Source organism: Paenarthrobacter sp. TE3676, assembly GCF_056279165.1.
Genome location: NZ_JBWBQU010000003.1, coordinates 456,388 through 570,576 on the forward strand (window position 1 = coordinate 456,388; position 114,189 = coordinate 570,576).

Annotated in this window: 114 protein-coding genes and 1 tRNA gene (2 of these 115 cut by a window edge); 79 read left to right on the forward strand and 36 right to left on the reverse strand. The window is 61.8% G+C overall.

The window, feature by feature from the left end; genetic code table 11:
- Positions 1-492 carry the final stretch of an MFS transporter gene (locus ACZ881_RS09680; protein ID WP_476114668.1) on the forward strand. It extends 804 nt beyond the left edge of the window, so the window shows 492 of its 1,296 coding nt (coding positions 805-1,296); its start codon lies off the left edge, out of view; it ends in the stop codon at positions 490-492.
- 9 nt (positions 493-501) lie between these two features.
- Positions 502-1,569, forward strand: coding sequence for a UDP-N-acetylmuramate dehydrogenase (locus tag ACZ881_RS09685; protein ID WP_474659035.1), 1,068 nt, complete (start codon positions 502-504; stop codon positions 1,567-1,569).
- Here the strand turns inward: ACZ881_RS09685 and ACZ881_RS09690 are convergent.
- Entirely contained in the window at positions 1,566-2,045 is a 480-nt protein-coding gene (locus ACZ881_RS09690; protein WP_017200236.1) for a hypothetical protein, read from the reverse strand. The two genes, ACZ881_RS09685 and ACZ881_RS09690, sit on opposite strands and share 4 nt — an antisense overlap.
- 85 nt (positions 2,046-2,130) lie before the next feature.
- Here ACZ881_RS09690 and ACZ881_RS09695 point away from each other — a divergent pair, with 85 nt between their 5' ends.
- A complete protein-coding gene (locus ACZ881_RS09695) occupies positions 2,131-3,261 on the forward strand; it encodes a winged helix DNA-binding domain-containing protein (protein WP_476114671.1) in 1,131 nt (376 codons plus the stop codon).
- A 108-nt stretch (positions 3,262-3,369) separates the two neighbouring features.
- On the opposite strand, the gene asd is transcribed toward ACZ881_RS09695, so the two are convergent.
- The 8 genes from asd to ACZ881_RS09735 form a co-directional block, all read right to left on the reverse strand.
- Positions 3,370-4,512 carry an aspartate-semialdehyde dehydrogenase gene (asd, locus tag ACZ881_RS09700; protein WP_476114673.1) on the reverse strand — a complete coding sequence of 381 codons (1,143 nt, stop codon included), beginning with the start codon at positions 4,510-4,512 and terminating at the stop codon, positions 3,370-3,372.
- A 108-nt stretch (positions 4,513-4,620) separates the two neighbouring features.
- Positions 4,621-4,845, reverse strand: a complete 225-nt coding sequence (locus ACZ881_RS09705; protein ID WP_476114675.1) for an NF038396 family protein — start codon at positions 4,843-4,845, stop codon at positions 4,621-4,623.
- A 2-nt stretch (positions 4,846-4,847) separates the two neighbouring features.
- The gene (locus ACZ881_RS09710) at positions 4,848-5,465 is read right to left on the reverse strand and encodes a dihydrofolate reductase (protein WP_476114676.1); all 618 of its coding nucleotides are present in this window, start codon (positions 5,463-5,465) and stop codon (positions 4,848-4,850) included.
- Positions 5,462-6,265: a thymidylate synthase gene (locus tag ACZ881_RS09715; protein WP_179019699.1), complete on the reverse strand. Its 804-nt coding sequence runs from the start codon at positions 6,263-6,265 to the stop codon at positions 5,462-5,464. Before ACZ881_RS09715 ends, ACZ881_RS09710 begins: the two co-directional genes overlap by 4 nt.
- 54 nt (positions 6,266-6,319) lie before the next feature.
- Positions 6,320-7,288, reverse strand: coding sequence for an NUDIX hydrolase (locus ACZ881_RS09720; protein ID WP_476114679.1), 969 nt, complete (start codon positions 7,286-7,288; stop codon positions 6,320-6,322).
- An 8-nt stretch (positions 7,289-7,296) separates the two neighbouring features.
- Positions 7,297-9,546: an RNA degradosome polyphosphate kinase gene (locus tag ACZ881_RS09725; RefSeq protein WP_091469049.1), complete on the reverse strand. Its 2,250-nt coding sequence runs from the start codon at positions 9,544-9,546 to the stop codon at positions 7,297-7,299.
- A 102-nt stretch (positions 9,547-9,648) separates the two neighbouring features.
- Positions 9,649-10,620 (reverse strand): mycothiol synthase, encoded by a 972-nt coding sequence (gene mshD, locus ACZ881_RS09730; protein ID WP_476114681.1) that lies wholly within the window; start codon positions 10,618-10,620, stop codon positions 9,649-9,651.
- 239 nt (positions 10,621-10,859) lie between these two features.
- On the reverse strand, positions 10,860-11,558 hold the full coding sequence (locus ACZ881_RS09735; RefSeq protein WP_476114683.1) for a winged helix-turn-helix transcriptional regulator: 699 nt from the start codon (positions 11,556-11,558) through the stop codon (positions 10,860-10,862).
- A gap of 260 nt (positions 11,559-11,818) precedes the next feature.
- Between ACZ881_RS09735 and ACZ881_RS09740 the strand changes: the two genes are divergently transcribed.
- The 7 genes from ACZ881_RS09740 to ACZ881_RS09770 all read left to right on the forward strand — a co-directional run bounded on the left by ACZ881_RS09740 (position 11,819) and on the right by ACZ881_RS09770 (position 17,840).
- The gene (locus ACZ881_RS09740; RefSeq protein ID WP_091469045.1) at positions 11,819-12,553 is read left to right on the forward strand and encodes a permease; all 735 of its coding nucleotides are present in this window, start codon (positions 11,819-11,821) and stop codon (positions 12,551-12,553) included.
- 165 nt (positions 12,554-12,718) lie between these two features.
- Positions 12,719-13,318, forward strand: a complete 600-nt coding sequence (locus ACZ881_RS09745; protein WP_017200247.1) for a nitrobindin family protein — start codon at positions 12,719-12,721, stop codon at positions 13,316-13,318.
- Between the two features lie 49 nt (positions 13,319-13,367).
- Positions 13,368-14,087, forward strand: a complete 720-nt coding sequence (locus ACZ881_RS09750) for a flavodoxin family protein (protein WP_178997229.1) — start codon at positions 13,368-13,370, stop codon at positions 14,085-14,087.
- Positions 14,088-14,109: 22 nt separating this feature from the next.
- Positions 14,110-15,195, forward strand: coding sequence for a CAF17-like 4Fe-4S cluster assembly/insertion protein YgfZ (ygfZ, locus tag ACZ881_RS09755; RefSeq protein WP_476114687.1), 1,086 nt, complete (start codon positions 14,110-14,112; stop codon positions 15,193-15,195).
- Positions 15,192-15,584, forward strand: coding sequence for an ankyrin repeat domain-containing protein (locus ACZ881_RS09760; RefSeq protein ID WP_091469036.1), 393 nt, complete (start codon positions 15,192-15,194; stop codon positions 15,582-15,584). Before ygfZ ends, ACZ881_RS09760 begins: the two co-directional genes overlap by 4 nt.
- 125 nt (positions 15,585-15,709) lie before the next feature.
- Positions 15,710-16,339, forward strand: a complete 630-nt coding sequence (locus ACZ881_RS09765) for a PadR family transcriptional regulator (protein WP_476114691.1) — start codon at positions 15,710-15,712, stop codon at positions 16,337-16,339.
- Positions 16,323-17,840 (forward strand): DHA2 family efflux MFS transporter permease subunit, encoded by a 1,518-nt coding sequence (locus ACZ881_RS09770; protein ID WP_476114693.1) that lies wholly within the window; start codon positions 16,323-16,325, stop codon positions 17,838-17,840. The genes ACZ881_RS09765 and ACZ881_RS09770 overlap by 17 nt, the downstream gene beginning before the upstream one ends.
- Before the next feature lie 105 nt (positions 17,841-17,945).
- Here the strand turns inward: ACZ881_RS09770 and ACZ881_RS09775 are convergent, their stop codons facing one another.
- The 5 genes from ACZ881_RS09775 to ACZ881_RS09795 all read right to left on the reverse strand — a co-directional run bounded on the left by ACZ881_RS09775 (position 17,946) and on the right by ACZ881_RS09795 (position 22,216).
- On the reverse strand, positions 17,946-18,695 hold the full coding sequence (locus ACZ881_RS09775; protein ID WP_364306914.1) for a GNAT family N-acetyltransferase: 750 nt from the start codon (positions 18,693-18,695) through the stop codon (positions 17,946-17,948).
- A 17-nt stretch (positions 18,696-18,712) separates the two neighbouring features.
- The gene (locus ACZ881_RS09780; RefSeq protein ID WP_014922397.1) at positions 18,713-19,738 is read right to left on the reverse strand and encodes an ATP-dependent 6-phosphofructokinase; all 1,026 of its coding nucleotides are present in this window, start codon (positions 19,736-19,738) and stop codon (positions 18,713-18,715) included.
- 199 nt (positions 19,739-19,937) lie between these two features.
- The gene (locus ACZ881_RS09785; RefSeq protein WP_476114696.1) at positions 19,938-20,186 is read right to left on the reverse strand and encodes a PspC domain-containing protein; all 249 of its coding nucleotides are present in this window, start codon (positions 20,184-20,186) and stop codon (positions 19,938-19,940) included.
- Between the two features lie 49 nt (positions 20,187-20,235).
- Positions 20,236-20,610, reverse strand: a complete 375-nt coding sequence (locus ACZ881_RS09790) for a hypothetical protein (protein ID WP_474659050.1) — start codon at positions 20,608-20,610, stop codon at positions 20,236-20,238.
- A 1-nt stretch (position 20,611) separates the two neighbouring features.
- Positions 20,612-22,216: a PspC domain-containing protein gene (locus ACZ881_RS09795; RefSeq protein WP_476114698.1), complete on the reverse strand. Its 1,605-nt coding sequence runs from the start codon at positions 22,214-22,216 to the stop codon at positions 20,612-20,614.
- A gap of 125 nt (positions 22,217-22,341) precedes the next feature.
- On the opposite strand from ACZ881_RS09795, the gene ACZ881_RS09800 reads away from it, so the two are divergent.
- Both ACZ881_RS09800 and ACZ881_RS09805 read left to right on the forward strand, forming a co-directional pair.
- Complete coding sequence (locus ACZ881_RS09800) at positions 22,342-23,910, forward strand: ATP-binding protein (protein WP_476114700.1); 1,569 nt, start codon at positions 22,342-22,344, stop codon at positions 23,908-23,910.
- Positions 23,907-24,581 (forward strand): LuxR C-terminal-related transcriptional regulator, encoded by a 675-nt coding sequence (locus ACZ881_RS09805; protein ID WP_178997214.1) that lies wholly within the window; start codon positions 23,907-23,909, stop codon positions 24,579-24,581. Before ACZ881_RS09800 ends, ACZ881_RS09805 begins: the two co-directional genes overlap by 4 nt.
- A 112-nt stretch (positions 24,582-24,693) precedes the next feature.
- On the opposite strand, the gene ACZ881_RS09810 is transcribed toward ACZ881_RS09805, so the two are convergent.
- A complete protein-coding gene (locus tag ACZ881_RS09810) occupies positions 24,694-25,923 on the reverse strand; it encodes a pyridoxal phosphate-dependent aminotransferase (RefSeq protein ID WP_476114705.1) in 1,230 nt (409 codons plus the stop codon).
- 252 nt (positions 25,924-26,175) lie between these two features.
- Between ACZ881_RS09810 and ACZ881_RS09815 the strand changes: the two genes are divergently transcribed.
- From ACZ881_RS09815 to rplL, 9 genes are all read left to right on the forward strand, one after another.
- A tRNA-Trp gene (locus tag ACZ881_RS09815) sits at positions 26,176-26,248 on the forward strand.
- Between the two features lie 80 nt (positions 26,249-26,328).
- Positions 26,329-26,610 (forward strand): preprotein translocase subunit SecE, encoded by a 282-nt coding sequence (gene secE, locus ACZ881_RS09820; protein ID WP_091469017.1) that lies wholly within the window; start codon positions 26,329-26,331, stop codon positions 26,608-26,610.
- 114 nt (positions 26,611-26,724) lie between these two features.
- The gene (gene nusG / locus ACZ881_RS09825; protein WP_091469014.1) at positions 26,725-27,570 is read left to right on the forward strand and encodes a transcription termination/antitermination protein NusG; all 846 of its coding nucleotides are present in this window, start codon (positions 26,725-26,727) and stop codon (positions 27,568-27,570) included.
- A gap of 130 nt (positions 27,571-27,700) precedes the next feature.
- The gene (gene rplK, locus ACZ881_RS09830) at positions 27,701-28,132 is read left to right on the forward strand and encodes a 50S ribosomal protein L11 (RefSeq protein WP_011775609.1); all 432 of its coding nucleotides are present in this window, start codon (positions 27,701-27,703) and stop codon (positions 28,130-28,132) included.
- Positions 28,133-28,279: 147 nt separating this feature from the next.
- Positions 28,280-28,987, forward strand: coding sequence for a 50S ribosomal protein L1 (gene rplA, locus ACZ881_RS09835; RefSeq protein ID WP_024817602.1), 708 nt, complete (start codon positions 28,280-28,282; stop codon positions 28,985-28,987).
- 109 nt (positions 28,988-29,096) lie between these two features.
- Entirely contained in the window at positions 29,097-30,206 is a 1,110-nt protein-coding gene (locus tag ACZ881_RS09840; protein WP_476114716.1) for a GNAT family N-acetyltransferase, read from the forward strand.
- Complete coding sequence (locus tag ACZ881_RS09845; RefSeq protein ID WP_414698773.1) at positions 30,185-31,354, forward strand: GNAT family N-acetyltransferase; 1,170 nt, start codon at positions 30,185-30,187, stop codon at positions 31,352-31,354. Before ACZ881_RS09840 ends, ACZ881_RS09845 begins: the two co-directional genes overlap by 22 nt.
- Before the next feature lie 299 nt (positions 31,355-31,653).
- Positions 31,654-32,247 carry a 50S ribosomal protein L10 gene (rplJ, locus tag ACZ881_RS09850; protein WP_011775605.1) on the forward strand — a complete coding sequence of 198 codons (594 nt, stop codon included), beginning with the start codon at positions 31,654-31,656 and terminating at the stop codon, positions 32,245-32,247.
- A gap of 76 nt (positions 32,248-32,323) precedes the next feature.
- Positions 32,324-32,701, forward strand: a complete 378-nt coding sequence (gene rplL, locus ACZ881_RS09855; protein ID WP_011775604.1) for a 50S ribosomal protein L7/L12 — start codon at positions 32,324-32,326, stop codon at positions 32,699-32,701.
- Between the two features lie 133 nt (positions 32,702-32,834).
- On the opposite strand, the gene ACZ881_RS09860 is transcribed toward rplL, so the two are convergent.
- Positions 32,835-33,329 (reverse strand): aminoacyl-tRNA deacylase, encoded by a 495-nt coding sequence (locus tag ACZ881_RS09860; protein WP_476114723.1) that lies wholly within the window; start codon positions 33,327-33,329, stop codon positions 32,835-32,837.
- Positions 33,329-34,528 carry an acetyl-CoA C-acetyltransferase gene (locus tag ACZ881_RS09865; RefSeq protein ID WP_091469003.1) on the reverse strand — a complete coding sequence of 400 codons (1,200 nt, stop codon included), beginning with the start codon at positions 34,526-34,528 and terminating at the stop codon, positions 33,329-33,331. The genes ACZ881_RS09860 and ACZ881_RS09865 overlap by 1 nt, the downstream gene beginning before the upstream one ends.
- A gap of 416 nt (positions 34,529-34,944) precedes the next feature.
- Between ACZ881_RS09865 and rpoB the strand changes: the two genes are divergently transcribed.
- The 8 genes from rpoB to ACZ881_RS09905 all read left to right on the forward strand — a co-directional run bounded on the left by rpoB (position 34,945) and on the right by ACZ881_RS09905 (position 51,883).
- A complete protein-coding gene (rpoB, locus tag ACZ881_RS09870; protein ID WP_476114727.1) occupies positions 34,945-38,451 on the forward strand; it encodes a DNA-directed RNA polymerase subunit beta in 3,507 nt (1,168 codons plus the stop codon).
- A gap of 102 nt (positions 38,452-38,553) precedes the next feature.
- Positions 38,554-42,453 carry a DNA-directed RNA polymerase subunit beta' gene (locus tag ACZ881_RS09875; RefSeq protein ID WP_011775600.1) on the forward strand — a complete coding sequence of 1,300 codons (3,900 nt, stop codon included), beginning with the start codon at positions 38,554-38,556 and terminating at the stop codon, positions 42,451-42,453.
- A gap of 431 nt (positions 42,454-42,884) precedes the next feature.
- A complete protein-coding gene (gene rpsL / locus ACZ881_RS09880; protein ID WP_009358312.1) occupies positions 42,885-43,259 on the forward strand; it encodes a 30S ribosomal protein S12 in 375 nt (124 codons plus the stop codon).
- Between the two features lies 1 nt (position 43,260).
- Entirely contained in the window at positions 43,261-43,731 is a 471-nt protein-coding gene (gene rpsG, locus ACZ881_RS09885) for a 30S ribosomal protein S7 (protein WP_003803829.1), read from the forward strand.
- A gap of 69 nt (positions 43,732-43,800) precedes the next feature.
- Entirely contained in the window at positions 43,801-45,915 is a 2,115-nt protein-coding gene (gene fusA, locus ACZ881_RS09890; protein ID WP_091469000.1) for an elongation factor G, read from the forward strand.
- A 231-nt stretch (positions 45,916-46,146) separates the two neighbouring features.
- Positions 46,147-47,337, forward strand: coding sequence for an elongation factor Tu (tuf, locus tag ACZ881_RS09895; protein WP_011775598.1), 1,191 nt, complete (start codon positions 46,147-46,149; stop codon positions 47,335-47,337).
- A 153-nt stretch (positions 47,338-47,490) separates the two neighbouring features.
- The gene (locus tag ACZ881_RS09900; protein WP_476114731.1) at positions 47,491-51,729 is read left to right on the forward strand and encodes a hypothetical protein; all 4,239 of its coding nucleotides are present in this window, start codon (positions 47,491-47,493) and stop codon (positions 51,727-51,729) included.
- Between the two features lie 28 nt (positions 51,730-51,757).
- Positions 51,758-51,883: a hypothetical protein gene (locus tag ACZ881_RS09905; protein WP_256870824.1), complete on the forward strand. Its 126-nt coding sequence runs from the start codon at positions 51,758-51,760 to the stop codon at positions 51,881-51,883.
- Positions 51,884-51,944: 61 nt separating this feature from the next.
- On the opposite strand, the gene ACZ881_RS09910 is transcribed toward ACZ881_RS09905, so the two are convergent.
- The gene (locus ACZ881_RS09910; protein ID WP_178997201.1) at positions 51,945-53,378 is read right to left on the reverse strand and encodes a GH1 family beta-glucosidase; all 1,434 of its coding nucleotides are present in this window, start codon (positions 53,376-53,378) and stop codon (positions 51,945-51,947) included.
- A 382-nt stretch (positions 53,379-53,760) separates the two neighbouring features.
- Between ACZ881_RS09910 and rpsJ the strand changes: the two genes are divergently transcribed.
- From rpsJ to map, 23 genes are all read left to right on the forward strand, one after another.
- Complete coding sequence (rpsJ, locus tag ACZ881_RS09915) at positions 53,761-54,069, forward strand: 30S ribosomal protein S10 (RefSeq protein WP_003803825.1); 309 nt, start codon at positions 53,761-53,763, stop codon at positions 54,067-54,069.
- Between the two features lie 17 nt (positions 54,070-54,086).
- Positions 54,087-54,737: a 50S ribosomal protein L3 gene (rplC, locus tag ACZ881_RS09920; protein ID WP_011775595.1), complete on the forward strand. Its 651-nt coding sequence runs from the start codon at positions 54,087-54,089 to the stop codon at positions 54,735-54,737.
- A gap of 4 nt (positions 54,738-54,741) precedes the next feature.
- Positions 54,742-55,359 (forward strand): 50S ribosomal protein L4, encoded by a 618-nt coding sequence (gene rplD, locus ACZ881_RS09925; RefSeq protein WP_091468992.1) that lies wholly within the window; start codon positions 54,742-54,744, stop codon positions 55,357-55,359.
- The gene (gene rplW / locus ACZ881_RS09930) at positions 55,356-55,661 is read left to right on the forward strand and encodes a 50S ribosomal protein L23 (protein ID WP_011775593.1); all 306 of its coding nucleotides are present in this window, start codon (positions 55,356-55,358) and stop codon (positions 55,659-55,661) included. The genes rplD and rplW overlap by 4 nt, the downstream gene beginning before the upstream one ends.
- Before the next feature lie 29 nt (positions 55,662-55,690).
- Positions 55,691-56,530, forward strand: coding sequence for a 50S ribosomal protein L2 (gene rplB / locus ACZ881_RS09935; protein ID WP_011775592.1), 840 nt, complete (start codon positions 55,691-55,693; stop codon positions 56,528-56,530).
- A gap of 12 nt (positions 56,531-56,542) precedes the next feature.
- Positions 56,543-56,824, forward strand: coding sequence for a 30S ribosomal protein S19 (gene rpsS, locus ACZ881_RS09940; protein WP_011775591.1), 282 nt, complete (start codon positions 56,543-56,545; stop codon positions 56,822-56,824).
- Between the two features lie 38 nt (positions 56,825-56,862).
- Positions 56,863-57,228, forward strand: coding sequence for a 50S ribosomal protein L22 (gene rplV / locus ACZ881_RS09945; RefSeq protein ID WP_011775590.1), 366 nt, complete (start codon positions 56,863-56,865; stop codon positions 57,226-57,228).
- Positions 57,229-58,050, forward strand: a complete 822-nt coding sequence (gene rpsC, locus ACZ881_RS09950; RefSeq protein WP_011775589.1) for a 30S ribosomal protein S3 — start codon at positions 57,229-57,231, stop codon at positions 58,048-58,050.
- A complete protein-coding gene (gene rplP, locus ACZ881_RS09955; protein WP_003803795.1) occupies positions 58,051-58,467 on the forward strand; it encodes a 50S ribosomal protein L16 in 417 nt (138 codons plus the stop codon).
- Between the two features lie 2 nt (positions 58,468-58,469).
- On the forward strand, positions 58,470-58,790 hold the full coding sequence (gene rpmC / locus ACZ881_RS09960; protein ID WP_014922387.1) for a 50S ribosomal protein L29: 321 nt from the start codon (positions 58,470-58,472) through the stop codon (positions 58,788-58,790).
- Positions 58,787-59,083 (forward strand): 30S ribosomal protein S17, encoded by a 297-nt coding sequence (gene rpsQ / locus ACZ881_RS09965; RefSeq protein WP_011775587.1) that lies wholly within the window; start codon positions 58,787-58,789, stop codon positions 59,081-59,083. The genes rpmC and rpsQ overlap by 4 nt, the downstream gene beginning before the upstream one ends.
- Positions 59,084-59,436: 353 nt before the next feature.
- Positions 59,437-59,805, forward strand: a complete 369-nt coding sequence (rplN, locus tag ACZ881_RS09970; RefSeq protein WP_003803789.1) for a 50S ribosomal protein L14 — start codon at positions 59,437-59,439, stop codon at positions 59,803-59,805.
- Between the two features lie 3 nt (positions 59,806-59,808).
- Positions 59,809-60,168, forward strand: a complete 360-nt coding sequence (gene rplX, locus ACZ881_RS09975; protein WP_011775586.1) for a 50S ribosomal protein L24 — start codon at positions 59,809-59,811, stop codon at positions 60,166-60,168.
- Positions 60,168-60,746 (forward strand): 50S ribosomal protein L5, encoded by a 579-nt coding sequence (rplE, locus tag ACZ881_RS09980; RefSeq protein WP_011775585.1) that lies wholly within the window; start codon positions 60,168-60,170, stop codon positions 60,744-60,746. The genes rplX and rplE overlap by 1 nt, the downstream gene beginning before the upstream one ends.
- A 78-nt stretch (positions 60,747-60,824) precedes the next feature.
- Entirely contained in the window at positions 60,825-61,223 is a 399-nt protein-coding gene (gene rpsH, locus ACZ881_RS09985; protein ID WP_011775584.1) for a 30S ribosomal protein S8, read from the forward strand.
- 18 nt (positions 61,224-61,241) lie between these two features.
- Entirely contained in the window at positions 61,242-61,778 is a 537-nt protein-coding gene (gene rplF / locus ACZ881_RS09990) for a 50S ribosomal protein L6 (RefSeq protein ID WP_011775583.1), read from the forward strand.
- A gap of 3 nt (positions 61,779-61,781) precedes the next feature.
- Positions 61,782-62,165 carry a 50S ribosomal protein L18 gene (rplR, locus tag ACZ881_RS09995; protein ID WP_011775582.1) on the forward strand — a complete coding sequence of 128 codons (384 nt, stop codon included), beginning with the start codon at positions 61,782-61,784 and terminating at the stop codon, positions 62,163-62,165.
- Positions 62,166-62,194: 29 nt separating this feature from the next.
- Positions 62,195-62,866 (forward strand): 30S ribosomal protein S5, encoded by a 672-nt coding sequence (rpsE, locus tag ACZ881_RS10000; protein WP_011775581.1) that lies wholly within the window; start codon positions 62,195-62,197, stop codon positions 62,864-62,866.
- Positions 62,867-62,868: 2 nt separating this feature from the next.
- Positions 62,869-63,075: a 50S ribosomal protein L30 gene (gene rpmD / locus ACZ881_RS10005; protein ID WP_011775580.1), complete on the forward strand. Its 207-nt coding sequence runs from the start codon at positions 62,869-62,871 to the stop codon at positions 63,073-63,075.
- Positions 63,075-63,557, forward strand: coding sequence for a 50S ribosomal protein L15 (gene rplO, locus ACZ881_RS10010; RefSeq protein WP_011775579.1), 483 nt, complete (start codon positions 63,075-63,077; stop codon positions 63,555-63,557). The genes rpmD and rplO overlap by 1 nt, the downstream gene beginning before the upstream one ends.
- A 185-nt stretch (positions 63,558-63,742) precedes the next feature.
- A complete protein-coding gene (secY, locus tag ACZ881_RS10015) occupies positions 63,743-65,053 on the forward strand; it encodes a preprotein translocase subunit SecY (protein WP_017200273.1) in 1,311 nt (436 codons plus the stop codon).
- A gap of 5 nt (positions 65,054-65,058) precedes the next feature.
- A complete protein-coding gene (locus ACZ881_RS10020; RefSeq protein ID WP_178997654.1) occupies positions 65,059-65,628 on the forward strand; it encodes an adenylate kinase in 570 nt (189 codons plus the stop codon).
- Between the two features lie 185 nt (positions 65,629-65,813).
- Positions 65,814-66,641 (forward strand): type I methionyl aminopeptidase, encoded by an 828-nt coding sequence (gene map / locus ACZ881_RS10025; protein WP_178997199.1) that lies wholly within the window; start codon positions 65,814-65,816, stop codon positions 66,639-66,641.
- 63 nt (positions 66,642-66,704) lie between these two features.
- On the opposite strand, the gene ACZ881_RS10030 is transcribed toward map, so the two are convergent.
- The 3 genes from ACZ881_RS10030 to ACZ881_RS10040 are packed head-to-tail and all read right to left on the reverse strand — an operon-like array spanning position 66,705 to position 70,001.
- Positions 66,705-68,051 carry an ABC transporter substrate-binding protein gene (locus ACZ881_RS10030; RefSeq protein ID WP_476114761.1) on the reverse strand — a complete coding sequence of 449 codons (1,347 nt, stop codon included), beginning with the start codon at positions 68,049-68,051 and terminating at the stop codon, positions 66,705-66,707.
- Positions 68,052-68,103: 52 nt separating this feature from the next.
- Complete coding sequence (locus ACZ881_RS10035) at positions 68,104-69,024, reverse strand: carbohydrate ABC transporter permease (protein WP_476114765.1); 921 nt, start codon at positions 69,022-69,024, stop codon at positions 68,104-68,106.
- Entirely contained in the window at positions 69,021-70,001 is a 981-nt protein-coding gene (locus ACZ881_RS10040; protein ID WP_476114769.1) for a carbohydrate ABC transporter permease, read from the reverse strand. Before ACZ881_RS10040 ends, ACZ881_RS10035 begins: the two co-directional genes overlap by 4 nt.
- Positions 70,002-70,383: 382 nt before the next feature.
- Here ACZ881_RS10040 and ACZ881_RS10045 point away from each other — a divergent pair, with 382 nt between their 5' ends.
- From ACZ881_RS10045 to ACZ881_RS10080, 8 genes are all read left to right on the forward strand, one after another.
- Positions 70,384-71,367, forward strand: coding sequence for a P1 family peptidase (locus ACZ881_RS10045; RefSeq protein ID WP_476114772.1), 984 nt, complete (start codon positions 70,384-70,386; stop codon positions 71,365-71,367).
- Positions 71,368-71,562: 195 nt separating this feature from the next.
- On the forward strand, positions 71,563-71,784 hold the full coding sequence (gene infA / locus ACZ881_RS10050) for a translation initiation factor IF-1 (protein ID WP_011775571.1): 222 nt from the start codon (positions 71,563-71,565) through the stop codon (positions 71,782-71,784).
- A 72-nt stretch (positions 71,785-71,856) separates the two neighbouring features.
- Positions 71,857-71,970: a 50S ribosomal protein L36 gene (gene rpmJ / locus ACZ881_RS10055; protein ID WP_011775570.1), complete on the forward strand. Its 114-nt coding sequence runs from the start codon at positions 71,857-71,859 to the stop codon at positions 71,968-71,970.
- Positions 71,971-72,166: 196 nt separating this feature from the next.
- The gene (gene rpsM / locus ACZ881_RS10060) at positions 72,167-72,544 is read left to right on the forward strand and encodes a 30S ribosomal protein S13 (RefSeq protein ID WP_011775569.1); all 378 of its coding nucleotides are present in this window, start codon (positions 72,167-72,169) and stop codon (positions 72,542-72,544) included.
- A gap of 51 nt (positions 72,545-72,595) precedes the next feature.
- On the forward strand, positions 72,596-72,997 hold the full coding sequence (gene rpsK / locus ACZ881_RS10065; RefSeq protein ID WP_014922380.1) for a 30S ribosomal protein S11: 402 nt from the start codon (positions 72,596-72,598) through the stop codon (positions 72,995-72,997).
- Positions 72,998-73,146: 149 nt separating this feature from the next.
- Entirely contained in the window at positions 73,147-74,157 is a 1,011-nt protein-coding gene (locus ACZ881_RS10070; protein ID WP_011775567.1) for a DNA-directed RNA polymerase subunit alpha, read from the forward strand.
- A gap of 66 nt (positions 74,158-74,223) precedes the next feature.
- Positions 74,224-74,793: a 50S ribosomal protein L17 gene (rplQ, locus tag ACZ881_RS10075; protein ID WP_043470498.1), complete on the forward strand. Its 570-nt coding sequence runs from the start codon at positions 74,224-74,226 to the stop codon at positions 74,791-74,793.
- Between the two features lie 32 nt (positions 74,794-74,825).
- Positions 74,826-75,716, forward strand: coding sequence for a tRNA pseudouridine synthase A (locus tag ACZ881_RS10080; RefSeq protein ID WP_476114781.1), 891 nt, complete (start codon positions 74,826-74,828; stop codon positions 75,714-75,716).
- A gap of 116 nt (positions 75,717-75,832) precedes the next feature.
- Here ACZ881_RS10080 and ACZ881_RS10085 read toward each other — a convergent pair whose 3' ends face one another.
- The 9 genes from ACZ881_RS10085 to ACZ881_RS10125 form a co-directional block, all read right to left on the reverse strand.
- Positions 75,833-76,723, reverse strand: a complete 891-nt coding sequence (locus ACZ881_RS10085) for a type II secretion system F family protein (protein WP_011775563.1) — start codon at positions 76,721-76,723, stop codon at positions 75,833-75,835.
- Positions 76,724-76,732: 9 nt separating this feature from the next.
- Positions 76,733-77,683 carry a type II secretion system F family protein gene (locus ACZ881_RS10090; RefSeq protein WP_476114787.1) on the reverse strand — a complete coding sequence of 317 codons (951 nt, stop codon included), beginning with the start codon at positions 77,681-77,683 and terminating at the stop codon, positions 76,733-76,735.
- On the reverse strand, positions 77,680-79,122 hold the full coding sequence (locus tag ACZ881_RS10095) for a TadA family conjugal transfer-associated ATPase (protein ID WP_179019730.1): 1,443 nt from the start codon (positions 79,120-79,122) through the stop codon (positions 77,680-77,682). Before ACZ881_RS10095 ends, ACZ881_RS10090 begins: the two co-directional genes overlap by 4 nt.
- A complete protein-coding gene (locus tag ACZ881_RS10100; protein ID WP_476114790.1) occupies positions 79,119-80,315 on the reverse strand; it encodes a CpaE/TadZ family protein in 1,197 nt (398 codons plus the stop codon). Before ACZ881_RS10100 ends, ACZ881_RS10095 begins: the two co-directional genes overlap by 4 nt.
- The gene (gene cpaB, locus ACZ881_RS10105; protein WP_011775559.1) at positions 80,312-81,058 is read right to left on the reverse strand and encodes a Flp pilus assembly protein CpaB; all 747 of its coding nucleotides are present in this window, start codon (positions 81,056-81,058) and stop codon (positions 80,312-80,314) included. The genes ACZ881_RS10100 and cpaB overlap by 4 nt, the downstream gene beginning before the upstream one ends.
- A gap of 44 nt (positions 81,059-81,102) precedes the next feature.
- Entirely contained in the window at positions 81,103-82,167 is a 1,065-nt protein-coding gene (locus tag ACZ881_RS10110; protein ID WP_429330215.1) for a pilus assembly protein TadG-related protein, read from the reverse strand.
- Positions 82,155-82,604, reverse strand: a complete 450-nt coding sequence (locus ACZ881_RS10115; protein ID WP_011775557.1) for a TadE family protein — start codon at positions 82,602-82,604, stop codon at positions 82,155-82,157. Before ACZ881_RS10115 ends, ACZ881_RS10110 begins: the two co-directional genes overlap by 13 nt.
- 95 nt (positions 82,605-82,699) lie before the next feature.
- Positions 82,700-82,897 (reverse strand): Flp family type IVb pilin, encoded by a 198-nt coding sequence (locus ACZ881_RS10120; protein WP_178997174.1) that lies wholly within the window; start codon positions 82,895-82,897, stop codon positions 82,700-82,702.
- 318 nt (positions 82,898-83,215) lie between these two features.
- Complete coding sequence (locus ACZ881_RS10125; RefSeq protein WP_476114802.1) at positions 83,216-83,860, reverse strand: prepilin peptidase; 645 nt, start codon at positions 83,858-83,860, stop codon at positions 83,216-83,218.
- Positions 83,861-84,148: 288 nt separating this feature from the next.
- On the opposite strand from ACZ881_RS10125, the gene rplM reads away from it, so the two are divergent.
- The 3 genes from rplM (at position 84,149) to glmM (ending at position 86,667) form a co-directional block, all read left to right on the forward strand.
- Positions 84,149-84,592, forward strand: a complete 444-nt coding sequence (gene rplM, locus ACZ881_RS10130; RefSeq protein WP_024817563.1) for a 50S ribosomal protein L13 — start codon at positions 84,149-84,151, stop codon at positions 84,590-84,592.
- A gap of 38 nt (positions 84,593-84,630) precedes the next feature.
- On the forward strand, positions 84,631-85,137 hold the full coding sequence (gene rpsI, locus ACZ881_RS10135) for a 30S ribosomal protein S9 (RefSeq protein WP_017200290.1): 507 nt from the start codon (positions 84,631-84,633) through the stop codon (positions 85,135-85,137).
- A 165-nt stretch (positions 85,138-85,302) separates the two neighbouring features.
- Entirely contained in the window at positions 85,303-86,667 is a 1,365-nt protein-coding gene (glmM, locus tag ACZ881_RS10140) for a phosphoglucosamine mutase (RefSeq protein ID WP_476114808.1), read from the forward strand.
- Between the two features lie 68 nt (positions 86,668-86,735).
- On the opposite strand, the gene ACZ881_RS10145 is transcribed toward glmM, so the two are convergent.
- Complete coding sequence (locus tag ACZ881_RS10145) at positions 86,736-87,608, reverse strand: M15 family metallopeptidase (RefSeq protein WP_476114811.1); 873 nt, start codon at positions 87,606-87,608, stop codon at positions 86,736-86,738.
- 1 nt (position 87,609) lies between these two features.
- Positions 87,610-88,581: a type I pantothenate kinase gene (coaA, locus tag ACZ881_RS10150; RefSeq protein ID WP_011775550.1), complete on the reverse strand. Its 972-nt coding sequence runs from the start codon at positions 88,579-88,581 to the stop codon at positions 87,610-87,612.
- A gap of 139 nt (positions 88,582-88,720) precedes the next feature.
- Here coaA and glmS point away from each other — a divergent pair, with 139 nt between their 5' ends.
- The 8 genes from glmS (at position 88,721) to ACZ881_RS10190 (ending at position 101,433) form a co-directional block, all read left to right on the forward strand.
- Positions 88,721-90,604 (forward strand): glutamine--fructose-6-phosphate transaminase (isomerizing), encoded by a 1,884-nt coding sequence (gene glmS, locus ACZ881_RS10155; RefSeq protein ID WP_178997168.1) that lies wholly within the window; start codon positions 88,721-88,723, stop codon positions 90,602-90,604.
- Between the two features lie 4 nt (positions 90,605-90,608).
- Entirely contained in the window at positions 90,609-90,956 is a 348-nt protein-coding gene (locus tag ACZ881_RS10160; protein WP_011775548.1) for a holo-ACP synthase, read from the forward strand.
- Between the two features lie 18 nt (positions 90,957-90,974).
- The gene (locus ACZ881_RS10165; RefSeq protein ID WP_476114818.1) at positions 90,975-92,552 is read left to right on the forward strand and encodes an NAD(P)H-hydrate epimerase; all 1,578 of its coding nucleotides are present in this window, start codon (positions 90,975-90,977) and stop codon (positions 92,550-92,552) included.
- 69 nt (positions 92,553-92,621) lie between these two features.
- Positions 92,622-94,904, forward strand: coding sequence for a glycogen debranching protein GlgX (gene glgX, locus ACZ881_RS10170; RefSeq protein ID WP_476114820.1), 2,283 nt, complete (start codon positions 92,622-92,624; stop codon positions 94,902-94,904).
- Positions 94,901-97,213 carry a malto-oligosyltrehalose synthase gene (gene treY, locus ACZ881_RS10175; protein ID WP_454811112.1) on the forward strand — a complete coding sequence of 771 codons (2,313 nt, stop codon included), beginning with the start codon at positions 94,901-94,903 and terminating at the stop codon, positions 97,211-97,213. Before glgX ends, treY begins: the two co-directional genes overlap by 4 nt.
- A gap of 75 nt (positions 97,214-97,288) precedes the next feature.
- Complete coding sequence (gene treZ, locus ACZ881_RS10180) at positions 97,289-99,061, forward strand: malto-oligosyltrehalose trehalohydrolase (RefSeq protein ID WP_476114823.1); 1,773 nt, start codon at positions 97,289-97,291, stop codon at positions 99,059-99,061.
- A gap of 80 nt (positions 99,062-99,141) precedes the next feature.
- Positions 99,142-100,179, forward strand: coding sequence for an L-glyceraldehyde 3-phosphate reductase (gene mgrA / locus ACZ881_RS10185; protein WP_476114827.1), 1,038 nt, complete (start codon positions 99,142-99,144; stop codon positions 100,177-100,179).
- Between the two features lie 168 nt (positions 100,180-100,347).
- The gene (locus ACZ881_RS10190; protein ID WP_054808938.1) at positions 100,348-101,433 is read left to right on the forward strand and encodes an inositol-3-phosphate synthase; all 1,086 of its coding nucleotides are present in this window, start codon (positions 100,348-100,350) and stop codon (positions 101,431-101,433) included.
- Between the two features lie 190 nt (positions 101,434-101,623).
- Here ACZ881_RS10190 and ACZ881_RS10195 read toward each other — a convergent pair whose 3' ends face one another.
- Positions 101,624-103,312 carry a formate--tetrahydrofolate ligase gene (locus ACZ881_RS10195; protein WP_476114834.1) on the reverse strand — a complete coding sequence of 563 codons (1,689 nt, stop codon included), beginning with the start codon at positions 103,310-103,312 and terminating at the stop codon, positions 101,624-101,626.
- 99 nt (positions 103,313-103,411) lie between these two features.
- Positions 103,412-104,656, reverse strand: a complete 1,245-nt coding sequence (mshA, locus tag ACZ881_RS10200) for a D-inositol-3-phosphate glycosyltransferase (RefSeq protein WP_476114839.1) — start codon at positions 104,654-104,656, stop codon at positions 103,412-103,414.
- 111 nt (positions 104,657-104,767) lie between these two features.
- Between mshA and ACZ881_RS10205 the strand changes: the two genes are divergently transcribed.
- Entirely contained in the window at positions 104,768-105,286 is a 519-nt protein-coding gene (locus ACZ881_RS10205) for an N-acetyltransferase family protein (protein WP_476114842.1), read from the forward strand.
- On the opposite strand, the gene ACZ881_RS10210 is transcribed toward ACZ881_RS10205, so the two are convergent.
- The gene (locus tag ACZ881_RS10210) at positions 105,283-106,656 is read right to left on the reverse strand and encodes a 6-phospho-beta-glucosidase (RefSeq protein WP_476114845.1); all 1,374 of its coding nucleotides are present in this window, start codon (positions 106,654-106,656) and stop codon (positions 105,283-105,285) included. The genes ACZ881_RS10205 and ACZ881_RS10210 overlap by 4 nt on opposite strands.
- Before the next feature lie 64 nt (positions 106,657-106,720).
- On the opposite strand from ACZ881_RS10210, the gene ACZ881_RS10215 reads away from it, so the two are divergent.
- From ACZ881_RS10215 to tsaD, 6 genes are all read left to right on the forward strand, one after another.
- Positions 106,721-107,815 carry a carbohydrate kinase family protein gene (locus ACZ881_RS10215; protein ID WP_476114848.1) on the forward strand — a complete coding sequence of 365 codons (1,095 nt, stop codon included), beginning with the start codon at positions 106,721-106,723 and terminating at the stop codon, positions 107,813-107,815.
- Positions 107,816-107,881: 66 nt separating this feature from the next.
- On the forward strand, positions 107,882-109,123 hold the full coding sequence (alr, locus tag ACZ881_RS10220; RefSeq protein WP_178997152.1) for an alanine racemase: 1,242 nt from the start codon (positions 107,882-107,884) through the stop codon (positions 109,121-109,123).
- Positions 109,120-109,695, forward strand: coding sequence for a tRNA (adenosine(37)-N6)-threonylcarbamoyltransferase complex ATPase subunit type 1 TsaE (gene tsaE / locus ACZ881_RS10225; RefSeq protein WP_476114854.1), 576 nt, complete (start codon positions 109,120-109,122; stop codon positions 109,693-109,695). The genes alr and tsaE overlap by 4 nt, the downstream gene beginning before the upstream one ends.
- On the forward strand, positions 109,695-110,366 hold the full coding sequence (tsaB, locus tag ACZ881_RS10230) for a tRNA (adenosine(37)-N6)-threonylcarbamoyltransferase complex dimerization subunit type 1 TsaB (RefSeq protein WP_420178585.1): 672 nt from the start codon (positions 109,695-109,697) through the stop codon (positions 110,364-110,366). Before tsaE ends, tsaB begins: the two co-directional genes overlap by 1 nt.
- A 13-nt stretch (positions 110,367-110,379) precedes the next feature.
- Positions 110,380-110,877, forward strand: coding sequence for a ribosomal protein S18-alanine N-acetyltransferase (gene rimI / locus ACZ881_RS10235; RefSeq protein WP_476114856.1), 498 nt, complete (start codon positions 110,380-110,382; stop codon positions 110,875-110,877).
- Positions 110,874-112,019 (forward strand): tRNA (adenosine(37)-N6)-threonylcarbamoyltransferase complex transferase subunit TsaD, encoded by a 1,146-nt coding sequence (tsaD, locus tag ACZ881_RS10240; protein WP_476114858.1) that lies wholly within the window; start codon positions 110,874-110,876, stop codon positions 112,017-112,019. Before rimI ends, tsaD begins: the two co-directional genes overlap by 4 nt.
- A 20-nt stretch (positions 112,020-112,039) precedes the next feature.
- Here tsaD and ACZ881_RS10245 read toward each other — a convergent pair whose 3' ends face one another.
- On the reverse strand, positions 112,040-113,191 hold the full coding sequence (locus tag ACZ881_RS10245; protein WP_178997144.1) for a glutamate--cysteine ligase: 1,152 nt from the start codon (positions 113,189-113,191) through the stop codon (positions 112,040-112,042).
- Between the two features lie 164 nt (positions 113,192-113,355).
- Between ACZ881_RS10245 and ACZ881_RS10250 the strand changes: the two genes are divergently transcribed.
- Positions 113,356-114,189: the 5' portion of a GTP-binding protein gene (locus ACZ881_RS10250; protein ID WP_476114860.1), read on the forward strand. 318 nt of this gene lie beyond the right edge of the window; only the first 834 of its 1,152 coding nucleotides appear in the window; it begins with the start codon at positions 113,356-113,358; its stop codon lies beyond the right edge, outside the window.

Genomic DNA, 114,189 nt, shown 5'->3' on the forward strand with positions numbered 1-114,189 from the left:
CTGGCACTCGCTGACGGTTACGGGCAGTCCGATGCCGCTGGGGCTGTCGGTTATGGGCTCTTCGTCACCTTCATGACCATCGGGCGTTTCACTGGCACTGTCATCCTGGATCGATTTGGACGTGTAGTGGTGATGCGCTGGTGCTCGGCCACCGCCGTCGTGGGCCTTGCGCTGTTTGTTTTTGCTCCGGTTCCATGGCTCGCGTTTGTAGCCTTGGCGGTGTGGGGCCTTGGTGCCTCACTCGGATTCCCCGTGGGGATGTCTGCCGCTGCCGACGATCCTGTGCACGCGGCGGCCCGCGTGTCAGTGGTGTCCACCATTGGCTACGGCGCTTTCTTGTGCGGACCTCCGCTCCTGGGGCTGTTGGCCGAACATTTCGGCATCCTGCATTCGCTGCTGACACCCCTGGTACTGCTGGTGGTCAGCTTCTTCCTGGCACCATTGGCCGGTCAACAGAAGGCGAAGTCAGCGCACGCCAACGAAGCCCGTTAGGCTTGATTGGTGACCCAAACGCTGCTTTCCGAACTGACCACTGCTGCCGTTGGCGGCCCCGCGGGCAACTATGTTGAGGCCCGCACCGAGGCAGAAATTATCGACGCCGTCCGGTCGGCCGACGCTGCCGGTGAAAAACTCCTGATCATCGGCGGTGGCTCCAACCTCCTGATTTCCGACGAAGGCTACCCCGGTACCGTTCTCAGAATCGCCTCCGAAGGATTCACCGTGAACTCCGAAGACAGCTGTGGAGGCGTGTCCGTCGTAGTGCAGGCAGGCCACAACTGGGACGCCCTGGTGGAACACACGGTGCTTCACGCATGGTCAGGCCTGGAAGCATTGTCCGGTATTCCGGGAGCGACCGGAGCCACCCCCGTGCAGAACGTGGGAGCCTACGGCGCCGATGTTTCACAGACCATTGCAGCTGTCCGCACCTGGGACCGCGAACGCAACGCAGTGCAGACATTCACCAACTCCGAGCTCAAGTTCGGATACCGCGATTCCATCCTGAAGCAGACCACAGTTGAGGGCTCGCCCCGCTACGTGGTGCTGACCGTGGAGTTCCAGTTGCCGCTGGGACGGATGAGTGCCCCCATCAAGTACGCCGAGTTGGCCCGTGTGTTGGGCGTCGAGGCAGGTAAGCGCGCCTACTCCAATGACGTGCGCAGGGAAGTCCTCCGGCTCCGCGCGTCCAAGGGCATGGTCCTGGACTCAGCAGACCGCGACACCTATTCCACGGGCTCATTCTTCACCAACCCGATCGTGCCGGCGGAGCGTGCCTCAGCTCTGCCGGAGAACGCGCCAAGGTATCCCGCTGGGGACGACGGACTCGTGAAGCTCTCCGCTGCGTGGCTCATCGATCAGGCCGGATTTGGTAAAGGCTTCGGTCTCGAGGAATCCAGCGTCTCCGGTGGGCGGGCTTCCCTGTCCACCAAGCACACACTTGCCATTACCAACAGGGGTTCAGCAACGGCTACGGACATGGTGGCCATCGCGCGTGAGGTGCGTTCCGGCGTCGTCGAGCGTTTTGGCATTGAACTGCACCCGGAACCATTGCTGATCGGCGTTAGCCTCTAGCGAGTGCGGCGTTCGGCTATCGGCAGGACCTTGTTGAGCAGCAGGAATGTGAGGCCGCAGCTGACCGCTCCCAACAGGAAGATCTGGCTGAACGCGATACTTTGCGGCGACGGGCCGCTGGGCATGAACAGTCCGGCTGTGGCGAAGCCGACTAAACCCAAGAGCAGGACGATCGCTCCGAGCAGGAAGCTCCGGACCTGGGCTGCGGCTGCCGGGTAGAACCAGGGTTCGGGGGCGTCGTCGTCGCGGTCGGCTACGGGCTGGGTGGCGGCAGCGGTTCCGATGAGTAGCGCGGCTGCCGCAGTTGCCACCAGGCTGACCGTCTGAATGGCCTGCATTGAAGGGGAGAGGCTCACGCCGGTACCCACCGCCACGATCAGCCCGGCGCCGAGCCCGGCGAGCGTGCAGAACCAGCCGGCGGTAGCCAACCACCGGCTCATCGGCCGCACGAACGGAGCAAGATCACCAAAAAGCATGAACCCATCCTAGGATCTACTGCTGGGTGACGGCTGGGAGGCGCGGCAAGGTTCCCTGTGCTGGCCGGTCCTTTTAGGATGAAGCATGCCTGCAGAGAGAACCACTCCCACTCCGCGCGTCATGGGTCGGTTGCGGCTCGCCAGCCAAGGCCTGTTGGGCAGCGGCTTCACTACAGTTTCGGACGCGGTCCGGTGGATGACGGCCATGCAGGCGCAGGACCTCGGCTCAGCTTTGTGGGCAGTAGGCCAGCGTGTTCCGGGCACGGTTGCGTCGGATATCCGGGCCGCCCTCGACGCCGGGACAGTGGTCCGTTCGTGGCCCATGCGCGGGACACTGCACCTGGTTGCCCCCGAGGACCTCCGCTGGATTCTGGGCATCACCAGTGACCGACTGATGAATTCATTGGCAGCTCGCCACCGTGAACTCGGCATCACGCCCGATGACATCAGCCATTGCCGGGACATCGCGTTCAAAACCACTGAGGTCCTTAAAGCAGGGGGTGCGCCAGGAGCCACACGGGAGCAGTTGTTCCAAGCGTTCGAGGAAGCCGGCCAGCTCACCAAGGCGCAACGTGGCATTCACTTGCTGGGGAGCCTCTGCCAGCGTGCGTGGCTGGTCCAAGGGCCAATGGCAGGGACCAACGGCAAAGTGGGCGTGCAGCAGCTGTTCGTGCCGTTCGACGAGTGGATTCCGGAGTCCAGGGAGCTGGGACGCGAGGACGGAATTGCCGAGCTGCTGTTCCGCTACTTCCAGAGTCACGGCCCCGCAACCGTCAAGGATTTTTCGTGGTGGAGCCAAGTGCCCCTGACGGAAGCACGCAAAGCCCTGAACGAGGTACATGGCCGCCTGTTTGAGCTGCAGTTCGGTGGCACTAGTTACTGGCTCTCGCCGGAGACAGCAGAAATGCTCGACGACGGCGTCCCCGGCTCGCGCTCGTTCCTGGCGCTCCCGGGGTTCGATGAATTCCTGCTCGGGTATCAGGACCGGGACCTCGTGCTGGCTCCCGAGCATGCGGAATTGGTGGTGCCTGGCAAGAATGGAGTCTTCAAAAGAATCATGGTGTCCGGCGGGGAAGTGGTGGGAACGTGGGCAAGGACCGTGAGCGGGAAGACCATAGGTGTGGTGCCTGAACCATTCACGGGGCATCTGGGTCCGGCCGCTGAGCGTTCGTTCCAAGCCCAGGGCCGTGCCTACCTGAAGTTCATGGCCGGCTGAACCCGCCGGAAGAGTGCCAGGCAGAACCCCTAAGACGTCGAAAACCCGCTGTTCCGTTGCTGGGCAGCAACGGAACAGCGGGTTAGCGACGTGCTAAGCCGGGCAGGGTTAGAGCTTGCCAGTCACAATGTTGAGCATGCGGCGGAGCGGCTCGGCTGCACCCCACAGGAGCTGGTCTCCCACGGTGAAGGCGCTGATGTATTCCGGGCCCATTTCGAGCTTGCGGATACGGCCAACAGGGATGTCCAGAGTGCCGGAAGCGGCCACGGGCGTCAGGTCAGCCATGGAGGCTTCCTTGGTGTTGGGAACAACCTTGGCCCATTCGTTGTCCTTGGCCAGGAGATTTTCGATTTCGGTCACGGACAGGTCTTCGCGCAGCTTGAGCGTAAGGGCCTGGGAGTGGGAACGCATGGCGCCGATGCGGACGCACAGGCCGTCCATGGCGATGTGGTCCTTGCCCGCGGTGCCATTGCCGGTGCCGAGGATCTTGTTGGTCTCCACCCCGGCCTTCCACTCTTCCTTGGACTGGCCGTTGCCGAGATCGGCGTCGATCCACGGAATGAGGGAGCCCGCCAGCGGCACGCCGAACTGGGTGGCGTCAACGCCGGTGCGCTGGGCAGCGAGGACCTTGTGGTCGATTTCGAGGATGGCCGATGCAGGATCGTCCAGTTCGCTGCTGACCTCGTTGTTGAGGGTGCCGAACTGGTTGAGGAGTTCACGCATGTGCCGGGCGCCGCCACCTGAAGCTGCCTGGTACGTCATGGAGGTGCCCCACTCGACCAGGTTGTTCTTGAAGAGACCGCCGAGGCCCATCAGCATGCAGGAAACCGTGCAGTTGCCGCCGATGAAGTCCTTCACCCCACCAGACAGGCCGGCGTCGATGACATCGCGGTTGATGGGGTCCAACACGATGATCGAGTCGTCGTTCATGCGCAGGGTGGAAGCAGCATCGATCCACAGGCCATCCCAGCCGCGGTTGCGGAGTTCGCCGTGGACCTGCTTGGTGTAGTCGCCACCCTGGGCTGTGACAATAATCGGCAGCTTGGCCAGCGTCTCAATATCGAACGCATCCTCGAGCTTGCCGGCCCCCTCAACAAAGGACGGGGCGGCACCTCCTGCGTTCGAGGTGGAGAAAAATACCGGGTTGATGTTGGCGAAGTCGTTCTCTTCCTGCATGCGCTGCATCAGGACGGAACCGACCATGCCACGCCAACCGACCAGTCCAACGGACGGATTAGCTGCTGTAGTCATTCACCAAGTCTAAACTTTCGGAGCGAACTGCCGCTGTTGGTTACGTCACGCACACACTGCACGACGACGGCACTCGTTGTGGCGGCACCAGGCGGCTGACGCGCGTGGCTAGAGGCTGCCGGCGTCGGGTTCCTGGAGAAGGAGGGCTTTGCGCTTGCGCAGGGCAAAGAAAGCACCAAACGTAAAGACCTGGGTGACAACGATCAGCACGATAATCCCGGCAATCCTGTTGCCGCCCAAGATCATGGTGAGGCCCACAACGGCAGATATCAGGGCGAAGAGCGGCAGCAGCATATAGCCCAGCACGAACAAGGTTTCAGGTTTTTTCAGCATGCTTAGTCTTCCTGGGTTTCCTGGCTGGCGTTCCGGCGCCATGTGGTGAACCGGTAGTTGGTGCCGTTTTTAGCAGTGAGCCAGCCTTCGGACGGGGCTACCGCGTCGAAGGTCCAATCCTCACCGAGCTCCGGTGCGAAGGTGTCGCCTTCCAGCTCGGCATCAATAATGGTGACTACGGCCAAGTCAGCGATGCCCATGGACTGTTCAAAGATTTCACCGCCGCCGATAATCCACACTTTCTGGCCACCGGGCGCGAACTGCGATTCCAGCAGTGCCGCATCAAGGGATGAAACCACGACGGCGCCCTGGGCCTCGGGCGTGGACGCCCAGTCAGCGTTGCGGGTCACCACAATGTTGGTGCGGCCGGGAAGTGGACGATACTTTTCGGGGAAGGACAGCCAGGTCTTGCGGCCCATGATGACGGGGTGCCCCGTGGTGAGCTGACTGAAGTGCTTCAAGTCCTCGGGGAGGTGCCACGGCATGGCTCCGTCCTTGCCGATTACGCCGGACTTGGTTTGGGCCCAGACCAGTCCGATGCCCGTCATGCGGGCCGCGGTGTCCTGGGTGAAGATGATGCCGGGAAGCTGGGATGGAGTCTCAGGGGTAGGCATGCTCATACCGCGATCGGCGCCTTGATGGTGGGGTGGTGGCGGTAATCCACAACCTCGAAGTCATCCAGCGTGTAATCGAAGATGGAGTCCGGCTTGCGGAGGATCTTCAACTGCGGGTACTCGTACGGCTCCCGGCTGAGCTGCTCGGCAACCTGGTCAACGTGATTGTCGTAGACGTGGACATCGCCGCCGGTCCAGACGAATTCGCCGGGCTCGAGTCCAAGCTGCTGCGCCACCATGCACGTCAGCAGGGCGTAGGAGGCAATGTTGAAGGGGACGCCCAGGAACGTGTCCGCGGAGCGCTGGTACAGCTGGCAGGACAACTTGCCGTCCGCCACATAGAACTGGAAGAACGCATGGCATGGCGGCAACGCCATGTCCTTGAGTTCGGACACGTTCCAAGCCGACACAATGTGGCGCCGGGAATCGGGGTTGGCCGCCAGATTGGTCATCAGCTCAGAGATCTGGTCGATGTGCCCGCCGTCGGGAGTTGGCCAACTGCGCCACTGCACACCGTACACAGGGCCTAATTCGCCGTCGGCATCCGCCCATTCGTCCCAGATGGAGACGCCCTGATCCTGCATCCACTTCACGTTCGAGTCACCGCGCAGGAACCACAGGAGTTCTACTGCCACGGATTTGAAGTGAACCCGCTTGGTGGTGATGAGCGGGAAGCTTTCGGCGAGATCGAACCTCAACTGGCGGCCGAAAACGCTGCGCGTTCCGGTTCCGGTGCGGTCCGACTTGTGCGTGCCGTTGGCCATGACGTCACGCAGGAGGTCTTCATAAGGGGTGGGGATGCTCACGAGTCCAGCTTACTGGGTTCGGCGAGGCGCCCGCGGAGCAGGTCCACGAGCGCCTTAGTCGTCAAACGGCTTGACCTGCTCCACTGACACAACTTTCCGTTCAGATCCCCTCGCTACCTGGCAAACAATGACCTCACCCGGCGACAGGTAGGGGTCAGAGGAAGGCAGCAGGTTCCGCAGGGCCTGTGACATGTGCTGGCCAAGCTGCTTCAGCGCCGTGGGCAGGGCGGGGCGATGCGTACACACAGCGATCGGCACTTGCTTGTCGAACAGGGCCTCAACAGCGGCTGCGGTTTTCTTGGGGGAGCGTTGGTGGGTGTGCTCGGTGAGTGCTTCCACCAGTTTCACCTTTGCTCCGCTGGCCTTGGCATAGGGGGCGATAGTGGCGACACAACGCGCCCAAGGGCTGGTCACAACACGTTGCGGTTTCCACACCTCCAAAAGGCGCTGGACAGCCACTGCCTGCCGTTGGCCCGTTGCTGCCAAGGGGCGGTCGCCCTCGGCTTTTGTCCATGAGGAGCGCGGCTTCGCTTTGGCATGGCGGATCAGTACCAACGGCCACGTGTCCAGTTCCCCGCGGACGTGGGCCTTTTGGAGGTATTCGAGCGGCTCCACGTCCGTAGGGTTACTCAGGAAGCTGGCCGCCCGGTCCGGGCTGCACCACATGACGCTGTCCACTTCTTTGCCGTCGGGCCGGAGCTGCGCTCCATTGACCTTGACCGCCCAGTACCGGACCACCTTTAGGCCGGCAGCTACATGGTAGTGAATAGCTGGAAGAGGTATGCCCAGTGGTGCCTGTAGGCCTATCTCTTCCCACACTTCGCGGGCGGCGCATTCGGGAACTGTTTCGCCGGCGTCGAGCTTTCCTTTGGGCCATGACCAATCGTCGTAACGGGGCCGGTGGATCAGGAGAACCTCAAGGGCACCTTTGGTGACGCGCCATGGAATCGCGCCGGCGGCTACAACGGCCACCGGCTCGCCGGGGTGATCTGTTTGATCTGCCACGGGGGTATCGCTGTTCAACTGGGTCCTTACCGCCGGGCCGCAGCGCGCTGGCGTGAACGGGAAGCCAGGAGCCAGGACTGCATGTCCAGCAACGGCTTGCCGTCTTCGTCCAAGTGGTGCCTGGTCCAATGTCCGTGATCGTCCAGGTGCCAGCTGGCGGTCCCGTCGTCAACATAGCGGCGCAGCAGGTCCATGACAGTCGCTGTGTCTTCCTTGCTGGCGAGCTGCACCAGTGCCTCTACGCGGCGGTCCAGGTTGCGGTGCATCATGTCGGCGGAGCCGATGTACACCAACGGATCGCCACCGTTGCCAAAGGCAAAGACGCGTGAGTGTTCAAGGAAGCGACCCAGGACGGAACGGACCCTGATGTTTTCGCTGAGTCCCGGCACGCCGGGGCGCAGGGAGCAGATGCCGCGCACCACGACGTCAACCTTCACGCCGGCCTGCGAGGCCCGGTAGAGGGCATCGATGATGGCTTCGTCCACCATGGAGTTGACCTTGATCTGTACCAATCCGGGAGCCCCGGCCTGGGCATGGCGGATTTCGGCTTCAATCCTGTCCATCAAGCCGGCCCGCACCGATCGCGGCGCAACGAGCAACCTCTTGAACGTGGACTTTGGGGCGTAGCCGGAGAGCTGGTTGAACAGCTTGGAGAGGTCTTCTCCCACTTGTTCGTTGGCGGTCAGCAAGCCAAGGTCTTCGTAATAGCGGGCTGTGCGCGGGTGGTAGTTGCCTGTGCCGATGTGGCAGTAGCGCCGCAGTCCGTCCACTTCCTGGCGGACCACCAAGGACAACTTGCAGTGGGTCTTCAGGCCGACGATGCCGTACACCACGTGAACGCCCGCTTGTTCGAGCTTTCGCGCCCAGGAAATGTTGGCTTGCTCGTCGAAGCGGGCCTTGATCTCCACGAGGGCCAGGACCTGTTTGCCTGCCTCAGCGGCATCGATGAGGGCGTCAACGATGGGGGAGTCACCTGATGTCCGGTACAGGGTCTGCTTGATGGCCTGCACCTTGGGATCCGCTGCAGCCTGCTCCAGGAAGGCTTGAACGGAGGTGGAGAACGAGTCATACGGGTGGTGGAGCAGGATGTCCCTGCGGCGCATCGCTGCAAAGACGTTGGCGGCCTTCGAAGTCTCGGACTCGTTGAGGTAGCGGGACGTGTGCGGGACATGCTTGGGGTAGTGCAGGTCAGCGCGGTCAATGGCGCTGATAGCTGACAGTCCCCGGAGGTCCAACGGCGCGGGAACCGAGTAGACCTCGGACTCTTCAACCCCGAGCTCACGGATCAGCAACGCCTTGATGTTCGGGTTGATATCGGTGGTGACCTCGAGGCGGACCGGCGGGCCAAACCGGCGACGCAGCAGTTCCTTCTCCAAGGCCTGCAGGAGGTTCTCGGCGTCGTCCTCTTCTACTTCCAGGTCCTCATTACGGGTGACGCGGAAGGTGTGGTGTTCCAGGACTTCCATGCCGGGGAAAAGCTTGTCCAGGTGGACAGCGATGACTTCTTCCAAGGCGATGAAACGGGCTACGCGGCCCGGGATGGCACCGGCGCGCGGTCCGTCCACGGAAATGAGGCGGGGGAGCTGGTCCGGAACCTTGACGCGGGCGAAGAGCTCCTTGTCGCTGATCGGGTTGCTGACGATCACGGCGAGGTTGAGGGAGAGGCCGGAGATGTAGGGGAAGGGATGTGCGGGGTCCACAGCCAGCGGCGTCAGGATGGGGAAGACCTTCTCCTGGAACATGATGCTGATCCGGTGGCGGGCATCCTCATCCAGTTCATTCCAGTGCATGATGTGGATGTGCTCGTAGGCCAGCGCCGGGCGGATCTGCTCAGCGAAGACCCTGGCGTGACGTTCCTGAAGCCTGTGGGCCTCTTCGCTGATCTGTTCCAGCACCTCAATGGGGCTCAGCCCGGCCGGGGAAGGCACAGCCAGGCCTGTGGCTATGCGCCGCTTGAGGCCGGCAACACGGACCATGAAGAACTCGTCGAGGTTGGAGGCAAAAATCGACAGGAAACCGACACGTTCCAACAGGAAAAGGTCAGGATCTTCGGCGAGCTCCAGCACACGGGAGTTGAAGGCCAGCCAGCTCAGCTCGCGGTCCAGGAAGCGGTCCGGGGAGATGTCGCCTTCGGGCTCCAGGCTCGGTGCGAATTCCGGAATATCGATGCGGTCCTGGGTGGCTCGCGAGGCCGGCACTTCCGATGATCCGAAGCGTGGGGGCAGGGTTGCGCCCTTCGAGGTGGATCCGGCGGTGCCGACGGGGTCCGGCTGCATGGGTTCTCCTAAGCTCAGGACGGGGTTTCCTCCCACATTACAAGCAATTGCGGTGCTCGAATCCAAGATGTCACCGGCTTTCCGGCAACTGATCCCCTCAGGTTAATTTTTGGTTAAAGGCCCATACATCACGTCGGTGTCCCAGCGAACAAAGCCAAGCTTCTGATATAGAGCTACTGCTGCCTCATTGTCAGCATCAACGTAGAGCATGACGGCGTGCAGGTCCTGATCCTGGAGGTGCTTGATGCCCGCAACCGTGAGCGCCTTGCCAAGCCCCAAACCCTGCGCCGCTGGAGTCACGCCCACCACATAGACCTCGCCGATGGCCGGGTGGGGACCTTGCCGGGGATGGACCTTGGTCCAGTGGAAACCCAGCAGCTCGCCTTCAGCGTTCACAGCCAACAGGAAGCCTTCGGGATCGAACCAATCCTCAGCCTTGCGTGCCTCGAGGTCCGCCAGTGTCATGGACCCCTGTTCGGGGTGGTGGGAGAACGCAGCCCTATTGGCTGCCAGCCACGCCTGCTCATCCTGGCCCGGCACGAAGGCGCGGAGCGAAACACCGTCCGGAAGTCCGGCGTCGGGCAGTGCCGCGGTTGAAGACATCAACCGCATCTTCCACAGTTCACGCATCGGACCGTAACCGAACTGCATGGCCAGCTCGGCGGCGGCCTCATGGTTGCCGTGGGACCATGCGCTTAATCCGTCGAGGCCCCGCTTGCCCTGCAGCGCGCCCAGCAGTCTTCCAGCAACGCCCTGGTTGCGGTAGCTGGGGTGGACGGCCAACTCCAGGACACCGCTGCCGTCTTCACTTTCAACGACGACGGCGACACCCGCCAGATCCTCTCCGGTGGCCGGATCAGAATCTTCGTCCGGTGCATACAGGACGAAGGACAGGACTGAATGCTCGCCCGAGTCCGCACCGCGCAGCATGACAAACGTCTGTTCGGAGAAGGGCGGATTCCCGTCGGACTCCCCGGCGGCTGCGGCGAGGGTCTTGACGTCCCTGAGGAGTTCAGTGTCCAAAGCTCCGGCAATGATCAGTACGGGCCAGTTTTCCGGGTGCGCGTGACTCATGATGCAAGGCTATACGTCCGGTGCAACCCTGATGATTTGATGTCGCTGGAAATGGGAGGTAGTCTCAATATCTCGTTCGGCTTTGCGGTTTGTCCGCGAGTCAGCACAGGGGGGATCCACCAGTGGGGTGGCCTCGATACGTTCGACCCGTATGTCCTCCACCAGGAAATGAAAAAGAGGCCAGGATCCGTGTGGATCCTGGCCTCTTTTTTGGTCTGCTTCATCTGTCCGGTTGCCGCTCAGGCTTCGGACAACTCATCGTCCGGGAGGCGGACAAGGGTGAGCCGGTAGCCCACGTTGCGGACTGTACTGATCAGGTTCTCGTGATCCACGCCGAGCTTGGCCCGAAGCCGCCGGATGTGGACGTCCACTGTCCTGGTGCCTCCGTAGTAGTCGTAGCCCCACACTTCGGTCAGCAATTGCTGGCGGGTGAATACGCGGCCCGGGTGCTGGGCCAGGTACTTCAGGAGTTCGAACTCCTTGAATGTCAGGTTGAGTGGCTGGCCGCTGACACGGGCGGTATAGCTTGCCTCGTCAATCACGACGCCGGCGGCCCGGATTTCGGTCTGGGTTTCCTCTTCGCCGGGGACGGCACGCGCCATGGCAAGCCTGATGCGGGCCTCTACCTCCGCAGGCCCGGCGGAGTCCAGCACAATGTCATCCACTGCCCAGGCCGAGGAGACAGCAGCCATGCCGCCCTCCGTGAGGATCAACATGAGCGGCGCACTGAGGCCGGTGGCTTTCAGCAACTGGGTCAGTGAGCGGGCACCCACCAGATCCTTCCGGGCATCCAGGAAGACGATATCCGTGGGGTCGGTTTCCAGTAGTGCTGTGGGTTCTGCCGGGAGGATGTGCACGCGGTGGTTCAGCAACTCCAAGGCAGGCAAAATGTCCACCGAAGAGCCGATGCTGTTCGTTAGGAGCAGGATGTGCGACATAGTTCCTCCAATGGGCTGTACGCGCATCATCGGGCGTCGAAACCGGAGTCTCACCGGTCGGTCACAACGCATTGGCAGCCTCTCCCGTTGTAACGGGATCGCGGCCAACACAGTGCGCTGTTGAAGTCTGAGTATACCCATCAGTGCCTTGCGACACATGGATTCGTGACGGGCAAGCGCTGGAATTACGACATATTGGGTCAGCTTAAGGCAGGATTGTCGAGAGGTCGTAAGGCGCATCGGATTGAGGTCGGCACACAGTGAAGTCTTGGAGCATCGGGGTATTCGGACTCGTGGCGCTCGCAGCCATCGTGGCCAGCACCTTCGTTTCCCGGGAAGCCATGGTGGGCGCAGGCATTGCGGCGTCAGCGGCTGTCGGGATCGGGTGGCCGCACTTTCTGGCTGTCCCGGCCAAGAAAACGCTGGCCGCCGTCATTGGTCTCGCCGGCGCGGGATCTGCTGTCACCGCTGCCTATATGCCGGCGCCCGGATTCCTGGACGGTACACCCGCGTTCGTGGCTCTGGGCGTGATGGCAGTGTTCGTCGTCCAACTGGTCAGGGGCACCGGGCAGGCCCAACGCTTGGAATCCACCCTCGGCTGCTCTGCCGGTGTGCTGCTGAACTGCCTTGGCGCGGGATGGATCGCCAGTGCACGGTTCAACGGCGTCAAGGAGATGGTCCTTGTGGCCGGACTCAGTGCCGCGGTGGCCCTGCTGGTGGGAATCATCCGTTGGCCGGACCGGATCGTGGCTCCGCTCGGCGTTGTGATGGCTGGCCTGATGGGACCGCTGGCGGGCCTTGTTTTCTCCGATATCGCCGTGCTCCCGGCCGCTTTGGTTGGCGTGGTGGTGGGTTCCGTCCTCGTTTGCTTCCGGCGGATGACCACCCTCCGCCGGGGGCGCCTCAACATCCCGGCAGCAATAGGAATGGGCGTAGCACCCGTTTGGGCTGTGGGGGCCTTGGCTTACTTCATAGACAAACTACTCATCTACTAACGGTTAGGATTGCATCATGTCTGTACTCGCATTTGAAATCTTCTTCCTCGTTCTCCTTGGTCTGGCCAGCGTCGCCATGGCATGGTTTGCAGGATTTGTCGTTTACCGCCTTTTCAAGGGCCAGAAGTAACCTTCTGATCCTGCAGCTCGACAGAGGTAATCGTTGTGCCTATTGAGATCCCAACAGATCTGACGCCCGAACTCGTCCCTCTTTCCTGGCTCATTGGTGAGTGGGAAGGCCGCGGCCGGCTCGGCAGCGGAGACGAGGATTCCGAGCATTTCGTCCAGCACGTGTCCTTCACCCACAACGGGCTTCCGTACTTGCAGTACCGGGCCGAGACCTGGCTCAGTGACGACGCCGGCGAGAAGTTGCGCCCGTTGACCGTTGAGACAGGGTTCTGGGCGTTGGAGCGGAAGCTTGAAGAGGGCGACGGCGGCCCCGGCCTGATCCCGGCCGACATCGTCCCCGTCCTCAAGACAGCTGACGAAGTCGAGGAGCGTCGAAACAAGGAGGGCGGCTTCGACATCTCAGTGTCGATCGCCCACCCCGGCGGAATCACCGAGCTTTACTACGGCCAGATCAAGGGACCCCAGATCCAGCTGAGCACCGACATGGTGATGCGTGGAAGCCACTCCAAGGAGTACACGGCGGCCACCCGCATCTTCGGTTTGGTTGATGGCAACCTCCTTTGGCGCTGGGATGTCGCTGCAAGCGGCAAGGCTCTCGAAGCGCACGCCTCGGCATTCCTCCACAAGGTGTCCTGACCCGAGGCCTCACTGTACGTTCCACGGCAACCAGCAGAAGGAGCAGATAGTGAACAACCTCAAACCGGAGGGCTACAGCGGGCTTAAGGCTGTCTTTTTCAATGGCACGCTGAAGCCCTCGCCGCAGCTCAGCAACACCGACGGCCTGATCAAAATCAGCCGGGACATCATGGAGAAGCAGGGCGTCAGTACCCGTCTCATCCGGACCGTGGACCACGACATCGCCAGTGGTGTCTACCCGGACATGCGCGAGCACGGCTGGAAGACCGACGAGTGGCCTGAGATCTACCCGCATGTCCGCGACGCCGACATCGTTGTGGTTGCAGGGCCCATCTGGTTGGGCGACAACTCATCCATGACCAAGAAACTCATCGAGCGCTTGTATGCCCACTCCGGCGAACTGAACAGCAAGGGCCAATGGGCTTTCTACCCCAAGGTGGGTGGCTGCCTCATCACCGGCAATGAAGACGGCATCAAACACTGTTCCATGAACGTGCTGTACAGCCTTCAGCACATCGGCTTCACCATTCCGCCCCAGGCCGACGCCGGATGGATCGGCCCGGTGGGACCCGGACCCAGCTATCTTGATGAAGGATCGGGCGGGCCGGAGAGTGATTTTACTAACAGGAACGCCACCTTCATGACGTGGAACCTGCTCCACATGGCCAAGCTCCTGCGGGATGCCGGGGGAATTCCCGCCTACGGCAACTTGCCGGAGGAATGGAAAGCGGGCACCCGATTCGATTTCGAAAACCCGGAATACCGCTGACCCGCAAGGACTTCTACTACATATGACTTACAAGAGCCCCCTGTTGTCGCGCCCTGGCGCCGTTGAAGATACCGGCCTCGATGCCGGCGTCGCGGCCCACTACGGTGAACCACTGCGTGAGCAGCGCGCCCTGGCAACCGGTACCGCCGTCGTCGATCTTTCGCACCGTGGCGTGGTGACCGTGAGCGGCCCGGACCGGCTCAGCTGGCTGAACACCCTCTCCTCCCAGCAGCTCACGAATCTCCAGCCGGGCGTCGCCAGCGAACTGCTGCTGCTCAGCGTCCAAGGCCGCATCGAGTTCGATGCCCGCGTTATTGACGACGGCAGCGCCACGTGGCTGATCGTAGAGACCGCCGAGGCCGCGCCGCTTGCTGAGTGGTTGAACAGGATGAAGTTCATGCTCCGCGTCGAGATCGACGACGTCTCGGAGCAGTGGGCCGTGCTGGGCGCCACCAAGCCGGTGGAGCAGCTGTCCGGCCGCCTCGTGTGGGAGGATCCGTGGCCGCACGTGAGCCCTGGGGGTTACGCGTACAGCATCGTCCCGGAAGAATCGCATCCCGGACTTGAACGCCCTTGGTTCGAGTACCTTGTACCGGCCAGCGAGTTGGATGAAGTCGTGGAAGGCCTCCCCTTGGCAGGTGCCATGGCGGCAGATGCCTTGAGGATTGCAGCGTGGCGGCCCCGCCTTGGCGCTGAGACTGATGAAAAGACAATTCCCCACGAGCTGGATCTCTTGAGGACCTCGGTGCACCTGAACAAGGGCTGCTACAAGGGCCAGGAGACCATAGCGCGTGTCCACAACCTTGGCCACCCGCCCCGGCGCCTCGTGTTCCTCCAGCTTGATGGGTCACAGCACACGTTGCCGGCCGTTGGCAGCGTCGTATTTGTCGGGGAGCGCAAGGTAGGTACTCTGACATCGGTGGCGCAGCACTTTGAAATGGGACCCGTTGCTCTGGCCGTGATCAAACGGTCCGTTTCGGCGGAAGAAACCCTGACGGTGATGGACGGCGAGGAGCCTTACATTGCAGCCCAGGAAGTGATCGTCGCCCCCGACGCCGGCCAGGTTGTCGGGCGCCAGACCGGATTCCTGAAGGGACCCCACCGATGACCCAAGCTACAGGCCCCGACGACGAAACGCTGGCCTTGGCCCATGCCTTGTTCGATGCTGCCCGCGAAGGTGACACAGAACTGCTGCGCGGCTACTTGAACGCCGGCGCTCCTGCCACGTTGACGAATGCCGCTGGTGACTCCCTGCTGATGCTGGCGGCCTACCACGGGCATGCGGAAGCCGTGCAGCTGATCCTCCATCACGGTGCTGACGTAAACGCCGCGAATGATCGAGGACAGACCCCACTCGCCGGAGCTGTCTTCAAGGGATACACGGATGTGGCGCGGGTCCTGCTGGACGCGGGAGCAGATCCCGACGCCGGAACTCCCACCGCACGCGAGGCCGCCTCGATGTTCGCCCGATCGGAGATTCAAGCCCTCCTGGGCTAAAGCAGGTATCACCAGGGGAGCCCGGTCGCTGTGCGGCCGGGCTTTCCTGCGTCCGGGCTTTCTTGCGTGCCGGATACTCCACGTGGAATAGTTGTTGTGGAATATTTGATGGGAAGAAGGTCATCGTGCCGAAAATCGCGGAACTGACGCCGCTCGGTGTCGCTTCATTGGCGCTCCTGGCAGAGCAACCCATGCATCCCTACGAGATGTACCAATTGTTGATGGCACGCCATGAGGACCGCCTCGTCAAAGTCCGCCCCGGCACGCTTTATCACGCAGTGGGTCGGCTGGCGGAAAGCGGGCTTGTGGAGGCCGCAGGAACGGAACGCGAAGGCAACCGTCCCGAACGGACCACCTACAGGATTACCGCCGCCGGACATGAGGCCCTCGATGCGCGGATCCAAGACATGCTCTCCACGCCCGTCAACGAATACCCCGTGTTTCCCCACGCAATCGCCGAAGCCCACAACCTTCCCGCGGCTGTGGTGATGGAACTGCTGGCGGAACGGCTGGTAGCACTCGGAACCGATCTCGACTTCCTCGTTCATGCCGAGGCAACCGTGACGGCCAAGGGGCTGGATCGCAAGTACTGGATCGACATCACGTATCAACAAGCAATGCGCCGAACGGAGATCGCGTGGATCCGCGAACTCCTCGAGGAGTTGCGCAATGGGCGCCTGCCCTGGGATGAACCCCGGCCAACTCCAACCGAACTTTCATACAAGCCAAAGGAATCCCTTGGAAAACGTAGCTAAGCCGTGGCCCGCCCTGTGGTCACTGGTGGTGGGCTTCTTCATGATCCTCATCGACACCACTATCGTGTCGGTGGCCAACCCTCGGATCATGGAGGGCCTCAACACGGACATCAATGCCGTCATTTGGGTTACCAGCGCCTACTTGCTGGCCTATGCCGTGCCGTTGCTGATCACTGGCAGGCTGGGTGACCGCTTCGGGCCCAAGAACCTGTACCTGATCGGCTTGGTTGTCTTTACGCTCGCTTCGCTGTGGTGCGGACTCTCCGGCGACGTCACCATGTTGATCGCGGCCCGGGCAGTCCAAGGCTTGGGTGCGGCCATGATGACTCCCCAAACCATGGCCGTAATTACGCGCATTTTCCCTCCGGACCGCCGTGGTGCAGCCATGGGGTTGTGGGGAGCAACAGCCGGCATGGCTGTGCTGATCGGACCGATCCTCGGTGGCTTGCTCGTGGACAGCCTCGGCTGGGAGTGGATCTTCTTCGTCAATGTCCCCATCGGGATCGTGGCCTTCATCCTGGTAATGCGTTTCGTGCCGAAACTGACCACGCACAGCCATACGTTCGACGTCGTGGGCGTGGTGCTTTCCGCCGTCGCCATGTTCCTGCTGGTCTTCGGCATCCAGGAGGGTCAAACGTACAAGTGGGGAACAGTCACAGGCTTCGTTTCCGTGTGGGGACTGATCATTACAGGACTTGTGGTCCTGGTGCTGTTTGTCGCCTGGCAATGGCTCCTTGAACGCCGCGGCGGGGAACCCCTGCTGCCGCTTGGCCTGTTCAAGGACCGCAACTTCTCCCTGGGCAACACCGCCATTATGGCGGTTGGCTTCACGGTGACCGCCTTCCCGCTGCCCACCATCTTCTACTACCAAACCGTCCGGGGCCTGACGCCGACGCAGTCTGCGTTGCTGATGATTCCCATGGCCGTTATTTCAGGTGCGCTGGCCCCGTTCGTGGGCAAGCTCATAGACCGTGCCAACCCGCGCTGGTTCGCATCCTTCGGCCTCGTCTGCCTGGCCGGGGCTCTGTTCTGGACGGCGTCCCTGCTGGGGCCGGATACTCCCATCTGGATGTTCCTGCTGCCCAGCGCACTGCAAGGTGTTGCCAATGCCTTCATCTGGGGGCCGGTGTCCAACGCGACCACCCGCAACCTGGAACCACGCCAGGCAGGGGCCGGTTCCGGCGTCTTCAACACCACCCGCCAAATCGGTGCTGTCCTCGGTTCGGCTGCCATCGCCGCCCTTATCCAGTCGCGGCTCGCAGCGGAGTTGCCCGCAGCTCCCGCCGGGGCTCCTGTTGGCGAAGCCTCCCTGGGCGGAGTGTTGCCGGAAGCGCTCCACGCGGGATTCTCGACGGCGATGAGCCAGTCCATCTTCTTGCCCGCCTGCGCGATTCTGCTGGGTGCCGTGGTGGCGTTGTTCTTTGGCAAGCCAAAGGCGGTCAGCGGTTGGGGCGGGGAAGCGGCTGGAGAGCCGGCCGTACAGGAAACTGTCCGGAAGTAGCATTTGTTCGATGTCGGGACCAGCCCGCTTTTGGGCTGGTCCTGCCCTTTTTAAGCGCTGTTCCAGCCCTTTATTTGCCCAAAGCAGAGCCGATTCGGCGCTTTGTCAGCCGAGGAGCACGCTCGCGTGGAGCCCGCCGGTGGCAAAGCCAAGGCTGCGGGCCATCGCGAGCGCTCCGGTGTTGCTGACATCGGCCTTCCATTGGAGGGTCAGCCCGGATGCCAGGGCCTCGTGCGCAGCGATGGACGCGGCCAGGGTGCCCACGCCGCGTCGTCGCCAGGGAGGCGCAACCAGGACGCCCATGTTGGCCAGGATGCCTTCCCACTCGGCATAGGCTCCGCAGGCCACGGGCGTAGGCTGGTCCTCTTCGGGGTGCATGATAGTGAAGCGATGCTCGAGCCCTTGCAACCCGACTTCATTGACGTCATCCGGCGGGCATAATCCCTCCAGGCTGATTGCTTCGGGGTTGCCCTGCGAAACCGTGAGTTCGTCGGACGGCTGCTTGAGCGGTAGATCGTCCGCAAAGAACAAGGCGGATGACCCGAGGCCGTGTCCGCCGTGTGACCGGGTGATGGTCAGCAGCGTCACGTGCTGAGCGAGCTCGGTGTCCGGAATTGGCGCCGCCGCATCCAGCGCCCACTGCGGCCCCACGAGCGCCGAGACGCCAAAGAGGCGCAGGAAAACCAAGGCCCGCGCGGAATCATCCACACGGGTAATGCGGTTGCCGGGTTCCCCTGGGTCTACCGCAGAAGCGGTGAGCCGGGCAGCCGCGCTGGCGAAAGCGTCGTCGTCGAGCCCCAAACGGCGAGCCCACGCCAGCTGGATAATGGCAGCAGACGTGGGCTCTAGAGTCATGGATTCAGCCTAGCCGACTAGCCGAACAGCACAGACGCTTCGTCGTAGCGGTGTTGCGGCACGGTCTTGAGCTTGCCCAGAGCTTCCTCGAAGCCCACGTGGGAGATGTCCGTCCCCTTCAGGGCCACCATGGTGCCCCAGCGACCTTCCACCACGGAGTCGATGGCTGCCATGCCCAGGCGCGTGGCCAGGACGCGGTCGTAGGCCGTGGGGACGCCACCACGTTGGATGTGGCCGAGGATGGTGGCCCGGGTTTCGATGCCCGTGCGCGCTTCGATTTCGGGGGCGAGCTGATCAGCGATGCCGCCAAGGCGGGGACGGCCGAACGTATCCAGGCCACGCTCGGAGTGCGGGGACTCCATGTGGTCCGGAACGAAGCCTTCGGCAACCACTACCAGCGGCGCACGGCCACGGTCGTGGGCTTCCTGGACCCATTCGGTGATCTGTTCGATGCTTGCCTTCTGCTCCGGAATCAGGATGGCGTGGGCCCCGGCTGCCATGCCGGCGTGCAAGGCGATCCAACCGACGTGGCGGCCCATGACTTCGGCAATCATGCAGCGGTGATGGGATTCGCCGGTGGTACGCAGCCGGTCGATGGCCTCAGTGGCGATCTGGACAGCGGTATCGAAACCGAAGGTGTAATCAGTGGCGTCAAGGTCATTGTCCACGGTCTTGGGGACGCCAACAATCTTCAGGCCCGCGTCGGTGAGGCGCTTGGCAGCTGCCAGTGTTCCCTCGCCCCCGATAGCGATGATGGCGTCGATGCCAAGGCGTTCCATGTGTGCCTTGATGACGTCCGGGCCACCGCCGTTTTCAAACGGGTTGGTGCGGGAGGTGCCCAGAATGGTGCCACCCTGCTTGGCGATACCGCGGACCATGGTGCGGGGGATGTCGATGACATCACCTTCAACTACACCGCGCCAGCCGTCGCGGAAGCCCACAAACTCCTGGCCGTGGATGGCAATGCCCTTAAGGACTGATCCCCGGATCACTGCGTTGAGGCCGGGGCAGTCGCCACCGCTGGTAAGAATGCCAATTTTCATGTTTGCTCACTCATGGCTTGGAGGAATACGTGCAGAGCGCCACGCTGAGCTCCCAATGATTGTAGACGCGCATGTGGGGTGGGACACAAACGGTTACTTTTGACCCTGGCCGTGCGGTATTGGAAACCTGGCTGAAAACAACGAAACGCCCCGCCAATTGGCGGGGCGTTTCATTGTTTCGGCTGGCCGTAACCGGCAACTACCGGGAACGCTGGCTGATGAAGGATTCGAGCGCGATCTTGTTGTTCTGGTCCGGCAAGATGAGCCAGCCCAGGATGTAGGCCACGAATGCGGGGCCGGGCAGCAGGCAGAAGAGCAGGAATGCGACCCGGACGTACGCTACGTCGACCCTGAGCTTTGCTGCGATTCCGCCGCAGACTCCGCCGATCCAGCGTTGCGGACCACGCTTCAGGCCGAAGCCCCTGACGATGCTGAAGAACTTGTCCATGGCTACACCCTTCCCTGTTGCGGTTGCTTTGTCACGTTGCTGCTTCGAGTCACTTCGCCGGGCTCTTCGTGGTGCCGGAACCCTTACGGGCCGAGAGGAGACCACCCACGACCAAGGCGGCACCGGCGCCAATCATCAGGCCGATCAGGACATACGTACCGTTCAGCGTGACCCAACCGAGTGTCGAGATGACGATTAAGGCCGCCAGGGCGATCACAATCAATCCCCACACCACTGTGCCGATCCGTGCCTGGCGGGGTTCGTCGTCGTCCGCGTGCTCCACCTTGAAGCTGGGCTCCAACGGTGGCGTGAGCGGGATCTGCTGAAGGCTCGGCTTTGGAAGGGCCTCCGTGGGGCGGGTTTCCTTGGGCAGTGGCTCGGTTGCTTGGGCTTCGCGTGCCTTGCCTGGCTCGTTGGTGCTCATATCAGTTTCCTTCCTGGATGGTCACGTTGCTGAACGTGCCGTCAATTTCCACCACGAGGTTGGCTCCGGGCTTTTCTGTGTTGTAGAGGGTCCTCTCGTCCTGCAGCCGGCCGCCCCGGTCCGTGCCGCGTTCGTTGAGGTTGCCGAATGTCATGTCTGCCCGGACCTCAACGGGGACGTCATCGGGAATGACCACGGTGACGTTGCTGGCTGTGGCATCAACCGGAATCAGGACCTCGGAAACCAGCGGGGGCGTCATGGTGATTTCGCTCAGGTCCACCACACCTTGTGCCCCGGTTACATCGATGCCTTGCCGTGCCTGCTCCAGACTGGTGGGAGCCCAGTTCACGTCATGGAAGGTGAAGCGGTCACCGTCCCTGGGGACCACATTGAAGATTCCGCCGATGATCAGGGCGGCCACGGCGAGGAAGCCAAGGAAGCCTGACGTCCGCCCACGAAGTCCCGCGATGAGGATGCCCAACCCGAGTACGGCGGCACCGGCAGCCCACACCACGGCGTTGCCCGAGTTGCCCAAATCGATGACGTTTCCGGCGTCGAGCGCTTTCAACGTGCCGCCGGCAAGAAGTGCCGCACCGGCTGAGACCGAAACGATCGCAGCCCCGGGACCCCTGCGCTTGGGAACGGCGGGCTTGGGCTGCCAACCTTGCGGGGGAGTGGAACCGTAAGGAGGACGCGGGCCCGAAGGCGTGGACGGTCCTGAGGGGCCGAACGGCCCTGACGGGGGAACCGGCCCGGAACCGTAGCCGCCTGCCGGGCCGTAGGCACCGCCTGCGGAAGGAGCTCCGTAGGTTTTGCTGCCGGGTTGGCCACTGCCGTAGACAGGCACACCGGTGTTAGTGCCGGTGGTCGTGGTGGACGCGAAGGACGTGGGCGTACCGTAGGCAGCTGTGCTGCCGGAAGAGTACGGCGTCGCGGAATAATTCTGATGGCCCACGGGTGGAGTTCCCTTCGAAGCTTTGTTGCGTTGAACCAGGAAGTAGATGAGGTAGAAGACGCCGCCCATCCAGAAGAGCGTCCAGAACAGTCCGGGCAGTCCATCCCAACCCCAGCCCCAGAAACCGCGGCCCAGGCTGGGCAGGCCGATAATGGTGGTGATCAACGCACCGGTCATGCCCCCTGACCATCGGCCCGCGGCTGCTTCCTGCACGTGGATGCGGCCGTCAGGCTCCGGGAGGAGCGCCCAGGCTACGCCGTACAGCAGCACGCCGACGCCCGCGAACAGTGCCAGGACAATGAAGATGCCCCTCACAATCAGGGGGTCGATGCCGAACCGGTGGGCCACTCCGCTGGAGACGCCGCCGATCCAACGGTCCGGTCCCCGGCGGATGCCTTGGTCACGGATCCAGTCGAAGAAGTTCTGCTGGGAGGTTGCAGGAGCGCTGCCGGCTTGCGGATAACCGCCGCTGGCGGCACCGGTTCCCGAGGGCACGCCGGCTTCATCGGGTGCCGCGGAAGGTGCCCCCGAAGGTGCCCCGGACGTAGCGCCAGGGGCGCCGGTGGAAGCGCCGGTGTTGGCGCTGGAGCCGGATTCGCCGGCGGTGCCTGGCGTTCCGGGTTCCTCTGGGTTCATGCTGTTCGCGTTCATACTTCGATCCTGCCGCCCGGGCCATCCTTCCCTCTACTGGGGGATACCCTGATTGATCCCTGAGGGACCCCCGAACAACGCCGGTTTCCGGTCCGGGGCACCCTGATCCGTGTTTGGATTGGTACATGACAACCGTTGTGCAACGCCCCACGCTGGTCCGCAGCAGCGACCGCATGATCGCGGGCGTTTGCAGCGGTTTGGCCGATCATTTGGGCTGGCCGGTCAAGTTCGTCCGGCTGGGGATGATTCTGGCCTGCTTCGCCGGTGGAGCAGGCGTGGCCTTCTACGCGTGGCTGTGGACCATGGTTCCCACCGCGGACGAGAACGCCAAGCGCAACGCCCGCCGCCCGGCGTCGCCCATTGCTCCTGCGGTGAGCCTCCCGCCCACCTCTGTGGCCCCCGGCCCTTCCGCGGCGCCAACGTACGACGCAGGCCCCTCGCCGACCGTGGCCGGCGCGCCTCCGGTATCCGGTTCAGTCACAGGGAGCAGCCGTGTTTCAGGCAACGGTTCTGTCCTCGGGCATGCAGGCGCCGGGCCTGTCGCCGAACCTGCGGCCTTTGGCAGTGCCGCGTCATCGTGGGATTGGGCGGGATCCAGGGGCGAAGCAGGCAACGGCAGTGGAAGTACTTTGTCGTCCTGGTTCACGTTCCGCAAGATCCAGTACGGCAAGGAAATCCTGCTCGGCGCAGCTTTGCTCTTGGTTGCTGCGATCCTGATCGCCCGCCAGTTCGGCGTCGACGTCCCTTTGGGCACACTCATTCCGGCGGCCGCCATCCTCGGTGGCGCAGCTATTGCCTGGATGCAGCTCGATGAGACCCGCAGGGCCGGCCTGGTGGACAAGACGAAGGCCGACCAGGCAGGTGGATGGACGCGCCTGGCAGCGGGTTTGGCGCTAGTGGTGGCCGGCGTCCTGGTGATGGTGTCCGGTTCGGGGTCGTGGGAGCAGACGTGGCTGGCGCTCCTTGCCTCTGTCGCTGTCCTGGGCGGTGTTGCCTTGGTATTGCTGCCGTGGGGGCTGAAGTTCTGGAAGGACCTTGAAACGGAACGGGCCGGCAGGGTCCGCGAAACTGAACGCGCAGAGATCGCTGCCCACTTGCACGACTCCGTCCTTCAGACCCTGGCACTCATCCAGCGCCGGGCGGGATCCGAGCAGGACGTCATCCGGCTCGCAAGGGCCCAGGAACGCGAACTCCGCTCCTGGCTGTTCAGTGATCCCGCCAAGGAATCGGGCCTCCTGGCTGACAGGATCAAGGCCGTGGCGGCAGAAGTGGAGGACTCTCATGGACATGCCGTGGAGGTAGTCACTGTAGGGGACACCGACATGACGGACCGGCACGAGGCCTTGGTCCAGGCGGCCAGGGAAGCCATGCTCAATGCCGCCCGCCATGGTGGCGGGACAGTGTCCGTTTACTTGGAGAGCACTGCCGGTAGTACGGAAATCTTCATCAAGGACCGCGGCCCGGGCTTCGACCCTGATGCTGTCCCGGATGACAGGCTGGGCGTTAAGGAGTCGATCATCGGCCGGATGAAGCGGCACGGCGGCACGGCGGTCATCAACAGCAGCAGCGATGGAACGGAAGTCCGATTGGCCCTTCCATCAATAAGTCCGGACGCCAGCGAGCAGCGGAATGGTGAGCAGCGGAATGGCGACCTCCGGAATGCCGAACATCGGAATGGAGAAACAAAGCAATGAACAACAGCCCTGAAAGTGGTGTCGGACGCAGGGTGCGCGTGGTCATCGTGGACGACCACACCATCTTCCGTTCCGGTTTGAAAGCGGACCTCGACGAACGCATGGATGTGGTGGGCGAGGCCGGCACCGTGGAACAGGCCATTGCCGTCATAGCCGGGACCCGCCCTGAAGTCGTGCTCCTGGACGTGCACCTCCCGGGCGGATTGGGCGGTGGCGGACGTGAAGTCATTGCCGGCTCCGGCGCTTTGCTCGGTACCACCAGCTTCCTGGCCTTGAGCGTGTCCGACGCCGCCGAGGACGTGGTGTCGGTGATCCGGGCCGGAGCACGTGGTTACGTCACCAAAACCATCTCGGGCAAGGAGATTTCCGACGCCGTCATCCGCGTGGCCGATGGCGATGCCGTCTTCTCTCCCCGTTTGGCAGGCTTTGTGCTGGACGCTTTCGGGACCGCTCCCGCTGACATCGCAGACGACGAATTGGACAAGCTTTCTGCCCGCGAACTCGAAGTCATGCGGCTCATTGCCCGGGGTTACAGCTACAAGGAGGTGGCCAAGGAGCTGTTCATCTCCATCAAGACGGTGGAAACACATGTGTCGGCAGTACTGAGGAAGCTACAGCTATCCAGCCGCCACGAACTTACCAAGTGGGCGGCCGAGCGTCGACTCCTCTAACGCTCTCTCACGTCCCGTCGGGTTTTCCCGATCGCTCTCTCACTTCCCGCGCCTTAAACGGAAACGCTCTTCCACCTGTCACAGGTGGAAGAGCGTTTGCGTTGGCTGGTTGCTACTTTGCCTTGCCCAGGAACTCCTGGATGCGGCGGACACCCTCTGCGAGGTCGTCATCGCCGAGTGCGTAGGACAACCGCACGTAGCCGGAAGGACCGAAGGCTTCGCCCGGAACGACGGCAACTTCAACTTCGTCGAGGATGAGGGTGGCGAGTTCCGCAGAGGTGGCCGGGCGGACGGGACCATTGGAGGTCTCAAATTCCTTACCCAACAGGCCGCGCACGTCCGCGTAGACGTAGAAGGCGCCGGTCGGCGTCGGGCATTCAACACCTTCGATCGCGTTCAGGCCGGCGACAATCGCCTTGCGGCGTCGGTCGAACGCAACTTTCATTTCGTCGACGGCGGTCAGGGGACCCGTGAGGGCTGCTGCGGCTGCGATCTGCATGATGTTGGAGACGTTGGACGTCGCATGGGACTGCAGGTTGGTGGCGGCCTTGATGACGTCGGCAGGGCCGATCATCCATCCCACGCGCCAACCGGTCATCGCGTAGGTCTTGGCAACACCGTTGAGGATGACAACCTTGTCGCCCAGTTCCGGCGCAGCAGTGGCGATGGACGTGAACTCGACGTCGTCGTAGGTCAGGTGCTCGTAGATCTCGTCAGTGACAACCCAGAGGCCCTTGGACGCGGCCCACTTGCCGATCTCCGCAACCTGCTCCGGGCTGTAAACAGCGCCGGTGGGGTTGGACGGGGAAACGAACAACAGGATCTTGGTCCTGTCCGTGACAGCGGCTTCGAGCTGCTCGACAGTTACCAGGTAGCCCTGTTCCGGGCCGGCGAAGACCTCAACGGGCACGCCGCCGGCGAGCCGGATGGCTTCCGGGTACGTGGTCCAGAAGGGAGTGGGGATGATGACTTCGTCGCCCGGGTCCACGAGGGTCGCGAACGTGTTGTAGACGGCCTGCTTACCCCCGTTGGTCACCAGGACCTGGGAAGGATCAACCTGGTAACCGGAGTCCCGCAGGGTCTTCTCGGCGATAGCCTTCTTCAGTTCGGGGAGGCCACCGGCGGGGGAGTAGCGGTGGTACTTCGGCTGGCCTGCCGCCTCAATGGCGGCCTGGACGATGTAGTCCGGGGTTGGAAAATCAGGTTCGCCGGCACCGAAACCGATCACGGGACGTCCCGCGGCCTTCAGTGCCTTGGCCTTGGCGTCAACGGCAAGGGTGGCGGATTCTGCAATGGCGGAGATTCGCTGTGAAATGCGGGCGGTAGTTGTTCCGGCAGACATCTATGTACCGTTCTACGCAGGCAGCTCGAGGGCTGGATGATGGGATTCGACGTAAACTACCTTATGCTGTTCTGCGGAGCTCCCGGGTGCCTACAGAACTTTGTGACTGATAATGCTGGTCACAGGCTTTTACGGCTGGGAGGTCCGGAATCGGGCCGGTTCGACTAACGCGAAATTCTTGCGTAGACTGGTTCACCGGTGTTGAAAAGCACCACAGGCTGAAGTGCGGCCTGAAACATGGATTCGATCCATAGGGTAGTGGCGCAATTGGTAGCGCAGCGGTCTCCAAAACCGCAGGTTGCAGGTTCGAGTCCTGTCTGCCCTGCGCAAGCTGTTCCGGCGGAAACGCCGGGGCACGCGCAGCAACCATGGCTCTGATCAGAGTCGGGTCAACGACTTTGCAAGGTGAGTGAGGACCAGGTGACCGAAACAGCTGCCAGCAGCTCGAAGGGCCGTCCCGCCAAGAAAGCCGATCGCGGCTTCTTCGCCCGTATTGCACTCTTCGTCCGCCAGGTAATTGGTGAACTGAAGAAGGTCGTTGCGCCCACCCGCAAGGAACTGATCAATTACACGCTCGTGGTGCTGGTGTTCGTGGCCATCATGATGCTCATCGTCAGCCTGCTGGACATCGCCTTCGGGACGGGAGCCAGCTGGGTCTTCGGTGGGACAGGCGTCACGGACCGCTAAGCGGATCTGTCCGCAAACTGTGTGAAATTCCTTGTTAGCTCAGGGATTTTGCGGGGTTTGCGGAATTGAGCCATTTAAATAGGCATGTTAGGCAATGAGGAAGCAGGAGACCAAGTGTCTGAGCAGGAGCTCGAGGTAAACGAGACTGAGCTGGAAGAAACTGAGGGCGCCGCAGCTGAGGCTGTGGAAGAGTCCGAGGTTGATTCCGCTGCGCCCGAATCTGCCGACGCCGACGATTCCGAAGAGGACTTCGAAGCTGACGTGGACGCCGAGTCTGATGACGCGTCGGACGACGCTGCAGGCGACGAGGAAGAGTCCGACGGCGACGACCTGGCAGCCGCTGCTGCTGCAGCGCCGGCCGATCCGGCTGAAGAGTTCAAGGGCAAGCTGCGTCGCCAGGAAGGTGACTGGTACGTCATCCACTCCTACGCCGGTTACGAAAACCGCGTGAAGGCCAACCTTGAGACCCGCATCCAGACCCTGGACATGGAAGATTACATCTTCGAGATCCAGGTGCCCATGGAAGAGGTCGTGGAGATCAAGAACGCGCAGCGCAAGGTCATCAACCGCGTGCGCATTCCCGGCTATGTCCTTGTCCGCATGGACCTGACCGACGCTTCCTGGGGCGCCGTTCGCCACACGCCGGGTGTCACCGGCTTCGTGGGCAACGCCCACAACCCCGTCCCGCTGCGGCTCGATGAGGTCTTCTCCATGCTCGCCCCGGTCTTCGAAGAAGAGCAGGCAGAGCAGGGCAAGCCCGTCAACAAGCAGAACCAGGCTCCCGTGGCCGTCGACTTCGAGGTCGGCGAGTCGGTCATCGTCAAGGAAGGTCCGTTCGAGACCCTCCCGGCAACGATCTCCGAGATCAAGCCCGAGTCCCAGACCCTGGTGGTCCTGGTCTCGATCTTCGAGCGCGAAACCCCGGTGACGCTCGCATTCAACCAGGTCACCAAGATCTAGCTGATTCCAAAATTTCGCTCCAGTCCTGCCTGCTTAGCAGTTCGGGAGCGGCCGGCCGCCTCGCCATGGCGGCCACCAACCTGGGACGCGCTCCTGTGTCCCAGGAAGCTATTGAGAGAAGGACCCTACATTGGCTCCCAAGAAGAAGGTCACCGGCCTCATCAAGCTGCAGATCCAGGCAGGTGCCGCTAACCCGGCTCCGCCGATCGGTCCTGCGCTTGGCCAGCACGGTGTCAACATCATGGAATTCTGCAAGGCGTACAACGCTGCAACGGAATCCCAGCGCGGAAACGTTATCCCGGTTGAAATCACGGTTTACGAGGACCGTTCCTTCACCTTCATCACCAAGACCCCGCCGGCTGCAGAGCTCATCAAGAAGGCTGCAGGCGTCGCCAAGGGTTCGGCTACCCCGCACACCGTCAAGGTTGCAAAGCTGACCCAGGCACAGGTTGAGGAAATTGCTTCCACCAAGATGGAAGACCTCAACGCCAACGACATCAAGGCAGCTGCCCTGATCATCGCAGGCACCGCCCGCTCCATGGGCATCACCGTAGAAGGCTAGTAACCTTCGAAGGCCCTTGTGGCCTTCACCCGCCGGGCAACCGGCATCTGAAACATTGAAATGTCGCAGGATCCTTGCCGGATCCGCGACTTGTGGCAGGGCCCAGCGCGGTCCGCAGACCACAACTGCACAAGGAGAAATAGCAGCATGGCAAAGCGCAGCAAAGCATATGAGGCAGCCGTAGCCAAGATCGAGGCAGACAAGGTCTACGCCCCGATCGAGGCCATCACCCTCGCGAAGGACACCAATCCTTCCAAGTTCGACGCAACCGTTGAGGTCGCTTTCCGTTTGGGCGTTGACCCGCGTAAGGCTGACCAGATGGTTCGTGGCACCGTCAACCTGCCCCACGGCACCGGTAAGACCGCCCGCGTCCTCGTTTTCGCAACCGGCGACAAGGCTGAAGCAGCTATCGCTGCCGGCGCCGACTTCGTTGGTTCCGATGACCTGATCGAAAAGATCGCAGCCGGCTGGACCGACTTCGACGCCGCAGTGGCAACCCCTGACCTCATGGGCAAGGTTGGCCGCCTCGGTAAGGTCCTCGGCCCGCGTAACCTGATGCCGAACCCGAAGACCGGTACGGTTACCCCGGACGTCACCAAGGCTGTCAACGACATCAAGGGTGGCAAGATCGACTTCCGCGTCGACAAGCACTCCAACCTGCACTTCATCATCGGCAAGGTGTCCTTCGACATCAACAAGCTGGCTGAGAACTACGCAGCTGCTCTGGAAGAGGTGCTTCGCTTGAAGCCGTCCGCTTCCAAGGGCCGCTACATCCAGAAGGCTACCGTTGCCACCACGTTCGGTCCGGGCATCACCGTTGACCCGAACGTCACCAAGGTCCTCGTCGACGCGTAAGCTTCGCGGGCACTTGCTCTGATAAAAGGACCGTCCGGCTTTGCCGGGCGGTCCTTTTTCTTGCCCTTTTCCCTGTTCACCACGGGGGGAGAGCCGTAGGCTGTGGTGCGTGCCGACGTCGAACTCTTCCGCCATCGCCGGGTTGTCCGTGCAGCGGATCCCGGTCCCGAAAAGCCCCGACGCGAAGGGGGAGCCCGATTTCCGCGCCTTCCATGACCTGGACGTTGCCCACCACATGGATCTCTGGGGAAACCTGGACCGTTGCTCCACGCTGGCCGAAGCTGTCCTCTTCTGGCAGGGCAATGAATACGAAGAACGGCACGTTTTCCTGGCACGCCTCGACGGAGCCGTAGTGGGCAGCGGCACACTGACTCTGCCCCTTAGCGAAAACACGACGACGGCGGGCGTGGACGTCCTGGTGGACGCTGCCTTTCGTCGGCACGGCATTGGGACGAGGGTCCTCGGGGTGCTGGAGCAAGTGGCGCGTGAGCGGGACCGCACGTCCTTTGACGCGTTTTGCGCCGAGCCAATCCGGTTCCTTATCCCGGGCGTTGAGTTGCTGGAGGCAAAGTCAGGAACGGGTGGCGTCCCACTGGATTCCGCCTCTACCCGCTTTGCCCTCCATCACGGATATTCCCTGGAGCAGGTCGAAACCAACAGCACGCTGCCCCTCCCGGTCGAAGAAGCGCTGCTGCAGAACCTTGAAGAGCAGGCAACAAGCCGGGCAGCGGGCTACAGCCTCATCGGGTGGCAGGACCGCTGCCCTGATGAGCTTGTGGATGTGTTCGCGAAGCTCAAAAGCCTCATGAGCACCGAGGTGCCCATCGCAGGCCTGGGCTGGGAGGGCGAGGACTGGGATGCCAACCGCGTCCGTCTCGAGGAATCCACGTGGCTGGCAGGCGGCGTTGCTTCCATGGCGGCTGTTGCCCGGCACGACGCCACGGGGGAGTTGGCGGCCTACACCATACTCACCCACCGCGAGGCTACCCCGGGCATGGTCTACCAAGAGGACACGTTGGTTGCCCCAGGGCACCGCGGACACCGTCTTGGCATGCTGGTCAAGATTGCCAATCTTCGCCGTATTCACGAGCTATGGCCCAGCGCCACGTCCGTTATGACATGGAACGCCGATGAAAACCGGCATATGCTGGCCATAAATATCGCACTAGGATTCAAGCCCTCCGGCTTTGACGGCGAATGGCAGAAACGGCTGGAATGACTGTAGACGAGGCGAAGACCGTTCAAGTCGAGCAGCTGTGGGTGCCTGACACCCTGGACAGCCCCGACGCCGCTGATTTCCTGGACGCCGTTGAAGTTGGGCGCCGGGTACGTATGGAGACATGGGGGAGTGACGACCTCGCCTATACGCCTTTGGAAAAGCTGTTGGAGTTTTCCGATCCCTATGAGCGCCAGATTATTTTGGTGGCAAAAGTAGAGGGCGTCATTGTGGGCACGGTAGATATTGCCTTGCCCTTGGCGGATAACCTGGACCTGGCCGAGTTCACCCTGGACATCCTTCCTGAGTTCCAGGGCCAAGGGGTTGGCCGTCAGTTGCTGGAGGCAGCGGAGCAGCTCGCCCGGGCGGAGGGACGCACCATGGCGTTGGTGGATACCAACCATCCGGCAACGTCGCTCACTGAGATACCCGAGGATCAGTTGATCCCGGGCAGTGGGGCCGGGTTTGTTCCTGAGAGCAGCAGGGAGGTGGACTTCGCCAAGCGTGCCGGGTACACCCTTCAACACATCGAACAGTTCAGTTCATGCGTGCTCCCCCTGGATTCCAAGCTGGTGGGGGATCTGCAGCTTGAAGCCGAAGAAGCCAACGGCGGCCGGTACACCCTGCACCACTGGACTGACCGTTGCCCCGAGCCCTGGCTGGAAGCCGTGGCCGCACTGGAGAACGCCGCTGGCGAGGTGGTCCGTGACGCTGGCGACGAAGACGCTCCTGAAGTGGAAGCGAGCGGAATGGTCTTCGACGCAACGGTACTTCGCGAAACCGAGGATGCGGCCTTGGCGCAGGGCCGGCGCACGGTGGTGACTGCCGTCGAGCATGTGGAGAGTGGGCGGCTGGTGGGTTTGACCACCATCAGCGTCCTGGCGCACCGCCAGGACGTGGTTTTCCAGGACGACACGTTGGTCCTGCAGGAGCACCGGGGCAACAAGCTCGGTCTGCTGATCAAGATTGCCAACATGGAACGGCTGAGTGAGCAGTTTCCGGACGCCCGGGTCATCTATACCTGGAACGCGCCCGAGAACAGGTACCTCCTGACCGTGAACAAGCAGTTGGGATTTACCACCGCGGGCGTCACCGGACTGTGGCAAAAGGAACTTCCGGGCAGGCTCGCAGGGGCTACATCGTCAGACTAGGCATGGCCGATTTGGTTTGCCGAACACTCTCCCGTAACCTTGAAGTACCAAAGACCGTCGGTTGATGGGAATCCACTCTTTCGAGCAAAGCTCAATTCTGTAGCTGTGCCCTTGAGGTAAAAGTGAATTCCTTGACGAAGGACCCTGAACATAGGGCGGCCGGCGCAGGTGAACGAAGCAAGTCTCCACGGATCAAACTGTGTTGAGCCAAGCCCCGTGCATCTGCGCGGGGCGTTTTTAGTTTTAGCTCTCGTGAGCGGGGACCCGGAAGACCGGCTTTATTCCCCGGAAGGAGGGTTATGACAACGCCTAGCAAGATCTCAGCAGTTGCAGAGATCACCAACGATTTCAAGGAATCGAACGCGGCTGTCCTGACCGAATACCGCGGGCTCACTGTTGCACAGCTCAAGGAACTGCGTGTTGCGCTCGGCCAGGACACCAAGTTCTCGGTCGTCAAGAACACCCTGAGTGCCATTGCAGCCAAGGAAGCTGGAGTTGAAGCATTCAACGATCAGCTCGCCGGCCCTACTGCAATCGCCTTCATCAAGGGTGACGCTGTTGCTGCTGCCAAGAGCCTGACGGACTTTGCCAAGGCCAACAAGCAGCTGGTTATCAAGACCGGCGTCTTCGAAGGCAAGGCATTGGACGCAGCAGGAGTTGCCGCACTGGCAGCCCTCGAGTCCCGCGAGCTGCAGCTTGCACGTGTTGCTGGTGTCCTCAAGGCTCCCGCATCCGCTGCTGCACGCATCATCGACGCCCTGCGCCTCAAGCTTGAAGAAGAGGGCGGCGCATCTGCACCGGCCGCTGAAGAAGCCCCGGCCGCTGAAGAGGCTGCTGCTGAAGAGGTTGCGGCTCCGGCCGAAGCCGCTGAAGCTGCAACCGAAGAGAACTAAGTTCTCCCCTCAATCAAACTCTGGTGCATGGACAGGCTTAGCCCGGATCTGCACCAACTAATGGAAGGACGCCACCATGGCGAAGCTCAGCAACGAAGAGCTCATTGAAGCTTTCAAGGAACTGACCATCATCGAGCTCTCCGAGTTCGTCAAGCTCTTCGAAGAGACCTTCGAAGTTACGGCTGCTGCTGTTGCAGTTGCTGGCCCCGCTGCCGGCGGTGCTGCTGAAGCTGCTGAAGAGAAGACCGAATTCGACGTCGTTCTCGAAGCTGCTGGCGACAAGAAGATCGCAGTGATCAAGGAAGTTCGCGCCATCACCTCCCTCGGCCTCAAGGAAGCCAAGGACCTGGTTGACAGCGCACCGAAGGCTGTTCTCGAAGGCGCCACCAAGGAAGCTGCCGAGAAGGCAAAGGCTCAGCTCGAAGAAGCTGGCGCAACGGTTACCCTCAAGTAACTCGTCTTGCTTGTGGAAGCCCCGTCCGGTTCGCCGGGCGGGGCTTCCTGCGTTAAATGCACCAAGGATTCGGGCACCCAAGTAGGTAGCAGTTAAGCGCGTTTTGGGCTCTCAAAACGCGCTCAGCTGCGACTTAGTTGGGTTCGCTGATGTCCGCTACTACCGCGCCCAGTGCTGCGGTGAGTGCGTCCGCGTCCACGAAAGCACTCCGGCCATGCGCCCCGGCACCCATCGAGATGCGTCGCCCGGCTATGGTGGCGTCGGCATACACAGGCCACGGTGTGGTGCTGCCCAGCGGAGTGATGGTTCCACGCTCGTAGCCGGTGGCGGCCAAGGCGACGTCGGCGTGGGGGAGCGAGAGCTTATTGACGCCTACCAAGGCTCGCAGCTTGGGCCAGGAGATCTGGCGGTCCCCGGGAATGAGTGCGAAGAGGAAACTGCCGTCGCGGTGTTTGACCACCAACGACTTCACAATGTCCGCGGGCCTGATGCCCAGGATGTCGGCAGCTTCTTCCAAACTGCGGGCAGCTGGACGCTCGACGACGTCGACGTCCAGACCGCGCGCGGCGGCGTCTGACAGGAATCGTTCGGCACCCTCCATCCCGGGCACAGGCACTGCGTCAGTCATCAGTCGCGGTAAAGGAGGAGGGCTTCACCCTGGCCTCCGCCTCCGCACAAGGAGACAGCCGCTTTTCCGGTCCCCCTGCGCTTGAGCTCGTGTGCGGCATGCAGCGCGAGCCGTGCCCCGGATGCCCCGATGGGATGGCCCAAGGCAATGGCGCCGCCATGGATGTTGCACTTCTCCAAGGGATAGCGGAGGTCCTTGAGGGACTGGACGGCCACGGAACCGAAAGCCTCATTGATTTCGATGAAGTCCAGGTCCTCTGCCGTCCAACCGGCGCGCTTCAATGCCTGGGCTATGGCGTTCGAAGGCTGTGAATGGAGCGAGTTGTCAGGTCCTGCAACCTGCCCGGGCTTGCCCACCACAGCCAGGTAGTCCAGCCCGTTGTCCTTGGCGAAGCGGCGACTGGTCAGTACCAGTGCGGAGGCGCCGTCGGACAGGGGAGAGGAGTTGCCGGCCGTGATGGTGCCGTCGGTGGCGAATGCAGCCTTGAGCGGTGCCAGCGTCTCCACTGTGGTGTTGGGGCGGATGCCTTCATCCGTGGTGAGCACCAGGGGATCGCCCTTGCGCTGCTTGACGCTTACCGGAGCGATTTCGACGTCGAAGGTTCCGGCCGCGATGGCGGCGGCAGCCCGTTGGTGCGAAGCTGCCGCAACTTCATCCTGGGCCTTGCGATCGATGCCGAGCGTGACGTTCTTCGTTTCCGTGGACAAGCCCATGGACTGTCCGTCGAAAGCATCGGTGAGGCCGTCATGGGCGGCGACGTCCAGCGCCTGGATGGCTCCGTACGTCCACCCTTGCCGGGATCCCGGGAGGAGGTGTGGCGCCCGGGTCATGGATTCCTGGCCTCCGGCAACTACCACTGTGGCGTCGCCGCTGCGGATCATGCGTGCTGCATCAATGACGGCTGTGAGGCCCGATAGGCACACCTTGTTGATGGTGACGGCTGGGATGTTCCAGCCGACACCTGCGGCGATTGCGCTCTGCCGGGCCGGATTCTGGCCTGCACCGGCCTGAAGAACCTGGCCCATGATGACAGCGTCCACCTGCTCGGCTTTGACGCCGCTGGCCGCCAGCGCGGCGGTTATGGCATGAGCGCCGAGGTCGACGGCGGTGAAGCCCGCCAATTGCCCGTTGAGCCGACCCTGTGGTGTGCGGGAAGCAGCAAGGATGACAACGTCATTGTCGTCAGCGGAGTTGGTCATGGTCTCTCTTCCGATCCGGGAGTGGTGTAGCAAGGCTATCGCGGAGCGCGCGCCAGCCAATCTCTTCAACAATTGTGCCGTTCCCCCCATTCCTTGTCGGCTTCCCCAAGCACGTGCCCGGGCATTGGTGCCTGCAGCAACCGTGCTTGCAATCACGGCCGATCTGGGGTAGACAGAAAGGCTGCTTTGCCGTATCGTAGATATTTGCGTCTTCCCTGTTAACCTTCAGCCTTCATATAGCGGTGGGCTTTACCTCTCAGCTGCGTCATTGACGTGCCGTTCCGAAACGTGCACTGTCATAAGCGGACTGGGTCCGGGTCATATAGCGGAACCGGAACAAGTATCCTGCGGAGCACTCTGCAGGATGCAAACGGGGGAGATCTGAAAACGCCTGAAGGTCTGTGGAAGGATCCCTCTTGGTCGCCTCGAGCACCTCTAATAACGAAACCGCTAACACGGCAAGCACCGATGGTGCCACCCGCCGCCTCTCATTCGCAAAGATTCACGAACCACTTGATGTTCCGAATCTTCTCGCCCTGCAGACAGACAGCTTTGACTGGCTGGTCGGAAACGAACGCTGGCAGGCGCGGGTAGCGAAGGCTGTCGAGGAGGGCGACCTCAGCGTCGCCACCACCTCCGGACTTGCCGACATCTTCGAAGAGATCTCCCCCATCGAGGACTTCCAGGGCACTATGTCCCTGAGCTTCTCCGAGCCGGAGTTCGCTGACCCGAAGTACACCATGGCCGAATGTAAAGACCGTGACGCCACCTACTCGGCCCCGCTGTACGTCAAGGCCGAGTTCATGAACAACAACACGGGCGAAATCAAGCAGCAGACCGTGTTCATGGGCGACTTCCCCCTCATGACTGAAAAGGGAACGTTCGTCGTCAACGGCACCGAGCGTGTCGTTGTCTCCCAGCTGGTCCGTTCGCCGGGCGCCTACTTTGAGCGCACCGCTGACAAGACCAGTGACAAGGACATCTTCACTGCGAAGATCATCCCGTCGCGTGGCGCATGGTTCGAACTCGAAATCGACAAGCGCGATCAGGTCGGCGTTCGCCTCGACCGCAAGCGCAAGCAGTCGGTCACGGTTCTCCTGAAGGCCCTTGGCTGGACCGAAGGCCAGATCCTGGAAGAGTTCGGCCAGTACGACTCCATGCGTGCAACGCTGGAGAAGGACGCCACCGAGACCCGCGAAGACGCGCTTCTGGACATCTACCGCAAGCTGCGTCCAGGCGAGCCGCCCACAGTTGAGGCTGCCCAGTCCCTGCTGGACAACCTGTACTTCAACGCCAAGCGCTACGATCTTGCCAAGGTTGGCCGTTACAAGATCAACCGCAAGCTCGGCATCGACCGCTCCCTTGGCGACAAGGAAGCATCGGTCCTGCACGTTGAAGACATCGTTGCCATGATCAAGTTCCTCGTTGCGCTTCACGCCGGCGAGAAGACCCTCATGGGCAAGCGCGACGGCGAAGACCACGAGCTTCGCGTCGACGTCGATGACATCGACCACTTCGGCAACCGTCGCATCCGCGCCGTTGGAGAACTGATCGAGAACCAGGTCCGCACCGGCCTCTCCCGCATGGAACGCGTCGTCCGCGAACGCATGACCACGCAGGACGTCGAGGCCATCACGCCGCAGACACTGATCAACATCCGTCCCGTCGTGGCAGCCATCAAGGAGTTCTTCGGAACTTCCCAGCTGTCGCAGTTCATGGACCAGAACAACCCGCTCTCGGGTCTGACCCACAAGCGCCGCTTGTCCGCGCTTGGCCCGGGTGGTCTGTCCCGTGACCGTGCAGGCATGGAAGTTCGAGACGTTCACCCGTCCCACTACGGACGTATGTGCCCCATCGAAACTCCTGAAGGCCCGAACATTGGTCTGATTGGTTCGTTGGCATCCTACGGACGCATCAACCCGTTCGGCTTCATCGAGACGCCGTACCGCCTGGTTTCCGATGGCGTCGTGTCCGACGAAGTCCAGTACCTGACGGCCGACGACGAAGCCGAGGTCCTGATCGCACAGGCCAACGCTCCGCTGGATGCTGACAAGAAGTTCTCGGAAGAGACCGTTCTTGTCCGTGCCCGTGGTGGTGGAGGCGAACCTGTTCTGGTTCCCGCTGCCGACGTTCAGTTCATGGACGTTTCCCCGCGCCAGATGGTGTCCGTGGCAACCGCCCTGATCCCGTTCCTTGAGCATGACGATGCCAACCGTGCACTCATGGGTGCCAACATGCAGCGCCAGGCCGTGCCGCTGGTCCGTTCCGAGGCTCCTTTCGTGGGCACCGGCATGGAGCGCGCAGCAGCCGTCGACGCCGGTGACGTTGTCATCGCGAAGAAGGCAGGTGTGGTCACCGAGGTTTCCGCCGAGCTGGTTGTCATGATCAACGACGACGGTACCGAGACCAACTACCGCATCAACAAGTTCGCCCGTTCCAACCAGGGCAACTGCTACAACCACCGCGTATTGGTCAGCGAAGGCCAGCGCCTGGAAGTTGGCGGCATCATCGCTGATGGTCCCGCAACGGACCAGGGCGAGCTCGCCCTTGGTAAGAACCTGCTCGTGGCATTCATGTCATGGGAAGGCCATAACTTCGAGGACGCCATCATCCTCTCCCAGCGCATTGTTGCTGAGGATGTACTTTCCTCCATCCACATCGAGGAACACGAAATTGACGCCCGCGACACCAAGCTTGGTGCCGAGGAAATCACTCGTGATATCCCCAACGTGTCCGAGGAAGTCCTTGCAGGCCTGGACGAGCGTGGCATCATCCACATCGGTGCAGAGGTTGAAGCCGGCGACATCCTGGTCGGAAAGGTCACCCCTAAGGGTGAAACCGAGCTGACTCCGGAAGAGCGCCTTCTCCGCGCGATCTTCGGTGAGAAGTCCCGCGAAGTCCGCGACACCTCCCTGAAGGTGCCCCACGGCGAGTCCGGTACGGTCATCGGCGTGCGCGTCTTCGACCGCGACAACGACGACGAACTGCCCCCGGGCGTGAACCAGCTGGTCCGCGTCTACGTTGCAGCCAAGCGCAAGATCACCGACGGCGACAAGCTCGCCGGCCGTCACGGCAACAAGGGTGTCATCTCCAAGATCCTTCCGATCGAGGACATGCCCTTCCTTGCAGACGGTACCCCGGTGGACATCGTCCTGAACCCGCTGGGTGTTCCGGGTCGAATGAACGTTGGCCAGGTTTTGGAAACCCACCTCGGTTGGGTTGCCAAGACCGGTTGGAAGATCGAAGGCGAGCCGGAGTGGGTCAAGAACCTCCCGAACCTGCCCCGTGAAACCGGCCAGACCACCGTTGCCACCCCGGTATTCGATGGCGCCCGCGAAGAAGAAATCACGGGCCTGCTTGACTCCACCAACGTGACCCGCGATGGCGACCGCCTGATCGACTCTTCCGGTAAGACCCGTCTGTTCGACGGCCGCTCCGGCGAGCCGTTCCCGGATCCGATCTCCGTCGGTTACATGTACATCCTGAAGCTCCACCACCTGGTGGACGACAAGATCCACGCGCGTTCCACCGGCCCGTACTCCATGATCACGCAGCAGCCGCTGGGTGGTAAGGCTCAGTTCGGTGGCCAGCGTTTCGGTGAAATGGAAGTGTGGGCGCTCGAAGCTTACGGTGCCGCTTACACCCTTCAGGAACTCCTCACGATTAAGTCGGATGACATCCATGGTCGTGTGAAGGTCTACGAAGCCATCGTCAAGGGCGAGAACATCCCTGAGCCTGGCGTTCCCGAGTCCTTCAAGGTCTTGATCAAGGAAATGCAGTCGTTGTGCCTGAACGTGGAAGTTCTTTCCACCGATGGAACCACGATCGAAATGCGTGACTCTGATGACGCAGTCTTCACGGCTGCGGAAGAACTGGGCATCGATCTGTCTCGCGCAGAGCCCAGTTCCGTAGAAGAGGTCTAGCAGCTGTTCCGGCGGGCAGCCTCACAACTGTCCGTCGGAACAACTCCCTCTTCCCGTAACCAAGACTTCAGAATTTAGAGAACAAGAGAGAACAGGGACCATATGTCCAGCGAATCCTCCTTCGGCCTCATGCAGATCGGCCTCGCCACCGCGGAAGACATCCGCGGATGGTCTTACGGTGAGGTCAAGAAGCCGGAAACCATCAACTACCGCACGCTCAAGCCCGAGAAGGACGGCCTCTTCTGCGAGAAGATCTTCGGCCCGTCCCGCGACTGGGAATGCTACTGCGGTAAGTACAAGCGCGTCCGCTTCAAGGGCATCATCTGCGAGCGTTGTGGCGTTGAAGTCACCCGCGCCAAGGTGCGTCGTGAGCGCATGGGCCACATTGAGCTGGCCGCGCCTGTAACCCACATCTGGTACTTCAAGGGCGTTCCCTCGCGCTTGGGCTACCTTTTGGACCTGGCACCGAAGGACCTTGAAAAGGTCATCTACTTCGCTGCCTACATGATCACCAGCGTTGACACCGAAAGCCGTCACGCTGAACTGCCGAACCTCCAGGTCGAGCACGACCTCGAGAAGAAGCAGATGGTGGACAACCGCGACAGCGACATCGCCACGATCGCCCGCGACCTTGAAGACGAGCTTGCCCGTCTTGAAGGCGAAGGCGCCAAGGCTGCCGACAAGAAGAAGGCCCGCGATTCTGCTGACCGCCAGATGGCGAACGTCCGCAAGCGTGCCGACGCCGACATCGAGCGCCTTGAGCAGGTTTGGGACCGCTTCAAGAACCTCAAGGTCGCTGACCTTGAAGGTGACGAAGGCCTCTACCGCGAACTGCGCGACCGTTACGGGCTGTACTTCGAAGGCTCCATGGGTGCCGAGGCCATCAAGAAGCGCCTCGAGACCTTTGACATGCAGGCTGAAGCTGAGTCACTGCGCGACACCATCCAGAACGGCAAGGGCCAGCGCAAGACGCGTGCCCTGAAGCGCCTGAAGGTTGTCAACGCGTTCCTGACCACCAACAACAGCCCGCTCGGCATGGTTCTCGACGCCGTTCCGGTGATCCCGCCGGAATTGCGCCCGATGGTCCAGTTGGACGGTGGCCGCTTCGCGACCTCCGACCTCAACGACCTCTACCGCCGTGTGATCAACCGCAACAACCGACTCAAGCGACTGCTTGACCTCGGTGCTCCGGAGATCATCGTCAACAACGAGAAGCGCATGCTTCAGGAAGCTGTTGACAGCCTGTTCGACAACGGTCGTCGTGGCCGCCCCGTTACGGGTCCGGGCAACCGTCCGCTGAAGTCCCTGAGCGACATGCTCAAGGGCAAGCAGGGTCGTTTCCGCCAGAACCTCCTCGGCAAGCGCGTTGACTACTCCGGCCGTTCGGTGATCGTCGTCGGCCCGCAGCTGAAGCTGCACCAGTGTGGTCTGCCCAAGCAGATGGCCCTGGAGCTCTTCAAGCCGTTCGTGATGAAGCGCCTGGTTGACCTCAACCACGCACAGAACATCAAGTCGGCAAAGCGTATGGTCGAGCGTTACCGTCCGCAGGTTTGGGACGTGCTGGAAGAGATCATCACCGAACACCCGGTGCTGCTCAACCGTGCACCTACCCTGCACCGCCTCGGCATCCAGGCCTTCGAACCGCAGCTTGTGGAAGGCAAGGCAATCCAGCTTCACCCGCTGGTGTGTGGCGCCTTCAACGCTGACTTCGACGGCGACCAGATGGCAGTACACCTGCCGCTGAGCCCGGAAGCCCAGGCCGAAGCCCGCATCCTGATGCTGTCCTCGAACAACATCCTGAAGCCGTCCGATGGCCGTCCGGTGACCCTTCCTTCGCAGGATATGATCATCGGCCTGTACCACCTGACCACCAAGCGCGTCGGCTCCGCCGGCGAAGGCCGCATCTTCTCCTCGGTGTCGGAAGCCATCATGGCGTACGACGCCCGTGACCTGCACCTGAACTCCCAGGTGAAGATCCGTCTGGACGACTTCGTGCCTTACGCAGGATGGGAAGCTCCGGAAGGTTGGGAGCCCGGTCAGCCGGCGCTCGTTGAAACCTCCCTGGGCCAGGTCATCTTCAACCAGACGCTGCCCGAGGATTACCCGTGGGTTGAGGCTGTTGCGGATAAGGGCGAACTGTCCCGGATCGTCAATGACCTCGCCGAGCGCTACCCGAAGGTTGTTACGGCGGCAACGCTGGATAACCTGAAGGATGCCGGTTTCTACTGGGCCACCCGTTCGGGTGTCACGGTTGCCATCTCCGACATCGAGGTGCCTACTTCCAAGCCTGCCATTCTGGCCGGTTACGAGAACATGGCTGCCAAGATCCAGGGCCAGTACGACAAGGGCCTGATCGACGACGACGAGCGTCGCCAGGAACTGATCGAAATCTGGAACAAGGCAACCAACGAAATCGCCCAGGCGATGCGTGACAGCCTGTCCCCGATGAACACCATCAACCGCATGGTGTCCTCCGGTGCACGTGGTAACTGGATGCAGGTCCGCCAGATCGCGGGTATCCGTGGTCTTGTGGCCAACCCGAAGGGTGAGATTATTCCTCGCCCGATCAAGTCCTCCTACCGCGAGGGCCTGTCGGTTCTGGAATACTTCATCGCCACGCACGGTGCCCGTAAGGGTCTGGCCGATACCGCTCTCCGTACCGCCAACTCGGGTTACCTGACCCGTCGTCTGGTGGACGTTTCGCAGGACGTCATCGTCCGCGAAGAGGACTGTGGTACCGAACGAGGTCTGGTCACCCCGATCGCCGTGCCGGATTCCAACGGTGAGCTCGTCCTGGACGAGAACGTCGAGAACAGCGCCTACGCCCGTACGCTGGCCGTCGACGTCGTCGATGCCCAGGGCAACGTCCTGGCTGCCGGGGGCACCGACTGCGGCGACGTCGTCATCGACCAGCTGCTGGCTGCAGGCATCACCGAGGTCAAGGTCCGCTCCGTGCTCACTTGTGAGTCCAAGGTCGGCACCTGTGCACTTTGCTACGGCCGTTCGCTGGCCACTGGCAAGACCGTGGACATCGGCGAGGCCGTGGGCATTATTGCCGCACAGTCCATCGGTGAGCCGGGTACCCAGCTGACGATGCGTACGTTCCACACCGGTGGTGCTGTGTCCGCCGGTGGTGGCGACGACATCACCCAGGGTCTGCCCCGTATCCAGGAGCTCTTCGAAGCCCGTACTCCGAAGGGTGTCGCACCGATTGCTGAAGCAGCCGGCCGCATCACCATCGAAGAGTCCGAGCGCCAGATGCGCTTGGTCATCACTCCGGACGATGGTTCCGAAGAGATTGCCTACCCGGTGCTGCGCCGTTCACGTCTCCTCATCGAGGATGGCGAGCACGTCAGCGTCGGCCAGAAGCTGATCAACGGTCCGGTGGACCCGAAGCAGGTTCTGCGCATCATGGGCCCCCGTGCCGCACAGAAGTTCCTTGTGGATGAGGTTCAGGGCGTTTACCGCAGCCAGGGTATTGGTATCCACGACAAGCACGTCGAGGTTATCGTCCGGCAGATGCTGCGCCGCGTGACCGTCATCGAATCCGGCGACTCCGACCTGCTCCCCGGTGAGCTTGCAGAGCGCGCCCGCTTCGAGGACGAGAACCGCCGCGTCGTGTCCGAGGGCAAGGCCCCGGCTTCGGGACGTCCGGAACTCATGGGTATCACCAAGGCTTCCTTGGCTACCGAGTCCTGGCTGTCGGCAGCTTCCTTCCAGGAAACCACCCGCGTCCTGACGCAGGCGGCCATGGAAGGTAAGAGCGATCCTCTGCTCGGCCTCAAGGAAAACGTCATCATCGGTAAGCTCATCCCGGCTGGTACGGGTCTGCCCCGCTACACAGAGGTCACTGTGGAGCCGACGGAAGAAGCGAAGGCAAGCCTGTTCACGGGCCCCAGCGCTTTCACCGACTTCTCCTATGACGCCCTGGGTGGCGACGGCGCTCCCGAGTTCCACGCCATCCCGCTGGATGACTACGACCTCGGCAACGACTTCCGCTAAACCGGCTCACGCCGTCACCGCAAAGTTGACGCTGTAAGGTCCGGCCCCGTACTCAATGAGTGCGGGGCCGGACCCGTTAACGGCGGCTTTTTGCCCGGCGAGCCGGGGGGAGCGGAGGACGACGGCGGCAGCCGGCCTGCGCCGTCGTCCTCCATACACCCGATTAAGGCGCCAGATCAAGCCGTGCTAGACTTTTGGTAATTGTTCTGTGTGGCAGTGGATGAAGGCCGCCGCAGCATCATTTTGGTTTTGTTCTCATGGTGCTGGGTGGAGCCTGTTTCCGGGTTGCGGGCAACATGCGCAACGAATGCCGCACTTTTGCACGCCTACCGGAGTTTCGGCCGGCTGCACGAGCAACGCCAAAGTTCCCACGTTTACACCGGCTGGCGCCTGTGTGTGGGGGCAGAGATCAAACAACGGAGAACACGAAAGTGCCTACGATTAACCAGCTGGTCCGCAAGGGCCGCACGCCGAAGGTCTCCAAGACCAAGGCTCCCGCGCTGAAGGGCAGCCCGATGCGCCGCGGTGTTTGCACCCGCGTTTACACCACCACCCCCAAGAAGCCGAACTCGGCTCTCCGTAAGGTGGCACGTGTGCGTCTCAACGGCGGCGTAGAAGTTACCGCCTACATCCCCGGTGTTGGCCACAACCTCCAGGAGCACTCCATCGTGCTCGTTCGTGGTGGTCGTGTTAAGGACCTTCCGGGTGTCCGCTACAAGATCGTCCGCGGCGCACTCGACACCCAGGGTGTAAAGAACCGCAAGCAGGCTCGCAGCCGTTACGGCGCAAAGATGGAGAAGAAGTAATATGCCTCGCAAGGGTCCGGCCCCGAAGCGGCCGCTAGTTTCCGATCCCGTTTACGGCTCCCCGTTGGTCACGCAGCTGATCAACAAGGTTCTTGTCGACGGCAAGAAGTCCACCGCAGAGCGCATCGTTTACGGCGCACTCGAAGGTGCACGTGCCAAGTCCGGCGGCGACCCCGTTGCCGCTCTCAAGAAGGCCATGGACAACGTCAAGCCTTCCCTCGAGGTGCGTTCACGCCGTGTTGGTGGCGCTACCTACCAGGTTCCGGTTGAGGTCAAGCCGGGTCGCTCCACCGCCCTCGCTCTGCGTTGGCTCGTGGGCTACTCCAAGGCCCGCCGTGAGAAGACCATGACCGAGCGCCTCCAGAACGAAATCCTGGATGCCTCCAATGGTCTTGGTGCCGCTGTGAAGCGTCGCGAAGACACCCACAAGATGGCCGAGTCCAACAAGGCCTTCGCACACTACCGCTGGTAAAAACTTTCCGGACGCCGCCGGCTCACTGAGCCGGCGGCGAACGTGTAGTCCATCCGAAAGGGAGACCCCGTGGCACAGGACGTGCTTACCGACCTTAATAAGGTCCGCAACATCGGCATCATGGCCCACATCGATGCCGGCAAGACCACCACTACCGAGCGCATCCTGTTCTACACGGGTGTGAACCACAAGATCGGCGAGACGCACGACGGCGCTTCGACGACTGACTGGATGGAACAGGAAAAGGAACGCGGCATCACCATCACGTCTGCCGCCGTGACTTGCTTCTGGGACAAGAACCAGATCAACATCATTGACACCCCGGGCCACGTTGACTTCACGGTTGAGGTTGAGCGCTCCTTGCGCGTCCTCGACGGTGCAGTCGCAGTGTTCGATGGCAAGGAAGGCGTGGAGCCGCAGTCCGAGACTGTTTGGCGCCAGGCTGACAAGTACAACGTTCCGCGTATCTGCTTCGTCAACAAGATGGACAAGCTGGGCGCTGACTTCTACTTCACCGTAGACACCATCATCTCCCGCCTTGGTGCCAAGCCGCTGGTCATGCAGCTGCCCATCGGTGCTGAGAACGACTTCATCGGTGTTGTTGACCTCCTCGAAATGCGCGCCCTGGTTTGGCCTGGCGACGCTAAGGGTGACGTCACCATGGGCGCTTCCTACGAAGTGCAGGAAATCCCGGCGGACCTCCAGGCGAAGGCCGAAGAGTACCGTGCACAGCTCGTTGAGACTGTGGCCGAGGCTTCCGAAGAGCTCATGGAGAAGTACCTCGAAGGTGAAGAACTCACCCTCGAAGAGATCAAAGCCGGCATCCGCAAGATGACCATCAACTCTGAGCTCTACCCGGTCTTCTGTGGTTCTGCCTTCAAGAACCGCGGTGTCCAGCCGATGCTTGACGCTGTTGTTGACTTCCTGCCGAACCCGCTCGACGTCCCGCCGATGATCGGTCACGATCCCCGCGACGAAGAGAAGGAACTCACCCGCAAGCCGTCTGCAGACGAGCCGTTCTCGGCCCTCGCCTTCAAGATTGCCGCGCACCCGTTCTTCGGTCAGCTGACCTTCGTCCGCGTGTACTCCGGTCACGTCGAGGCAGGCGCCCAGGTGGTCAACTCCACCAAGGGCAAGAAGGAACGCATCGGCAAGCTGTTCCAGATGCACGCCAACAAGGAAATGCCTGTCGAGGGCGCTACCGCCGGCCACATCTACGCAGCCATCGGTCTGAAGGACACCACCACGGGCGACACCCTGTGCGATGCCAACAACCAGATCGTCCTCGAGTCCATGAGCTTCCCGGAGCCCGTGATCTCGGTTGCCATCGAGCCCAACACCAAGGGTGACCAGGAGAAGCTCTCCACGGCCATCCAGAAGCTCTCCGCTGAGGACCCGACCTTCCAGGTCTCCCTCAACGAAGACACGGGCCAGACCATCATCGCCGGCATGGGCGAGCTTCACCTGGATATCCTGGTGGACCGCATGCGCCGCGAATTCAAGGTCGAGGCAAACGTTGGCAAGCCGCAGGTTGCTTACCGCGAAACCATCAAGCGCGCCGTTGAGCGCCTTGACTACACGCACAAGAAGCAGACCGGTGGTTCGGGTCAGTTCGCAAAGATCCAGATTGCGATCGAGCCCATGGACACCGCTTCCGGCGAGCTGTACTCGTTCGAAAACAAGGTCACTGGTGGCCGCGTTCCGCGCGAATACATCCCGTCCGTTGACGCTGGTATCCAGGATGCCCTGAACGACGGCGTCCTGGCCGGTTACCCGGTTGTCGGCATCAAGGCCACGCTGATTGATGGCGCGTCCCACGACGTTGACTCCTCGGAAATGGCGTTCAAGATCGCCGGGCGTATGGCTTTCAAGGAAGCTGCACGCAAGGCGAACCCTGTTCTGCTTGAACCGCTGATGGATGTTGAGGTCCGCACACCTGAGGAATACATGGGTGATGTTATTGGTGACCTGAACGCCCGTCGTGGCCAGATGCAGTCCATGGAAGACGCAGCAGGTGTGAAGGTTATCCGTGCACACGTTCCGCTGTCCGGCATGTTCGGCTACATCGGTGACCTGCGGTCCAAGACCCAGGGTCGCGCTGTGTACTCCATGACGTTCAACAGCTACGCGGAGGTCCCCAAGGCAGTAGCCGACGAGATCATCCAGAAAACCCGCGGCGAGTAATCTCCCGGTAACGGATGCAATTCCGGTATCGGGAAGGCATCTGAGCGCTTGAGGCGGGGCTGCGGCGACAGCCGCGGCCCGGCCCCTGCGCAAACAGGCTCGAGGAACTACCATTGGTTCCTGAATCTGCAATTTCACCAAAACCAAGCCCCCAAGTAGACTTGCTAAAGTTTCTGCCGCGAAAAGCGCGGCCGAGGAGCACTTCACTTGAAATCGTTCTAGGAGGAACCTGTGGCAAAGGCAAAGTTCGAGCGGACTAAGCCGCACGTCAACATCGGCACCATTGGTCACGTTGACCACGGTAAGACGACGCTGACTGCCGCCATTTCCAAGGTGCTGTACGACCAGTACCCGGATCTCAACGAGCAGCGCGACTTCGCGTCGATCGACTCTGCTCCGGAAGAGCGCCAGCGCGGTATTACCATCAACATCTCCCACGTGGAGTACCAGACCGAGAAGCGCCACTACGCACACGTAGACGCCCCGGGTCACGCTGACTACATCAAGAACATGATCACCGGTGCTGCCCAGATGGACGGCGCAATCCTCGTGGTTGCTGCAACCGATGGTCCGATGGCTCAGACCCGTGAGCACGTTCTGCTCGCCCGCCAGGTTGGTGTTCCCTACCTGCTGGTCGCACTGAACAAGTCCGACATGGTTGATGACGAAGAACTCCTCGACCTCGTCGAAATGGAAGTTCGTGAGCTCCTGAGCTCGCAGGGCTTCGATGGCGATGAGGCTCCGGTTGTTCGCGTTTCCGGTCTCAAGGCTCTGGAAGGCGACCCGGTTTGGGTCAAGTCCGTCCAGGACCTGATGGCAGCTGTCGACGAGTCCGTTCCGGACCCCGTACGTGACCGCGACAAGCCGTTCCTGATGCCGATCGAAGACGTCTTCACGATCACCGGTCGTGGCACCGTTGTTACGGGCCGCGCCGAGCGTGGAACCCTCGCCATCAACTCCGAGGTTGAGATCGTCGGCATCCGCCCGATCCAGAAGACCACGGTTACCGGTATCGAGATGTTCCACAAGCAGCTCGACGAAGCATGGGCCGGCGAGAACTGTGGCCTCCTGCTCCGCGGTCTGAAGCGCGACGATGTCGAGCGTGGCCAGGTTGTCGTCAAGCCGGGTTCCATCACCCCGCACACCGACTTCGAGGCTAACGTCTACATCCTTTCCAAGGACGAAGGCGGACGTCACAACCCGTTCTACTCCAACTACCGCCCGCAGTTCTACTTCCGTACCACGGACGTAACCGGCGTTATCACCCTGCCGGAAGGCACGGAAATGGTTATGCCTGGCGACAACACTGAGATGACCGTTGCGCTCATCCAGCCGATCGCTATGGAAGAGGGCCTCGGCTTCGCTATCCGCGAAGGCGGCCGCACCGTTGGTTCGGGACGTGTCACCAGCATCATCAAGTAGTCTCTACTTGTAGATCGGTGACGCTCCGGCCCAGCCGGTAGTTAGCTAAGGGAACCCCACCGCTACGGCGGTGGGGTTCTTTTTGCTATAGTTACTCTATCGAATGGATAAAGGCAGGCCAACTGCTGCGTCCGGCGCAACCTAGGAGCTTCCATGACTGCATTCCTCATACTGCTGCTCATCGTCGTCGTTGGCGGGGTTGGCTTTGCGGTCGGTTTGGCTAAGGGGCGCCGAGGGACTTCGTCCGATGCTTTTTCCACGCCGGACCGAGCCGCCTATCAAGCGGGCTACCTCGCCGGCCACCTGGCTGGGTGGCGGGATGCGGAGGCCAAGGGGAAGGGTAAGGAGGGACCCTCGAGCATGACAGTCACTCCTTCCCCTGCGAGCCAGCCAGTGGCTCCGCTGTACACGCAGTCGTCCACGGGGTTGCCGGCCCAGCCCTCCATGCCAGCACCGGCTGTCCGGCACCCCTTGCCGAACCAAGCGGAGTATTTCCAGCCGCCTAACCCACAGCCCGTAGGCCCGGCAGTCCCGTATGCATCGCGGCAGGCCGTTCCGCAGCAGGCCGTGCCACGGCAACCTGTCCCTCAGTCGCAGGCGGCTTTCCTTGCTCAGCAGCCGCCGGTCGTGCGGGAAACTCCCGAAGCCGCCGCTGCCCGCAAGGCGAAGCGTGACCAGCAAAACATCAACGTCACCCTCTACGTGGCCAGCCTACTGCTGGTAGCTGCAGGGGCCTTGTTCGTGGGCACGAGCCTTCCTGCGCTCTTCCGCTTCGTGGGTATTTGGTTCATCACTGCTTTGTTCTACGTATCGGGCATGGTGATCCATTCCCGGGTTCCCCGCCTGCGACCAGCTGCGGTTGCCTTCGTCGGAACCGGCCTGGCACTCATCCCCGTCACCGGCTTGGCCATGTACAACTTCGTTCTCCACAACGGTCCTGCTGCCTGGCTGGTCACATCGTTGCTGGGCACGGCCGTTTATGCATACACAGCAGTAAAACTGGACAATAAAGTCCTGGCCTTCCTTTCCCTGAGTTTCGTCGTCTCCACGGCGTGGTCCGGTGTCTCCGTTCTTGGGGGCGCCTTGGTCTGGTACTTCACGGCACTCATCGGCGTGGCCATTCTCCTGACTGTTGTTTCCTTGCTGCGTCCCAAGTGGCTTCCTCCGTTGTATGTCCGTCCGCTGATGGTGCTGCACCCCTCCCTGGTTCCCCTCGTGGCCGTTGTGGTGACCTTCACTCCGCAGCTCTTGTCGAAGGGGGAGTACGCCTGGGTGATGTTGATGTGCGGCATCTACTTCGCTGTCATGTTCTTCGTGCCGCGGGCCCGGTACAGGAGGCAGCATCTTTATGCTGCCAGGGCTGCGCTGACGCTGGCTGTCCTCGGGGTGGTGTGGGATATCACCGGTGACGTGAGCTCGGTGATGTTGGCAGCAATAGTCTGCCTCAGCGTTCAGTCCCTGGCAGTTGCCTTCGGCGGCAGGAAGTTGTTGCCGCGCTTCTGGTGGAACGACGCCATTTCCTGTCTGGCCTTGCAATTGATCACCTCGGCCGTACTCACTGTTGTGCTGGAGTTCGGGGCGTTCGACCTTCCCAACTACGTTCCGCTGTCCCTGACAATGCTGACTGCCATGGTGGTTGGTTGGAAACTGGGCCAAGGCATGGAGTTCGCCCCGGCTGTGGTGCTCGGGGTGGGCGGTGCGCTCGGAGGCCTGCTGGGTGCATGGACCGTCGCGGCACTCTTGACTTCAGCGGCACTCTACTGGTTCGTGCGCGCAACGGTTGGGCCGGTTGCTTCGCGCCGGTACTTGATTCTTGCGGGACGGATCGCGCTCACCCTGGCAGTGCCCGCCGGTGTGGCAGGCATGATGACCGGAAATCCGGACAGGACTGCCTACTCCCTGATAGCGCTAGTGGCCGTGGCCGCTGTGCAGCAAGTTGTGAGCGCAGGGCTTGAACGAGGGGGAGTCCGCCTGTTGGCTCCGCAAGCGTCTGTGGCGGGCTTCGGCGGTGCCGCCGCGGCTGGGCTTCTTGTCCTCCCGGTGTTCGATGACGGCGCCGGACGCCCGATAGTGGCTGCAGCTGTTCTGCTCCTCTTGTCGGCGGGCCTGGTCTCGGGCCTCCTGATGTTTCCGGGAACTCATCGGGCGCCGGATGCACCGGTGGCGTGGCGCCCGACGGTGGCTGAGGTAATCGCTCCGGCAACTGCGGTTCTTGCTGGCGGCATGGCAGCATCATTCGTGTCCTGGACGCTGGGAAATGCTGTCCTGCTGGCTTTGCTTGCCTACCTTGTGGTCACGGCCCTTCGAATCCACCCGTCCTTCCACAGGCAGTGCTATTGGTGGCTGGCCCGGGCAACCGGCACGGTGTTGGCGGCGTCGGCCTACGGAGATGCAACGCGCGATGGCTGGAGCATTCGCCTCGTAGGTGAAGTTCCCGCGATTGGGTTTGTACTCGTCATGGCTGCTGCGCTCCAGTTGTTCCTTCCCCTGCATGCCGGCAACCGACGCCGTTACCCCCGTGCTTCCGTGCTCGATGCCGGCGCTGTGGTTGTCGTCATGGCCGCGGCTACCACCTTCCTGACTGTCACCACCGCGTGGGGAGCTTGGAGCGTCAGGGACAGCTGGCAGCCGGGTGTTGCCGCGGTAACAACTGCCGTAGCTGCCGTCCTGGTCAGTTCGGTTCTCCGAAGTCACTCCGCAGCGTGGGTCTTCGCTCCCTTGGCATTTGTGCTCCTCCTGGCTCTCCGGCTGGGGAATATCCGGGACGTCGAAATCTTGCTTGCCATCTTCGCGAGCTACAGCGGTTTCATGATGGGCGTGGTAGGCGACCGGTTGATCCGGGGTGGCTACCTGCTTGGCGTCCGGGTGCTTGCGGGCGCCTTGATCGCTGTAACGGTCGGTGATGTCACGGACTCGCCCGCAGCGGTGTCCATCAGCCTGGCCCTGGTGCTTGCGTTGCAGCATGTGTTCACCTTGGTCCTGCGCAGGCGTGGCGTGGATGTCGCCTTCCAACAGGCAACCGTTCAGCTCACCCTGGGTGCCCAACTCTTGCTGCCGTTCGCCTACGTGCTTGCAGGAGATTACGACGGCGGTGGCCGCTGGGTGCTGTTGCTTCAGTTGGCCTTGGTCCCGGCTTCCGCTGCGGTCGCCTGGCGCGTCCTCGGTGCACGCGGATCCCAATACTTCGGTGTCGCGGCCATAGGAGCGGGAGTCATCGCAGCCGGGCCCGCGCTCACGTTCCCTGTGTCGACGTGGCTGCACCAACCACTGCTGGACAAGTCCCAAGTACCCGTTGTCTTGCTCGCGCTGGCTGTCGCCATGATTGCAGCCAGGGCCGTGTTCCGGCCGGAAAAGACGCCTGCCGGTGCAATCGAGGGTGTTACAGAGCGGTGGTTCTGGCTCATCTCTGCCATCGCGTTCACGGGTGTGGGTGGCCTACTGACCTTCGGTGTGTCCTACTCCCTGACCGGACTTTCCGTCTTGGTCCTGGCTTGTGTTCTGTTCTCAGCCTCACACTTTGAACGAATGCCGGCTCTTTATGCGGCAGCCGCTCCAGCCGTGCTGGTAGGGGCGATTCCCGCCGTCGACGGGCTGCTGCAAGGCCTGCCTGCGGGCGTCTGGAGCGATTACGCTGTTTGGCTCATTGGCGGAGTCGGGACCGCTGTGCTCCTTTATTCGCTAAAGACCTTTGGCGGACCGGCAATGAGGGACGAGGACTGGCGGCGGAACTCCCTGGTTGCGGGCGCGGCCTTGGCTGTTGCATCATCCGCGGCGGTGGGACTGGGAAGCGACGAAACATCCATGGTCGGGTTTATCCTGGTGGTCGCAACCGGGGTGCTGGTGGTGGCTGAGGTTCCGCACGGTAAATGGGTGGCCGCTGAGATTGGGGGACTGGTCTCTGTCGCAGCCCTCCAACGGGCGGTCCTGTTTGTGGACGCATCCAGGCCTGATTGGTTCTGGGCCGCGCAGTGGTACGTGATAGCCGGCGCCGTTATAGCAGGGCTGCGCTACATGAAGGGGCAGCGGGCGGAGGGCCTGCTTCGGCTGTGCATTGCAGCCGGAGCTCTGTCGCTCACGTCCGTGGGGACCATCTTCAGCGGTACTTCATCGCAGCAACTGTACGTACTCGTGGCACATGTCCTGCTACTGGCCGCCGGCCTGCTGCTGGCGGAGCGGGTACTTGTCTGGTGGGGTGCCATTGCCGTTGCGCTGAGCATCATGTGGGCGTTGCGCTCCTATGCCTTTGCGATGCTTGCCCTCGTCGCTTTGGGCCTGATTGTGCTGGCGGTGTGGCGCTTGAACCGGAAGCCGCCAGGCAATACAGGCGGACCGGGAGAGGGCGGAGCTCCGAGTGACGCCCCGCCTGCGCGGACCCGCGACGGAATCCGATAATGTTGCAGTCTACGGAGAGGAGCGCACCATGGAATTTCTGATTTTCCTGGCAGTCATTGCAGCTATCGGCGGCGGCGTGTTGTGGGGTCGAAAGAACTTTAAGACCGAGATCGAACGCGCCAAGAGGATTCGGCGCGCCAACAAAAACAAGTAGGGCAACGTTCCGTAGTGCCGGAGTTAACCCGGGCGGGCTACATGAAGGTAACGTCCGCGGGCTATAAGTGACGGTGACGTGCACGGCCCAGCGCCCGGTACCAGTAGAACGAATCCTTGGGCGTCCTTTCCAAGGTTTCGAAGTCCACATGGATCAGGCCGAATCGCTGCGAGTAGCCCGCCGCCCACTCGAAATTGTCCAACAAGGTCCAGACGTAGTATCCGCGAAGATCCACATCCTCGGCGATGCCTCCGGGCCCGGTTGCCGTCAGTGCGTGTCCTAGGTGTTCAGCCAAGTACGTGATGCGGTTGGTGTCCTGGACGGGTCCTTCAACGTGGGCAGGTTCGGGATAGCTGGCTCCGCCTTCGGTGATGTAAATGGGAGGAAGTGCATCACCGTACCGGTCCTTCATTTCGCGTAGCAGCAGGGCCAGGTACTCAGGCGCAACCGGCCAGCCGAACCCGGTGGTCTCATACTCCTGGTAGGCGGCCAGGTGGAATGGAACCTTGGTCATCTCCGGCGACCTTCCTGTGGGTATCTCCGCCGGACCGGGGCCTGCCGCGGCCTTCACGGGGTAGTAGTAGTTGAGCCCATAGAAGTCCAGCGGTTGGCTGATCAATTCGAGATCGCCGTCGTGAACTGTACCCAGCGAGCGGAACCACGGTTTCATGGGCAGGGGTGGCTTGGGATATTGGCCCAGCAGTATCGCATCGGCATAGATGCGGTTGAGGATCAGGTCCAGGGCCTGCGCCATCAATCGGTCGCCGAGACTGGTGCTGGCGGGTTCGACGGGGCAGTGCATGTTGGACACACCGATCTGACCCTTCACTCCTGCGCCTCGGAGGGCCTGGACCGCCATTCCATGGCCCAGCAATTGATGATGTGCGGCAGGCAGTGAGTCGAACAGCAGTTGCCGGCCTGGTGCGTGCACTCCCAACGAGTATCCCTGCACTGTGACTGACACGGGCTCGTTCATGGTCACCCAGTGCTCAACGCGATCCCCGAAGCGCTCGGCTGCGGCTTGGCAGTAGACAGCGAAGCGTTCGGCTGTGTCCCTGTTCATCCACCCCCCGGCATGTTCCAACTCCAGCGGAGTGTCCCAGTGGTACAAGGTGGCCATGGGGGAGATGCCTGCGGCAAGGAGTTTATCGATCAGGCGATCATAGAAGTCCAACCCCCGCTGGTTGACCGCGCCCTTGCCTCCGGGCTGGATGCGCGGCCACGAGAGTGAGAAACGGTAGGAGTCGACTCCGAGCTCCTGCATCAAGGCGATGTCTTCGTCCGAACGGTTATAGTGATCGCAGGCCACGGTGGGGGAGCCGCCGTCGACTATTGCTCCAGGCTTTTCACAGAACGCATCCCAGCCGGACGGTCCCCGCCCATCAGCGGTCAGCGAACCTTCTATCTGGAAGGCTGCGGCCGCGACACCCAGCGTGAACCCCGGGCGGAGTCGGGCGGCGAGATCTTCCACGGAGCCTGAATCCTGGGCGTTCATGACCCCATCATCCTCACCGGATGGGGGCCGGGCAATGGCTCCTCAGCGTCGATTGGCCTTTACACCATATTTCAGCCATACTGGATGAGTTGTTCAAGCGCTTCTTCGTGTCCCGATCCGGATAATGCCGGGTGTCAGGGTCCAGGCTGAAGCCCAAACATAACCCTGAACCCCATGATTGCGGTCGAGTTTGCGTGGAAATCGCGACACGCCCGACCGCGGGGGTCGGTGCGCCGACAAGGTGAGGAACCCGGATTACTCCGGATTCAGCTTGTGCGGCGTGTGGTGGTAAATCCTCAAACGCTTCGGCGGCCACATCAACAGGTAAGTAAACAGAGCAGCCCTAACTAGAGCAGCACTAGCTGAAAGAGAGTCAGGCGACATGGCGGGACAAAAAATCCGCATCCGGCTGAAGTCATATGACCACGAGGTCATTGATGTTTCAGCGCGGAAGATCGTTGAGACGGTCACGCGCGCAGGCGCAACGGTAGTCGGCCCGGTGCCGCTGCCGACGGAGAAGAACGTTTACTGCGTTATTCGCTCTCCTCACAAGTACAAGGACAGCCGTGAGCACTTCGAAATGCGTACTCACAAGCGTCTGATCGACATCATCGACCCCACGCCGAAGGCAGTTGACTCGCTTATGCGTCTCGACCTGCCCGCCGACGTGAACATCGAAATCAAGCTCTAGGGAGGTGCTGAGAGACTATGACCGCAACCCGTAACGTAAAGGGCCTGCTGGGCACGAAGCTCGGCATGACCCAGGTCTGGGACGAGAACAACAAGCTCATCCCGGTAACTGTTGTCCAGGCTGACTCGAACGTCATCACCCAGCTGCGCAACGCAGAGGTAGATGGCTACGTCGCCGTACAGATCGGCTACGGCCAGATCGACCCCCGCAAGGTCACCAAGCCGCTGGCTGGTCACTTTGAAAAGGCTGGCGTGACTCCTCGTCGCCACGTCGTCGAACTGCGTACCGCAGACGCCGCATCCTACGAGCTGGGCCAGGAGCTCTCTGTTGAGATCTTCGAAGCCGGCCAGAAGATCGACGTCGTCGGCACCTCCAAGGGTAAGGGCTTTGCCGGTGTTATGAAGCGTCACGGCTTCCACGGCGTTGGCGCTTCCCACGGTGCCCACAAGAACCACCGTAAGCCTGGCTCCATCGGTGGCGCATCCACCCCGAGCCGCGTCTTCAAGGGCCTGAAAATGGCCGGCCGCATGGGCGCCGAGCGTCACACCACGCTGAACCTCACGGTTCACGCCATTGACGCTGAGAAGTCGCTGCTCCTTATCAAGGGTGCCGTTCCCGGTGCCCGCGGCCAGGTCGTACTCGTACGCACCGCCGTGAAGGGAGCCTAGTTAAATGACTAGCACTGTCAAGGTAGACCTGCCTGCAGAGATCTTCGACGTCCAGACCAACGTGCCGTTGCTGCACCAGGTCGTCGTCGCACAGCTCGCTGCTGCACGCCAGGGTACCCACAAGACGAAGACCCGCGCCGAGGTTTCCGGTGCAGGTCGCAAGCCGTTCAAGCAGAAGGGTACCGGCCGCGCCCGTCAGGGTTCCATCCGTGCTCCTCACATGACCGGCGGTGGCGTTGTCCACGGTCCGACTCCTCGTGACTACAGCCAGCGCACCCCCAAGAAGATGAAGGCTGCTGCACTCCGCGGCGCCCTGTCTGACCGCGCCCGCAACGGCCGCATCCACGTCATCGCTGAACTGGTAGCCGGCACCAAGCCGTCCGCCAAGGAAGCACTGGCTTCGCTGCGTGCAGTCTCCGAGCGCAAGAACCTGCTCGTCGTAATCGAGCGCGCCAACGATGTTGCTGCACTCTCCGTGCGCAACCTCGAAGGTATTCACGTTCTGTACGCAGACCAGTTGAACACCTACGACGTGCTTGTCTCCGACGACGTGGTCTTCACCAAGGCTGCTTTCGAGGCGTTCGTCGCTGACAAGGCCAAGAACGAGGAGGCCTCCAAGTGAGCGTAACCACCATCAAGGACCCGCGCGACGTCGTGCTTGCACCCGTCGTTTCGGAAAAGAGCTACGGTCTGATCGACGAAGGCAAGTACACCTTCCTGGTGGACCCTCGCTCGAACAAGACCGAGATCAAATTGGCCGTTGAGAAGATCTTCTCGGTCAAGGTTGACTCGATCAACACCATCAACCGTGCCGGTAAGCGCAAGCGCACCAAATTCGGCTGGGGACAGCGCAAGAGCACCAAGCGTGCAATTGTCACCCTCAAAGAAGGCACAATCGACATCTTCGGCGGTCCGCTCGCGTAGCGGAGACCACTTTAACGAGGAAATAAATTATGGGAATCCGTAAATACAAGCCGACTACCCCGGGCCGTCGTGGCTCGAGCGTAGCCGACTTCGCTGAAATCACGCGATCGACTCCGGAAAAGTCGTTGCTGCGTCCGCTGCACAAAACAGGCGGCCGTAACAACTCCGGTAAGATCACCACCCGTCACAAGGGTGGTGGGCACAAGCGCCAGTACCGTCTGATCGACTTCCGTCGTCACGACAAGGACGGCATCAACGCCCGCGTTGCCGAAATCGAGTACGACCCGAACCGCACGGCTCGCATCGCACTCCTGCACTACGTTGATGGCACCAAGCGTTACATCATCGCTCCTAACAAGCTGTCCCAGGGTGACTTCGTCGAGGCTGGTCCTGACGCTGACATCAAGCCGGGCAACAACCTGCCGCTGCGCAACATCCCGGTTGGTACCGTAATCCACGCAGTTGAACTGCGTCCGGGTGGCGGCGCCAAGATGGCACGTTCCGCAGGTGCTTCGGTACAGCTCGTTGCCAAGGAAGGCCGCTTCGCACAGTTGCGTCTGCCCTCCGGCGAAATCCGCAACGTTGACGTGCGCTGCCGCGCAACCGTCGGCGAGGTCGGCAACGCCGAGCAGTCGAACATCAACTGGGGCAAGGCCGGCCGTATGCGCTGGAAGGGCGTTCGCCCGACCGTCCGTGGTGTAGCCATGAACCCGGTTGACCACCCGCACGGTGGTGGTGAAGGTAAGACTTCCGGTGGACGTCACCCGGTTAACCCGAACGGCAAGCCCGAGGGCCGTACCCGCCGTCCGAACAAAGAGAGCGACAAGCTTATTGTTCGTCGCCGCCGTACTGGCAAGAACAAGCGATAGGAGCCTGGACACATGCCACGCAGCCTGAAAAAAGGTCCTTTCGTTGACCAGCACCTCTTTGTGAAGGTCGCACGGGAAAACGATAAGGGCACCAAGAACGTCATCAAGACCTGGTCCCGCCGTTCGATGATCATCCCCGACATGCTCGGGCACACGATCGCCGTACACGACGGACGCAAGCACATCCCGGTGTTTGTCACAGAGTCGATGGTCGGGCACAAGCTCGGCGAATTCGCTCCCACGCGGACATTCCGCGGCCATGTTAAGGACGACCGTAAGGGCAAGCGCCGCTAGGCGCCTGACTTTACGTCTTAGACGAGAGAAGGAAAGCAATGGAAGCCAAGGCTATTGCGCGTCACATCCGCGTAACGCCTATGAAGGCCCGGCGCGTCGTCAACCTTGTTCGTGGTAAGCAAGCGAATGAGGCTCTGGCAATTCTGAAGTTTGCCCCCCAGGCAGCTTCGGAGCCGGTATTCAAGGTACTTCAGTCGGCAATGGCCAACGCACGTGTCCTCGCGGACCGTGACGGCGTTGCATTCGACGACAGCGACCTCTTCATCACCGAAGCATTTGTTGATGAAGGCCCGACCATGAAGCGGTTCCAGCCGCGTGCCCAGGGCCGCGCCTACCGCATTAGGAAGCGGACCAGCCACATCACGCTGGTTGTCGCAACCCCGGAGAAAGAGGAGGCTCGCTAAGTGGGACAGAAAGTAAACCCGCACGGGTTCCGACTCGGCATCACCACCGACCACGTTTCGCACTGGTTCGCTGACAGCACCAAGCCCGGACAGCGCTACAAGGATTTCGTCCGCGAGGACATCAAGATCCGTCAGCTCATGTCCACCGGCATGGAGCGCGCCGGCATCGCCAAGGTCGAGATCGAGCGCACCCGTGACCGTGTCCGCGTGGATATCCACACGGCACGCCCGGGTATCGTTATCGGCCGCCGCGGCGCTGAAGCAGACCGCATCCGTGGCGAGCTCGAAAAGCTCACCGGCAAGCAGGTTCAGCTGAACATCCTCGAGGTCAAGAACCCCGAGATGGAAGCACAGCTTGTTGCCCAGGGCATCGCTGAGCAGCTGACTTCCCGCGTGGCTTTCCGCCGTGCGATGAAGAAGGCCATGCAGTCCGCACAGCGTGCGGGTGCCAAGGGTATCCGTGTTGCTTGCTCGGGTCGTCTGGGTGGCGCAGAAATGTCCCGCTCGGAGTTCTACCGCGAAGGCCGTGTGCCCCTGCACACCCTCCGCGCGAACATCGACTACGGCTTCTACGAAGCCAAGACCACCTTCGGCCGTATCGGTGTGAAGGTTTGGATCTACAAGGGTGACGTAACTGCCAAGGAACTGGCTCAGCAGGCAGCTGCTGCTCCGTCCCGTGGCCGTGCAGGAGACCGTCCGGGCCGCCCGGGTGGCGACCGCCGTCGTCGTAACGACCGTCCGGCAGCTGAGGCAGCACCCGCTGCCGTTGAAGCACCGGCCGCTGAAGCTGCTGCTCCGGCAGCAGAAGGAGGACAGGCTTAAATGCTTATCCCACGTCGAGTCAAGCACCGTAAGCAGCACCACCCGGGTCGTTCCGGCGCTGCAACGGGCGGCACCAAGGTCAGCTTCGGTGAGTACGGTATCCAGGCTCTCAGCCCGGCATACGTAACCAACCGTCAGATCGAGTCCGCTCGTATCGCGATGACCCGCCACATCAAGCGTGGCGGCAAGGTCTGGATCAACATCTACCCGGACCGTCCGCTGACGAAGAAGCCTGCTGAAACCCGTATGGGTTCCGGTAAGGGTTCTCCGGAATGGTGGGTCGCAAACGTCAAGCCGGGCCGGGTTCTCTTCGAACTCTCCGGTGTCAATGAAGAGGTAGCTCGCGAGGCCCTGCGCCTGGCAATCCACAAGCTCCCGTTGAAGGCACGCATTGTGCGTCGCGAAGGTGGTGAATAGAAATGGCAGTAGGGTCGAAGGATCTCGCACCCGCACAGCTGGACGGTTTCGACAACGAGCGTCTCGTTGAAGAACTCCGCAAGTCCAAGGAAGAGCTGTTCAACCTGCGTTTCCAGTCCGCCACCGGACAGCTGGAGAACCACGGTCGCCTGCGTGCGGTAAAGAAGGACATCGCACGCATCTACACCGTTCTCCGTGAGCGCGAGCTGGGCATTCGTGCCGAGGTTGCCGCACCGGTTGTGGAAGCCAAGGAAGAAAAGAAGTCCAAGAAGGCTGCCAAGGCTGAAAAGGCCGAGGTTGAAGCTGGAGAGGACGCCAAGTGAGCGAGAAGGAAACTGTGACGGAAGCAGCAGCCAGCGCTGAACAGCGCGGTTACCGTAAGACGCGTCGCGGCTACGTTGTCTCTGACAAGATGGAAAAGACCATCGTTGTTCAGGTTGAAGACCGCGTGAAGCACGCTCTGTACGGCAAGGTTATTCGCCGCACCTCGAAGATCAAGGCTCACGACGAAGAGAACACCGCCGGCATCGGCGACCTCGTTCTCATCTCTGAGACCCGCCCGCTGTCCGCTACCAAGCGGTGGCGTCTGGTGGAGATCCTCGAAAAGGCCAAGTAAATCCGACGCCGGGCACGCCTGGCAGTGATTCACTGGAAAGGCCCGTATTCCTTTGGGAATGCGGGCCTTTCCGCTTCTCCCGCCGTTTCGGTTTCAGGCTGTAAACGTGCTAGGATATTGAGTTTGTATGGCGCCACTTGTGCGTCGTCCACTACCTCGTAAACAATCGTGCCGCTGCATACTGCCCCGCGCAGAGTTTTCTGCAAGGGAAGCTGATGCTTGTGGCACGGGCGTTTAGGCCTGTACTGGCAAAATCCAGGCAGGTCAAGAGACACCCCGATCAACCGTTCCGCAAGGCTCATTCCGTATGCATGATTTCGGTCTGAGAACCGGCGCGACGCAAGGAGTAAAAATTGATTCAGCAGGAGTCGCGACTCAAGGTCGCCGACAACACGGGTGCTAAGGAAATCCTTACCATTCGCGTTCTCGGTGGATCCGGTCGTCGCTACGCAGGCATCGGCGACGTCATCGTCGCCACCGTCAAGGACGCTATCCCTGGCGGCAACGTAAAGAAGGGTGACGTCGTCAAGGCTGTCATCGTTCGTACCAAGAAGGAACGCCGCCGTGCGGATGGTTCCTACATCAAGTTTGACGAAAACGCAGCTGTGATCCTGAAGAACGACGGTGACCCCCGCGGTACCCGTATCTTCGGCCCGGTTGGTCGTGAACTTCGCGACAAGAAGTTCATGAAGATCGTTTCGCTGGCCCCGGAGGTGCTTTAGTCCATGGCTAAGATCAAGAAGGGTGACCTCGTTCAGGTCATCACTGGCGCCAAGCAGGAACGTGGCGGCGACCGCGGCAAGCAGGGCAAGGTCCTGCGCGTATTCCCCGACACCAACCGCGTGCTGGTAGAGGGAATCAACCGCGTCACCAAGCACTCCAAGGTCGGTCAGTCGCAGCGCGGCACCAAGACCGGTGGCATCGAGGTTGTTGAAGCCCCGATCCACGTTTCCAACGTTGCTTTGGTTGACCCGTCCACCAAGAAGCCGACCCGTGTTGGTTTCCGTCTCGACACCGTTGAGAAGGATGGCGCTACCAAGACCGTCCGTATCCGCGTGTCCAAGGCCACCGGGAAGGACATCTAATGACTGAGACTCTCGAGACTCCGGTAAAGATCGTTCCGCGTCTGAAGACGAAGTACGCAGAGACCATCAAGAAGTCACTGCAGGACGAATTCAGCTACGCGAACGTCAACCAGGTTCCCCGCCTGGTGAAGGTTGTAGTGAACATGGGTGTTGGAGATGCCGCCAAGGACTCCAAGCTGATCGACGGCGCTGTCCGCGACCTCACCCTGATCACCGGCCAGAAGCCGCAGGTAACCAAGGCCCGCAAGTCGATCGCACAGTTCAAGCTGCGCGAAGGCATGCCCATCGGTGCACACGCAACTCTGCGTGGAGACCGCATGTGGGAATTCGTGGACCGTCTGGTTTCGCTGGCACTGCCGCGTATCCGCGACTTCCGCGGCCTCAACGGCAAGCAGTTTGATGGCAACGGCAACTACACCTTCGGTCTGACCGAGCAGGTTATGTTCCACGAAATCGACCAGGACTCCATTGACCGCGTTCGCGGTATGGACATCACGGTCGTCACCACCGCCAAGACCGATGACGAAGGCCGCGCGCTGCTCAAGGCGCTTGGTTTCCCGTTCAAGACCGAAAACTAACTACGTGACAGGTCCGTCCGCGCAGGCTCTTAGGAGCAAGCGCAGCGGAAACCGGTACGAGGAAGGGCTATAGCCCAAATGACTATGACAGATCCTGTCGCAGACATGCTCACGCGTCTGCGCAATGCAAACTCGGCATACCACGACACCGTGTCCATGCCGTACAGCAAACTGAAGGCACGCGTTGCTGACATCCTGAAGGCAGAAGGCTACATTGCCGGCTGGAAGGAAGAAGACGCCGAGGTTGGCAAGAAGCTGACCATCGACCTGAAGTTCGGTCCGAACCGCGAGCGTTCCATCGCTGGCGTCCGCCGCATCTCCAAGCCGGGCCTCCGCGTTTACGCGAAGTCCACCAACCTGCCGCACGTGCTGGGTGGCCTGGGTATCGCAATCCTGTCCACCTCTTCCGGCCTCCTGACTGACAAGCAGGCCGGCAAGAAGGGCGTGGGCGGCGAAGTCCTCGCGTACGTCTGGTAACGGGAAAGGAAGAGAATAATGTCACGTATTGGACGTCTCCCCATCACCGTTCCTGCCGGAGTTGAGGTCAAGCTCGATGGCTCCGTCATCAGCGTCAAAGGTGCCAAAGGCGAGCTGAGCCACACTGTGGCCAGCCCGATCGAGGTTACCCAGGAAGAGAACACTCTCACGGTCACCCGCCCGAACGACGAGCGCAACTCGCGTTCGCTGCACGGCCTGACCCGCACCCTGATCGCCAACATGATCCAGGGCGTTACCGAGGGCTACGAGAAGAAGCTTGAAATCGTTGGTACTGGTTACCGCGTTCAGGCCAAGGGTTCTGACCTGGAGTTCGCTCTGGGCTACAGCCACCCGGTCAACGTCTCTGCACCCGAAGGCATCACCTTCGTAGTAGAGGGTCCGACCAAGCTCTCTGTTGCGGGTATCAACAAGCAGCAGGTCGGCGAGGTTGCTGCCAACATTCGCAAGCTGCGCAAGCCCGACCCCTACAAGGGCAAGGGTGTCCGTTACGCCGGCGAAGTCATCCGCCGCAAGGTCGGAAAGGCTGGTAAGTAAACCATGGCCATCGCAATTAACAAGAAGCGTTCGAACAAGAGCAAGTCTGCTGCACGCAGCCGTCGCCAGCTTCGTATCCGCAAGCGCATCACCGGTACGGCTGTACGTCCTCGTCTGGTCGTCAACCGTTCGGCACGTCACGTATTCGTCCAGGTTGTCGATGACAGCAAGGGTGTAACTGTGGCTTACGCTTCCACCCTGGAAGCTGACCTCCGCGCATTTGACGGAGACAAGACTGCCAAGGCCAAGCGCGTCGGCGAGCTCGTTGCCGAGCGTGCCAAGGCTGCAGGCGTCGAAGCTGTTGTCTTCGACCGTGGCGGTAACAAGTACCACGGCCGCATCGCCGCCGTCGCTGACGGTGCTCGCGAAGGTGGGCTGGCACTGTGACCGTTGAAAATAACGAAAAGGACACCCAGGTGACTGAAGCTGTAGCTGCTGAAGCAACTGAGACCGCACCCGCTACCGATGACCGCCGCGGCGGACGTCGTGGTGAGCGCGGCGACCGTGGCCAGGGCCGCGGCGACCGTGGTGGCCGTGGTGGCCGCGACGGCGGTCGTGAGGCTGAGAAGAGCCAGTTCGTAGAGCGCGTTGTCACCATCAACCGCGTTGCCAAGGTCGTCAAGGGTGGTCGTCGCTTCAGCTTCACCGCTCTCGTCGTCGTCGGTGACGGCAACGGTATGGTCGGCGTCGGCTACGGCAAGGCCAAGGAAGTTCCCGCGGCTATCGCAAAGGGCGTTGAAGAGGCCAAGAAGTCCTTCTTCCGCGTTCCCCGCGTTGGCAGCACCATCCCGCACCGTGTGCAGGGTGAGGCCGCTGCAGGTGTAGTCCTGCTGCGTCCGGCTTCCGCCGGTACCGGTGTTATCGCCGGTGGTCCGGTCCGCGCGGTATTGGAGTGCGTGGGTATCCACGACATCCTCTCCAAGTCGCTCGGTTCCTCAAACGCGATCAACATCGTTCACGCGACTGTTGCCGCTCTGAAGCAGCTCGAAGAGCCCGCTTCCGTGGCTGCCCGCCGTGGCCTGCCGCTGGACGAGGTTGCTCCTGCTGCTCTGGTGCGCGCGCTCCAGAACCAGAAGGCAGGTGTTTAGTCATGGCTAAGAACCTGACTCCCTCCGACGCCAAGTTGGAGATCACCCAGATCAAGGGCGTCATTGGCGCCAAGCAGAACCAGAAGGCCACCCTCCGGTCCCTCGGCCTCAAGCGCATCGGACACACCGTTGTCCGTAACGCTGACGCTGTGACCGTTGGAATGCTGAACACGGTTCCGCACCTCGTGAATGTAGAGGAGGCGAAGTAATGGCAGAGAACAAGACCGCCGAAGAGACTGCTGAGAAGCAGCACGCTCTGAAGGTCCACCACCTGCGCCCCGCCCCGGGTGCCAAGACCGCCAAGACCCGTGTTGGTCGTGGTGAAGGCTCCAAGGGTAAGACCGCTGGTCGCGGTACCAAGGGTACGAAGGCCCGCTACCAGGTAAAGGCTGGCTTTGCCGGCGGCCAGCTGCCGCTGCACATGCGCCTGCCGAAGCTGCGCGGCTTCAAGAACCCGTTCCGGGTTGAGTTCCAGGTTGTTAACCTGGAGAAGCTCAACGAGCTGTTCCCGGAAGGTGGCGTTGTCACCGTCGAGTCCCTGGTTGAGAAGGGTGCCGTTCGCAAGAACCAGCCCGTCAAGGTGCTGGGCACCGGCGACATCACCGTCAAGGTTGACGTCACCGCCCACGCATTCTCTTCCAGCGCTGCGGAAAAGATTGCTGCAGCAGGCGGAAGCACCACTGCTCTCTAAGAGCCAGTGGGGCAAATGCCCGTTGTAAAAGGATCCCGGTATGCGGGGCTTCGGCCCTGTATACCGGGATTTTTTGCGTGATTGTGGACTCTCGATTATTCCGACGGCGTCACAAGCGGTTAGACTCGGTTGTTGGGTTTCATTGATCCCATCCACATCCTTGTACTTTCTACTCAGGAGGACGCTTGCTAAGCGCATTCGGCCGGGCGTTTCGGACGCCTGATTTGCGACGCAAGTTGTTGTTCACGCTGGGAATCATCACAATCTTCCGCTTGGGAGCTTTTATCCCCTCGCCTGGTGTGAACTACCAGAATGTCCAGCAATGCTTGAACACCGGTGACACCTCGCAGGGCATCTACCAGCTGGTGAACTTGTTCAGCGGCGGCGCGTTGCTGCAGGTTTCAGTGTTTGCCTTGGGCATCATGCCCTACATCACGGCGAGCATCATCGTGCAGCTGCTCCGGGTGGTCATTCCCCGGTTCCAGCAGCTCTACGAAGAGGGCTCCTCCGGTCAGTCAAAGTTGACGCAGTACACCCGGTACCTCACCATCGCTCTTGGACTGCTGAACGCCACCACGTTGGTGTCGCTCGCCCGGTCCGGCCAGCTGCTGCCAGGCTGCAACCTGCCCATCATTCCTGATGAGAGCATCATGACCACCATCCTCATCATCATCACGTTGACGGCCGGCACAGGCCTCATCATGTGGATGGGCGAACTGGTCACCGAAAAGGGTGTGGGCAACGGCATGTCGCTGCTCATCTTCACCTCCATCGCTGCAAGCTTCCCCGGCTCGCTGGGCTCCATCTGGGAGTCGAAGGGCCCGGGCACCTTCTTCATGGTCCTGGCCGTCGGCTTGCTGACGGTGGCCTTGGTGGTCTTCGTGGAGCAGTCTCAGCGCCGCGTTCCCGTTCAATACGCCAAGCGTATGATCGGACGCCGCACAGTGGGTGGCACCAGCACCTACATCCCCATCAAGGTGAACATGGCCGGCGTCGTGCCTGTTATCTTCGCCTCCTCCATGCTCTACCTGCCCGGGCTGATTTCACAGTTCAACCAGCCGGCGCCAGGGGAGCAGATGGCCCCGTGGGTTGAGTGGATCAACAACAACCTCACCCGTGGCGACCACCCCATCTACATGGCGCTGTATTTCGCCATGATTGTTTTCTTCACCTACTTCTACGTTGCCATCACCTTCAACCCTGAAGAAGTGTCGGACAACATGAAGAAGTACGGCGGGTTTATTCCGGGCATCCGGGCGGGTAAACCGACCGCGGACTACCTGCAGTACGTGCTTTCCAGGATCACCTTGCCTGGAGCCCTTTACCTGGGCTTCGTGGCGTTGATTCCTTTGGTTGCACTCGTCCTGATCAACGCCAACCAGAACTTCCCGTTCGGTGGCACGTCAATCCTGATCATGGTGGGTGTTGGCCTGGAGACCGTCAAGCAGATTGATGCGCAGCTACAACAACGTCACTACGAAGGGCTTTTGCGATGACGAGAATGCTGATCATTGGACCTCCCGGTTCGGGCAAGGGTACGCAGGCTGAGCGGATTTCCGAGCGCCTCGGCGTAGTCGCCATCTCCACCGGCGACATCTTCCGTGCCAACGTAAAGGGCGAAACCCCTTTGGGCATCGAAGCAAAGAAGTACATGGACGCCGGGGACTTCGTTCCGGACAGCGTCACGAACGACATGGTTCGCGATCGCCTGAGCCAGAGCGACGTCGAAAACGGATTCCTCCTGGATGGCTACCCGCGCACCACCGCGCAGGTGGACTACCTTGACCAGATCCTCGCTGAGGGTGAGCAGGAGCTCGACGTCGTGCTCCAGCTGACCGCCGACGATGAAGAGCTGGTAACCCGCCTCCTTGGCCGCGCCAAGGAAACGGGCCGTTCGGATGACAACGAAACCGTCATCCGGCACCGCCTGGATCTCTACCACGAGCAGACTGAGGCAGTTGTGGCCAAGTACGCCGAGCGTGGCATCCTCACGCAGGTTGATGGCATCGGTGGTATCGACGAAGTTACCGACCGTGTGCTGACGGCGATCGAGTCGGCCAAGGCCGTTTAGCTGGTTCTCCACATAGCCGGTAAAACGGCAGTGGAGCGAGGGGTGTGTCCCGTACGGTGAGTGCGGGACACGCCCCTTTTTCTTTTTCACGCTGCATTCCAATTTCGGCCATGCTCCCGGGTACGGGAAAATGGTTGAAGCACGGGGCCTGGTCGGCCTCGACAGCAAACCTTCCAGAGGAGATCATGGCGTTCGGTCAGCCCCGCATTGAATACAAAACCAACGAGCAGATGCGCACCATGCACCAGGCAGGCCTTGTCCTGAGCCGTGCACTCGACGCTGCCGTTGCGGCGGCCAAGCCGGGCGTCACCACCAAGGACCTGGACGATGTCTTCGCCGCAGTCCTCAACGATGCCGGAGCAAAGTCGAACTTTCTTGGTTATCACGGCTTCCCGGCCACCATCTGCACCTCGGTCAATGAGGAAGTGGTGCATGGCATCCCGGGCGGCAGGGTCCTCAACGACGGCGATATTATCTCCATCGACGGCGGCTGCATCGTTGACGGCTGGCATTCCGACTCTGCCAGGACCGTAATTGTCGGCAACGTTGATCCCGAAGACCAGCGTCTTTCCGATGTCACCGAGGCAGCCATGTGGCGGGGCATCGCAGCCCTTGCCCAAGGCAAGTTTGTGGGGGACATCGGCAACGCGATCGATGACTATGTGTCATCCGTCCCTGGAAAGCCGTTGGGCATCCTGGAGGATTACGTGGGCCACGGCATTGGCTCGGAGATGCACATGGCCCCGGACGTTCTGAACTACCGGACCAGCCACCGCGGCCCCAAGATCCGGCCTGGCCTATGCCTGGCCATTGAACCCATGCTGGTACGTGGTGGCATCGAGACTGCTACCCTCGACGACGACTGGACCGTCGTGACCACGGACGGCAAGCGTTCCTGCCAGTGGGAGCATTCGGTAGCTGTTCACGAAAAGGGCATCTGGGTCCTGTCCGCCCCGGATGGGGGCGCCGAGCAGTTGGCACCGCTCGGCGTCGTGCCTGTTCCCATCCCGTAACACCTGCAAATGAAGAGCTGGGCTACTCAAGTAGCCCAGCTCTTCGCATATCCAGGAAGGCAGTTATGCCTTCAGTTTGGGCTTTACATCCTTGGTGTAAATGCCCTCGAGGGTCTTCTTGAGCTCGGTCATGGTTGTTTGGACGTCACCTTGTTGCGTCAGGATCTTGGCCGCCGATTTGGCCATCTCCTGATCAGCGCCCGGAAGGAACACGCGGGCATTGTCCTGAACCCTGGTGGCGGTGAGTTGATCCATTGCGGTCTTGATCTGTGGCGTTGCCGCAAGAACCGCTGTCATGTCAGCTGAGAGCCTGGTGGGCATGTAGCCGGTGGCGGCCGAGAAGGCGGCAGTATTCTCAGGTTCGGTCATGAACTTGAGGAACGTCGCCGCGGCCAGCTGCTCTTCCTTGCTGATGCCGCTGGGGATGCCGAGGCCCGCGCCGCCCGTAGGGCAAACGCCGCTGGGCGCCTCAGGGCCGCCGGGCAGGAAGCCGACGCCAACGTTGAATTTGGCGGCCTTCAGGACGCCGAGCAAGGAACCTGTGGAAGAGATAGTTGACGAGGTGATCCCGGCGGCGAAGTCGTCTGCTGCCTCTTTGGACGAAACACCGGCCCAACCGTCCTTATAGATGGAGTCCTGGGCCCACTGAAGTGCGGCTACGGACTGCGGCGAATCGCAGGTGATGTCCCAGTCCTTTGACCAGCTTCCGCCCCAACCCCACAGGTTGTTCTGCAGGGTCCACCCTGCGTAGCCGGCCAGGGCAGGGTAGATGTAGGCGTATTGCGCACCCGAGGTGGCCTTGAGTTTCGGCGCCCACTCTGCGAACTCTTGCCAGGTGGCCGGCGCCCTGTCGGGAAGTCCCGCGGCCTTGAAATGGTCCTTGTTGTAGTAGAACAGCGGCGTGGAACGGCCGTAGGGGAGCGCCCACTGCTTGTCCTCGTATTTGTAGTCGTCCACCAGCGACTTTTGGAAGTCGTCGATTTTGATATCCAGCTGCTTCACCAAGCTATCGATGGGAATGATGCTGCCGTTGGAGTAGTAGCGGAACCACCAGACGTCAGAAAGGACTACCAGTCCCGGCAGGCCCGTCTTGGCTGCCTGCGACGTCTGGAACTTCTGGGCGATCTCTTCGTAGTTGGCGCCCGCCGTCACCAGATTGACCTTGATGCCTGGGAATTTGGCGTGGAACTTCTCGATAATCGCCTTCTCCACGTCCTGTGACTTACCCGGGTGGTTGGTCCAGAAGTCGATGGAAGCTGCGGGCTTTACTCCGCTGAAGTCGATCGTGGCGGTGTCGACGGCGTCTGCCGTACCCGCCGTCGACGGTCCGCCGCATGCGGCGAGGGCCGCAGCTCCGGCGCCGAGGCCTGCCAGTCCAAGGAAATGTCGGCGGTCAAAGTTGGTGTGCATGGTGCTTCCTCTCAATAACGTACTTCGATGCGAATGGTGCGGTGGGAGAAAATCAGCCGGTGACACTGCCTTGGGTCAGGCCGGCAACGATGTAGCGCTGGAGCGCTGCGAACACCAGCAGAATGGGAACGATAACCAGTACGGCGCCTGCCATGAGGATTCCCCAACCGGCCCCATTGCCTTCCGAGTTCTGCAGCAGGGTCAGGCCCACCGGGAGCGTCATGGTTTCGGGGCGGTCAGTGATGATGAGCGGCCAGATGTAGTCGTTCCATTCGCTGACCACAGTTACCAGCGCGACCGTTGCGATCGATGGCACCGAGACCGGGACGATGATCTGCCACAGCCGGCGCCAATGACCCGCACCGTCGATTTCAGCTGCTTCGAGGATCGACGGCGGCAGGGTCAGGAAGTGTTGTCGGAGCAGGAAGGTACCGAACGCCGTCCCCAGGCCAGGAAGGATGATGCCCCACAGAGTGTTCTTGCCGCCCATCCCCGCGATCAGGATGTAGTTGGGCAGGATGGAGACCTGCGCAGGGACCATAAGGGCCACGAGGATCAGCACGAAGATCACGTTCTTGAACGGAAAGCGAACAAACACCAGCGCGTAAGCCGTCAGAATCGCCAGGACCACCTTGATGCTCGAACCCACCAGCGTAACAATCATGCTGTTGGCGAAGAACTGTGCGAACGGGACCGTGGTCATGGCCGTGGCATAGTTCTCCAGGTTCAGGGACTCAGGCAGGATCTTCAGATCCATGGTGACGATCTCGCCCGGTTGCTTGAAGGAACTCAACAACATCCAGAGCAACGGCAGGAACACCACAAGCGTGGCAATGATCAAGGGAATGTAGCCGGTAGCCACTGTCTGGAGGAGGTTTGCGCTGGAGAAGGGGCGCGAACGCTCATGCTGTGCAGCTGGCTGTGCGGCCTCTTGCGGGGGATCAACGACGACGGCGGGTGAGGGCGCGCTCATGAGTAGTGGACCTTTCGCTCAACGAACCGCAGTTGAAGAACAGTAATGATCAGTAGGATCGCGAAAAGGATCACCGAAATCGCCGCAGAGTAGCCTGCCCGGTTGTAGGCGCCGAACGCCTGCAAGTACGCCTCGTAAATCAGCGTGCTGGTGCCGTTGCCCAACGGAGTCATGATGCGGATGAGGTCGAAGGCCTGCAATGAACTCAGCATCGTGGTGATCAGCAGGAAGAACGTGGTGGGGGAGAGCAAAGGCATGGAAATGTTGAAAAATCTCCGCGCGCTGTTGGCGCCGTCCAACGCCGCAGCTTCCATCACGTCTCGGGGCAGGGACTGCAGGCCCGCCAGATAGACCACGGCACAGTAGCCCAGGTTCTTCCAGACGTACACGATGATGACCATCACCAACGAGAGCTGGGGATCGTTGATCCATTGCGGGCTCTGTTGTCCAAGGCCGCGCAGGACCCAGGCGAGCACTCCGTAGCCGGGATCGAAGATGAACAACCACACCAAGCCAACACCCACGCCGGACAGCACATAGGGCGCGAACACCGCGGAACGGGCGAACGTGGTGCCGCGGACTTTGGAGTTCAAAGCAATGGCAACCAACAGGCCGAGGACCATCGAACCGCCCACCGTCACCAGGGTGAAGATAGCCGTAGTCCCCAGGACCTTGGACGCATCCTCACTGGTGAAGAACATGACGTAGTTCTGCGGCCCAACAACCGTGGCCGAAGCCGAGCCGAGCGTCCAATCCAACGTTGAATAGTAGATGTTATTGATCAGCGGCCAATAGGTGAACGTGCCGATCAGAACGAGGTTAGGCAGGGCCATGGCCAGGAAGACCAGGAAGTCCTTGCGGCTGCGGCCGGACCAGCGCCGTCTCCCCGGACGGGGCCGGGCGGCGTCGACCGGCGGCGTGGAATCCGGCCTGCCAGCAGGTGCAGCACTGCTGCTGTGAATCTGTCGGGTAGTCATGAGTCACTAACGTTTTCGGGCCAAGGCGGGCGCCAGCTCCCGGACCGGGGCGGCGAAGACAGGCCTAGCTCACCACACCGAAAGTCACCGGCCGGACGAAAAGGGTGCCCCGTACCGATAGTTGGCTGACACTTCCAGAGCCGTTTACGCGGCGTTACTCGCATGTTCGAATTCGAGGCTCGGCTCCCACTTTCCATGGGTCCTTGCCCTGCGGGCGGACTGAGCCCCTCTGCGCGCTCGGTCGTGCCTCCCCAACGGCCCCCTAACCTCGCAAGCTCGGCCAGGGAACCCGGCCGTCGTGGGCCCACCTTAGACGCGCGCTGCCGGGTCGCACCCCGGCTGGCCTTCGAGGCGGGGAGTGTGGCAGGTGGAGAATGGAGGCATGAATTCGATCACCGATGTTGCTGGCATACGGGTTGGGCATGTGCAGAGGGTGGGGGAGGGGTGGTTGTCCGGGGTTACTGTGGTGCTTCCGCCTGTGGGGACGGTGGGGTCCGTGGATGTGCGCGGCGGGGGGCCGGGGACTCACGAGACAGATGCCCTGGATCCGACAACGCTGGTTTCCACCGTGGATGCCGTAGTGCTGACCGGGGGCAGTGCCTTTGGACTGGCCTCCGCCGGTGGGGCGCAGCTGTGGTGTGAGGAACAGGGGAGAGGGTTCGCTGTTCCCGGGACTGTGGTGCCGATTGTGCCGGCGGCCGCCATCTTCGACCTCGGGCGCGGTGGCGACGTCAAAGCGCGACCCGGCGCCGACATGGGCTACCAGGCAGCCGCCGCAGCCTTCGCCTCAGGCGACCATGCCGCCGTCGAGCGTGGAAACGTGGGTGCCGGGACCGGGGCCGTTGTTTCGCGCGGCCAGTTCAAGGGCGGGATCGGTACGTCGTCCATCACTCTTGAAGGCGGGGTGATCGTTGGAGCCATTACGGTGGTGAACGCGATGGGCGCGCCGGTCTTCTGGGCGGCGGGGCCGCAACCCTCTGCGCGCTCGGTCGTTCCTCCCTTAGACGCGCGCGGCCGGGTTCCGGCCCCGCCGCAGGGGCTCAACACCACGTTGGTGGTGATTGCGACCAATGCCGTACTCGATGTGGCTGAGTGTAAGCGGACTGCTTCTGCCGGGCATGCGGGCTTGGCCCGGGCTTTGGATCCGTCCCATACTTTGGCGGACGGTGACACCGTGTTCGCGTTGGCGACCGGCGCCGTCGGGCTTGACCGCAGCACTGAACAGGCGCGGCAGGTGTCGCTGATAACGCTCCAGAGCGCCGCTGCGGAAGCTGTTCGGCTGGCGATTCTCGACGGCGTCCTGGCAGCCGAAAGCGTTTCGACGGCGGCGGGTGTCTTCCCCCGGTATCGGCAAGCGGGGGAGTGACGGCTGGAGGCAGGTGCGCTACCATTGACGGATTTAACTTTCCGGCCTCATTGGCGTAGAGTTATTTGTTGGTTGTCTGTGCAGCCACGCCCTTTTTAGTGTCGTGGTTCCAAGAGGGCCAAGCAAACAAAAAACGTCCGCTGGATCTTCGGTGCCTAACTGGAGGACAGCGGCAAACAACAGTTAGCGGAGGATATGGCCAAGAAGGACGGGGTCATTGAGATCGAGGGCGTTGTGACTGAGGCGCTGCCCAATGCGATGTTTCGTGTTGAGCTCACCAATAAGCACGTCGTTCTCGCACACATCTCTGGGAAGATGCGACAGCACTACATTCGAATCCTCCCCGAGGACCGGGTAGTGGTGGAGCTGAGCCCATACGACCTCACACGTGGTCGTATCGTCTACCGCTACAAGTAAATTGCTGGGCGGCAAGGCAATAGTGCCTAAGCCGCTCCAGCAGATCAACTGCAAAACACGCAAAGGAACGCCATGAAGGTCAAGCCGAGCGTCAAGCAGATCTGCGACAAGTGCAAAGTGATCCGCCGTAACGGCCGGGTCATGGTGATCTGCGAGAACCCGCGCCACAAGCAGCGCCAGGGCTAATTCCCCTTTCGGGAATCAGCGTCCGCGAGGACAAACCTGGGCTGCTAGCCCACGCAAGTAAATAAAGGCAGCACAAGCTGTGCCAGGACTGCATTACAGAGCCTGGTCAGCGAACCCCCGGTCGGAGGCTGGGGCCACACTGAACGTGTGGGTGTACTGCCTACGACCTCCGGTTTATTCAAGGAGTACTGCCACTATGGCTCGTCTCGCTGGCGTAGACATTCCCCGCGAAAAGCGGTTGGAAATTGCGCTTACTTACATCTACGGCGTGGGCAAGACCCGTGCACACGAAACCCTGGCTGCCACCGGCATCAGCGCTGACGTTCGCGTCAAGGACCTGACTGACGCCGAGCTGGTCCAGCTGCGTGACTACATTGAAGGCAACTACAAGGTTGAGGGTGACCTTCGCCGCGAGGTAGCCGCTGACATCCGCCGCAAGGTAGAGATCGGCAGCTACGAAGGCCTGCGCCACCGCAAGGGCCTGCCCGTACGCGGACAGCGTACGAAGACCAACGCTCGTACCCGTAAGGGCCCGAAGCGCACCGTCGCCGGCAAGAAGAAGGCCGGACGTTAATCCCTCGGGATTGATCCGGTTTTCCCCCGATAACTTTCTGTAGGAGAAACAATGCCCCCGAAGACTCGTGGAGCGGTTCGTAAGCCGCGTCGCAAGGATAAGAAGAATATTGCGCTTGGCCAGGCGCACATCAAGAGCACCTTTAACAACACCATCGTGTCCATCACGGACCCGAACGGTGCTGTAATCTCATGGGCTTCCGCCGGTGAGGTTGGCTTCAAGGGCTCCCGTAAGTCCACCCCGTTCGCTGCCCAGATGGCTGCCGAAGCTGCTGCAAAGCGCGCTCAGGAGCACGGTCTGCGCAAGGTTGACGTATTCGTCAAGGGCCCGGGATCCGGACGCGAAACCGCAATCCGTTCGCTTCAGGCCGCTGGCCTCGAGGTTGGCTCCATCCAGGACGTCACCCCCAGCGCCCACAACGGTTGCCGCCCGCCGAAGCGCCGCCGCGTCTAATTAGGTCTTCCCCGCCTGACCGGCCGGGCCTGCTATGGATGGCTTTGATCATCCATCAGCATGGCCCGGCTGGTCAGGCTGGAAACCGAAGCCGATTTCCACCACCTGTGTTGCGTCATATAGCGGATGCTCGCCGAAAGGAAACCTAAGTGCTCATTGCACAGCGCCCCACCCTGTCTGAAGAAGTTGTATCCGAGAACCGCTCCCGTTTCATCATTGAACCGCTGGAGCCGGGCTTCGGCTACACCCTCGGAAACTCCCTCCGCCGTACCCTGCTCTCCTCCATCCCCGGTGCCGCTGTAACCAGCATCCGGATCGATGGCGTGCTGCACGAGTTCACCACGGTTCCGGGTGTCAAGGAAGATGTCACCGAGATCATCCTGAACATCAAGAACCTTTCGGTTTCCTCCGAGCACGATGAGCCGGTTGTTGCTTACCTGCGCAAGCAGGGCCCCGGAGTCGTCACCGCCGCGGACATCGCTCCGCCGGCCGGCGTCGAATTCCACAACCCGGATCTGCACATTGCCACTCTGAACTCGAAGGGCAAGTTCGAACTCGAACTGACCATCGAGCGCGGCCGTGGCTACGTTTCGGCAGCTCAGAACAAGTCCGGCGACTCCGAGATCGGCCGTATTCCGGTTGACTCGATCTACTCGCCGGTCATGAAGGTAACTTTCCGCGTGGAAGCTACCCGTGTTGAGCAGCGCACCGACTTCGACAAGCTCATTGTCGACGTCGAGACCAAGCAGGCCATCGCCCCGCGCGATGCTGTCGCTTCCGCAGGCACCACCTTGGTGGAACTGTTCGGTCTGGCTCGTGAGCTGAACACCGCAGCTGAAGGTATCGAGATCGGCCCGTCGCCGACGGACGCTGCCCTGGCAGCGGACATGGCTCTGCCGATCGAGGATCTGGACCTCACCGTCCGTTCCTACAACTGCCTCAAGCGTGAGGGCATCCACACCGTGGGTGAACTCGTTGCCCGCTCCGAGGCTGACCTGATGGACATTCGTAACTTCGGTGCGAAGTCCATTGACGAGGTCAAGGCAAAGCTCGTGGAACTGGGTCTGTCCCTCAAGGACTCCCCTCCCGGTTTCGATCTCGCAGCCCGCGCCGCAGCCATCGAAGAGGACGACGCCGCGTTCAGCGACGACGAGCTCTAAACAGCAGATCTTGGCCGCCGGGTCCAGCGATGGACCTGACCGGCTTACATAACAGGAGAAATAACTATGCCTACCCCCACTAAGGGTCCGCGCCTCGGAGGCGGCCCGGCTCACGAGCGCCTGATGCTCGCGAACCTGGCAGCTGCTCTTTTTGAGCACAAGCGCATCACCACCACGGTCACCAAGGCCAAGCGCCTCAAGCCGTACGCAGAGCGTCTGGTCACCTTCGCCAAGCGTGGCGACCTCGCTTCCCGCCGCCGCGTTCTCGGCCTGATCAGCGACAAGGGCGTTGTCCACGAGCTGTTCACCGACATCGCCGGCGCCGTTGCTAACCGCGATGGTGGCTACACCCGCATCACCAAGATCGGCAACCGCAAGGGCGACAACGCTCCCATGGCTGTCATCGAGCTCGTTCTCGAGCCGGTTTCCCCGAAGCAGGCCGTTGTTGCTGAAGCAACCGCTGCCGCTGCCAAGGCTGCTCCGGCTGCCGAGGAAGAGGTCGTTGAGACCGAAGAGGCTCCTGCCGTTGAGGCAGAGGCTGCTGAAACCGAAGAGGCTCCGGCCGCTGAGGCAGAAGCTGCTGAAGCTGAAGCTGCTGAGACCGAAGAGGCTCCGGCCGCTGAGGACAAGAAGTAATTCACTGAATTCTTCACAGTAGACTTAAGTCTATGAACGAACGAAAACCCGCTGCCCCCGTCATGGGGGGCGGCGGGTTTTTGCGTGTCCGGCTTGATCTTTCCTACGACGGCGGCCCTTTCAGCGGGTGGGCTCTGCAGCCAGGTCTCCGGACCGTGCAAGGATCCCTTGAGGAAGCTTTGGCGCTTCTCCTGCAGCGCCCGATTCGCGTGACGGTTGCCGGCAGGACCGACGCCGGAGTCCACGCCCGGGGCCAAGTGGTTCACCTGGACCTGAGCGAAGCCGAGTGGCTGTCGCTGCCGCGGGGGCACGAACTTGATCCCGGCGCTGCGCTCTTGCGCCGCCTCCGTGGCGCCTTGAGCCGAATTCTCGGTGACCTGACGGGTGCTATTGAAGTGCACGACGCCGGTCTGGCGCCCGAGGGTTTCGACGCCCGCTTCTCAGCGTTGTGGCGGAGATACAGCTACCGCATAGCCGACGGTCCTGAACGCTGGGACCCGGTTCTGCGCGGGATTACTTTGTGGCATAAGGCGCCGTTGGACGTTGCGCTCATGAACGAAGGGGCCTGTTCGTTGCTGGGCCTCCAGGATTTCCGTTCCTATTGCAAACCCCGAGAGGGAGCGACGACCATCCGCGAGCTGCAGCAGTTCTCGTTCGCTCGTGGAAGCGACGACGTTATTGTTGCCACCGTGCAGGCCGATGCGTTCTGCCACAACATGGTGCGGTCTCTGGTAGGTTCGGCCTTGCGAGTTGGAGAGGGCCTGGAAACTCCGGCGTGGCTGCACTCGCGGCTCCTGGAACGGAAGCGCGATGCCAAGTCCGTTCTCGCTGCGCCGCATCCCTTGGTGCTGGAGGAAGTTGCCTACCCGTCCGATAGCGAGTTGCTGGCTCGCGCGGAGCTGACGCGGGCGCGCCGGGAGTAGTCGCGCGGACGTGGGAGGACCCCCTCCCGGCTCTGGGTACCGGAAGGGGGCCGTTGTGGCCGCCCGTGGTCTGGGATCCGCGAACGGCCGGTTTTTAGGGCAGTAACACCAGAACCCTAAAAAGTGCCGGCCAGATTAGTCATCACATTGAGGACGGCCGGACCCATGATGACGATGAAGAGCACTGGCAGGATGCAGAACATCAAAGGGAACAGGACCTTCACAGGCAGCTTCATTGCCTGCTCCTCCGCCCTTTGGCGGCGTTTGATACGCATTTGCTTGGCTTGGGTCCGCAGGACGTTGGCTATGGCGATCCCATAGGTATCGGCCTGCACTATGGCCCCGACGAATGCCCTGAGGTCGTGGACATCCACACGTTCGGCCAAAGCCACGTATGCTTCCTTGCGGCTGCGTCCCGCCTGCATGTCCTGCAGTGTTCGGAGCATTTCCATGGCCAGCGGTCCCGAACCATTCTGCCCGGCCCGGGCCATGGCCCCTTCAAAACCTAGGCCGGCTTCAACGGAGATGAGCATCTGGTCCAGAGTGTTGGGTAGCTCAGTTTGGATTGCCTTTTGCCGTTCGGCAGCGCGGCCGTGGATGATCAGGTCCGGGATGAAGTACACCAGCAACACTGCGGCCAGGTACAGCAGGAAACCCTGGCCCGAAGGGGCTCTCAGGAAGAACAACAGACCCACGAGACCTGCTGCCAAGGCCAACGCTGGTTTGAGGATCAGGAGGCGTCCCAGGGGCATTCCCGCTGGTCGGCCCAATTTGGCCAGCAACTTGTCCAGCCAGATGGTGTAGCCCTTTGGGGTGAGCTTTGCACCCAGACGATGCAGGTTGAATGCTGACGGCTGTGCCCCCAAGTCAGTGGCCATTCCTGCGCTTCGACTCAAGTTGGTACGGACGGTTGCGAGGCCAGTACGGTCTACTGAAATGAACGCCCATGCCATAAAGGCGATGGGAACCACGATCAAGGCGACGGACGCCCATGCAATAACGTTCATGGTCACTCCCTAGAACTTGATCTTGACGACGCGGCTGAGCCAGAAGGAGCCCAACGCAAGAAGGACGACGGCTACCACGAGCATGATCCAACCCACGGGGTGCGTGAAGAGAGGCTGGATGTACGTCCCGTTGGCGAGGCTGAGGTACAGAAACATGCCGGTCGGCAGTGCTATGAGCACATACGCTGACAGTCGACCTTCAGCGCTGAGGGCCCGCACTTGGCCTTTGATTTGTGACCGCTCGCGGATCGTTTCAGCCACGTGGTCCAGTACTTCAGCCAAGTCGCCGCCCACTTCACGGTGAATTTCGATGGCCTGGGTGGCCCAGAGGAAATCCTCGCTGTGTAGACGGTTTGCTGCGTCCAGGAGTGCATCGCGGAGGTCACGTCCCAGACGGACTTCTCCTACGATCCTGGCGAATTCTTCCTTGGTAGGTGACTGTGCCTCCAGAGCCACAGCATCGACTGCCCGCAGCAAGCTATGACCGGCCCGCATGCTGCCGGACAGCATTTGCAGCGTGTCGCCCAGTTGAGCTTCGAACTGCGCCCGGCGTCGGGACGTCATGACGCTCAGAACCATGCGTGCGCCGATGGGCACTACGATTCCGAAGAGTATTGCCACCAAGAGACCGCCGAGGATGAAGCCTACGACGGCGCCAGTGAAGGTGGCGCAGATGACCAAGAGTACGTAGTCCGCCGGCCGCATCCTGGAGCCGGCCTGCTCAAGGAGAAGCCTGGTTCCGGAAGCCCTGCTGGCCGAAACTGACCCATCTACCAATGCGACAGCAGAATTTGTCATCCGGGTCAGCACTGAGTCCTGGGTGCCGGCGTTTGGACGCCGCCGGGACAATGCGATTGCCGAGTTTCTCGACCGAGGGATGAGAAAGAGACCGATTGCCAGGGCCGCGATTCCGAGGATTACCCCGCCGATGAGCAGCAGGGGACTGGTTGCGGTCATCATCGCTTTCCACCGCCAGCTGCCATCGTTCCAAAGACCGCTGGTGAAATATGGATGCCCAAGTCCGCAAAGTGGTCTACGAACCGTGGCCGCACACCGGTCGGAACCGGTTTCCCTAGGAATCGCCCGTTTGCGTCCATCCCTGCTGAGTAATCGAAGGTGAAGGCATCCTGCAGGGTGACAACATCACCTTCCATGCCTTGGACTTCCGTCACATGCGTGATGCGGCGGGTGCCGTCGCGCAACCGCGAAATTTGGACAACCAGGTTCACAGCGGACGAAATCTGCTCTCGAATTGCGCGGAGAGGTAAGTCCATGCCGGCCATCAGTACCAACGTTTCAAGGCGTGCGATGGCGTCGCGCGGAGAATTCGCGTGGACAGTGGAAATGGAACCATCGTGGCCGGTGTTCATTGCCTGAAGCATGTCCAGTGCCTCACCGCCACGAACTTCGCCCACTACGATCCGGTCGGGGCGCATGCGCAGGGAATTTCGCACGAGATCCCGGATGGCGATCTCACCCTTTCCTTCGATGTTGCTTGGTCGGCTTTCCAACCGGACAACGTGCGATTGCTGGAGCTGCAGTTCCACGGCGTCTTCGATGGTGACGATGCGTTCATCTGAAGGAAGAAACGATGACAGGACGTTCAAGAGCGTTGTCTTACCTGTTCCTGTACCGCCCGAGACGATGATGTTCAGCCGGGCCTGTACGCACGCGTGAAGCAGTTCGGTGATCTCGGGGCTCATGGTTCCCAATTGGATGAGATTCTGGGCCGTTAGCGGCACGCGGCCAAACTTTCGAATCGTGAGCGACGATCCATTGACAGCGAGCGGAGGAATAATCGCATTGACTCGGGATCCGTCCGAAAGCCTTGCGTCCACCAGTGGAGAGGACTCGTCAATGCGGCGGCCAACCTTGGAGACAATCCGCTCAATGATTCGGCGAAGATGCTCTTCGGAGCTGAAATGAACATTGGTTAAGTGAAGTCTTCCGGCAATCTCCACGTAGACCTTGTCGGCACCGTTCACCATGATCTCTGTGACGTCCTTGTCGTCAAGGAACCGTTGAAGCGGCCCAAGACCAAGAACGTCGTCAGCGATCTCCTGGACCAGTCGTTGTCTCTCCTGGGATGTCAGCGGAATGTCGTCTTCGTCAATAACGGCACGGAGTTCCTCTTTGACGTAGCGGTGGAGTTCCGCCTCATCCAGTGTGGTGTCTGAAATTCGGGAACCCATACGATCAAACAACGCCGAACTGGTGCGTTCTTTGACTGCTGACAACGCTTGGCTTGAGTCCTCGGTAGTTCCTCCTGCTCCCGTTGAATCGGCGATGTAGTCAGGGGTGTGGGTTGCTGGCCCGGCCCATGGATCTCCCAATGTTGACGTGCCCGGGGTCTCAACTTCCAGCCCCCGAGCGGTCTGAAGGCGCTTTGCGAGGTTCACTTGACTACCGCCCTTCGGTGCAGCTGCTTGTGCGGCCGTTCTTCCCAGCCCGGCTTGAAGCGATCAACGAGCTGACGGAGACCGCGGAGCGTGACATCCTTCGTCCCGTCTTGAAGTACGGGGATGCCCCTATTGGTTGAGTAGGGGAGTGCACGGGACCGCGGCAAAGTGACATCCACCGGGCACCCTATGGTTGCTTCCACATCAATCAAGGTCAGCCCGCTGCGCTTGTCCGCGAAGTTCAGGACAACGTGGCGCTGTTCGGGGACCAGCCCGATCTCGTCAAGTATTTCGAGACCGTTCCGAAGTCCTCTGATGCTCGGGATATCCATTCCACATACCCACACGACGTCGGAGGCACGTTCTAGGGTCGCCAGGACGTGCTCACCAAGACCCGGTGCGGTATCCACAATCACGTAGTCGAATTCCCTGGCCAGTTGTTCAAGGAGATGCCCCACCTGTTCCGCGGAAATCTGCTCGATTTGGGAGGGGTTACGGGGCGCACAGAGGGCATAAATACCGGCGGGATGAACTGAGAGATATGACTTCAGCACCATGCTGTCCTGGACTGCCGCACCGGTAACCGCATCCGCGATTGTCCTATCCGGGTCTATGAGGAGCCCGGATGCGACGTCGCCGAACTGGAGATCCAAATCGGCGATGACAACCCTCATGGGAGAGATTCGCCCCAGCCCAATAGCGAGGTTGGTTGAGATAGTCGTCTTGCCCACGCCGCCCTTGGGCGACATGACGGCGATAATCCGCCCTCCCTGTGGCCCTGCGTCTACTTGTGCACCCAAGCCCCTGCGACGCCCGGCAGCCGCGAGGCTGGCACGCTCCAACAGCGCCCGAATGGTGCCCGGATCCGCGGAAGGCTCCAACAAGTCACGGATGCCTGCGCGCATTGCCGGGAGTGCGACTTCCGCTGCATCCGTCGAAGCGAGCACTACGCTGATCTCCGGATACTGAAGATCGAACAGGCTTGCCAAGCGGATTGCGTCGTCAGCCTGTAGCCCGGGCCCCAGGACAAGGACTTCCAGCAGTTGTCCGGACAGCACCCGGAGGACGTCGTCCGGGCCCTGCGGCAAGTAGTCGGCAATGATGGACTGCACATCGCCATGCATGCCGGCCGCGGCTTGGCGGACGCGCTTTTCGAAATCTACATCAGCCGTGATGACTAGAAAGCGGCTCATTGGAGTACCTCTGCCTTCTTGATGGTGACGCGTGCGCTTTCCTGGGCCTCGGCGGGTTCTTTCGTCAGCCAGATATCCCCGTACTTTGCTCCGTAAACGATCTTGGTGGCGTCCACATCGCTGCGGGCGAGTGTCACGATGAATGAACCCTCCGGCAGCTGTGTGTTGGCCTGCTCCGAGCTTGCTTGCGCGGTGTTCGAGTTCCTGGCTGTGGCCCGCTGAACGCTGGTAACGAGCACTTTATGGAAGACGAGCTGGGCTGAAGCGTCAGTGTCGGATTGCCCGTTCTCGCCCACCAGCACCACGACGCCTACGGTGTCGCCGGCGGCCAGTCGCCCGCCTACAACGCGCTGCGCATCAAGTTGTACTGAAACTTCTTGAAGTCCGTCGGGGACAGGGACTGACCCGGGGGCCGCCAGGCTGTTGGGATCCACCAGGCGGTTTCCCAGCAGGGCTTCACCAGGCATGAGTTCTGCCCCCGCGACTTTGCCCTCCATTCCGGAGAGGCTCTTGAGGGCACCATTGGGTACCGAAGCCGCGGGTAGCGAAGCAAGCTTTACAGCAGACTTGATCTGCTGAAGATCGGCTCCCTCGGGAACCTGACTTTGGATAACAAGGACATCAACGGGCTGGAGGTCCTTTTGTGCCCGCGCGTCTGCTGCTTGAACGTATGTGACCAGTAGCAGCGTGCCGACTATTGCCAGCACGACTGCGACTATGCCTCCCAGTAGGCGAGTTTTCACTTTGATTCTCCTTAGTGCAATGGAGTTTTCTCCCAGATTGGTTACTACTCGGTGAGTTGGACGCCCAAGGCGCCGTACGTGGTTGGGCCGCCCAGAGTTGCGGCCTCCGTCAGACTTACTTTCTTGATGAAGGTGCCGTACAAACCTGTGTCGCTGTTCTTGAGACCCAGGGACTTCTGAAGCGCAGAGGCATCGGAGGTCATGTAGCTGGATCCGCCGCCCGTGAGATGCCACCCCCGGAGAGAGATCTGCGCGAAGGCCTCGATCTTGAAGGACTTCTTGTAGGGTGAGGAAGCGCAGGGGTTGGTTCCCGTACCCTTCTTGACTGGGCAGGCTGTTTCGAAAATCGGAATGAGAAGTTCCACAGGCTTGCCGGCTTTGAGCTTGGTCTCCCAGGATGCGAAGGCGGCAGCGCACGTCGAATCGAAATCATTGCCCTCGTTGGCCTCCAACCAGGGATCGTCAATGTCTATGTGCACCGTGCAGGTGGAGCCTGGGTGTTTGAGCCAGCCGAATCCACCGGGAAGCTCGAATCCCGATGAAGACTGGTGCTGGCATGCGTAGTCCGGGTCGTCGGAAAGCGTGGTGCCGTGAACCGGGAAGAACTGCAGGCCCTTGGTGAAGCTCGGGTCCGCCTCGCATTGGGAGAACGTCAGCGGGATGGCATCGGTAGCTGAGAATCCGCCGAATTTAGCTTGGGCCGAGGCCTGGATGTTGGCTGTCTCGACGCCCAAGGCTCGCGCGAACACCAGAGTGAAGTGATTATCGCCGGAGGTGTTGCGGGATTGGGTCGTGACATCAACGGTCCCGGTGCCCAGATTTACCGAGGCTTGTGGCGCATTGCTGACACCGTCGAGTGCATTCAGGCCCGCCAAGGAGGTTGCTGCTGATGTGGGTGCAGCACAGTCGGCTGAAGCTGCGTTCTGTGCACAAGCCTGGGCGATGCCTATTGCTGATGAGTCGGCACCGTTCTGCAACTGAGCGTGCTCGGAGTACATCATGGCAACATCTACGGCGAAAGCAGTCATGCCTAGTAGGGCCACCATCAGCATGGCGGTCATGGGAGCAACAGCGCCGCGCTCGCGATCATCGTGTTTCAGCCGCCGCATCGCATGACTCCTGTCCCGGAGATATCCAGTTCGGCCGGCATCCCAGGCACCAGTCCTGGAAATCCAGTCATCCACGGCGTGCTGTAGGAGATATTGACCTCCACGTTGCACGGGCTTGTGCCCGACGACGTGACGGTGATGTCGCCCGGAGCCAAGTCCACGGTGGGCGCGGCGGCCACACCAGCCGCCTGCGCGTCGCCGACGCTGTAGGTGGAATCTGATTGATGAATAGCTGCGTAGCGGGCTGCTTCGCGAGCGGCCTCAGACAAGGAAATCTGGATGTTGAATGCCCGGCCGAACTCAAAAATCCCCAGTACCAAGACGAGGAATATCGGCAGTACAAGTGCGAATTCAACTGCTACCGCACCAGACTGGCTTTTGGCGGTAGAGGGCTTTCTGTTAAAGAGCGTTTTACTCTTCCTACCTTTGGATCTCATAGCAACTCCCAGAAAACGATTCCGGGCCGGCTGCAGCCGATGAGTGTATCGGAGCAGCCGGCCCGGGTTTCGATATGAAGCCGGCCAGTTCCGAGCTACGGAAGTGTGGTGACGACCGTGGTGAAGCCCTTGAGCACCTCAGTGCCCAGTGTGAGCACGGTGCCCACGATGACAGCCGCGATCAGTGCAACGAGCAGGCCATATTCAACAGCCGTCGCACCCTTCTCCTCGGAGGTGAAGCGGTCCTTGACGCCGGCGATGAACGAAATGACGGAAACCATGAGAGATGACATTGGAAAATCCTTCCCAGAATAAAATTGGCAAATGATGAATGACGAACTCCGAATTGAAATTCGTCCGAGTTTCGAACTGCCCCCATGTAGCCTTTAGCGGTTCGGAATTCGATGAGATAAGAATTCACCAGGGCAGGCAGAAGCCACAATGCGTAGTCGTACTCGATTTCATGGGCCACTCATTACTTGGTGGCGCACTGCGGAGGCAGTGAGTACTCAGTTTCGACGCCATAACAGGCGGAAACTACTTGATTTGCGAAGCAGCCTTATTAATTGCGGTGCACAGTGGGGCCTGAGTAAGGGCGTACTTGCCTTTGGTTAGTTCATGAGCAGGGCAACGCCCAGGGCAGCGACTACCATTGCAGGGCCGTGAGCCGTCTCCACGGGTTTTTCGGCTGATCGCAGGCGCAACATCAGGACCGTGAGCACCCCGCCCACCACGAATCCCAGAAGCCCCCCGAAGAGTACTTGGCCCCAACCCAAGTACCCCAAGTACAGCCCTAGGGGTGCTGCGAGCTTCACATCGCCCATTCCGAGGCTTCCCGGCGAAATAAGTCCCAGAATTAAGTAGCCGGCGAACAGGATCGCTCCTCCGGCGAGAGCTCGAATCAAGTCCGACCATCCTGGCGTGAGGGCAGCGGAGGCAAGGAGCAGGACCAATCCGCCCCCAAACAAGAGCAAAACCAGTGCGTTCGGCAGCAAGTGGACGGTGAAATCAATCCGCGAAAGTTGAACGCCAAGCAATGCCAATAGAAGAAATGCCGGCAACTCCGGAGAAAACCCAAAACGCCACGCGAGTAAGCCAAAAAGCAGCGCGGTGACCGCCGCCGTCGTGATCCGGACCTTGAGGGCAGGCACGCCGCCGAGTCGCGGCAGCGTGCGGGCGATCACTAGCTCGGCAGTAGGGCTGAGCAGCAACCCGAGGAGCGCAATGAGGAGGGGGACGCCGGGGCCATCGGTCATGTTTCTCCCTTAGTAAAGGTGCGCTACCCCTAGGGGCGGTTACCCCATTTTGACCCGGACGCCCTAGTGACGGTATTGTTTAGAGTCGTTGTGCGTGTCCTATCTCGATGACACATGCCTTCCGGGGGATCCAGTTGCAGGATCGCTAACTCCTGAGGCATTTCGAGATCTTGGGATAACTGGTACATAGAGCCCTCACCTCTGCTCCGGTAGCGCATACATAGATAGGTGCACGCCTTATGCGTGCCGCCTAAAACATGAACGCCAGAACAAGAACGAGGCAAAACCGTGCGTACGTACACCCCGAAGCCCGGCGATATCAACCGCCAGTGGCACGTCATTGACGCCACCGACGTTGTCCTTGGTCGTCTTGCCAGCCAGACCGCAACACTGCTGCGCGGAAAGCACAAGCCGACCTTTGCGTCCCACATGGACATGGGCGACTTCGTCATCATCATCAACGCTGAAAAGGTTGCCCTCACCGGCGCCAAGCTGGAGCAGAAGCGCGCATACCGCCACTCCGGTTACCCGGGCGGCCTGACCTCCGTCAACTACGCCGAGCTGTTGGAATCCAACCCGGTTCGCGCTGTTGAGAAGGCCATCAAGGGCATGCTCCCCAAGAACTCCCTCGCTGCACAGCAGTTGGGCAAGCTCAAGGTCTACCGTGGCGCTGAGCACCCCCACGCTGCACAGCAGCCGAAGACTTTCGAAATCACCCAGGTCGCCCAGTAGTCCTGGCCACCAACCAACTTTTCATTACAAGGAGAACCGTGGCTCAGAACGAAGAACTGACCGCCGAAGCCGTCGAGGCTGAGGAAACCCTCACCAGCTACACCTCTGAAAGCACATCTGGTGAAGATGCGCCCAAGAAGGAGCGCCCGGCACTGACCGTTGCCGGTGCAGCTGTTGGCCGCCGCAAGGAAGCCGTTGCACGCGTTCGCGTTGTTCCGGGTTCCGGCAAGTGGACCATTAACGGCCGCACGCTGGACAACTACTTCCCGAACAAGCTGCACCAGCAGGACGTCAACGAGCCCTTCAAGATCCTTGATCTCGAAGGTGCCTACGACGTCATCGCCCGTATCCACGGCGGTGGCATCTCCGGCCAGGCCGGTGCGCTGCGTCTCGGTGTTGCTCGCTCGCTGAACGAGATCGACGTCGACAACAACCGCGCCACCCTCAAGAAGGCCGGTTACTTGAGCCGTGACGCCCGCGTCATCGAGCGCAAGAAGGCTGGTCTCAAGAAGGCACGTAAGGCTCAGCAGTACTCCAAGCGTTAATCCGCTTCACCCCGTTCGGGGTATCGAAAGCCCGTTCCGCCGTTTCGGCGGGGCGGGCTTTCGTCGTTTCAGAACCCGGACAGGGGAGTCAAGAGGGGCGCCACTTGTGACCCTCCGGCGGCCCCTTGAACAAGTGCTGTCCCGGCGTCGTCTAAACTTGACCCGATGTCTAGATTATTTGGAACAGATGGCGTCCGCGGTCTCGCGAACGGATTGCTCACCGCCGAACTGGCTATGCAGCTCGCGCAGGCAGCCGCCGTCGTGCTCGGCCATGACCGCACAAGCGATGGGAGACGGCCGCGCGCCGTCGTCGCCAGGGACCCCCGGGCCAGCGGCGAATTCCTTGCCGCTGCCGTTGAAGCCGGGCTTTCAAGCTCTGGCATCGACGTGTACGACGCCGGTGTGCTCCCCACTCCCGCAGCGGCTTACTTGGTGGCAGATCTCGACGCCGACTTCGGCGTCATGCTCTCGGCCTCCCACAACCCGGCTCCGGACAACGGTATTAAGTTCTTCGCCCGGGGCGGTCAAAAGCTTCCGGACGATGTTGAGGACGCCATCGAGGCGCAGCTGGGTAAAGAGCCCCAGCGGCCGGTAGGCGCCGACGTCGGACGCATCCAGCGGTTCTCAGACGCCGAGGACAGGTACATCGTGCACCTGCTGGGCACGCTCCCCAAGCGTTTGGAAGGCCTGAAGGTGGTCCTGGACTGCGCCCACGGCGCAGCAAGTGGCTGTTCGCCCCAGGTGTTCAAGGACGCCGGGGCTGACGTCGTGGTGATCGGAGCAGAGCCGGACGGCCTGAACATCAACGACGGCGTAGGTTCCACGCACCTGGGCCCCCTGAAGGAAGCGGTGGTCAAGCACGGCGCGGACCTTGGCGTAGCGCACGACGGCGACGCCGACCGCTGCCTGGCCGTTGACCATGAAGGCAATGAAGTGGACGGCGACCAGATCATGGCGATCCTGGCGCTGGCACTCAAGGAAGCCGGAAAGCTCAAGGACAACATCCTTGTTGCCACGGTCATGAGCAACCTTGGGCTCAAGATCGCCCTTCGCGATGCCGGCATCACCATCCGCGAGACCGGTGTTGGTGACCGTTACGTTCTGGAGGAAATGCGCGACGGCGGGTACAACCTTGGTGGCGAACAGTCCGGCCATGTGATCTTCTCGGACTTCGCCACCACGGGTGATGGTGTTCTGACTGGTCTCCAGCTTGCCGCGCAGGTTGCCCTGACGGGCCGTAGCCTCAAGGAACTGTCCAGCGCCATGACCAAGCTTCCGCAGCTCATGATCAACGTCAAGGACGTGGATAAGGCCCGTGCCGCCACGGACGAGGGCGTTGCCCAGGCCGTTGCAGCAGCTGAGCTTGAACTGGGTGAAACCGGCCGTGTGCTGCTCCGCCCCTCAGGCACCGAGGCGTTGGTCCGGGTCATGGTGGAAGCCGCTGACATGGAAACAGCAGAGCGCATCTGCAAGGGTCTTGCTGCCGTGGTCAAGGACCGTTTGGGCGCCCCCAGCGAAATGGCAGTCTAGGAAAGCACACTTTTGGCCCGCTCCCTTGCTTGAGTTGAAGCAGGGGAGCGGGCCGCAGTGTTTAAGGACTAGATGTAGTCCGGCGCTGCTTCGAGCCCAAAGTACTCTTCCACGGTCGCAATGCCGCGCGTGACCATGTCGGTGGCTGCTTCCACGCCGATGTAGCGCAGGTGCCAGGACTCGTAAAAGTACCCGGTGGTGTCGTGGAACATCCACGGATAGCGGACCACAAAGCCGAACTTGTGGGCATTGGCTTTTGCCCACACAGCGGCGGGTTGTTCGGCAAAGCAAGGTTGGAAGCTGCAGGCTCCAGCGCCGTCACCAATGTCGAAGGACCAGCCTGTTTGATGCTCTGAGTGCCCTGGGCGGGCGGACGCGCGGTCCGCTGCAGCCTGACCGGTACTGGCTACATATCCGTTGTAGGTAGTCACCTGAGTGGAATAAGAACGGTAACCGGAAGCCAACGTCATGATGACGCCCTCCGCGGCGGCTGCGCCGAACATCTTTTCTGCGGCAGACGCCGTCGTGCTGTTAAGCAGAGCCGCTTCGCCACTGACGGCGAGCCGTACGCCCGGCTGCACCAAATCTGCCGGAACGAAATCCTGGGGAGCCAATGGCCGGTGCTTGTTGACGACAACCCAGGGGCTCGCCGGATCCGTCAGCGAGTGCTGAGGGGCTACGGAATGCGAAGGAGCGGTGCTGGCAGGTATGTCAGTGGAGGGTGCAGGCTCAACGGGTGCAGGCTCGGTGGTAGCGGCGCTGGGCGTGGCCACGGAGGACGCTGCAGAGGCAGAGGGGACGTCGCTGGCGGCGTTGGCTGCGACAGGGGAGGGAGTGGTGTTGTCCGGCGTGCAGGCGGCCAGGGCTGCCATTCCGGCACCAGCGGTCAGGAGGCTCGCGAAAACCCGTCGGCTGGGCAGTGGTTGAGGATTGTTCTGCAAGCTAGACCTTCCTCAGCAGCATGCGGCGGATGGAGTGGTCTGCGTCCTTGGTAAGGACCAGCTGTGCACGTCCGCGGGTCGGCAGGACGTTCTCCTCAAGGTTTGGCTCGTTGATGCGTTTCCAAATGCCGCGTGCGGTGGATTCGGCGTCGTCGTCGGACAACGTGGCGTAGCGGTGGAAGTAGGACTCGGGCTGGGCGAAGGCTGTGGTCCGCAGCTTCCGGAAGCGGTCTACGTACCACTCCTCAATATAGGAAGTTTTGGCGTCGACGTAGATGGAGAAATCGAAGAAGTCGCTGACGGCCAGTCCTTGTTTGCCGTCCATGCGCGGACGGGCGGGGGCCAGGACGTTGAGGCCTTCAACGATCAGGACGTCGGGTCGCCGCACCACGACTTCCTTGCCCGGCACGATGTCGTAAGTGACGTGGGAGTACCAAGGGGCGCGGACTTCCTCGGCGCCGCCTTTTACTTCCGAGACGAAGCGAAGAAGGCCACGGCGGTCGTAGGACTCCGGAAAACCCTTGCGCTCCAGCAGATGCCGGCGCTTCAGCTCGGCCAAGGGGTAGAGAAAGCCGTCTGTGGTGATGAGTTCCACGTTGGGAGTTCCGGGCCAGCGCCTGAGCATTTCCCGGAGCACGCGGGCGATGGTGGACTTACCAACAGCAACTGAACCGGCCACGCCGATCACGAACGGCGTCCGCTGGGTTTGCTCGCCCAGGAAGGTGGTGGTGGCTGCGTGCAGCTGGTGGGACGCCTCGACGTACAGGTGCAGGAGGCGTGACAGCGGGAGGTAAACCTCCCGGACTTCCTTCATATCCAAGGGATCGCCGAGGCCGCGGAGACGGAAAATGTCCTCTTCGTTGAGGGGCTGCTCCATCTGCGCTGCAAGCCTGGACCACGTTTGACGGTCCAGCTCTACAAACGGGGAAGCGCCGTCGCCATTAGCTTCGGTGCGTTGCAAAGTCACGCTCATGATTCTGCCCTCCGCGGGGCGGATCAGGAAATGCGCGACGACGGGCAGGTGAATTGTGAGTGGTCGATCTCGCGCGGAAAGGGGGTGGAGGGAGGATGTCCCACATCAGTTGTTTGCCCTAGCCGCTAGGCTTGTACCCATGTGTGGAATCGTAGGCTATGTTGGCAATTCGTCTCGCAAGGCAGCTGGATACAGCGCTCTTGACGTTGTGGTGGAAGGGCTGCGCCGTCTGGAATACCGCGGCTATGACTCCGCCGGCGTCGCAGTAGTCGCTGATGGGACCATTTCGTCCCGTAAAAAATCCGGCAAGCTGAGCAACCTGATCGCGGAACTGGAAGCAAATCCGGTTCCCGAGTCCCTGACCGGCATCGGCCATACCCGTTGGGCTACGCACGGCGGGCCCACCGACCGTAACGCACACCCGCATCTTTCCGACGGCGGCAAGCTGGCAGTCATTCACAACGGCATCATTGAGAACTTCGCTGAGCTTAAGCAGGAACTGCTGGGTAAGGGCGTCACCTTCGAGTCGGAAACCGACACCGAAGTTGCAGCCGCCCTTATCGGTGACATCTTCCGCACCCGGCTCAATGGCGGCGGCGGCAACCTCACCGAGGCGATGCGCCTGGCTTGCCAGCGACTCGAAGGCGCTTTCACCCTTCTCGCAGTCCACGCGGACCAGCCCGACGTCGTCGTGGCCGCCCGTCGCAACTCCCCGTTGGTAGTGGGCCTGGGCGATGGCGAGAACTTCCTCGGCTCCGACGTTTCCGGCTTCATCGACTACACCCGCCGCGCCGTGGAACTGGGACAGGACCAAATTGTCACCATCACCGCGGACACCGTAGAGATCACCGATTTCTTCGGCGCTCCCGCCGAGGGCAAGGAATACCACGTTGACTGGGACCCGGCTTCGGCTGAAAAGGGTGGATTCAGCTCCTTCATGGAGAAGGAAATCAACGACCAGCCGGACGCCGTAGCGCAGACCCTCCTGGGCCGCTCGGACCTCAACGGCAAGCTCACCCTTGACGAAGTCCGCATCGATCCTGAGCTCCTCAAGCAGGTGGACAAGATCATCGTGCTCGCTTGCGGTACCGCAGCGTACGCCGGTCTCGTAGCCAAGTACGCAATCGAAAACTGGTGCCGGATTCCCACCGAGGTGGAGCTCGCACACGAGTTCCGCTACCGTGACCCCATCGTTGACTCCAACACGCTGGTGGTCTCCATCAGCCAATCGGGCGAGACCATGGACACGCTGATGGCTGTCCGCTACGCCCGCGAGCAGGGCGCCAAGACGATCTCCATCTGCAACACCAACGGTTCAACCATCCCGCGTGAATCCGACGCCGTGCTCTACACGCACGCAGGTCCTGAAATTGCCGTTGCATCCACCAAGGCATTCCTGGCGCAGATCACAGCGGCGTACCTGCTGGGCCTGTACCTGGCCCAGCTGCGGGGCAACATCTTCTCCGGCCAGATCAAGGATGTCCTCGCGGACCTCAACAAGATCCCGGCCAAGATCCAGAAAATCCTGGACAACGCAGGGCCCCTGCGCGAGCTCGCCCGCAGCATGAAGGACGAGAAGTCCGTCCTGTTCCTGGGCCGCCACGTGGGCTACCCGGTAGCCCTGGAAGGTGCCTTGAAGCTCAAGGAAATCGCCTACATCCATGCTGAAGGCTTCGCCGCCGGCGAGCTCAAGCACGGTCCGATCGCCCTGATCGACGACGGCCAGCCGGTCTTCGTTGTTGTCCCGTCCCCGCGTGGCCGCGATTCCCTGCACGCCAAGGTAGTCAGCAACATCCAGGAAGTCCGCGCACGTGGTGCCCGTACCCTGGTGATCGCTGAAGAGGGCGACGAATCGGTCAAGGATTACGCAGAGCACGTCTTCTACGTACCGGAGACCCCCACTCTGCTGATGCCGCTGCTCACCACCGTTCCGCTGCAGATCTTCGCTGCTGAACTCGCGGGTGCCAAGGGCTACGACGTCGATCAGCCGCGTAACCTGGCCAAGAGCGTGACCGTAGAATAACGCCATGATTGTTGGCATTGGCGTAGACGTCGTAGACATCGAGCGGTTCGGCCGGCAGTTGGAACGGACACCGGGACTGCGGGACCGCTTGTTCGTTCCTGCCGAGCGGGAACTCAACACCCGGTCTCTGGCTGCACGTTTTGCTGCCAAGGAGGCCGTGGCCAAGGTGCTGGGCGCTCCGGCGGGCATGAACTGGCAGGATTGCTGGATTGGCCTCGACGAGAACGGACCCACCGTCCAAGTCAAGGGGACAGTGCTTGCTGTGGCTGAGGCCAAAGGCGTCAAGCGCTGGCACTTGTCCATGAGCCACGACGGCGGCATTGCTACGGCGACTGTCCTCGCCGAGGGCTAAGCGAACTTCATAAAAACAATGATCAGCGCCTTCACCGGACAACAGATCAGGGATGCGGAACAACCGCTCCTGAACTCCGGTGAGGGCGCTGTTCTGATGCAACGGGCAGCTTATGGCTTGGCGCAAGCCGTGGCTCGCGAGGTCAAAAGCAGGCGAAAGCTTGCAGGCGCCAGTGTCACGGTGCTGGCCGGCAAGGGCAACAACGGCGGCGACGGCCTTTTCGCTGCGGCAATGTTGGCCCGTCGCGGAGTGCGCACGACGGCGGTACTCGCCGCACCTGAGGTGCACCAGGAGGCCTTGGCTGCTTTCGTCGCAGCAGGCGGGCGCGTTGTCCAGCTGAAGGCCGGGAACGCAGAGGAGCTTGCGGTCCTGAGCGCGGGCGGTGACTGCATTATCGACGCGCTGCTCGGGACCGGTGCCCGCGGGGGATTGAGGGAAGCCCCGGCGGAATTGGTGGCTTCACTTCAAGAACTGCGTCCCCGGCTGGTGGTGGCATGCGACCTCCCCAGCGGACTGGACGCCAACAGCGGGGAAGTGCATTGGCCCGTCCTGGATGCGGATATCACCGTGACGTTTGGCGGCATCAAAGCCGGACTCATGGCCGACCCGGGTGAGGGCTGCGCCGGGCGCATGGAGCTGGTGGCGATTGGGATTGAGCGATCCTTGGAAAGTATGAGCCCTGAGCTTCGCCGCCTCACTGACTCGGGCCTTGGCACTTTGCTGCCCAAGCCAGGCCGACGTGCGCATAAATACTCGCGGGGTGTCCTTGGAGTAGTAGCAGGTTCGGCGCGTTTCGCGGGAGCTGCTGCTCTGAGCGTTCACGCGGCGGCTCTCGCCGGAGTGGGCATGGTGCGCTATCTCGGGCCTCAACCCGCGGCCCAACTGGTGCTTGCCCGAACTCCGGAAGCCTTGTGGGAGACGGATCATTCCGGCCGGGTCCAAGCGTGGTTGCTGGGGTCCGGGGTTGACGGCGAGGAACAACTGCAGCGGGCGAAGGAAGCCGGCGCGTTGGCCCTTGCTGACGATTTGCCGGTGGTCGTCGACGCCGGAGCCTTGAGCCTCCTGCCGGAACGCTGCCCCGCTCATTGGATACTGACACCCCATGCCGGCGAGCTGGCTACCTTGCTGAACTCGCTCCCTTCCACGGGGGAAGTGAAGGTGACCCGCGACGACGTCGAATCCCGACCCCTCCACTTCGTGCGGCAGGCCGCCGAGCAGACCGGTGCCACAGTGCTCCTGAAGGGTGCCACCACGCTGGTGTCGTCGCCGTCGGGCGTGGTGTTCAGCCAATCCGAAGGCACCGCGTGGATGGCCACCGCAGGTAGCGGCGATGTCCTGGCCGGCGTTCTGGGCGCCCTTCTGGCGCAGGCTGCGGAATCCATCCGGCACGACGACGGCGCATATGCCGCCTTGTGCGTGGACCCCGCCGACCGCTGGGCTGCCCTGGCCGCGGTTGCTGCAAGCGTGCACGGCCGGGCTGGTGCTCTGGCATCGGCAGATTTCGACGGAGGACCCCTTACAGCCTCGGCGATCGCGGAGGCTGTACCCCGCGTTATTGGTTCGCTCAGCGCGGAATACGACCCAACAAGACCGTAAGGTTGCTGTCGGTGTCTGGGGGCTTGAGTAGGCTTGCAACAGTTGTTCGCATCATCAAGAGGAGAACGCATGGAAGTCTGGCCTGGATCGGCTTATCCGCTGGGTGCCACCTTTGACGGCACCGGCACCAACTTCGCGCTTTTTAGCGAGAAGGCCGAAAAAGTGGAATTGTGTCTCTTCGACGACGACGGCGGGGAAGTCCGCGTAGAAGTTACCGAAGTGGATGGTTACGTATGGCACTGTTATCTGCCGCAGGTCCAACCGGGACAGAAGTACGGCTACAGGGTGCACGGCCCCTACAACCCTGACGAGGGCCAACGCTTTAATCCCAACAAGCTGCTGCTGGATCCTTACGCCAAGGCCGTCCACCGTCAGATCGACTGGGACCCGGCCCTGTTCTCATACAACATGGGTGACCCGGATTCGCGCAACGACGAGGACTCTGCACCGCACATGATGCTGGGCGTGGTCATCAACCCGTTCTTCGACTGGGACGGTGACAAGCTCCTGCGGATTCCGTATCACAAGTCCGTAATCTATGAGGCGCACGTCAAGGGCCTCACCCAGATGCATCCGGAAGTGCCCGAGGAGCAGCGCGGCACATATGCCGGCGTCGCCCACCCGGCGGTTATTTCCCACCTGCAGAAGCTGGGGATCACGGCGATCGAACTCATGCCGGTGCACCAGTTCGTCAATGACGGCATCCTGCAGGACAAGGGCCTGAACAACTACTGGGGCTACAACACCATCGGTTTCTTTGCGCCCCACAACAGCTACAGCTCCAAGGGTGATACCGGACAGCAGGTCCAGGACTTCAAGGCCATGGTGCGGGCGCTGCACACAGCTGGTATCGAGGTCATCCTCGACGTCGTGTACAACCACACGGCCGAGGGAAACCACCTCGGACCCACGCTGTCCTTCAAGGGCATTGATAACTCCGCGTACTACCGCCTGGTGGAAGACGACCAGAAGTACTACATGGACTACACCGGCACGGGCAACTCGCTCAATGTCCGCAGCCCGCACTCCCTCCAGCTGCTCATGGATTCCCTGCGCTACTGGGTGACCGAGATGCACGTAGACGGATTCCGCTTTGACCTCGCCTCCACGTTGGCCCGTGAGTTCTACGATGTGGACAAGCTGTCCACCTTCTTCGAACTCATCCAACAGGACCCGGTGGTCTCCCAGGTGAAGCTCATTGCCGAGCCTTGGGACGTTGGGCCCGGCGGCTACCAAGTGGGCAACTTCCCTCCCCAGTGGACAGAGTGGAACGGCCAATACCGCGACACCGTCCGCGACTTCTGGCGCGGCGAACCTTCCACCTTGGGCGAGTTCGCATCCCGGTTGACAGGGTCGGCGGACCTTTACGAGCACTCCGGGCGTCGCCCGGTGGCCTCGATCAACTTCGTCACCGCCCACGATGGCTTCACGCTGGCTGACCTTGTGTCCTACAACGAGAAGCACAACGAAGCCAACGGCGAGGGCAACAACGACGGCGAATCCCACAACCGTTCCTGGAATTGCGGTGCGGAAGGGCCCACGGATGATCCCACCGTCCTTGGTCTGCGGGCACGCCAGCAGCGCAACTTCATTGCCTCGCTGTTCCTGTCCCAGGGTGTTCCCATGCTTCTGCACGGCGACGAACTCGGCAGGACGCAGAACGGCAACAACAACGGCTACTGCCAGGACTCCGAGCTCACGTGGATCAACTGGGACAACGTGGACCAGCCCCTGATCGAGTTCACGGCGGCGGTCAGCGCACTCCGTGCCAAACATCCGAGCCTGCGTCGCAGTCGATTCTTCGATGGTCGTCCGGTATTGCGTGGTGAAGGCGAGCGGCTCCCGGACATCGTATGGCTGGATGCCGACGCGAGCACCATGACGCCGTCCGATTGGGACGAAGCCCTGGGACGCTCCGTGGGCGTGTTCCTTAATGGCGACGGCATCCATGGCCGGGATACACAGGGCCGACGTATCACTGACGTCAACTTCCTGTTGTACTTCAATGCCGACCAGGACGAAGTAGGCTTCCGGATTCCTTCCGACGAGTATGCGCCCGCTTGGGATGTCATGATCGACACCGCTGGAGAAGGCGCTGAAGCAGGTGTTATCAAGCCCGACCAGATCCTGATGGTCGGCGGTAAGTCACTGGTGGTACTCCGTGCCCACAGCACCCCGGAAATTGAACCGGATCACTCTGTTGCAGCTTCCCTTGCCGCGCTGACTCATACGAGCACTCCGGAAACGGCATCCATCACCGCCCCTGCGGTGACGTCGTTGCCGTTCGATTACAAGGGCGCTGCGCCCGAGGGCGATGACGATGAAGGTGAAACGAAGGAGCCGAACGCATGAGGACCCCTGTCTCCACATATCGGCTCCAAATTCGCCCGAGCTTCACTCTTCAGGATGCAGCTGAGCTCACGGGATACCTGCAGTCCCTAGGTATCGACTGGGTCTATGTGTCACCGATCCTGACTGCAGAAAAGGGCTCGGACCACGGTTATGACGTGACCGATCCCTCCACTGTGGATCCCTCCAGGGGAGGCCCGGAAGGGCTCTCCGCCCTGTCCAAGGCAGCGAAGGACAAGGGCCTGGGCATCCTGGCCGACATCGTGCCGAACCACATGGGCGTTGCTTCGCCCAAGCAGAATGCATGGTGGTGGCAGCTGCTGAGGGAAGGCCGCGGCTCAAAGTATGCCGAGGCCTTCGACGTTGACTGGGAGTTCGGCGGGGGGAAGATCCGCATCCCCGTCTTGGGAAGTGACGACGACCTTGACGAGCTGAAGGTCGTGGACGACGAACTTCGCTACTACGACCACAGTTTCCCGTTGGCCGAGGGGACGTACACGTCCGGGGACAACCCGCGTGAGGTCCATGCCCGGCAGCACTATGAGTTGGTTGGCTGGCGCCGGGCTGACGCAGACCTGAACTACCGGCGGTTCTTCGCAGTGAACACCTTGGCCGGAGTGCGCGTCGAGGTTCCCTGGGTCTTTGACGAGTCCCATGAAGAGATTGTCCGCTGGTTCCGCGAAGGTCTGGTGGACGGCCTGAGGATCGACCACCCGGATGGGCTCGCCGACCCCGAGGGTTACCTCGCCAGGCTGCGCGAGGTGACGGGGGGCGCTTACCTGTTGGTGGAGAAGATCCTGGAACCGGGGGAGCGGCTGCCCGAGACCTTCGACTGCGAAGGGACCACAGGATACGACGCTTTGGCTGACGTTGACCGCCTTTTTGTGGACCCGGCTGCGGAGGAGTACCTGAACTCCCTCGATGCCCGTCTGCGGAATGCGGACGCTCCGGCGGATTACCACGCCATGATTCATGCCACCAAGCGCCGCATCGCCGATGGCATTTTGCGCTCGGAAATCCTGCGGCTGGCCCGCCTGGTGCCCGAAACCTTGGAGCTGCCGTTCGCCAAGGTAGCCGACGCACTGGCTGAAGTAATTTGTTGCTTCCCCATCTACAGGACATATCTGCCCTACGGCGGGAAGACGCTCGTAGAGTCCGTGGAAAATGCCGCCAAGGAGCGACCTGACCTGGCAACCGTCCTCGGCCAGCTTCAGCCGCTCTTGCTGGATGAGACCAGTTTGCTGGCCCGGCGTTTCCAGCAGACGTCCGGCATGGTGATGGCCAAGGGTGTGGAGGACACTGCGTTCTTCCGCTATACGCGGCTAGGATCACTGACGGAAGTGGGCGCGGATCCCACGGAATTCTCGATCCCCAGTGGAGTCTTCCATGAGCGAATGGCCCGCAGGCAGCAGCTCTTGCCGCTCTCCATGACAACGCTGAGTACCCACGACACCAAGCGGAGCGAGGACGCAAGGGCCAGGATCTCGGTCATCTCCGAGGCAGTACCTGAATGGGAGCTTTTCCTCGGCACCGTCCAGGAACTCGCGCCCATCCCCGATGGACCCCTCTCGGCACTGATCTGGCAATCGATCGTGGGCGCATGGCCCGCGGATCGCCAGCGTTTACAGTCCTATGCCTTGAAGGCAGCCCGCGAGGCCGGTAATTCCACTAACTGGACCGACCCCAACCAGGAGTTCGAGCGCAAGTTGGCTGCCGCCGTCGACGCCGTATTCGACGTCCCGGAGGTAACCGCAGCCCTGACGAACTTCGTGGACGAGCTCGAACCTTATGGAACGTCCAACTCGCTGTCCGCCAAACTGATCCAGCTGACCATGCCCGGCGTCCCCGACGTCTACCAGGGGACGGAATTCAGGGACGGCTCGCTGACTGACCCTGACAACCGGCGGCCAGTGGACTTCCAAGCCCGCATCGCTGCCTTGGCGGAGCTGGATGATGGTTCCAAGCCCGCATTCACGGAGGAAGCTGCCAAACTGCTGGTGATTTCCCGTGCGCTGCGGTTGCGTCGCGACAGGCCCGGGTTGTTCGCCGGCTACCTCCCCGTCGCGGCCCAAGGCGCTGCCGCCGCACACGTGGTGGCTTTCGATCGAGGGGCTGACCGTCGGGGAGCTCTCACCGTTGCCACGCGCTTGCCCAAGCGCCTGGCCAGGGAAGGCGGCTGGCGGGACACGTCAATCGAACTGACAGTGGAATGCCGGGATGAACTCACTGGCGCTACGTACGGGGCCGGTGCTGTGCCTGTGGCCACATTGCTGGCGCAATACCCGGTGGCCCTACTGGTACCCACGGACTGATTGTTGGGCGGTCCTGATGAGCTGACCGTCAACATCGTCACTGCAAGCACGCTTGAACATGTACAGGGGAACTTGATGCTGGAAAACGCTGCTGGAAAAAACCGTTACGACGTCTGGGCACCGAACGCCGATTCTGTTCGGTTGCTGGTCGGAGACCGGGAGTACGGCATGGAACACCACCACGACGGCGGCGCCCGCGGTTGGTGGCGCGCGCCGGCTGATGTGGCGGCGCAGCAAGCCGACGGGGTGCGGTACGGCTACATCGTTGACGGGGAGGGGCCGTTTCCCGACCCCCGCTCGCGGAGGCAGCCGGACGGGGTCCACGGTTTATCTGCGACCTTCGATCCCTCCACCCATGAGTGGAAGGATAGCGGATGGAAGGGCCGGAATCTCAAAGGTTCCGTGATCTACGAGATGCATCTGGGCACCTTCACCCCCGAAGGAACGTTGGATGCCGCCGCCGGGAAGCTGGACTACTTGGTGGAGCTTGGTGTCGACTTCATCGAGCTGCTGCCGGTCAACGGCTTCAACGGTGTCCACAACTGGGGCTACGACGGCGTCCTTTGGTATGCAGTCCACGAACCCTATGGCGGACCTGAGGCATACCAGCGCTTTGTGGATGCTGCTCATGCTGCCGGTTTGGGTGTCATTCAGGACGTTGTTTACAACCACCTCGGGCCGAGCGGAAACTATCTGCCCAAGTACGGTCCCTACCTTAAATCGGGAGACGGCAACACCTGGGGTGATTCGGTCAACCTGGACGGACCCGGCTCGGATGACGTTCGCCGCTACATCCTGGAAAATGCGGCGATGTGGCTCCGGGACTACCATGTGGACGGACTTCGTCTCGATGCCGTGCATGCCTTGCGTGACGAGCGCGCCGTGCACATCCTTGAGGAGTTCGGCGCGTTGGGAGATGAGATTGAGGCGGAGACGGGAATTCCCCGGACCATGATTGCTGAGTCTGACCTGAACAACCCGCGGCTCATCTATCCGCGCAAGGACAATGGCTACGGGTTGGAAGGCCAGTGGAGCGACGACTTCCATCACGCAGTGCACGTCAACCTCAGCGGGGAGACTACCGGCTACTACGCTGACTTCGACTCCCTGGCAGTCCTGGCGAAGGTCTTGCAACATGGCTTCCTTCACGATGGCAGCTACTCCAGCTTCCGGGAACGGCATCACGGCCGGCCCATCAGGCACGATTTGGCGCAGCCGTCTGCGCTGGTGGTCTGCTTGCAGAACCACGACCAAATCGGCAACCGGGCAACTGGCGACCGGCTCACAGCTTCGTTGTCGTATGGAAAGCTGGCCATAGGGGCTGTGCTGACCATGACGTCCCCGTTCACGCCCATGTTGTTCATGGGCGAGGAATTTGGGGCCTCAACGCCGTGGCAGTTCTTCACCTCCCACCCGGAACCTGAGCTTGGGAAGGCCACAGCGGAGGGGCGGATCAAGGAGTTCGAACGTATGGGTTGGGACCCTGCCGTGGTCCCTGATCCGCAGGACCCGGAAACGTTCCAGCGTTCCAAGCTCAAGTGGGACGAAGCAGGAGAAGGCGACCACGCACGCTTGCTGCAGCTGTACAAGGATCTAGCACAGCTGCGCCGGAACACTCCGGAGCTGGCGGACGGTGGATTCGGTGAGACCTCCGTTGAGTTCGACGACGACGAACACTGGCTGCAGTTCTCCCGCGGCTCAGTCCGGGTGGTTTGCAACTTCGGGAACGAAGCACTGGGGACGCCGCTGACCGGATCCGTGCTGCTGGCCACTGACAGCGAAGCAGCACTGGAAGAAGGGACGCTGACGCTTCCCGGCGGTAGCGCCGCCGTCGTGCGCGTCCACTAAGCCCTGCCGATCGAGGGTGACGGCGCCCACATTGCGGACAGCGCCGTCACCCCGGTTTGTGCAGTGGCAGGATGGTACGTATGACTTATTCGGCCGCGGAAAACCGCTACGAAACCATGCCCTACCGCCGCGTCGGACGCAGCGGACTCAAGCTCCCCGCCATCTCGCTGGGACTCTGGCACAACTTCGGCGACGACAAACGCTTCGACGAACAGCGCGCCATCCTGCGCCGGGCATTCGACCTCGGCGTGAACCATTTCGACCTCGCCAACAACTACGGACCGCCGGACGGATCGGCTGAGACCAACTTCGGACGTCACTTGAAGGAAGACTTCAAGCCGTACCGCGATGAACTGGTCATCTCCACCAAAGCCGGCTACTACATGTGGCCCGGGCCGTACGGGGAATGGGGATCCCGTAAGTACCTGATTTCCAGCCTCGACCAGTCGCTGGAGCGCATGGGCCTGGACTATGTGGACATTTTCTACAGCCACCGTCCCGACCCCGAAACGCCGCTGGAAGAGACCATGGGTGCGCTGGACTACGCGGTCCGGTCGGGCAAGGCACTCTACGCGGGCATCTCCTCCTATACCCCGGAGCAGACCCTCGAAGCTGCCCGGATTCTGAAGGAGCTCGGAACCCCGCTGCTCATCCACCAGCCCAGCTACTCCATGCTGAACAGGTGGACGGAAAACGGGTCGCCCAACCTATATGAAGCGCTGGATCAAGTGGGCGCCGGTTCAATTGCCTTCTCACCGCTCGCCCAGGGCATGCTCACCAACCGGTACCTCAACGGTGTGCCGGCCGACTCCCGAGCAGCCAAGGAACGCTTCCTGTCCGAGTCCGCATTGACTGAAGACAAGCTGGAACGCGTGCGCGGATTGAACGCCATTGCCGAGGGGCGTGGGCAGACCCTCGCACAGATGGCCATTGCGTGGATCCTTCGCGATCAGCCCAAGGGTTCGCCGGTGACATCGGCACTTATTGGTGCCTCCAGCGTGGACCAGCTTGAGGACACTCTCAGCGCAATCAACAACCTGAAGTTCACTACAGACGAGCTCACTGCGATTGACGAGTTCGCCGTCGAGTCGGACATCAATCTATGGGCGCAGAAGTAACATTCAAGAACTGACATAAACAGCGGAAGCCGGTAGGGAACAAAACCGGCTTCCGCTGTGTTGGTTACAATGCAAGTGTGCGCCGAATGGCGCCGTGCCAATCAGCCGTGCCCTGGACTCAGTCAGGGATGCGCCTGGCACCTGAGGTTATTTCTCAAAAGGAGTTCCGTGTCTTCACATCCGATTCGTGTTGCCATTGTCGGCGTAGGTAACTGCGCCGCATCGCTGGTCCAAGGTGTTCAGTACTATCGCGACGCTGACCCCAAGGCCACGATCCCGGGTCTGATGCACGTCGAGTTCGGTAAGTACCACGTCAACGACGTCCAGTTCGTTGCTGCTTTCGACGTCGATAGCAAAAAGGTGGGACTTGACCTCGCAGACGCCATCGGTGCCAGCGAAAACAACACCATCAAGATCGCCGACGTTCCGGCCACTGGTGTGACCGTGCAGCGCGGCCACACCCTGGACGGCCTCGGCAAGTACTACCGCGAGACCATCGTCGAGGCCTCGGAAGAAGCCGTTGACATTGTTGCCGCGCTCCGCGAGGCCAAGGCCGACGTCATGGTCTGCTACCTGCCCGTCGGTTCGGACCAGGCCGCCAAGTTCTACGCCCAGTGCGCTATCGATGCCGGTGTTGCTTTCGTCAATGCGCTGCCCGTCTTCATCGCAGGCACCAAGGAATGGGCGGACAAATTCACTGAAGCCGGTGTCCCGATTGTTGGTGACGACATCAAGAGCCAGATCGGTGCCACTATCACGCACCGCGTCATGGCCAAGCTGTTCGAGGATCGCGGTGTCACTTTGGACCGCACGTACCAGCTGAACGTCGGCGGCAACATGGACTTCAAGAACATGCTGGAACGCGACCGCCTGGAGTCCAAGAAGATCTCCAAGACCCAGGCCGTTACCTCCAACGTCGAAGCTGAGCTGCACGCCGACGATGTCCACATTGGACCGTCCGACTACGTTGCATGGCTCGACGACCGCAAGTGGGCCTTCGTCCGCCTTGAGGGCCGCAACTTCGGTGACGCGCCCGTTTCCCTTGAGTACAAGCTCGAAGTGTGGGACTCGCCGAACTCTGCCGGCGTGATCATCGACGCCATCCGCGCTGCGAAGATCGGCCTGGACCGTGGCATCGGCGGCCCGCTGCTTTCAGCTTCCAGCTACTTCATGAAGTCGCCGCCGGAGCAGTTCAACGACGACCTCGCCCGCGACAAGGTTGAAGCCTTCATCCGCGGCGACATCGAACGCTAAACACTCCGTTACACCGAGCGCCCCCGTATTCCGATACGGGGGCGTTTGTCGTATCCCGGACGCTCTAACAGATCCCTCAGGCTTGGGCCGGACGCTCTATCAGATCCCTCAGGCTTGGGCCGGACGCTCTATCACTTTCCTCGAAGAGTGAGAGATGGTCGGGTTGGAGGGGGTGGGATGTGAGAGATGGTTAGAAAAGGCCCGTGGGGTTACCGTCCGAGTCGACGTCCATGCGCATCGCGGCGGGTTCCTTGGGGAGGCCAGGCATGGTCATCACCGCGCCGGTCAACGCAACAATGAACCCGGCACCCGTCTTGGGAATCAGTTCGCGGACGTGCACCCGGAATCCCTTGGGCGCACCAAGCCTGGAGGCGTCGTCAGTGAAGGAATACTGGGTCTTGGCCATGCACACAGGGAGCCCTGACCAGCCATTCTTCTCGATCTCGGCGAGGCGCCTGAGTGCCGGAACTGAGAACTCCACGCCATCGGCCCCGTAAATCTCCTGCACAATCGTTTGGATCTTGTCCTCGACACTCAGTTCCAGCGGGTACAGGTGACGGAAGTTGGACGGCGCATCCAAAGCCGCCGCAACTTTGGCTGCGAGCTCGTCACCGCCGTCGCCTCCGCCTCCGCGGCCCCAAACATCAGCTACGGCGGCTTCCACGCCTTCTGCTGCACACCAGGCGAGGAGCCACTCAAGTTCCTCGGGAGTGTCGGTTCCAAACTTGTTGATGGATACAACGGGCGAAATGCCGAACTTCGCAACGTTGACCACGTGCCTTTTCAAATTCTCGACGCCGGCCGCCATGGCCTCGACGTTTGGCTCGCTGAGTTTCTCCTTGGGAACCCCGCCCTGCATTTTGAGGGCGCGGATTGTTGCAACCACCACGACGGCGGATGGCGCCACGTCGGCGATGCGCGCCTTGATGTCCATGTACTTCTCAGCGCCGAGGTCTGCGCCGAAGCCGGCTTCGGTGACCACGATGTCCGCAAGCTGCATGGCGGTGCCGGTAGCGATCAGGGAATTGCAGCCGTGGGCAATGTTCGCGAAGGGTCCGCCGTGCACCAACGCAGGGGTGCCCGCGATGGTTTGGACGAGGTTCGGCTTGATGGCGTCTTTCAGGAGCATTGTCAGTGCACCCTCCACGCCGAGGTCTGACACGGTGACAGGGGTGCGATCGTAGGTGTACCCGAAGGTGATGCGCCCCAGCCGGGCCCGAAGGTCGTCGAGGTCCGTTGCGAGGCAGAAGACCGCCATGATTTCCGAGGCGACGGTGATGTCGAAGCCGTCCTGCCGAGGTACTCCTTGTATGGGGCCGCCGAGACCAATGACAACTTCCCGTAGCGAGCGGTCGTTCATGTCCAGGACGCGTTTGAACGTCATGCGCCGGGGATCGATTCCGAGTTGGTTGCCTTGGAATATGTGGTTGTCCACGAGTGCCATGAGGGCGTTGTTCGCAGACGTGATGGCGTGGAAGTCCCCGGTGAAGTGCAGGTTGATGTCATCCATGGGCAACACTTGGGAGTACCCGCCGCCGGTTGCCCCTCCCTTCATGCCCAGGATGGGTCCCAGGGAGGGTTCACGCAGGGCGATCATCACTTTGTGTCCTGCACGGGCCAAGGAGTCTGCGAGTCCCACTGTGGTGGTGGATTTGCCTTCGCCTGCCGGGGTGGGAGACATGGCAGAGACCAGCACCACCTTGCCGGGGGCCTTTTCCTGGGGGAGTACCAGCTTGGCCCGGTTGATCTTGGCCTTGTAGGGTCCGTACAGCTCGAGGGCGTCCACATTGATGCCTGCGCGTTCGGCGATGTCTTCAATGGGAAGCATGGTTGCGTGGTGGGCAATTTCAAGATCACTCAGGACCTTGTTTTCAGACATCCTTGTCCTTCGGCTCTGCCCGCAGCGGGGATGCGGCTGCTGGGGTTCTTTCGCTGTGCGCGACAATCTATCAGCCCGGGAGCGGATACGAGCGGAGACTCAGCGCCGGGGAAGCAGCAGGCCGCCGACGGCCTCCCGATAGCTTTCCAAGGTGATCGCTGCAGTGCGCTGCCATCCAAAGGACTCGGCGTGGGTGGCAGCGAGCCGGCCCATGTCCTCCCGGGTTTGCACGTCGTCGTAAAGATCCTCAAGGGCGTCGGCCCAGTCGGAGGGGTGGTGCCCGTCCACCAGCAGGCCGGTTCTTCCGTCCGAAATGGCGCGGGAGAGGCCACCAACGTTGGTTGCCACCACGGGTGTACCGCACGCCTGTGCTTCCAACGCCACCAAGCCGAAGGATTCGCTGAAGGACGGCATCACCACCACGTCAGCGGACCGGAACCAACTGGCCAGCTCCGGTGCCACGACAGGCGGCCGGTGAGTGACGACGTCGGCCAGTCCGGCGTCTTCGATGAAGTGCTGGAGGTTGAAGTCCTTGGCGCCGCTAAGGGAACCCAGAATAGTCATTTCCAGATCGATATCAGGCCTGCGTTGGCGCAGGATCCCGGCCGCCTTGACGAAAACCTGCGGGCCCTTGAGCCGCTGGATCCTTCCGGCGAAGAGTATATGGAAGCTGTCGGGCCTGACTCCCCGCAAGGAACGGGACTTCCTCCGGAATGACGGGGTGAACACCTTCAGGTCCACCCCGGGTGGCGCGACGTCGATCCGGTCAAGGTCTGCTCCGTAATGGGAAACCAGTTCGTCCGCCTCGGCAGGAGTGTTTGCAACCAGCCGCGAAGCACCATCTACGATCCGTTGTTCGCCTTCTTCGCGGCGCCGTGGCTCAGGCCGTTCGCCGGACTCCAGGACGAGATTCTTGACCTTTGCCATGGTGTGCATGGTGTGGACCAGCGGGACACCCCAGAGTTCTGACAACTCAAGCCCTGCCACCCCGGAAACCCAGTAGTGGGAATGGATCGCGTCGTAACGCCCATGGAGCTGTCGGTGGCGGATCTTGTCGATTTCTTCCACCATGTGGTGCAGGAGCGCCGGTAGTTCTTCCTTGGGCAGCTTGCGGCGCGGTCCAGCCATGACGTTATGGACGCAGACGCCCGGCCCGGGATGTTCGACGGCGGGCTGTCCGGTTTTCGTGGAACGGGTGAAGATCTCCACCTCCACACCGGACTCGGCCAGTGCCATGGCCAGGGCGCGGACGTAGACGTTCATTCCGCCGGCATCTCCCGCGCCGGGCTGCTCCATGGGGGAGGTATGCAACGACAGGAACGCCACACGACGGATCAACGGCACCCGGTCCTCCTCACGATCACGGCAATAATCAGCTTTGCCCTGCAGAAAACACTACTCCTGCGCTCGAGTCCCGGGCCGAGCAAGCCCCGCTATGTGGACAAGGCTGCTAGCGTGGCGGCTGTGAGCCAAGAACAAAACTTCCAGATCCGCAAAGCAACGCCTGAAGACTGGCCCGGAATGTGGTCCATCCTGGAGCCTGTGATCCGCAGCGGCGAGACCTTCACCTGGGACCGTGACACCACGGAGGAAGCAGCCAGGACCAAGTGGATCAAGGAAGCTCCCGGTCAAACGTTCGTGGCGGCGCGCCAGGACACAGGCGAGATATTGGGAACGGGGGAGTTCCACGCCAACCAAGCCGGCGGCGGCAGCCATGTTGCCAACGCAGGGTACATGGTGGGGGCCAACAACTCGGGCCAGGGCATCGCCCGGGCGCTCTGTGCCTACTCCCTGACCGAAGCCAAGGCAGCCGGGTTCCTGTCCATGCAGTACAACGCCGTGGTGGAGAGCAACGTTAGGGCTGTGTGGTTGTGGCAATCCATGGGGTTCAAGATTTTGGCCACGGTTCCTGAAGCCTTCAACCACCCGGAGATCGGCTACCTGGGCCTCCACGTCATGTACAGAAAGCTCTAGGCCCACAACTGGCTTAGCCCGGGAAAAGCTGCCTCGTACCCTTCCAGCAGCTGCCGGCCCAGGGGGGCCGAACCTACCAACGGGTGAGCGGCAAAGGCTTGGACGGCGGCCTCGCGCTCGCCGGCGACTACGGCCCGGATGGTCAGCCGCTCAACCTCTTTCACATGCTGCATCAGGGTGAGGAACTGCCCGTCCGGCCGGTCCTGCGGAAGTGGCAACGCGCCGTCGGGCGTTACCTCGCAAGGAACCTCGACGACGGCGTCTGCCGGCAACCCCGGAACGGCCACCTCTGCGGTAGACGCGGCGTGCAACACCGGCGAGTTGGGCACGTTGAGGATCAGCTGGGCGGTCCCGCCCCCGGACAGTGCGCGCATAACGGACAGGGCAACACGTTCGTAGCCGCCCCCTGCCAGATCAGACTCGTCGCGCTGCTCCCCATGCGTCCGCGCTTCGGCCAAGTAGCCTTCCTCGCGGGAGCGCCGGGCAGCATCCCAGACCTTATAAGGATGTGGGGCCTGAAGAAGCGAGGGGTAGAGCGACTGTTGCTGGTCGTGGATGGACGCCCCGCGCGTTTCGCGTTGCTGTCCAATGGCTTCAGTGGCCTGTGACGTTTGGTAGTAGTAGTACAGGTATTCGTTGGGCAGGCAGCCAAGTTGCAGCAGGGTGTGCTGGCCGAACAACCGCCCCTCCTCCATGGTTTCGAGGGCAGCGTGATCGGACAGCAGGGCAGGTAGCAGATCCGTTCCACGAGGAGCCAGCCGGTATAGCCAGCCGAGGTGGTTCAGCCCGTAGTAGCCCACGCCGTCGAGCGTTCCTTCTTTGAGGGGCGCCCCGGCAGCCCGGGCGGCACGCTGGACCAAACCACCGGCGGAGTCGCAGATGCCGATCACCTTGCGTCCCAGGACGGGAACCAGCGCTTCGGTGACCATGCCGGCAGGATTGGTGAAGTTGATGAGCCACGCGTCGGGGCAATGGCGACGCATCGCCTCAGCGAGCTGCAGCATGTGGGGGATCGAGCGGAGCGCATAGGAGATGCCGCCGGCGCCGGTGGTCTCCTGTCCAAGCAACCCCAGCCTCAAGGGAATCTGCTCGTCCGCGATCCTCCCCGCAGTACCGCCTGGGCGGATTGCGGCGAACACCATGTCTGTTCCCGTGAGTGCCTGCTCAAGGTCTGTGGAAACCACGACGGCGGGTGCGGAACCTCTGTCCGCGGGCATGTCGCGGAGTACCGCCTCAATGGCCGCCAGCCGCGAGCCGTCCACGTCAAAAAGGACGAGTTCATCCACCAGTCCGGCGAACGGACCCGCGCACAAAGCCCGGAATACAAGGGGAACCCGGAATCCGCCGCCACCGGCAATCATGAGCCGCATGGTCCGAGTCTATGCAGGCCCGCAAGTCTATGCAGCCCAGTACGTGCAGCGTAGTCTGCCGTGCATGGACGCTAAACCCCAGCGACGCTTCGACCCCCTGGCTGCGCTGCGGTCGGATGGGGACCACCAGTGCGACCTCCTCCTCACTGGAACTGTTTTCCAGGACATCATCTTCACCGGGCTCCCGCACGCCCCGGAACCCGGCACGGAGGTCTGGAGTGAGGGCATGGGCAGCTGCCCCGGTGGTGTCGCCAACCAGGCCATTGCCGCCGCGCGCCTCGGCTTGCGGACCAATCTCGCGGCAACCTTCGGGGACGACGGCTACGGTGACTACAACTGGCAGATCCTGGAAAGCCAGGAACACGTCGACCTCTCGCTCTCGCAGAAGGTTCCCGGCTGGCACTCACCGGTCACGGTATCCATGTGCGTGAACCAGGACCGATCAATGGTGACCCACGGCCACCCCGCCCCGATTAGTTCCTCCGAGCTGATCGGGAAGCCACCCAAGGCGCTCGCCGCCGTCGCTGACCTGGGGGAGGAACTGGAACCGTGGATGCTGGCAGCGAAGGAGGCCGGAACCAAACTCTTCGGGGTGGTGGGCTGGGACCCGACAGGGGAGTGGTCGGAGCGCCGGCTGAACCAGCTGGGGCACTTCTACGCCTTCCTGCCCAATGCCCCGGAAGCGATGGCGTTTACCGGGAAGGCCGACCCCTGGGCGGCCCTGTACTCCTTGGCTGACCGGGTTCCCGTGGCAGTGGTGACCCTTGGCCCCCAAGGCGCGGTGGCAGTGGATTCGGAAACGGGGGAAGAGGAGTGGGTGCCGTCCCTGCCCGTATCAGCTTCCGATCCCACGGGCGCCGGGGACTGTTTCGGGGCGGCCTTCATCGTGGGATGCCTGGCAGGGTGGAGGTTGGGGGACCGGCTCCGGTTCGCGAACCTTTGCGCCTCCTTGGCGGTCCAGGAAGTGGGCGGCTCACTGGCAGCACCGGGTTGGGGTGACATCGCCGACTGGTGGCAACGGGCGAATGCGCGGAAGGAGCGTCAGTCAAGTCAGTGGTTGAGGCGCTTCGCCTTCCTGGAACCGATCGTCAAGGACATCCCGGCGGAAGCACAGCGTCGGGCCCGGGCGACCATCGCGCATTTGTCGGACGCGCAGTAGCCGTGAGAGCCCCACAGCTAACCGCGCAGTTAACCCGAGTTCACTGACAGCACTAGAATCTCTAGGGTGACTTACGAAGCAGCTGCAGATATCGGTATCGGGTCGAAGGCCTCCATAGCAAAGTCAGCGGTGCTGGAACGCTCCGCCGTGATCGACCTCGACGCCGTGCGGCACAACGTTCGTCAGTTCGTCGGCATCGCCTCCCCGGCCGCTGTGATGGCCGTGGTGAAGGCAGACGCTTATGGCCACGGTGCCGTGCAGGTTGCCCGGGCAGCCCTCGACGCCGGAGCGGCCTGGCTGGGTGTCGCCCACATCTCCGAGGCGCTCGCCCTGCGTGCCGCCGGGGTTGATGCCCCGCTACTCGCCTGGCTGCACACCCGCGAAAGCAACTTCCAAGCGGCAGTGGCCGCCGGCATCGACGTCGGAATTTCCGGTTGGGAACTCGAAGCCGTGGTGGCTGCCGCCCGGGAGCAGGAGCGGCCGGCGCGTGTGCACCTCAAGGTAGACACAGGACTGGGCCGGAACGGCTGCACCATCGCTGACTGGGACCAGTTGTTGGGCCAGGCCATGGAATACCAGGATCAAGGCCTCTTGCGGGTGGTGGGCATCTTCTCCCACCTCGCCGTTGCTGACGAACCCCAACGCCCTGAAACCGATGATCAACTGGCTGTCTTCCGGGAAGCCATCGCCATGGCCGAGGACGCAGGCGTGGATACCGAGGTCCGGCACATTGCCAACACGCCTGCGGCGTTGTCCCGCCCGGACTCACACTTCGACCTCGTCCGAGTGGGCCTGGGCATCTACGGATTGTCGCCCTTCGACGGGGCTACGTCTGCGGAACTTGGCCTGCATCCCGCCATGACGGTCCGGACCCTCCTGTCCAACTGCAAGAAGGTGCCCGAAGGCCAGGGCGTTTCCTACGGACTCAATTACCGGACCAGCCAGGAAAGCACGCTGGGCCTGGTGCCGCTGGGCTATGCAGACGGTGTCCCGCGGATCGCCACGGGAGGTCCTGTGCGGGTGGACGGCATCAACTACCCGGTGGTTGGCAGGATTGCCATGGACCAAATGGTCATTGACCTGGGGCCGCTGTCCCCTGAAGCGGCGGCAAATCTCAAGGGCGCCGAGGCTGTTATGTTCGGCAACGGTGCCGACGGCGGGCCCACCGCCGATGATTGGGCGGCCGCCGCGGGAACCAACAACTACGAAATCGTGACGCGCATCAGCCCCAGGGTTCCGCGCAGTTACGTCAATGAGCTGCCCGCCCGGGTCGAAGTCAACAACGCAGCAGATACGGCCGCGCTGTGAGCGAAGCCCAGTGGGAGCGCACGCTGACGGTCACGACGGCGGAGCAGACCCATGCGCTCGCGGCAGAATTGGGTGGGGTGCTTGAGGCCGGGGATCTTCTGGTCCTGACCGGCGAACTGGGTGCGGGCAAGACGACGTTCACCCAAGGACTTGGCGAGGGCCTGGGAGTCCGTGCCGGCATCATTTCGCCGACGTTTGTCCTGGTACGGATCCACCCCAATCTCGCTGACGGACCCAGGCCCGGGGGCCCGGACCTGGTCCACGTTGACGCTTACCGGCTGGACTCGGCAGCGGAGATTGACGATATCGATCTGGAGAACACCATGGATACAGCGGTCACCGTGGTGGAATGGGGCCGGGACCGGGTGGAGCATCTCTCGGACAGCCGCTTGGAGGTTGACCTTCTCAGGTCTGTTGGCGGGGATAACACGGCAGCCACAACGGACGGCGACGTCATGGACTTCGATACCGATGAAGACGACGAACCCCGCACCATCGTTTTCCGTGGATTTGGTCCCCGCTGGGCCGAGGCACCGAAGCTCTTGGAGACCAGCGAAAACGGAGGCTACTGATGCTGATACTGGCCATTGATACCTCAGCGGTTGCCAGTGCGGCCCTGATCTCGGATGATGCCATGGAAAGTGTGGTGGACTCTTTCGCTACGGAGGATACCCGAAGCCACGCGGAAGTGCTGGCTCCCGGGATTGAAAAACTCCTGGCTGGTGCCGGGGTCACCGGCGCGGACATCGATGCGATTGTCACCGGTGTGGGACCTGGCCCGTTCACCGGGCTCCGCTCCGGTATCGCCACCGCCCGCACTCTCGCCTTCGTGTGGGACAAGCCGCTGTATGGGCTCATGAGCCTGGATGCCATCGCCTTGGAAGTGGCGGAGTCCACCGCGGCGACCCCCGAGTTCCTGGTGGCTACGGATGCCCGACGCAAGGAGGTCTACTGGGCCCGATACAGCCTGGCCGACGGCCAGCTTCCGGAGCTCGTGGACGGCCCCCACGTTGGTTTCGCTTCGGAGCTTCCGGACTTGCCGGTGTTCGGCGCAGGGGCAGGCCTCTACGCCGATGTCCTCAAGGCGGATGAAGATTTCGCCACCACCCAGCCGGATGCAGCCTCGCTGGGCCAATTCGCCTTGGCCAAGCTCACTGCCGGGCAGGCTTTGCTTGACTCAACACCCTTGTATTTGCGGGAATCGGACGCCCAGGTGCCTGGCCCCAGGAAGCGTGCACTGTGATGGGAGGGACACTATGAAAATGTCACCCAAGCTGGAACTCGCAGGAGTTTCCCTGCGCGACATGACCGAGGCCGACGTCCCGGCCGTGGAGACGCTGGAGCGCCGGCTGTTCCCCGTGGACGCGTGGCCCTTGCAGATGTTCTTCGACGAGTTGGCCCAGCCTGAGACCCGGCGCTACGTGGTGGCAGAGGTTGCAGGGGAGATCGTGGCTTACGCCGGATTGATGTGCATCGAGCCGATCGCGGACGTCCAGACGATCGCCGTCGTGCCTGAATTCGAGGGCAAGGGCATTGGCTCTGCTGTCCTGACAGAACTGATTGACGAAGCGCGGCGCCGCCGTGCCGAGGACGTCCTGCTGGAAGTGCGGGCGGACAATCCCCGCGCCCAGCAACTGTACTTGCGGTTCGGTTTCGAGCAGATCCACGTCCGTCCCCGCTACTACCGGGACGGCACGGACGCCCTGATTATGCGCCTTGAACTGAACAAACCCCAAGAAGGAGCCACAGCGTGAGCGGGCCGAATCCGGAACAGCCAAAGCAGCCGCTGGTGCTTGGCATTGAGTCATCCTGCGACGAGACCGGTGTTGGAATCGTGCGGGGGACCACCCTGCTGACCAACACGGTGTCATCGTCCATGGATGAGCATGTTCGCTTTGGCGGCGTTATCCCGGAGATCGCATCACGCGCACACTTGGACGCCTTTGTGCCCACCTTGCAGGAGTCGCTCCACGAGGCCGGCGTCACCTTGGATGACATCGATGCCATTGCCGTCACGTCCGGTCCGGGCCTTGCAGGGGCGCTGATGGTGGGTGTTTGCGCTGCCAAAGCCCTTGCCGTTGCCACCGGCAAGCCGCTCTACGCCATCAATCACTTGGTGGCGCACGTTGGCGTGGGGTTGCTGGATAGTGGGGCACCTTCGGAAAGAGCGTCCGACGCCGTTGCTGCCGCCGGCCTGGGTGCCGGAAAGCTTCCGGAGAACCTCGGAGCATTGCTGGTATCGGGTGGGCATACGGAAATCCTGCGCATCCGGAGCATCACGGACGACGTGGAGCTACTGGGTTCAACCATCGACGATGCCGCCGGCGAAGCGTACGACAAAGTGGCCCGCATCCTTGGCCTCGGGTACCCGGGTGGGCCTGCCATCGACAGACTGGCACGCCAGGGCAACCCCAAGTCCATCCGTTTCCCCCGTGGACTCACGCAGCCCAAATACATGGGCACCGCGGAGGAGAAGGGACCGCACCGTTACGACTGGTCCTTCAGCGGCCTGAAAACAGCCGTGGCCCGGTGCGTTGAGCAGTTCGAAGCCCGGGGCGAGGAAGTTCCCGTGGCAGATATCGCGGCAGCGTTCCAGGAGGCCGTGGTGGACGTCATCAGTTCAAAGGCAGTCCTGGCCTGCAAAGAGCATGGCATCACTGACGTCCTGCTGGGTGGGGGCGTTGCAGCGAACTCGAGGCTGCGGGAACTGACTGGGCAACGCTGTACCTCCGCAGGTATTAGACTGCATGTTCCGCCGCTGGATCTTTGCACGGATAACGGAGCCATGGTTGCCGCGCTCGGAGCGCAGCTGATCATGGCCGGCATTGCTCCCAGCGGCCTTTCCTTCGCACCGGATTCTTCCATGCCGGTGACTACGGTCTCAGTGCCCGCCTAGCGCTCCGCGGGCTAGTACAGCTAGGCGTCCGGACCCTTGCGCATCTGCTGGACGAGGTCCATGACCACTGCCTGCAGGTCGCCGTTGTGTTCAGCGGCCACCCGACGCTGTCGTTGGTAGCTTGCCCCGCGCTCGATGATCTTCAGGACGTCCGAGAGTTCTTCGGAGCAACCGAGCTTGGCCGCTACAGGTTCCAGCCGGGCGACGGTTTCAGCGAGGTGCTCTGTGACCAACTGCTCGTTGCCCTCGGCGTCGAGAATGATGATGGCTTCCATGCCGTACCGTGCGGCGCGCCATTTGTTCTCCTGTACATGCCACGGCGGCATGGTGGGGATGCTGCCGCCGGCATCAAGGATGGAGGAGAACTCGTCCACAAGACATTGGGTCAGCGCAGCAATGGCGCCTACTTCTTCAAGTGTGGCCAAGCCGTCGCAGATGCGCATCTCGATGGTGCCCAGGTTCGACACGGGGCGGATGTCCCAGCGGATTTCGGAGGTCGCGTCAATGACACCTGTGGTGAACATGTCCTGGACGTAGGACTCGTAGGCCTCCCATGTTTCGAACTGGAAGGGCAGCCCGGCGGTGGGAAGCTGCTGGAACATGAGCGCACGTTGGGAAGCGTAGCCGGTTTCTTCGCCTGCCCAGTACGGGCTGGAGGCGGACAACGCCTGGAAGTGCGGGAAGTAGTTGACCAGGCCGTCCAGGATGGGGAGGACCTTGTCCCGGCGGTCGATGCCCACATGGACGTGAACGCCGTAGATCACCATCTGGCGTCCCCACCATTGGGTCCGCTCGATCAGCTTGGCGTAGCGTTCCTTGTCCGTGACGGGCTGGAGCAGGGGAGGGCTGAACGGGTGGCTGCCTGCGCAGAACACCTCCACGCCCATGGGGTCGGTGACTTCACGGACGGCGGCCAGGGATCGGCTGAGGTCTTCCTTGGCATCCTTGACGGTCTCGCAAATGCCGGTGACCAGTTCCACAGTGTTGAGGAGCAGTTCGCGCTTGATATGGGGGTGTTCGTCATCCTCATTGAGGTCGGGGTGGTTCGCGGCGACGCCCTTCAGGACATCGTTGGCCACTGATACCAATTCCCCGGTGCGTGCATTGACGAGCGCCAACTCCCATTCCACACCCAGTGTCGATTGCCTGGATGGCGCAAAATCAATCTGCACGTAGTCCCCTCATAGTCTGTCTCAGCCGGACACGGTTCCCCGCTGTGGGGCCGCCAGCGGTCGGATCAAGTCTAATGCAGCCGGAACACAGGTGGCTGCTGGGGACTAACGGGAGACAAAGACGGTCATTTGCTAATGAGAATGATTCGCAATAGAATCAACGCATGCATCTTACAGTCCTCAGTTCCCTGGACAGCCAATGCCGGGAGTCAGCCGCCGCCAGGCTCGGCCAGACCCACGCCAATTCCGCAGTGGTCCTTCACGATCTTCTGGATGGTTCACTGGTCTTGCGGCGCGTCTATCGGAACGGCCAGTTGTTCGAACGCGAAACCACGGTATTGGAGCATGGTTGCCTTAGCTGCACCGTCAGGTTGGATGTTGTCCCGACGGCGGAACGCCTCGGCTCATGCGGCTTCGACCACGTTGTCCTGGGCCTCCCACCCGGCGTCGCAGCAGGGATGGCTGTTGCCGGGCTTCGGCGTGGATTGAGCCGCCCGGCGGTGATCGACAACGCTGTCCTGGCCTTGGACCCTGTAGACCTGGACGACCATATCTGGGATCGTCACACGTTGTTTGAATCAGGATTCACGTCCATGCCCACTGATGATCGCACCAGTGGAGAATTTCTGATCGGCGAGTTCGGGCAGGTGGACACCGTGATGGTGCACCCCGGACTGGGGGCCGTGCTGACCGGCGAGCCCCGCGAGGGCTCCGCCCAGTGGCTGCTGGGTGTCGAATTACTCGGCCAGTTGGCGTCCCATGCCGGAGTTGTTGGCGCGGCTGACGACTACCGGCCGGGATGCTTCGACGACGCCGAAGCAGCGGCCCGTAACCGGCCCGGCGTCGTGCGTGTGCCCGTCAGCGAAGCCAGAGGTTCCTTCCGGACGGTGCTCCGGAAAGCGGGTCGACCACTGCATCCTGGGCGCTTCCGTGATGCGCTGCCACAGCTGGCGGCCGGCACGCACTGGCTGCGTGGCCGCCTCTGGATCGCGTCGGCG

Excerpts from the sequence above, each read along its gene's own strand:
- ACZ881_RS09690 (WP_017200236.1), bottom strand. The coding sequence starts at position 2,045 with ATGCTTTTTGGTGATCTTGCTCCGTTCGTGCGGCCGATGAGCCGGTGG.
- ACZ881_RS09695 (WP_476114671.1), top strand. The coding sequence starts at position 2,131 with ATGCCTGCAGAGAGAACCACTCCCACTCCGCGCGTCATGGGTCGGTTG.
- asd (WP_476114673.1), bottom strand. The coding sequence starts at position 4,512 with ATGACTACAGCAGCTAATCCGTCCGTTGGACTGGTCGGTTGGCGTGGC.
- ACZ881_RS09705 (WP_476114675.1), bottom strand. The coding sequence starts at position 4,845 with ATGCTGAAAAAACCTGAAACCTTGTTCGTGCTGGGCTATATGCTGCTG.
- ACZ881_RS09710 (WP_476114676.1), bottom strand. The coding sequence starts at position 5,465 with ATGAGCATGCCTACCCCTGAGACTCCATCCCAGCTTCCCGGCATCATC.
- ACZ881_RS09725 (WP_091469049.1), bottom strand. The coding sequence starts at position 9,546 with ATGCAGCCGGACCCCGTCGGCACCGCCGGATCCACCTCGAAGGGCGCA.
- mshD (WP_476114681.1), bottom strand. The coding sequence starts at position 10,620 with ATGAGTCACGCGCACCCGGAAAACTGGCCCGTACTGATCATTGCCGGA.
- ACZ881_RS09735 (WP_476114683.1), bottom strand. The coding sequence starts at position 11,558 with ATGTCGCACATCCTGCTCCTAACGAACAGCATCGGCTCTTCGGTGGAC.
- ygfZ (WP_476114687.1), top strand. The coding sequence starts at position 14,110 with ATGACTTACAAGAGCCCCCTGTTGTCGCGCCCTGGCGCCGTTGAAGAT.
- ACZ881_RS09760 (WP_091469036.1), top strand. The coding sequence starts at position 15,192 with ATGACCCAAGCTACAGGCCCCGACGACGAAACGCTGGCCTTGGCCCAT.
- ACZ881_RS09775 (WP_364306914.1), bottom strand. The coding sequence starts at position 18,695 with ATGACTCTAGAGCCCACGTCTGCTGCCATTATCCAGCTGGCGTGGGCT.
- ACZ881_RS09780 (WP_014922397.1), bottom strand. The coding sequence starts at position 19,738 with ATGAAAATTGGCATTCTTACCAGCGGTGGCGACTGCCCCGGCCTCAAC.
- ACZ881_RS09785 (WP_476114696.1), bottom strand. The coding sequence starts at position 20,186 with ATGGACAAGTTCTTCAGCATCGTCAGGGGCTTCGGCCTGAAGCGTGGT.
- ACZ881_RS09790 (WP_474659050.1), bottom strand. The coding sequence starts at position 20,610 with ATGAGCACCAACGAGCCAGGCAAGGCACGCGAAGCCCAAGCAACCGAG.
- ACZ881_RS09795 (WP_476114698.1), bottom strand. The coding sequence starts at position 22,216 with ATGAACGCGAACAGCATGAACCCAGAGGAACCCGGAACGCCAGGCACC.
- ACZ881_RS09800 (WP_476114700.1), top strand. The coding sequence starts at position 22,342 with ATGACAACCGTTGTGCAACGCCCCACGCTGGTCCGCAGCAGCGACCGC.
- ACZ881_RS09805 (WP_178997214.1), top strand. The coding sequence starts at position 23,907 with ATGAACAACAGCCCTGAAAGTGGTGTCGGACGCAGGGTGCGCGTGGTC.
- ACZ881_RS09810 (WP_476114705.1), bottom strand. The coding sequence starts at position 25,923 with ATGTCTGCCGGAACAACTACCGCCCGCATTTCACAGCGAATCTCCGCC.
- rplA (WP_024817602.1), top strand. The coding sequence starts at position 28,280 with ATGGCAAAGCGCAGCAAAGCATATGAGGCAGCCGTAGCCAAGATCGAG.
- ACZ881_RS09845 (WP_414698773.1), top strand. The coding sequence starts at position 30,185 with ATGGCAGAAACGGCTGGAATGACTGTAGACGAGGCGAAGACCGTTCAA.
- rplJ (WP_011775605.1), top strand. The coding sequence starts at position 31,654 with ATGACAACGCCTAGCAAGATCTCAGCAGTTGCAGAGATCACCAACGAT.
- rplL (WP_011775604.1), top strand. The coding sequence starts at position 32,324 with ATGGCGAAGCTCAGCAACGAAGAGCTCATTGAAGCTTTCAAGGAACTG.
- ACZ881_RS09860 (WP_476114723.1), bottom strand. The coding sequence starts at position 33,329 with ATGACTGACGCAGTGCCTGTGCCCGGGATGGAGGGTGCCGAACGATTC.
- ACZ881_RS09865 (WP_091469003.1), bottom strand. The coding sequence starts at position 34,528 with ATGACCAACTCCGCTGACGACAATGACGTTGTCATCCTTGCTGCTTCC.
- ACZ881_RS09875 (WP_011775600.1), top strand. The coding sequence starts at position 38,554 with ATGTCCAGCGAATCCTCCTTCGGCCTCATGCAGATCGGCCTCGCCACC.
- rpsG (WP_003803829.1), top strand. The coding sequence starts at position 43,261 with ATGCCTCGCAAGGGTCCGGCCCCGAAGCGGCCGCTAGTTTCCGATCCC.
- ACZ881_RS09900 (WP_476114731.1), top strand. The coding sequence starts at position 47,491 with ATGACTGCATTCCTCATACTGCTGCTCATCGTCGTCGTTGGCGGGGTT.
- ACZ881_RS09905 (WP_256870824.1), top strand. The coding sequence starts at position 51,758 with ATGGAATTTCTGATTTTCCTGGCAGTCATTGCAGCTATCGGCGGCGGC.
- ACZ881_RS09910 (WP_178997201.1), bottom strand. The coding sequence starts at position 53,378 with ATGAACGCCCAGGATTCAGGCTCCGTGGAAGATCTCGCCGCCCGACTC.
- rpsJ (WP_003803825.1), top strand. The coding sequence starts at position 53,761 with ATGGCGGGACAAAAAATCCGCATCCGGCTGAAGTCATATGACCACGAG.
- rplC (WP_011775595.1), top strand. The coding sequence starts at position 54,087 with ATGACCGCAACCCGTAACGTAAAGGGCCTGCTGGGCACGAAGCTCGGC.
- rplD (WP_091468992.1), top strand. The coding sequence starts at position 54,742 with ATGACTAGCACTGTCAAGGTAGACCTGCCTGCAGAGATCTTCGACGTC.
- rplB (WP_011775592.1), top strand. The coding sequence starts at position 55,691 with ATGGGAATCCGTAAATACAAGCCGACTACCCCGGGCCGTCGTGGCTCG.
- rpsS (WP_011775591.1), top strand. The coding sequence starts at position 56,543 with ATGCCACGCAGCCTGAAAAAAGGTCCTTTCGTTGACCAGCACCTCTTT.
- rplV (WP_011775590.1), top strand. The coding sequence starts at position 56,863 with ATGGAAGCCAAGGCTATTGCGCGTCACATCCGCGTAACGCCTATGAAG.
- rplP (WP_003803795.1), top strand. The coding sequence starts at position 58,051 with ATGCTTATCCCACGTCGAGTCAAGCACCGTAAGCAGCACCACCCGGGT.
- rpmC (WP_014922387.1), top strand. The coding sequence starts at position 58,470 with ATGGCAGTAGGGTCGAAGGATCTCGCACCCGCACAGCTGGACGGTTTC.
- rplX (WP_011775586.1), top strand. The coding sequence starts at position 59,809 with ATGGCTAAGATCAAGAAGGGTGACCTCGTTCAGGTCATCACTGGCGCC.
- rplE (WP_011775585.1), top strand. The coding sequence starts at position 60,168 with ATGACTGAGACTCTCGAGACTCCGGTAAAGATCGTTCCGCGTCTGAAG.
- rpsH (WP_011775584.1), top strand. The coding sequence starts at position 60,825 with ATGACTATGACAGATCCTGTCGCAGACATGCTCACGCGTCTGCGCAAT.
- rplF (WP_011775583.1), top strand. The coding sequence starts at position 61,242 with ATGTCACGTATTGGACGTCTCCCCATCACCGTTCCTGCCGGAGTTGAG.
- rplR (WP_011775582.1), top strand. The coding sequence starts at position 61,782 with ATGGCCATCGCAATTAACAAGAAGCGTTCGAACAAGAGCAAGTCTGCT.
- rpmD (WP_011775580.1), top strand. The coding sequence starts at position 62,869 with ATGGCTAAGAACCTGACTCCCTCCGACGCCAAGTTGGAGATCACCCAG.
- rplO (WP_011775579.1), top strand. The coding sequence starts at position 63,075 with ATGGCAGAGAACAAGACCGCCGAAGAGACTGCTGAGAAGCAGCACGCT.
- ACZ881_RS10020 (WP_178997654.1), top strand. The coding sequence starts at position 65,059 with ATGCTGATCATTGGACCTCCCGGTTCGGGCAAGGGTACGCAGGCTGAG.
- map (WP_178997199.1), top strand. The coding sequence starts at position 65,814 with ATGGCGTTCGGTCAGCCCCGCATTGAATACAAAACCAACGAGCAGATG.
- ACZ881_RS10030 (WP_476114761.1), bottom strand. The coding sequence starts at position 68,051 with ATGCACACCAACTTTGACCGCCGACATTTCCTTGGACTGGCAGGCCTC.
- ACZ881_RS10035 (WP_476114765.1), bottom strand. The coding sequence starts at position 69,024 with ATGAGCGCGCCCTCACCCGCCGTCGTCGTTGATCCCCCGCAAGAGGCC.
- ACZ881_RS10040 (WP_476114769.1), bottom strand. The coding sequence starts at position 70,001 with ATGACTACCCGACAGATTCACAGCAGCAGTGCTGCACCTGCTGGCAGG.
- ACZ881_RS10045 (WP_476114772.1), top strand. The coding sequence starts at position 70,384 with ATGAATTCGATCACCGATGTTGCTGGCATACGGGTTGGGCATGTGCAG.
- infA (WP_011775571.1), top strand. The coding sequence starts at position 71,563 with ATGGCCAAGAAGGACGGGGTCATTGAGATCGAGGGCGTTGTGACTGAG.
- rpmJ (WP_011775570.1), top strand. The coding sequence starts at position 71,857 with ATGAAGGTCAAGCCGAGCGTCAAGCAGATCTGCGACAAGTGCAAAGTG.
- rpsM (WP_011775569.1), top strand. The coding sequence starts at position 72,167 with ATGGCTCGTCTCGCTGGCGTAGACATTCCCCGCGAAAAGCGGTTGGAA.
- rpsK (WP_014922380.1), top strand. The coding sequence starts at position 72,596 with ATGCCCCCGAAGACTCGTGGAGCGGTTCGTAAGCCGCGTCGCAAGGAT.
- rplQ (WP_043470498.1), top strand. The coding sequence starts at position 74,224 with ATGCCTACCCCCACTAAGGGTCCGCGCCTCGGAGGCGGCCCGGCTCAC.
- ACZ881_RS10080 (WP_476114781.1), top strand. The coding sequence starts at position 74,826 with ATGAACGAACGAAAACCCGCTGCCCCCGTCATGGGGGGCGGCGGGTTT.
- ACZ881_RS10085 (WP_011775563.1), bottom strand. The coding sequence starts at position 76,723 with ATGAACGTTATTGCATGGGCGTCCGTCGCCTTGATCGTGGTTCCCATC.
- ACZ881_RS10090 (WP_476114787.1), bottom strand. The coding sequence starts at position 77,683 with ATGATGACCGCAACCAGTCCCCTGCTGCTCATCGGCGGGGTAATCCTC.
- ACZ881_RS10100 (WP_476114790.1), bottom strand. The coding sequence starts at position 80,315 with ATGAGCCGCTTTCTAGTCATCACGGCTGATGTAGATTTCGAAAAGCGC.
- ACZ881_RS10110 (WP_429330215.1), bottom strand. The coding sequence starts at position 82,167 with ATGCGGCGGCTGAAACACGATGATCGCGAGCGCGGCGCTGTTGCTCCC.
- ACZ881_RS10115 (WP_011775557.1), bottom strand. The coding sequence starts at position 82,604 with ATGAGATCCAAAGGTAGGAAGAGTAAAACGCTCTTTAACAGAAAGCCC.
- ACZ881_RS10120 (WP_178997174.1), bottom strand. The coding sequence starts at position 82,897 with ATGTCATCTCTCATGGTTTCCGTCATTTCGTTCATCGCCGGCGTCAAG.
- ACZ881_RS10125 (WP_476114802.1), bottom strand. The coding sequence starts at position 83,860 with ATGACCGATGGCCCCGGCGTCCCCCTCCTCATTGCGCTCCTCGGGTTG.
- glmM (WP_476114808.1), top strand. The coding sequence starts at position 85,303 with ATGTCTAGATTATTTGGAACAGATGGCGTCCGCGGTCTCGCGAACGGA.
- coaA (WP_011775550.1), bottom strand. The coding sequence starts at position 88,581 with ATGAGCGTGACTTTGCAACGCACCGAAGCTAATGGCGACGGCGCTTCC.
- glmS (WP_178997168.1), top strand. The coding sequence starts at position 88,721 with ATGTGTGGAATCGTAGGCTATGTTGGCAATTCGTCTCGCAAGGCAGCT.
- ACZ881_RS10160 (WP_011775548.1), top strand. The coding sequence starts at position 90,609 with ATGATTGTTGGCATTGGCGTAGACGTCGTAGACATCGAGCGGTTCGGC.
- ACZ881_RS10165 (WP_476114818.1), top strand. The coding sequence starts at position 90,975 with ATGATCAGCGCCTTCACCGGACAACAGATCAGGGATGCGGAACAACCG.
- glgX (WP_476114820.1), top strand. The coding sequence starts at position 92,622 with ATGGAAGTCTGGCCTGGATCGGCTTATCCGCTGGGTGCCACCTTTGAC.
- treY (WP_454811112.1), top strand. The coding sequence starts at position 94,901 with ATGAGGACCCCTGTCTCCACATATCGGCTCCAAATTCGCCCGAGCTTC.
- treZ (WP_476114823.1), top strand. The coding sequence starts at position 97,289 with ATGCTGGAAAACGCTGCTGGAAAAAACCGTTACGACGTCTGGGCACCG.
- mgrA (WP_476114827.1), top strand. The coding sequence starts at position 99,142 with ATGACTTATTCGGCCGCGGAAAACCGCTACGAAACCATGCCCTACCGC.
- ACZ881_RS10195 (WP_476114834.1), bottom strand. The coding sequence starts at position 103,312 with ATGTCTGAAAACAAGGTCCTGAGTGATCTTGAAATTGCCCACCACGCA.
- ACZ881_RS10210 (WP_476114845.1), bottom strand. The coding sequence starts at position 106,656 with ATGCGGCTCATGATTGCCGGTGGCGGCGGATTCCGGGTTCCCCTTGTA.
- ACZ881_RS10215 (WP_476114848.1), top strand. The coding sequence starts at position 106,721 with ATGGACGCTAAACCCCAGCGACGCTTCGACCCCCTGGCTGCGCTGCGG.
- tsaB (WP_420178585.1), top strand. The coding sequence starts at position 109,695 with ATGCTGATACTGGCCATTGATACCTCAGCGGTTGCCAGTGCGGCCCTG.
- rimI (WP_476114856.1), top strand. The coding sequence starts at position 110,380 with ATGAAAATGTCACCCAAGCTGGAACTCGCAGGAGTTTCCCTGCGCGAC.